108 protein-coding genes (2 of these 108 running past the window's edge) are annotated in these 113,995 nt (G+C 68.4%); 36 read left to right on the top strand and 72 right to left on the bottom strand.

All coding sequences use genetic code 11. The features are described 5' to 3' along the window. Positions 1–1,519, bottom strand: partial view of an accessory Sec system translocase SecA2 gene (locus tag AB0J62_RS23240; RefSeq protein WP_363874635.1) — the 5' portion only. It extends 1,136 nt beyond the left edge of the window; only the first 1,519 of its 2,655 coding nucleotides appear in the window; the start codon lies at positions 1,517–1,519; the stop codon falls past the left edge of the window. Positions 1,520–1,564: 45 nt separating this feature from the next. Continuing rightward, positions 1,565–2,356, bottom strand: coding sequence for a GNAT family N-acetyltransferase (locus tag AB0J62_RS23235; protein WP_134102684.1), 792 nt, complete (start codon positions 2,354–2,356; stop codon positions 1,565–1,567). A gap of 107 nt (positions 2,357–2,463) precedes the next feature. Between AB0J62_RS23235 and AB0J62_RS23230 the strand changes: the two genes are divergently transcribed. Continuing rightward, positions 2,464–3,066 (top strand): hypothetical protein, encoded by a 603-nt coding sequence (locus tag AB0J62_RS23230; RefSeq protein ID WP_363874630.1) that lies wholly within the window; start codon positions 2,464–2,466, stop codon positions 3,064–3,066. A gap of 51 nt (positions 3,067–3,117) precedes the next feature. Here the strand turns inward: AB0J62_RS23230 and AB0J62_RS23225 are convergent, their stop codons facing one another. Continuing rightward, complete coding sequence (locus tag AB0J62_RS23225) at positions 3,118–5,154, bottom strand: GxGYxYP domain-containing protein (protein WP_363874628.1); 2,037 nt, start codon at positions 5,152–5,154, stop codon at positions 3,118–3,120. A gap of 212 nt (positions 5,155–5,366) precedes the next feature. Here AB0J62_RS23225 and AB0J62_RS23220 point away from each other — a divergent pair, with 212 nt between their 5' ends. Together AB0J62_RS23220 and AB0J62_RS23215 are read left to right on the top strand one after the other, a co-directional pair. Beyond that, complete coding sequence (locus AB0J62_RS23220) at positions 5,367–6,239, top strand: prolyl oligopeptidase family serine peptidase (protein WP_363874626.1); 873 nt, start codon at positions 5,367–5,369, stop codon at positions 6,237–6,239. Between the two features lie 38 nt (positions 6,240–6,277). Further along, the gene (locus tag AB0J62_RS23215; protein WP_363874624.1) at positions 6,278–6,856 is read left to right on the top strand and encodes a dihydrofolate reductase family protein; all 579 of its coding nucleotides are present in this window, start codon (positions 6,278–6,280) and stop codon (positions 6,854–6,856) included. A gap of 5 nt (positions 6,857–6,861) precedes the next feature. Here AB0J62_RS23215 and AB0J62_RS23210 read toward each other — a convergent pair whose 3' ends face one another. After that, positions 6,862–7,362 carry a hypothetical protein gene (locus tag AB0J62_RS23210; protein WP_363874621.1) on the bottom strand — a complete coding sequence of 167 codons (501 nt, stop codon included), beginning with the start codon at positions 7,360–7,362 and terminating at the stop codon, positions 6,862–6,864. A gap of 100 nt (positions 7,363–7,462) precedes the next feature. Between AB0J62_RS23210 and AB0J62_RS23205 the strand changes: the two genes are divergently transcribed. Genes AB0J62_RS23205 through AB0J62_RS23195 form a run of 3 tightly spaced genes read left to right on the top strand, consistent with a single transcriptional unit; the run spans position 7,463 to position 9,988 of the window. Beyond that, complete coding sequence (locus AB0J62_RS23205; protein ID WP_363874618.1) at positions 7,463–8,176, top strand: class I SAM-dependent methyltransferase; 714 nt, start codon at positions 7,463–7,465, stop codon at positions 8,174–8,176. 43 nt (positions 8,177–8,219) lie between these two features. Then, the gene (locus AB0J62_RS23200) at positions 8,220–8,837 is read left to right on the top strand and encodes a hypothetical protein (protein WP_363874615.1); all 618 of its coding nucleotides are present in this window, start codon (positions 8,220–8,222) and stop codon (positions 8,835–8,837) included. Continuing rightward, positions 8,834–9,988, top strand: a complete 1,155-nt coding sequence (locus tag AB0J62_RS23195) for a PrsW family intramembrane metalloprotease (protein WP_363874612.1) — start codon at positions 8,834–8,836, stop codon at positions 9,986–9,988. Before AB0J62_RS23200 ends, AB0J62_RS23195 begins: the two co-directional genes overlap by 4 nt. Before the next feature lie 5 nt (positions 9,989–9,993). Here the strand turns inward: AB0J62_RS23195 and AB0J62_RS23190 are convergent, their stop codons facing one another. The 12 genes from AB0J62_RS23190 to AB0J62_RS23135 all read right to left on the bottom strand — a co-directional run bounded on the left by AB0J62_RS23190 (position 9,994) and on the right by AB0J62_RS23135 (position 20,610). Continuing rightward, positions 9,994–10,347, bottom strand: coding sequence for a GntR family transcriptional regulator (locus AB0J62_RS23190; RefSeq protein WP_130449679.1), 354 nt, complete (start codon positions 10,345–10,347; stop codon positions 9,994–9,996). After that, positions 10,344–11,228: a hypothetical protein gene (locus AB0J62_RS23185; RefSeq protein WP_363874608.1), complete on the bottom strand. Its 885-nt coding sequence runs from the start codon at positions 11,226–11,228 to the stop codon at positions 10,344–10,346. Before AB0J62_RS23185 ends, AB0J62_RS23190 begins: the two co-directional genes overlap by 4 nt. A gap of 68 nt (positions 11,229–11,296) precedes the next feature. Then, on the bottom strand, positions 11,297–11,725 hold the full coding sequence (locus AB0J62_RS23180; protein WP_363874605.1) for a VOC family protein: 429 nt from the start codon (positions 11,723–11,725) through the stop codon (positions 11,297–11,299). 74 nt (positions 11,726–11,799) lie between these two features. Continuing rightward, positions 11,800–12,183, bottom strand: a complete 384-nt coding sequence (locus AB0J62_RS23175; protein ID WP_363874602.1) for an AraC family transcriptional regulator — start codon at positions 12,181–12,183, stop codon at positions 11,800–11,802. A 70-nt stretch (positions 12,184–12,253) separates the two neighbouring features. Beyond that, entirely contained in the window at positions 12,254–12,673 is a 420-nt protein-coding gene (locus tag AB0J62_RS23170) for a hypothetical protein (protein ID WP_363874599.1), read from the bottom strand. Further along, positions 12,652–13,248: an alpha/beta fold hydrolase gene (locus tag AB0J62_RS23165; RefSeq protein ID WP_363874596.1), complete on the bottom strand. Its 597-nt coding sequence runs from the start codon at positions 13,246–13,248 to the stop codon at positions 12,652–12,654. The genes AB0J62_RS23170 and AB0J62_RS23165 overlap by 22 nt, the downstream gene beginning before the upstream one ends. Before the next feature lie 14 nt (positions 13,249–13,262). Further along, entirely contained in the window at positions 13,263–14,183 is a 921-nt protein-coding gene (locus AB0J62_RS23160) for an acetamidase/formamidase family protein (RefSeq protein ID WP_363874593.1), read from the bottom strand. A gap of 3 nt (positions 14,184–14,186) precedes the next feature. Beyond that, positions 14,187–16,208 carry an ABC transporter ATP-binding protein gene (locus AB0J62_RS23155; protein WP_363874590.1) on the bottom strand — a complete coding sequence of 674 codons (2,022 nt, stop codon included), beginning with the start codon at positions 16,206–16,208 and terminating at the stop codon, positions 14,187–14,189. Beyond that, positions 16,195–17,073 (bottom strand): ABC transporter permease, encoded by an 879-nt coding sequence (locus tag AB0J62_RS23150; RefSeq protein ID WP_363874587.1) that lies wholly within the window; start codon positions 17,071–17,073, stop codon positions 16,195–16,197. Before AB0J62_RS23150 ends, AB0J62_RS23155 begins: the two co-directional genes overlap by 14 nt. Continuing rightward, positions 17,070–18,002 (bottom strand): ABC transporter permease, encoded by a 933-nt coding sequence (locus tag AB0J62_RS23145; protein ID WP_363874584.1) that lies wholly within the window; start codon positions 18,000–18,002, stop codon positions 17,070–17,072. The genes AB0J62_RS23150 and AB0J62_RS23145 overlap by 4 nt, the downstream gene beginning before the upstream one ends. Next, positions 18,002–19,648, bottom strand: coding sequence for an ABC transporter substrate-binding protein (locus AB0J62_RS23140; RefSeq protein WP_363874581.1), 1,647 nt, complete (start codon positions 19,646–19,648; stop codon positions 18,002–18,004). Before AB0J62_RS23140 ends, AB0J62_RS23145 begins: the two co-directional genes overlap by 1 nt. Positions 19,649–19,917: 269 nt before the next feature. Beyond that, complete coding sequence (locus AB0J62_RS23135) at positions 19,918–20,610, bottom strand: GntR family transcriptional regulator (protein ID WP_363874578.1); 693 nt, start codon at positions 20,608–20,610, stop codon at positions 19,918–19,920. 84 nt (positions 20,611–20,694) lie between these two features. On the opposite strand from AB0J62_RS23135, the gene AB0J62_RS23130 reads away from it, so the two are divergent. Together AB0J62_RS23130 and AB0J62_RS23125 are read left to right on the top strand one after the other, a co-directional pair. Beyond that, positions 20,695–21,366 (top strand): class I SAM-dependent methyltransferase, encoded by a 672-nt coding sequence (locus AB0J62_RS23130; RefSeq protein WP_363874575.1) that lies wholly within the window; start codon positions 20,695–20,697, stop codon positions 21,364–21,366. A 117-nt stretch (positions 21,367–21,483) separates the two neighbouring features. Then, the gene (locus AB0J62_RS23125) at positions 21,484–22,830 is read left to right on the top strand and encodes a chloride channel protein (RefSeq protein ID WP_363874572.1); all 1,347 of its coding nucleotides are present in this window, start codon (positions 21,484–21,486) and stop codon (positions 22,828–22,830) included. 5 nt (positions 22,831–22,835) lie between these two features. Here AB0J62_RS23125 and AB0J62_RS23120 read toward each other — a convergent pair whose 3' ends face one another. From AB0J62_RS23120 to AB0J62_RS23105, 4 genes are all read right to left on the bottom strand, one after another. Next, entirely contained in the window at positions 22,836–23,582 is a 747-nt protein-coding gene (locus AB0J62_RS23120; protein WP_363874569.1) for an ion channel, read from the bottom strand. Between the two features lie 117 nt (positions 23,583–23,699). Beyond that, on the bottom strand, positions 23,700–25,493 hold the full coding sequence (aspS, locus tag AB0J62_RS23115; protein WP_363874566.1) for an aspartate--tRNA ligase: 1,794 nt from the start codon (positions 25,491–25,493) through the stop codon (positions 23,700–23,702). Beyond that, complete coding sequence (gene hisS, locus AB0J62_RS23110; RefSeq protein WP_363874563.1) at positions 25,490–26,821, bottom strand: histidine--tRNA ligase; 1,332 nt, start codon at positions 26,819–26,821, stop codon at positions 25,490–25,492. The genes aspS and hisS overlap by 4 nt, the downstream gene beginning before the upstream one ends. After that, a complete protein-coding gene (locus AB0J62_RS23105) occupies positions 26,818–27,519 on the bottom strand; it encodes an MBL fold metallo-hydrolase (RefSeq protein ID WP_363874560.1) in 702 nt (233 codons plus the stop codon). Before AB0J62_RS23105 ends, hisS begins: the two co-directional genes overlap by 4 nt. 237 nt (positions 27,520–27,756) lie before the next feature. Here AB0J62_RS23105 and AB0J62_RS23100 point away from each other — a divergent pair, with 237 nt between their 5' ends. Together AB0J62_RS23100 and AB0J62_RS23095 are read left to right on the top strand one after the other, a co-directional pair. After that, complete coding sequence (locus AB0J62_RS23100; RefSeq protein WP_363874557.1) at positions 27,757–28,983, top strand: DUF349 domain-containing protein; 1,227 nt, start codon at positions 27,757–27,759, stop codon at positions 28,981–28,983. A gap of 552 nt (positions 28,984–29,535) precedes the next feature. After that, a complete protein-coding gene (locus AB0J62_RS23095) occupies positions 29,536–30,342 on the top strand; it encodes a hypothetical protein (RefSeq protein WP_363874554.1) in 807 nt (268 codons plus the stop codon). Positions 30,343–30,350: 8 nt separating this feature from the next. On the opposite strand, the gene AB0J62_RS23090 is transcribed toward AB0J62_RS23095, so the two are convergent. The 3 genes from AB0J62_RS23090 to AB0J62_RS23080 form a co-directional block, all read right to left on the bottom strand. Next, positions 30,351–30,917 carry a GrpB family protein gene (locus tag AB0J62_RS23090; protein ID WP_363874551.1) on the bottom strand — a complete coding sequence of 189 codons (567 nt, stop codon included), beginning with the start codon at positions 30,915–30,917 and terminating at the stop codon, positions 30,351–30,353. A 64-nt stretch (positions 30,918–30,981) separates the two neighbouring features. Beyond that, a complete protein-coding gene (locus AB0J62_RS23085; RefSeq protein WP_363874548.1) occupies positions 30,982–31,728 on the bottom strand; it encodes a hypothetical protein in 747 nt (248 codons plus the stop codon). Position 31,729: 1 nt separating this feature from the next. Further along, positions 31,730–32,311: a papain-like cysteine protease family protein gene (locus AB0J62_RS23080; RefSeq protein ID WP_134102767.1), complete on the bottom strand. Its 582-nt coding sequence runs from the start codon at positions 32,309–32,311 to the stop codon at positions 31,730–31,732. Between the two features lie 180 nt (positions 32,312–32,491). On the opposite strand from AB0J62_RS23080, the gene AB0J62_RS23075 reads away from it, so the two are divergent. Then, complete coding sequence (locus tag AB0J62_RS23075; protein WP_363874543.1) at positions 32,492–33,397, top strand: hypothetical protein; 906 nt, start codon at positions 32,492–32,494, stop codon at positions 33,395–33,397. Here AB0J62_RS23075 and AB0J62_RS23070 read toward each other — a convergent pair. The 12 genes from AB0J62_RS23070 to AB0J62_RS23015 form a co-directional block, all read right to left on the bottom strand. After that, positions 33,394–34,161, bottom strand: a complete 768-nt coding sequence (locus AB0J62_RS23070) for a hypothetical protein (protein WP_363874540.1) — start codon at positions 34,159–34,161, stop codon at positions 33,394–33,396. The two genes, AB0J62_RS23075 and AB0J62_RS23070, sit on opposite strands and share 4 nt — an antisense overlap. A gap of 181 nt (positions 34,162–34,342) precedes the next feature. After that, positions 34,343–36,532 carry a bifunctional (p)ppGpp synthetase/guanosine-3',5'-bis(diphosphate) 3'-pyrophosphohydrolase gene (locus tag AB0J62_RS23065; protein WP_363874706.1) on the bottom strand — a complete coding sequence of 730 codons (2,190 nt, stop codon included), beginning with the start codon at positions 36,530–36,532 and terminating at the stop codon, positions 34,343–34,345. 342 nt (positions 36,533–36,874) lie between these two features. Further along, positions 36,875–37,414: an adenine phosphoribosyltransferase gene (locus tag AB0J62_RS23060; protein WP_363874537.1), complete on the bottom strand. Its 540-nt coding sequence runs from the start codon at positions 37,412–37,414 to the stop codon at positions 36,875–36,877. Next, positions 37,414–38,622: a protein translocase subunit SecF gene (secF, locus tag AB0J62_RS23055; RefSeq protein WP_363874534.1), complete on the bottom strand. Its 1,209-nt coding sequence runs from the start codon at positions 38,620–38,622 to the stop codon at positions 37,414–37,416. Before secF ends, AB0J62_RS23060 begins: the two co-directional genes overlap by 1 nt. After that, positions 38,622–40,295 (bottom strand): protein translocase subunit SecD, encoded by a 1,674-nt coding sequence (gene secD / locus AB0J62_RS23050; RefSeq protein WP_363874703.1) that lies wholly within the window; start codon positions 40,293–40,295, stop codon positions 38,622–38,624. Before secD ends, secF begins: the two co-directional genes overlap by 1 nt. A gap of 165 nt (positions 40,296–40,460) precedes the next feature. After that, on the bottom strand, positions 40,461–40,946 hold the full coding sequence (gene yajC / locus AB0J62_RS23045) for a preprotein translocase subunit YajC (RefSeq protein ID WP_363874531.1): 486 nt from the start codon (positions 40,944–40,946) through the stop codon (positions 40,461–40,463). Positions 40,947–41,181: 235 nt separating this feature from the next. After that, positions 41,182–42,234 carry a Holliday junction branch migration DNA helicase RuvB gene (gene ruvB / locus AB0J62_RS23040; protein WP_134102782.1) on the bottom strand — a complete coding sequence of 351 codons (1,053 nt, stop codon included), beginning with the start codon at positions 42,232–42,234 and terminating at the stop codon, positions 41,182–41,184. Positions 42,235–42,247: 13 nt separating this feature from the next. Beyond that, positions 42,248–42,850, bottom strand: a complete 603-nt coding sequence (gene ruvA, locus AB0J62_RS23035) for a Holliday junction branch migration protein RuvA (protein ID WP_363874528.1) — start codon at positions 42,848–42,850, stop codon at positions 42,248–42,250. Between the two features lie 22 nt (positions 42,851–42,872). After that, a complete protein-coding gene (gene ruvC, locus AB0J62_RS23030) occupies positions 42,873–43,469 on the bottom strand; it encodes a crossover junction endodeoxyribonuclease RuvC (protein WP_363874525.1) in 597 nt (198 codons plus the stop codon). 72 nt (positions 43,470–43,541) lie between these two features. Then, on the bottom strand, positions 43,542–44,699 hold the full coding sequence (locus tag AB0J62_RS23025) for a GNAT family N-acetyltransferase (protein ID WP_363874522.1): 1,158 nt from the start codon (positions 44,697–44,699) through the stop codon (positions 43,542–43,544). A gap of 68 nt (positions 44,700–44,767) precedes the next feature. After that, the gene (locus tag AB0J62_RS23020) at positions 44,768–45,259 is read right to left on the bottom strand and encodes a hotdog fold domain-containing protein (protein WP_363874519.1); all 492 of its coding nucleotides are present in this window, start codon (positions 45,257–45,259) and stop codon (positions 44,768–44,770) included. 48 nt (positions 45,260–45,307) lie between these two features. After that, positions 45,308–45,910, bottom strand: coding sequence for a DUF664 domain-containing protein (locus AB0J62_RS23015; protein ID WP_363874516.1), 603 nt, complete (start codon positions 45,908–45,910; stop codon positions 45,308–45,310). A 155-nt stretch (positions 45,911–46,065) separates the two neighbouring features. Here AB0J62_RS23015 and AB0J62_RS23010 point away from each other — a divergent pair, with 155 nt between their 5' ends. Beyond that, the gene (locus tag AB0J62_RS23010; protein ID WP_363874513.1) at positions 46,066–46,845 is read left to right on the top strand and encodes a hypothetical protein; all 780 of its coding nucleotides are present in this window, start codon (positions 46,066–46,068) and stop codon (positions 46,843–46,845) included. 16 nt (positions 46,846–46,861) lie between these two features. On the opposite strand, the gene AB0J62_RS23005 is transcribed toward AB0J62_RS23010, so the two are convergent. From AB0J62_RS23005 to AB0J62_RS22965, 9 genes are all read right to left on the bottom strand, one after another. Beyond that, complete coding sequence (locus AB0J62_RS23005; RefSeq protein ID WP_363874510.1) at positions 46,862–47,623, bottom strand: YebC/PmpR family DNA-binding transcriptional regulator; 762 nt, start codon at positions 47,621–47,623, stop codon at positions 46,862–46,864. A gap of 33 nt (positions 47,624–47,656) precedes the next feature. Next, positions 47,657–48,250, bottom strand: coding sequence for a pyridoxal 5'-phosphate synthase glutaminase subunit PdxT (gene pdxT / locus AB0J62_RS23000; RefSeq protein ID WP_134102808.1), 594 nt, complete (start codon positions 48,248–48,250; stop codon positions 47,657–47,659). Beyond that, positions 48,247–48,813: a hypothetical protein gene (locus tag AB0J62_RS22995; RefSeq protein ID WP_363874506.1), complete on the bottom strand. Its 567-nt coding sequence runs from the start codon at positions 48,811–48,813 to the stop codon at positions 48,247–48,249. Before AB0J62_RS22995 ends, pdxT begins: the two co-directional genes overlap by 4 nt. 21 nt (positions 48,814–48,834) lie before the next feature. Further along, the gene (locus AB0J62_RS22990) at positions 48,835–49,728 is read right to left on the bottom strand and encodes a carbohydrate ABC transporter permease (RefSeq protein ID WP_363874503.1); all 894 of its coding nucleotides are present in this window, start codon (positions 49,726–49,728) and stop codon (positions 48,835–48,837) included. Beyond that, a complete protein-coding gene (locus tag AB0J62_RS22985; protein WP_363874500.1) occupies positions 49,725–50,732 on the bottom strand; it encodes a sugar ABC transporter permease in 1,008 nt (335 codons plus the stop codon). The genes AB0J62_RS22990 and AB0J62_RS22985 overlap by 4 nt, the downstream gene beginning before the upstream one ends. After that, entirely contained in the window at positions 50,729–52,141 is a 1,413-nt protein-coding gene (gene ngcE / locus AB0J62_RS22980) for an N-acetylglucosamine/diacetylchitobiose ABC transporter substrate-binding protein (RefSeq protein ID WP_363874497.1), read from the bottom strand. The genes AB0J62_RS22985 and ngcE overlap by 4 nt, the downstream gene beginning before the upstream one ends. Positions 52,142–52,542: 401 nt before the next feature. After that, positions 52,543–55,185, bottom strand: a complete 2,643-nt coding sequence (locus AB0J62_RS22975; protein WP_363874494.1) for an ATP-dependent helicase C-terminal domain-containing protein — start codon at positions 55,183–55,185, stop codon at positions 52,543–52,545. Between the two features lie 44 nt (positions 55,186–55,229). Then, positions 55,230–56,129, bottom strand: a complete 900-nt coding sequence (pdxS, locus tag AB0J62_RS22970; protein ID WP_134102820.1) for a pyridoxal 5'-phosphate synthase lyase subunit PdxS — start codon at positions 56,127–56,129, stop codon at positions 55,230–55,232. Between the two features lie 72 nt (positions 56,130–56,201). Further along, positions 56,202–57,557 carry a PLP-dependent aminotransferase family protein gene (locus AB0J62_RS22965; protein WP_363874490.1) on the bottom strand — a complete coding sequence of 452 codons (1,356 nt, stop codon included), beginning with the start codon at positions 57,555–57,557 and terminating at the stop codon, positions 56,202–56,204. Between the two features lie 125 nt (positions 57,558–57,682). On the opposite strand from AB0J62_RS22965, the gene AB0J62_RS22960 reads away from it, so the two are divergent. Both AB0J62_RS22960 and AB0J62_RS22955 read left to right on the top strand, forming a co-directional pair. Beyond that, entirely contained in the window at positions 57,683–59,338 is a 1,656-nt protein-coding gene (locus tag AB0J62_RS22960; protein ID WP_363874487.1) for a bifunctional 3'-5' exonuclease/DNA polymerase, read from the top strand. A 76-nt stretch (positions 59,339–59,414) separates the two neighbouring features. Then, positions 59,415–59,606 (top strand): hypothetical protein, encoded by a 192-nt coding sequence (locus AB0J62_RS22955; RefSeq protein ID WP_363874484.1) that lies wholly within the window; start codon positions 59,415–59,417, stop codon positions 59,604–59,606. On the opposite strand, the gene AB0J62_RS22950 is transcribed toward AB0J62_RS22955, so the two are convergent. Further along, complete coding sequence (locus AB0J62_RS22950) at positions 59,607–60,557, bottom strand: RNA polymerase subunit sigma-70 (protein ID WP_363874481.1); 951 nt, start codon at positions 60,555–60,557, stop codon at positions 59,607–59,609. Beyond that, positions 60,554–61,048 carry a hypothetical protein gene (locus AB0J62_RS22945; RefSeq protein WP_363874478.1) on the bottom strand — a complete coding sequence of 165 codons (495 nt, stop codon included), beginning with the start codon at positions 61,046–61,048 and terminating at the stop codon, positions 60,554–60,556. Before AB0J62_RS22945 ends, AB0J62_RS22950 begins: the two co-directional genes overlap by 4 nt. Before the next feature lie 86 nt (positions 61,049–61,134). Here AB0J62_RS22945 and AB0J62_RS22940 point away from each other — a divergent pair, with 86 nt between their 5' ends. Next, positions 61,135–61,911 (top strand): S-methyl-5'-thioadenosine phosphorylase, encoded by a 777-nt coding sequence (locus AB0J62_RS22940; RefSeq protein ID WP_363874475.1) that lies wholly within the window; start codon positions 61,135–61,137, stop codon positions 61,909–61,911. Beyond that, positions 61,908–62,945, top strand: a complete 1,038-nt coding sequence (locus AB0J62_RS22935; RefSeq protein ID WP_363874472.1) for an NAD-dependent epimerase/dehydratase family protein — start codon at positions 61,908–61,910, stop codon at positions 62,943–62,945. Before AB0J62_RS22940 ends, AB0J62_RS22935 begins: the two co-directional genes overlap by 4 nt. Here AB0J62_RS22935 and AB0J62_RS22930 read toward each other — a convergent pair. Both AB0J62_RS22930 and AB0J62_RS22925 read right to left on the bottom strand, forming a co-directional pair. Continuing rightward, on the bottom strand, positions 62,919–64,079 hold the full coding sequence (locus tag AB0J62_RS22930) for a HAMP domain-containing sensor histidine kinase (RefSeq protein WP_363874469.1): 1,161 nt from the start codon (positions 64,077–64,079) through the stop codon (positions 62,919–62,921). The two genes, AB0J62_RS22935 and AB0J62_RS22930, sit on opposite strands and share 27 nt — an antisense overlap. Beyond that, complete coding sequence (locus tag AB0J62_RS22925) at positions 64,076–64,786, bottom strand: response regulator transcription factor (RefSeq protein ID WP_363874466.1); 711 nt, start codon at positions 64,784–64,786, stop codon at positions 64,076–64,078. The genes AB0J62_RS22930 and AB0J62_RS22925 overlap by 4 nt, the downstream gene beginning before the upstream one ends. Positions 64,787–64,908: 122 nt before the next feature. Between AB0J62_RS22925 and AB0J62_RS22920 the strand changes: the two genes are divergently transcribed. The 4 genes from AB0J62_RS22920 to AB0J62_RS22905 all read left to right on the top strand — a co-directional run bounded on the left by AB0J62_RS22920 (position 64,909) and on the right by AB0J62_RS22905 (position 69,071). After that, positions 64,909–65,559: a glycosyltransferase family 2 protein gene (locus AB0J62_RS22920; protein WP_363874462.1), complete on the top strand. Its 651-nt coding sequence runs from the start codon at positions 64,909–64,911 to the stop codon at positions 65,557–65,559. Further along, positions 65,556–66,863, top strand: coding sequence for a DUF2064 domain-containing protein (locus tag AB0J62_RS22915; RefSeq protein WP_363874459.1), 1,308 nt, complete (start codon positions 65,556–65,558; stop codon positions 66,861–66,863). The genes AB0J62_RS22920 and AB0J62_RS22915 overlap by 4 nt, the downstream gene beginning before the upstream one ends. 122 nt (positions 66,864–66,985) lie before the next feature. Next, complete coding sequence (locus AB0J62_RS22910) at positions 66,986–68,266, top strand: glycosyltransferase 87 family protein (protein ID WP_363874456.1); 1,281 nt, start codon at positions 66,986–66,988, stop codon at positions 68,264–68,266. Beyond that, positions 68,223–69,071, top strand: coding sequence for a hypothetical protein (locus AB0J62_RS22905; RefSeq protein WP_363874453.1), 849 nt, complete (start codon positions 68,223–68,225; stop codon positions 69,069–69,071). Before AB0J62_RS22910 ends, AB0J62_RS22905 begins: the two co-directional genes overlap by 44 nt. On the opposite strand, the gene AB0J62_RS22900 is transcribed toward AB0J62_RS22905, so the two are convergent. Next, positions 69,068–69,328 carry a WhiB family transcriptional regulator gene (locus AB0J62_RS22900; RefSeq protein ID WP_363874450.1) on the bottom strand — a complete coding sequence of 87 codons (261 nt, stop codon included), beginning with the start codon at positions 69,326–69,328 and terminating at the stop codon, positions 69,068–69,070. The two genes, AB0J62_RS22905 and AB0J62_RS22900, sit on opposite strands and share 4 nt — an antisense overlap. Before the next feature lie 84 nt (positions 69,329–69,412). Here AB0J62_RS22900 and AB0J62_RS22895 point away from each other — a divergent pair, with 84 nt between their 5' ends. Beyond that, a complete protein-coding gene (locus AB0J62_RS22895; RefSeq protein WP_363874447.1) occupies positions 69,413–70,348 on the top strand; it encodes a threonine/serine dehydratase in 936 nt (311 codons plus the stop codon). On the opposite strand, the gene AB0J62_RS22890 is transcribed toward AB0J62_RS22895, so the two are convergent. The 3 genes from AB0J62_RS22890 to AB0J62_RS22880 all read right to left on the bottom strand — a co-directional run bounded on the left by AB0J62_RS22890 (position 70,345) and on the right by AB0J62_RS22880 (position 74,525). Continuing rightward, the gene (locus tag AB0J62_RS22890) at positions 70,345–71,802 is read right to left on the bottom strand and encodes a glycosyltransferase 87 family protein (RefSeq protein ID WP_363874700.1); all 1,458 of its coding nucleotides are present in this window, start codon (positions 71,800–71,802) and stop codon (positions 70,345–70,347) included. The genes AB0J62_RS22895 and AB0J62_RS22890 overlap by 4 nt on opposite strands. A gap of 95 nt (positions 71,803–71,897) precedes the next feature. Further along, on the bottom strand, positions 71,898–73,817 hold the full coding sequence (locus AB0J62_RS22885) for a glycosyltransferase family 4 protein (protein ID WP_363874444.1): 1,920 nt from the start codon (positions 73,815–73,817) through the stop codon (positions 71,898–71,900). Between the two features lie 213 nt (positions 73,818–74,030). Next, complete coding sequence (locus tag AB0J62_RS22880; protein WP_363874441.1) at positions 74,031–74,525, bottom strand: MarR family transcriptional regulator; 495 nt, start codon at positions 74,523–74,525, stop codon at positions 74,031–74,033. Between the two features lie 40 nt (positions 74,526–74,565). Here AB0J62_RS22880 and AB0J62_RS22875 point away from each other — a divergent pair, with 40 nt between their 5' ends. Together AB0J62_RS22875 and AB0J62_RS22870 are read left to right on the top strand one after the other, a co-directional pair. After that, complete coding sequence (locus tag AB0J62_RS22875) at positions 74,566–75,459, top strand: EamA family transporter (RefSeq protein WP_363874438.1); 894 nt, start codon at positions 74,566–74,568, stop codon at positions 75,457–75,459. Further along, entirely contained in the window at positions 75,456–77,462 is a 2,007-nt protein-coding gene (locus AB0J62_RS22870) for an alpha-galactosidase (protein ID WP_363874435.1), read from the top strand. The genes AB0J62_RS22875 and AB0J62_RS22870 overlap by 4 nt, the downstream gene beginning before the upstream one ends. On the opposite strand, the gene AB0J62_RS22865 is transcribed toward AB0J62_RS22870, so the two are convergent. Then, positions 77,441–78,133 carry a hypothetical protein gene (locus AB0J62_RS22865; RefSeq protein ID WP_363874432.1) on the bottom strand — a complete coding sequence of 231 codons (693 nt, stop codon included), beginning with the start codon at positions 78,131–78,133 and terminating at the stop codon, positions 77,441–77,443. The two genes, AB0J62_RS22870 and AB0J62_RS22865, sit on opposite strands and share 22 nt — an antisense overlap. Positions 78,134–78,254: 121 nt before the next feature. Here AB0J62_RS22865 and AB0J62_RS22860 point away from each other — a divergent pair, with 121 nt between their 5' ends. Then, complete coding sequence (locus AB0J62_RS22860) at positions 78,255–79,274, top strand: LacI family DNA-binding transcriptional regulator (protein ID WP_363874429.1); 1,020 nt, start codon at positions 78,255–78,257, stop codon at positions 79,272–79,274. Here AB0J62_RS22860 and AB0J62_RS22855 read toward each other — a convergent pair. The 5 genes from AB0J62_RS22855 to AB0J62_RS22835 are packed head-to-tail and all read right to left on the bottom strand — an operon-like array spanning position 79,250 to position 86,828. Beyond that, positions 79,250–81,145: a beta-galactosidase gene (locus AB0J62_RS22855; RefSeq protein ID WP_363874426.1), complete on the bottom strand. Its 1,896-nt coding sequence runs from the start codon at positions 81,143–81,145 to the stop codon at positions 79,250–79,252. The two genes, AB0J62_RS22860 and AB0J62_RS22855, sit on opposite strands and share 25 nt — an antisense overlap. Beyond that, positions 81,142–83,298: a carbohydrate-binding protein gene (locus AB0J62_RS22850; RefSeq protein ID WP_363874423.1), complete on the bottom strand. Its 2,157-nt coding sequence runs from the start codon at positions 83,296–83,298 to the stop codon at positions 81,142–81,144. Before AB0J62_RS22850 ends, AB0J62_RS22855 begins: the two co-directional genes overlap by 4 nt. Next, complete coding sequence (locus tag AB0J62_RS22845) at positions 83,295–84,200, bottom strand: carbohydrate ABC transporter permease (RefSeq protein ID WP_134102881.1); 906 nt, start codon at positions 84,198–84,200, stop codon at positions 83,295–83,297. Before AB0J62_RS22845 ends, AB0J62_RS22850 begins: the two co-directional genes overlap by 4 nt. After that, positions 84,197–85,180, bottom strand: a complete 984-nt coding sequence (locus AB0J62_RS22840) for an ABC transporter permease subunit (protein ID WP_363874419.1) — start codon at positions 85,178–85,180, stop codon at positions 84,197–84,199. The genes AB0J62_RS22845 and AB0J62_RS22840 overlap by 4 nt, the downstream gene beginning before the upstream one ends. Then, positions 85,164–86,828: an extracellular solute-binding protein gene (locus AB0J62_RS22835; protein ID WP_363874416.1), complete on the bottom strand. Its 1,665-nt coding sequence runs from the start codon at positions 86,826–86,828 to the stop codon at positions 85,164–85,166. Before AB0J62_RS22835 ends, AB0J62_RS22840 begins: the two co-directional genes overlap by 17 nt. Positions 86,829–86,981: 153 nt before the next feature. On the opposite strand from AB0J62_RS22835, the gene AB0J62_RS22830 reads away from it, so the two are divergent. Together AB0J62_RS22830 and AB0J62_RS22825 are read left to right on the top strand one after the other, a co-directional pair. Then, positions 86,982–88,169 (top strand): ROK family transcriptional regulator, encoded by a 1,188-nt coding sequence (locus AB0J62_RS22830; protein ID WP_363874413.1) that lies wholly within the window; start codon positions 86,982–86,984, stop codon positions 88,167–88,169. A 170-nt stretch (positions 88,170–88,339) separates the two neighbouring features. Further along, positions 88,340–91,108 carry a glycoside hydrolase family 3 C-terminal domain-containing protein gene (locus tag AB0J62_RS22825; RefSeq protein WP_363874410.1) on the top strand — a complete coding sequence of 923 codons (2,769 nt, stop codon included), beginning with the start codon at positions 88,340–88,342 and terminating at the stop codon, positions 91,106–91,108. Here AB0J62_RS22825 and yicI read toward each other — a convergent pair. Continuing rightward, entirely contained in the window at positions 91,057–93,306 is a 2,250-nt protein-coding gene (gene yicI, locus AB0J62_RS22820; RefSeq protein ID WP_363874407.1) for an alpha-xylosidase, read from the bottom strand. The two genes, AB0J62_RS22825 and yicI, sit on opposite strands and share 52 nt — an antisense overlap. Positions 93,307–93,463: 157 nt before the next feature. Here yicI and AB0J62_RS22815 point away from each other — a divergent pair, with 157 nt between their 5' ends. From AB0J62_RS22815 to AB0J62_RS22800, 4 genes are read left to right on the top strand one after another with little or no spacing between them, the layout of a single operon-like run. Next, on the top strand, positions 93,464–94,141 hold the full coding sequence (locus tag AB0J62_RS22815; RefSeq protein ID WP_134102895.1) for a response regulator transcription factor: 678 nt from the start codon (positions 93,464–93,466) through the stop codon (positions 94,139–94,141). Positions 94,142–94,163: 22 nt separating this feature from the next. Next, positions 94,164–95,582, top strand: coding sequence for a HAMP domain-containing sensor histidine kinase (locus tag AB0J62_RS22810; RefSeq protein WP_363874403.1), 1,419 nt, complete (start codon positions 94,164–94,166; stop codon positions 95,580–95,582). A gap of 56 nt (positions 95,583–95,638) precedes the next feature. After that, positions 95,639–95,836: a DUF1918 domain-containing protein gene (locus AB0J62_RS22805; RefSeq protein WP_363874400.1), complete on the top strand. Its 198-nt coding sequence runs from the start codon at positions 95,639–95,641 to the stop codon at positions 95,834–95,836. 59 nt (positions 95,837–95,895) lie between these two features. Beyond that, positions 95,896–96,660, top strand: a complete 765-nt coding sequence (locus AB0J62_RS22800; protein WP_363874397.1) for an SDR family oxidoreductase — start codon at positions 95,896–95,898, stop codon at positions 96,658–96,660. Here AB0J62_RS22800 and AB0J62_RS22795 read toward each other — a convergent pair. Together AB0J62_RS22795 and AB0J62_RS22790 are read right to left on the bottom strand one after the other, a co-directional pair. Next, positions 96,657–97,214 (bottom strand): hypothetical protein, encoded by a 558-nt coding sequence (locus AB0J62_RS22795; RefSeq protein ID WP_363874394.1) that lies wholly within the window; start codon positions 97,212–97,214, stop codon positions 96,657–96,659. The genes AB0J62_RS22800 and AB0J62_RS22795 overlap by 4 nt on opposite strands. Positions 97,215–97,269: 55 nt before the next feature. Next, entirely contained in the window at positions 97,270–98,166 is an 897-nt protein-coding gene (locus AB0J62_RS22790) for a LysR family transcriptional regulator (RefSeq protein WP_363874391.1), read from the bottom strand. 81 nt (positions 98,167–98,247) lie between these two features. Here AB0J62_RS22790 and AB0J62_RS22785 point away from each other — a divergent pair, with 81 nt between their 5' ends. Next, positions 98,248–99,177: a DMT family transporter gene (locus tag AB0J62_RS22785; RefSeq protein WP_363874388.1), complete on the top strand. Its 930-nt coding sequence runs from the start codon at positions 98,248–98,250 to the stop codon at positions 99,175–99,177. Here AB0J62_RS22785 and AB0J62_RS22780 read toward each other — a convergent pair. After that, positions 99,076–100,470 (bottom strand): ricin-type beta-trefoil lectin domain protein, encoded by a 1,395-nt coding sequence (locus AB0J62_RS22780; protein WP_363874385.1) that lies wholly within the window; start codon positions 100,468–100,470, stop codon positions 99,076–99,078. The two genes, AB0J62_RS22785 and AB0J62_RS22780, sit on opposite strands and share 102 nt — an antisense overlap. A gap of 31 nt (positions 100,471–100,501) precedes the next feature. Next, entirely contained in the window at positions 100,502–101,605 is a 1,104-nt protein-coding gene (locus AB0J62_RS22775) for a crosslink repair DNA glycosylase YcaQ family protein (RefSeq protein WP_363874382.1), read from the bottom strand. Between the two features lie 113 nt (positions 101,606–101,718). On the opposite strand from AB0J62_RS22775, the gene AB0J62_RS22770 reads away from it, so the two are divergent. Together AB0J62_RS22770 and AB0J62_RS22765 are read left to right on the top strand one after the other, a co-directional pair. Next, positions 101,719–102,537 carry a hypothetical protein gene (locus AB0J62_RS22770; protein ID WP_363874379.1) on the top strand — a complete coding sequence of 273 codons (819 nt, stop codon included), beginning with the start codon at positions 101,719–101,721 and terminating at the stop codon, positions 102,535–102,537. A gap of 115 nt (positions 102,538–102,652) precedes the next feature. Further along, the gene (locus AB0J62_RS22765; RefSeq protein ID WP_134102922.1) at positions 102,653–102,922 is read left to right on the top strand and encodes a hypothetical protein; all 270 of its coding nucleotides are present in this window, start codon (positions 102,653–102,655) and stop codon (positions 102,920–102,922) included. A 31-nt stretch (positions 102,923–102,953) separates the two neighbouring features. Here the strand turns inward: AB0J62_RS22765 and AB0J62_RS22760 are convergent, their stop codons facing one another. From AB0J62_RS22760 to AB0J62_RS22740, 5 genes are all read right to left on the bottom strand, one after another. Further along, positions 102,954–105,323 (bottom strand): glycoside hydrolase family 65 protein, encoded by a 2,370-nt coding sequence (locus AB0J62_RS22760; RefSeq protein ID WP_363874375.1) that lies wholly within the window; start codon positions 105,321–105,323, stop codon positions 102,954–102,956. Beyond that, positions 105,320–106,087, bottom strand: a complete 768-nt coding sequence (locus AB0J62_RS22755; RefSeq protein WP_363874372.1) for a beta-phosphoglucomutase family hydrolase — start codon at positions 106,085–106,087, stop codon at positions 105,320–105,322. Before AB0J62_RS22755 ends, AB0J62_RS22760 begins: the two co-directional genes overlap by 4 nt. Positions 106,088–106,097: 10 nt before the next feature. After that, entirely contained in the window at positions 106,098–107,060 is a 963-nt protein-coding gene (locus AB0J62_RS22750) for an RNA polymerase subunit sigma-70 (protein ID WP_363874369.1), read from the bottom strand. A gap of 118 nt (positions 107,061–107,178) precedes the next feature. Continuing rightward, on the bottom strand, positions 107,179–107,592 hold the full coding sequence (locus AB0J62_RS22745; RefSeq protein ID WP_363874366.1) for a glyoxalase superfamily protein: 414 nt from the start codon (positions 107,590–107,592) through the stop codon (positions 107,179–107,181). Between the two features lie 95 nt (positions 107,593–107,687). Then, on the bottom strand, positions 107,688–108,698 hold the full coding sequence (locus tag AB0J62_RS22740; RefSeq protein WP_363874363.1) for an acetylxylan esterase: 1,011 nt from the start codon (positions 108,696–108,698) through the stop codon (positions 107,688–107,690). A 165-nt stretch (positions 108,699–108,863) separates the two neighbouring features. Here AB0J62_RS22740 and AB0J62_RS22735 point away from each other — a divergent pair, with 165 nt between their 5' ends. Further along, positions 108,864–109,559, top strand: coding sequence for an SDR family oxidoreductase (locus AB0J62_RS22735; protein ID WP_363874360.1), 696 nt, complete (start codon positions 108,864–108,866; stop codon positions 109,557–109,559). Here the strand turns inward: AB0J62_RS22735 and AB0J62_RS22730 are convergent. From AB0J62_RS22730 to AB0J62_RS22720, 3 genes are read right to left on the bottom strand one after another with little or no spacing between them, the layout of a single operon-like run. Beyond that, positions 109,556–110,590 carry an enolase C-terminal domain-like protein gene (locus AB0J62_RS22730; protein ID WP_363874357.1) on the bottom strand — a complete coding sequence of 345 codons (1,035 nt, stop codon included), beginning with the start codon at positions 110,588–110,590 and terminating at the stop codon, positions 109,556–109,558. The genes AB0J62_RS22735 and AB0J62_RS22730 overlap by 4 nt on opposite strands. Before the next feature lie 3 nt (positions 110,591–110,593). Further along, positions 110,594–111,613, bottom strand: a complete 1,020-nt coding sequence (locus tag AB0J62_RS22725; protein ID WP_363874354.1) for a DUF4037 domain-containing protein — start codon at positions 111,611–111,613, stop codon at positions 110,594–110,596. Next, the gene (locus AB0J62_RS22720) at positions 111,610–112,263 is read right to left on the bottom strand and encodes a class I SAM-dependent methyltransferase (protein ID WP_363874351.1); all 654 of its coding nucleotides are present in this window, start codon (positions 112,261–112,263) and stop codon (positions 111,610–111,612) included. The genes AB0J62_RS22725 and AB0J62_RS22720 overlap by 4 nt, the downstream gene beginning before the upstream one ends. A 43-nt stretch (positions 112,264–112,306) precedes the next feature. Here AB0J62_RS22720 and AB0J62_RS22715 point away from each other — a divergent pair, with 43 nt between their 5' ends. Beyond that, positions 112,307–112,951 (top strand): HAD family hydrolase, encoded by a 645-nt coding sequence (locus AB0J62_RS22715; RefSeq protein ID WP_363874348.1) that lies wholly within the window; start codon positions 112,307–112,309, stop codon positions 112,949–112,951. A 19-nt stretch (positions 112,952–112,970) separates the two neighbouring features. Here AB0J62_RS22715 and AB0J62_RS22710 read toward each other — a convergent pair whose 3' ends face one another. Next, positions 112,971–113,360 (bottom strand): PASTA domain-containing protein, encoded by a 390-nt coding sequence (locus AB0J62_RS22710; protein WP_363874345.1) that lies wholly within the window; start codon positions 113,358–113,360, stop codon positions 112,971–112,973. 73 nt (positions 113,361–113,433) lie between these two features. On the opposite strand from AB0J62_RS22710, the gene AB0J62_RS22705 reads away from it, so the two are divergent. Next, positions 113,434–113,995, top strand: partial view of an ATP-binding cassette domain-containing protein gene (locus AB0J62_RS22705; protein ID WP_363874342.1) — the 5' portion only. Its footprint extends 1,973 nt past the window's final position; only the first 562 of its 2,535 coding nucleotides appear in the window; it begins with the start codon at positions 113,434–113,436; its stop codon lies beyond the right edge, outside the window.

Genomic DNA, 113,995 nt, shown 5'->3' with positions numbered 1-113,995 from the left:
TGTCGCTCAGCTGCTCGGACTCCTCGACGCTGTGCGTGCCGATCAGGATCGGCCGGCCGGACTCGTGCACGACGCCGATGTGCTTGACCAGCGCCTCGTTCTTCTGCTCGACCGTCAGGTACAACCGGTCGGGGTCGTCCTTGCGGATGTTCGGCTTGTTCGGCGGTACGACCGCCACGTCGACGTCGTAGAACTCCTGCAGCGACTCCCCGACGACCACCGCCGTACCGGTCATGCCGCACAGCGTCTTGTAGCGCTTGACCAGCGCCTGGACGGTGATGCTGTCCAGCACCTCACCGGAGTCACTGACCGGCACGGCCTCCTTGGCCTCGACCGCGGCCTGCAGACCGTCGGGCCAGCGCTGCAGCTTCGCGACCCGGCCGCGGTTGTTGTTGATCAGGCTGACCTTGCCGTCGCGGACCAGGTAGTCGACGTCGCGGCGCAGCAGCACCTCGGCGTGCAGCGCGACGTTGATCTGGGTCAGCCGGTCCAGGTTCTCGTCCGCGTACAGGTTGAACTCCCGCACCGGCTCCGCTTCAGCGGTCTCCGCGTCATCCGTCACCGACTCATCCGTCACCGAGTCATCGGTCGCCGGATCATCGTCCGCCGCCACCTCTTCGGTTGCCGCCACCTCGTCGGTCGCCTCGGCCTCTTCGGTTGCCGCCGCCTCGGCTGCTGCCAGTTCGGCCCTCGCGCCGAGGGCCTTCTCGACCTTGTCGGTGCCCCGGTCGGTCAGCGCGACGGTCCGGCCGTCGCCGTCGATCTCGTAGTCCACGCCCGCGCGCAGGGTCCGGACGAGCTGGACCACGTCGTCGTCCAGCGCCTCGGACCGGGTCGCACCGGCGAGCACCATCGGCACGCGGGCCTCGTCGATCAGCACCGAGTCGGCCTCGTCGACGAGCGCCACGTCGGCCTCGACGGTGACCCGGTCGTCGACATTGGTGACGAGACGGTCCCGCAGTACGTCGAAGCCGATCTCGTTGACCGGGACGTAGCAGACCTCGGCCTGGTACGCCTCGCGGCGGTCCTCCGGCGTGGATGCCTGGCCGACGTGCGACACGGTCACACCGAGCAGCTCGTACACCGGGCCCATCCACTCGGCGTCGCGCTTGGCCAGGTAGTCGTTCACGGCCAGCACGTGCACCCGGCGGCCGCCGATCGCGTACCCGGCGGCGGCGATCGCACCGGCCAGCGTCTTGCCCTCACCGGTCGCCATCTCGACGACCCGGCCCTGCAGCATCGCCAGCGCGCCGACGACCTGGCCGTCGAACGCCCGCTCGCCGAGCGCCCGCTTGCCCGCCTCCCGGGCCAGCGCGAGGAACTCGATCTGCTCGTCCTCGTGCAGGCCACCGGTGGTCCGCAGCTCCGTGGCCGCCTCGGTGAGCTCTTCGTCGGTCAGGGACTGGACCGATTCCTCCGCCTCGCCGACCAGCTGGGTGAGCCGTTCGTAGGGGCCGAGATCGATCGAGCCGGGGCGCTGCAGCAGCCGGCGGAAGCGAGAAGCGATTTTCAGGGCCATGATGCAGGCAACGTACAGCGTCGGCGTGTCGTTCCGCGCGTCAGGTCAGGGTGTCCACTCATAGGGAGTCGTGGTTGTAACGGCGTGGAGACCTAGCTTCTGGAGGATCGGGCGGGAGTCCTCGGAGGCATCGACGCGGAGGAACTCGTACCCGCGGTCTTTCGCGAGCCGGGCGCGATGGACGAGCAGTGCGCTGTAGATCCCCTGGCGGCGCCACTCCGGGAGCGTTCCGCCGCCCCACAGGCTCGCGAATCCGGTGCCGGGGTGGAACCGGATCCACGCCGCCGACACCGCAGGGCCCTGTTTCAGCACGTCCTCGACCAGGAAGACAGACAACCGGTCCGGGAACATCCGCGCCTCGTCCTGCAACTGCTCCACGATCCGTGCGAGCCCGTTGCCCCACAGCGTGTCGGTCAGTACGGCGATCCGGTGGAAGTCGTCCGCTCCGTCGGCCTCCCGCAATCGCACCTTCGACGGCAGCGCAGACGGCCGCTCGAGGATCCGGTCCACCTCGCCGAGGATCAGCGTCTCCGGGTCCTGCTTGCTGAAGCCGGCCTTGACGAGCCGCTCCCCCAGATCGGCCGGCTCGTCGTACGCGTAGGTCTTCCACTCGAACGGCAGCCCGCGCTCCCGGAAGAACGCCAGCTCCTGCTCGATCACGGCGTCCGGGTCATCCCCCAGCCCGCGCGGCGTCTCGACGAAACCGGCTCCTTCGGGACCCTCGACGTACGAACGATGCACCAGCCCCTCGTGCTCCTGCTTCCAGCCGGGAATCGCGTCCGCGTCCGGTAGCCGGATCCGGCGGTGAAACACGTCGAGCAGCTCGTCAGGCGTCATCTGCACATCGTGCCCGAACGGCTACCTGAAATCACCGGGATAAAAAGCAAACCAGTTGGCGACTGGTGTCGTCCAAGTAAGTGTCCTCACAAAGGGGGGAACACATCATGAACATCCACCACATCACACCGAAGACGATCATCGCCGCACTAGCGGTGATGGCAGTCCCCGCGGCCGCGTTCGCCGCACCGGTACTGACCGGATCCGCTACCGCCCCCCGAACCACCTCGACCACCGCGGTCGCCATCGCGTCCTGCCCGCGCGGCTGGGGATCGTTGCCCGAGGCAAACAGCCGGATGACGCAGGCTCCGGTGACCGCCGTCCGCACCGGACGGCATGCCTGTTACGACCGGATCGTCGTCGACGTCCGCGGTCGCACACCGGGGTACGACGTCCGCTACGTGAAGAACGTCTACACCGACGGCGCCGGACACCTCGTCCCGCTCCGCGGCGGGGCGAAACTGCAGGTCGTGGTCCGCGCTCCGGCGTACAGCTCGACCGGTGCCGCGACGTACTCGCCGAAGAACGCCAGGGAGCTGACCAACGTGGCCGGCTACAGCACGTTCCGGCAGGTGGCTTACGCGGGCACGTTCGAGGGACAGACGACGATCGGGCTCGGCGTCCGCGCCCGGCTGCCGTTCCGCGTCTACACGCTGGCCGGACCGGGATCGAACACGCGCTTGGTGATCGACGTCGCGCACCACTGGTAAGCCCGCCCCGCGGTCGCCCGGTTCCTTCCCCCGGGCGACCGCTTCCGCTTGCTACAGCGTTCGGTTGAGCAGGTCGTAGAAGGAGTTACCGAGGAGCAGTTCGTACGGATCGGTCAGTAGCGGTCCGAGTTCCGCCATGTCCGAGGGCGTCCAGGACCAGGCGCCGATGAGGCCCGAGATGAACAGCGGGCTCGCACCGTCCCAGTTCGCGATCCGCTGGTCCAGCGCGGCCTTGAACTCGACCGCTTTACCGGGTGCGCCCCAGCCGCCGGTGATCGGGATGCCGCCGTGGCGCACCGTCAACGTGTCGCCGTCCCAGGTCTGCATGATCCCCTTGGTCGGCGTGTAATCGGCGTACCCCTTGGCGATCTCCTCCGACAGTTGGACCCAGGTGCCGTTCTGCCGGCCGCTGTACGCGTAGACGACCTGCAGGGCGGTACGGCGCATGAAGTCGCCGGTCATCTTGAGGTACTTCGTGAGCTCGGCGGGGTTCCACGATGCCGGATAGGTGTACCCGCCGCCGGACGGGCCGCAGACCAGGTAGTCGTTGGCGGTCGCGGTGCGCTGGTAGTGGCTGTAGATGTTCGGACCGGCCTCGGCCAGCAACGGGCTGATGGTCCAGTTGGTCGGTACCTCGCCGCGCTTCGGGTCGTCCCAGATGTCGCGCAGCCGGCGCTGGCAGTACTGGATGTTGTCGCCTTCGCCGAACGTCAGGGTCAGATAGACCTTGTTCTTCGCCTTGTTGACCCGCCGTACCGGCCGGGGCGTGCTCGAGATCGGTGCGGCAGTGCCGGCGTGCACCGTGCCGTTCATGTAGAAGTCGGCCGCGACGACCGGTGAACCGCCCTTGCTGGCCAGGTCCACACCGTCCCATTCGCCGGAGACGTCGTTCGCGAACCAGCCCATGTACGGCGCGAGCGTGGGCCACTTGGCGTAGTGCTCGATGAGCAGGTCACCGGTCGCGCCGCCGGGTGGTAGCCAGCTCACCAGGGCCTTGGTGGCAACCACGTAGTCGCGGAAGTACGGGAACGGCTCGACTCGGGTCGGCGAGGTGTCCGTGGCGCTGACGAGGTACTGGTTCCACATCTCCACCGTGACGACGAGGGACGTCGTACCCGCGGGTGGTTCGAAGCGGTAGATCCAGTAGTTGCCGCCGTCGGCGAACCGGTTGGCCTCGCCACCGATCGACGAGTGCGATCCGTCGAACAGGTACGGCGCCTCCTCCGGGGTGTTCGGCTCGAAGCGGGCGAGCTCGGCGCCGTTGGCCGTCACCACCACGTGGCGCACCGACGCACCCCAGCCGTCGTCGGTGAACGAGTCCGCGAACTTGACGTACACGGCCTCCTTGCCGAGCTTGGCCGAGACGTCGAGGTTGTAGGTGCCGCGGTTCGAAGAGTCGCGGATCTGCTGGGTCTCGCGAGCGATCTCCTGCCAGACCACGCCTTCCACGTCTACCACCCGAGTCGGCGGCAGACCGGCCAGCAGCTGCTTGGTGACCCGCGGGAACAGGTTGTCGAGCTGCCACCGGTAGGTCTTCACCACGTCGTCGTCGAACACGCCGCGGAGGTCCTTCACGATCTTGAGGCCGTACGCCTTCGCCTGATCCGCGTCGGCGACGACCGCGTTCTCCAGGCCGGCCAGCGTCGTAGCGACGTTGATCGAGTCGGGTACGGCAGGGTCGTAGACGATCGCGCCGCGGACACGGTGGCGGTACTTCGCGATCAGATCCAGCGGGTTCTTGTACAGCTTGGTCGGCAGACGCAGGTCGGTCAGCCATTTGGCGTCCGGCACGCTCTGCGTCCCGGTGTCGTAGATGAAGTACAACTCCGGCTCGGTACGGTTGACGATGCCTTGCAACGTTGTCAGCAGGGTCTGATCTCCCCCGCTGAGTTTGCTGACGTCGCCGTAATCCAGGTGTTTCGGGCGGTTGAACACCGGCAGCAGCCGGGCGGGGCTGCCGGACGTCGATGCTGTGGCCGATCCACCGAGGGCAGCAGCCTGCGCTGAGGTTGCGAGCCCCGGAACGAGTCCGAGACCCCCCACTGTGACCGCACCGCTGCCCGCCAGGAACGCTCGTCTCGAAACCATTCGTGACCACTCCCTGAGGTTGACATCGATGTCAATTCAGGCCGGACAGTAGCAACGCCGAGACCGTGTGTACATAGCTCGTTACAACGTTGGCCCAAGAAATTGGAATCGTTTCCGCCGGGCCGGGTCGTCGGCACAGGAGACGGCTCTGACTTGCCGCTCTGGATCTTGGTTGTCGGGCGGTGCGACGGTTTCGTCGGGAGGTTTGAGTGATGGATCTGGCTTCGGGGCTGACCTGCCTTCTGGACATTCCGTATGCGAGGCGTGGCGGGGTTCAGCTTTGTCTGGACGTGCTCGGGACGATGCCCTCGCAGCCGCTGCCTGTTGTAGTGCGGGTCGATGGGTGTCCGGGTTGGGGGCCTGGCGATCGACGTGCGGCGATGCTGCCATTCGTGGGTCCGGCTATGGCTCGCGCTGGGTTTCTGGCCGTTGCGATTTCGGTACGCGACAGCGGGCAGACCGCGTTTCCGGCGCAGCTGCAGGACGTCCAGGCCGCGGTGAGCTGGCTGCGACGCAACCCGCTCGGCCTGCCCGTCGACGTTAACCACATCGGCATCTGGGGCCACTCCGCCGGCGGCCACCTGGCCGCGCTGGCTGGTCTCAACCCTGACCCCGAGCAACTTTGTGCACCCGCCAACCATCCGGCAGGCACCGAGATGGTTGGCCCGTGCCCAAAGAGCGCAGGGGCTGAGGTGCAGGCGGTGGTGACGATCGGTGGGCCGAGCGATCTCATGCGCGGAGGTGGTGAGATGCGCATCGACCAACCCTCGCCGGTCACCGCGCTGGTTGGCGGCGATACGAGCCGGTTGCGGGCGGCCAGCCCGGTGGTCCACGTGAACGCCGGTGCACCGCCGTACCTGATCATCCATGGGACTGCGGACGAGACAGTCCCTTACGAGCAAGCCGAACTGCTTCATGGCGCGTTGCGTGCGGTGGGCGCGGACAGTCGGCTGGTCCCCATCGCACGCGGACACCACAACCTCCTCGACGATCCGGACGCGCCGTACGACGGGCAGGTCTGGTACGACGTCGCCGACGAAGCCGCCCGATTCTTCCAGCGTCAACTGATGTCGGATCGGCCGTGAGGTGTTCGTCGAAGGGGTAAACGACCGAGGAGAACATCATGACCGCGACCTACACCTTCGACATCTTCTCCACCCTCGACGGCTTCGGCTCGCACTCCGGCGACTGGGGCGGGTACTGGGGCAAGCAGGGCCCCGAGCTGCTCAAGCACCGGGCCGCCGTGTACGGCGAGCCGGCGCGGATGGTCTTCGGGGCCGACACCTTCCGGACGTTCGCGGAGATCCTGGCTACAAGCCCGGCGGATGCCGAGGTGTACGACGAATGGGTCACCCGGATGCGGAGCCTGCCGGCAACGATCGTGTCGAGCACCCTGCACGAACCGGTTGAGTGGCCCGACGCGACCATCGCCATGGGCGACGCAGTCGACATCGTCGCCCGGCTCAAGCAGGAATCCGACGTACCGCTGCGCTCACACGGCAGCCTGTGCCTGAACCGGGCGCTGCTGAATGCGGGCCTGGTCGACCGCGTCCAGGTCACTCTCTTCCCCGTCATCTGCGGTCAGACCGGAACAACACCGATCTTCCACGGCGCCTCCGACTTCGACCTCGAACTACTCGAAACCCGAACCTTCGACGATCACACCCAGGAACTCATCTACCGCCCGACACTGCACGCCTGACGGCATCAGGTACGGCGGCGGAATCTTGAGCGGAACTGGCCGTCGTACTCGAGTTGCATGTAGCCCGAGGAATGCACGCCGACGGCGAAGATCGCGACGGCTACGAAGACGATGCCGGCGATGAGCGAGATGTGCCAGAAGGCGGCTGCGATGCCGGCGAAGGCGGAACCTTGTGCGATCGCCTTCGCCACCGCGACGAGACGGGAGCTGGTCACCCGGTGACGGAACGCCTCCTGACGGTTCAGTACGAGGAGTGCGGCGAGTAGCGGGATCGAGACGGCGAAGGCGATCACGCAGATCTTCGCCGACAGATCGAGCGGGGACGAGGTCAGGAAAGGCTGCACCACAACGAGTCCGGCCGCGGCCAGTCCGCCGTAGATGAGGTTGGACTGCCGGATCCACTCCTCCTGGGCGGCAGGGTCGGCCGTGGCCTCCTCGACCTCCTGCTGGATGCGCTCGGCTTCAGCCTCGGCGTCCGCACGGTGCGTGTTCTCCGCCTCGTCCATCGGCCATCCTCCCGTCAGTCGCTCTGTCGTTGTCGGAATTAGGTGGTCGGGGCGGACGACAGCGAGTCACAGTAAGCGCTCGACGACGCTGGAGGTCCGCGTGAGGTACTACTACGCCGAGCATCAGGCGGCGTACCAGCGACTGGTGCATGAGGGTTTGACGCAGTGGAGCGATCTGTTCGGGGAGACCGACGAGTACGACGTCTTTCCCAACCGGCCGTTTCTTGAGCACGCACTGACCCGGCTGAAGCTTCCGGCTGAGCCGGACGTGCTGGAGTACGGCTGCGGGACCGGACCGGCGGCGTGCTTTCTTGCTGCGCGCGGGTTCCGCGTCGACGCGATCGACCTGATCCCACACGCGATCGCGATGGCTCGGCGATTCGCCCGGGAGCGCGGCGTCGACGTCAACTTCAGAGTGCAGGACGTGTGCGTGATGGGGGCCGGGGGCAAGCAGTACGACGTGGTTCTGGACAGCTACTGCCTTCAGTCCATCGTCATGGACGCCGATCGCGCCAATCTGCTCGCCGCCGTACGGGATCGTCTGAAGAGCAGCGGGTACTACGTCCTCTCCACTGCGATGTATGACCCGGACCGCGTCTACGACAACGAATTCCGGTACGACGCCACCAGCGGCATCTGCTACCAGGCTGCAGGCCCGGCAGAAGACGCGATCCAGCTCGACGGCACCTGGTACCTCCCCCACCGCCGCCACCTACAGCCCGCCGCCCTACGAGCCGAGCTGGAAACCGCAGGCCTCTGCGTCATCTCCCAAGACGGCGGCGACGTCATCTGCGTCAGGAGTCACGGAGCCTGAGCCGCCCTCTACAGTGATTGGAACGGCGGGAGAGGGGCTGGTCGTGAGTGTGCGGGAATGGGTGCCGGTTGAGCAGCGGTGGTTCGGGCTGGATCGGCGGACGTTCAAGGCGGGGTTCTCGGCGCTCGCGATCGCGCTGTTGCTGATCTACGGGTGGCAGGGGCTGAACGCAGCGATTCCCTGGCACAACGAGATTCGGGCCGGGCAGGTGCTCGACCTCGGCGATGGGGCGACAGCGGTGCCGCCGGTCGGGTGGCAGCTGGAGCAAGGGACGCTCGTCGGCGGCGCGGGGGCGAGCGCGACCAGCCTGCAGGTGTTGCTCGCGCAGGGCGGCGCGACGATCGAGTTGATAGGCACGACGTACGACGGCAGCGCGGCCGCGTTCCTCGACCAAGTGCACCGATCGCAAGGCAGTCCGCCAGGAGTCACGGCAGCGCGCGGCACGCTGACCACCAACTCGGGGCTGGTCGGCGTGGTCGAGAGCGGGAGCGGACCGAGCGGCGACGGTGTCGACGTGGCGTTCAAGATGGGGACGGGCGATGCCGTCAACAGTGCGCCGGCGCTTCTCGTCCGGGTCCGTACGGCGTCCGGGCAGTTCGAGCACTACGAGGACCAGGTCGGCGCGATGTTGCGCAGCATCACCCCGGGAACGGCACGATGACCGCCGTACCGCAGGAGAAGGCCGCGCAGCTCGACGCGATCGAGGAGTCCGGCTGGGGCCAACCGTACCGGTTCCTGCAGCCGCACAACGTCGCGTTCTGGGTCTACGTGCTCGGCGTCGGCGCCGGAGCGATCACCATGCTGCGAGTCTTCGGGCCTGGAGCCCAGTTCTACACACCGGCGCTCGCAGGAGGCGTCGTACTGTTCGGCCTCTACCTCATCCCCTGGCTGCTCCTCCTGCGCCACCACAACCGCTTCACGGCCCAGCCCGCCGGACTACTCGCGACCGGCTTCGTCTGGGGCGGCGTCGCCGCGACATTCTGGATCGCACTGCCGGCCAACGCGGCGCTGCTGGCGATCTGGGCCAAGATCGGCGGTACGTCGTTCGCGCAGGACTGGGGCGCCGGCCTGACCGCCCCGATCAACGAGGAATTCGCCAAGGCAATCGGCCTGATCCTGCTGATCGGCCTGGCGCCACGGCTCGTCCGCAGCGCGTACGACGGCTTCATCATCGGCGCGTTCATCGGCCTGGGCTTCCAGGTCTTCGAGGACATCCTGTACGTCTACAACGGCGCCACCCAGCAGTACGGCGTCGACCAGCTCGGCTCGTCCCTCCGCGTCTTCATCGTCCGCGGCGCCGCGGGAATTGTGTCGCACGCCCTGTTCAGCGCGATCTTCTGCGCCGGCCTGATGTGGGTACTGGGCCGCACCCGCGGCGAGCGCAACGTCGTACGCGGCGTCCTGACGATGCTGATGGCGATGTTCTTCCACTTCGCCTGGGACGACATGGGCGGCGTCAGCAACGGCGGCGCGTGGGCCGGCATCCTCCCGTTCCTGATCGCAGCGGTGGAACTGACCGCCCTCTTCTACGTACTCCGCCACGCCGCACGCCACGAACGCACCTGGATCCGAGAGCTCCTCACCCCCGAACTCGCAACCGGCGCCGTCGATCCACCCCTCCTCGACGCAGTCAGCGGCTTACGCAAGGACCGCAAGAAGTACCGCAGACACCTTCACAGCCGCCGCAAAGCCAATCACCGTCTAGAGGCGGCCAGCGACCTGGCCCAGGAGATCGCCCGCGCCAACGGTGCGGAGTCGCCCGGCGTAGTCCACACCCGCGCGGAACTGCTCCGCCTCCAGAACAAGCCCTAGAAGGGTCACCAGGCTCGGTGCAAGAGTTCGGTGGCTTCGGGGAGGGACAGGTTGGCCCGCCGAGCAGCCCGCGCGAACACGGTCGCCGCGGCGCGAGTCTCTTCGTCGTCTACCCGACTGCGTGACGCGAGCACGAACGTGCCGTTCCGCCCGCGCGTCTCGACCAGCCGCTCTGCCTCCAGTTCCTTGTATGCACGAGCGACAGTGTTCACTGCAAGCCCAAGGTCCCCCGCCAACTGCCGAACGGTAGGCAACCGAGTCCCCTGCGCAAGTTCGCCGGTCCGGATCAGCCCGGAGATCTGGTCCTTCACCTGTTCGTACGGCGGTTTCGCTGCCGCCGGGTCGACCGAGATGATCATCCGGCAACTCGCTGCACCCGCTGCAGCCCGCGACGGCTCGCGGCGACCATCAGCGCCGTACACCACAGCCCCACCGACACCAGGAACAGCACTGTGGCGAGCGGCTCCACATACCCCGGTACGTCGGAGGGCCACTCGAAGGACATCGGCATTGCCGCACCGAGCAGCCACGCCACGGTCAGCACCGCCGATCCGATGTCCCGCAGCGTCGTCGCTCGCAGAGCCTCCTGCCACCGCAGCTCGGCCTCGCGTCCGGACGATTGGTTCACGCGTAACACCGTACGCGTCAGGAGCAGCCCGATCGCCCACACCACCACACCGGCCAGACCGCTGGCGATCAGGATCCAGCCCCGCGCCGGGTGGTCGTTCGTACCAAGCACCACCAGAGCGAGCGCAGCGCCGACCAACGGCACGACGACGCACCCCTCGTAGATCGCGATCTCGACCGGGCTCAGGTAGTCGCTCAACCTCCGCGGCCGCAGCGCCGCGAGCCGCGGCCCGTCGGCGCGCGAGGCCCGAACGGTCCGGTAGCCGTTGATCAGCGTCGCGAACCCGCCGAACGCAGCCGTCGCCGCCAGCAGCCAGCTGACCAGCCGGATGTCCAGCGCAGCGCCGGGCACGAAGCCGAGATCCATGCCGAGGTGCACGAGCACGACGGCGGCACCAGCAATCAGCACACCGGCCAGTACGCCGAGGATCAGGATCTCCTGACGGCGCCGGTACCACTCGAGGGCCGCCTCGACGAGGTCACGCTCCCCCGGCAGCCCGCCACGCTCGACGCGCCGATCGACCTCGCGCTGCGCCGCCTTCCGGCGCTGGGTCCACAGGATCCCCGACCCCAGCACCATCAGCATCAGCGCGACCACCCACAGCACCTCCACCGAAACCACGCTCCCTCGAGATCTTTGTACCAAATGTATTGATACAAAGAGCCTAAGTCAACCGAGAGTCACGCGAAGTCGGATGCCGTGTACGCCTTCTGCTCGACCAGGACGAGCCAGTTGCCCGAATTGTCCCGCAGCACCGCCTCCACGCCGTAAGGCCGATCCGCCGGCTCCTGGATGTACTCGACGCCGCGCGCCGTCAACTCGGCAAAGGTCTTCCGGCAGTCGTCCGTAGCCAGCCCGACCCCATGCATCGAGCCCTTGGCCATGATCCGCCGGATCCACCCCGCGGACTCCTCGTCCATCGGCGGCCCGGGCAGCATCAGCGCCAGTTCGAGCTCGGGATGGTCGGCCTGATGCACGGTGCACCAGCGGAAGTCCTCGCTGAGCGTGATGTCCTCACCGAGCTCGAATCCGAGCTTCTCGGTGTAGAACGCCTTCGCGTCATCGATGTCGTTGACGTAGACCGTCACCAGGCTCACGTTCGTGATCACAGTTCCTCCTCAAAGGTCGTGTGTACGACGCTAAGCCCCGGACTCCCCCGCCGGCTTCTCCGGAATTGCGGAGTTCAATCCGAGCATGAACACGAAGCATCCCGGGATCCGCGCCCCGTCTGCGTCCGCTGGTACGCCGTCGGGGTCATCCCCACCAACTCGGTGAACCGCTGCGAGAACGAGCCGAGACTGCTGTACCCGACCAGCCCGCACACCTCGGTCACCGTCAGGTTCGTCGCCCGCAGCAGATCGGTCGCCCGCTCGATCCGCCGCCGGGTCACATACTGCATCGGCGTCTCGCCGTACTCGGCCGCGAAGCAGCGCAGGAAGTGGTACTTCGAGACACCCGCGGCGGTCGCCAGGGCGGCGAGGTCGAGCGGCTCCGCATAGTTGCGATCGGCAACATCCCGGGCCCGCCGCAGGTGCGGCAGCAGCTCCACCGGTACGACGATCGGCACCCTCCGAGCCTAGCCGTACGGGCGGGTCGCAGTACGACTGGATCCGCCGACCGAAGGTGGCGACTCCGCTTCAGGTGTCCAGCCAGTCGCGGACCCGCCGCCGGAGGAAGTCGAGGTCGGCGGGGATATCGCGAGGCGAGCCCGCGCGATGTCCCCAGATGCTGGGGATCTCCACGAGTTCAGCCGCCGGCAACGAGGCCAGCTCCAGCTCGTTGTCCGCGGTCCGGAAGTAGAGGTCGGTGGCCGAAGGCATCAGCAGCACCCGGGCGGTGATCGCCCCGAGCGCAGCGACCAGATCGTCGCCGAACGTCGTACTGATCTCGGCCTCCAACCAGGTGAGCGCCTGCGCGTACAGGTCGGCGGCGACGCTCTCGGCGAAGTGATCCACCCAGTCGGTCTGCAGGAACGAGTCCAGATCCGGCGCCCCCAGCACGGACTCGAACAACCGCGCCCGGTAGAAATCCTGGCTCAGTCCCCAGCCGGCGTACACGTGCGCGAAGGCGCGCTTGGCGGCGACCGGCTCGGCCGTGAACCGCCCGTTGCCGCAGTACTCGGGAGCGGTTCCAGGATCCGCAGCAGGCCGGACAGGAAGACTCGGTTGTGCAGCGAGGTCCGTGCGCTCCCGCAGACGACGATCGCCCGCTCGACGAAGCCGGGGTAGAGAGCCGCCCAGTGGTACGCCTGGCCGGCGCCCATCGAGAAGCCGTACGCCGCAGCGAGCCGGTCGATCCCGAACTCCTCGGTGAGCAGCCGGTACTGCGCGTGCACGTTGTCCGCCATCGTCACGAGCGACGGGAAGTCCGGGTCCGTCGACGCGCTGGAGGACAGGCCGTTACTGAACATGTCCGGTATCACGATGAACCACCGCTCGGGGTCCAGTACGCCGTCGGGCCCGATCAGCCACTCCTGCGTCTCGTGGGTCGCGCCGTAGCTGCAGGGGTAGACGATGACGTTGTCACGATTCGGCGACAGCGTGCCGTGGGTCTGCCAGGACAGTTCGGCGTCGCGGATGACGCCGCCCCGCTCGGTCTCGAGATCCCCGAGTTTGAAAATCCCGGTCCGCACGGTCGGCACTGTGCTCATGCCAGCACGCCGGTCGGGAGCAGGGCGTGGACTCCCCAGGTCTGGTTCGCGACCTGGGTGATACGGAGGTCGACCGCGGTACTGGCAAGAGCCAGGGCGGTGCTCTTGTCGACGTCGAGAATCGCCTGCATCCAGCGCACCATCGCGTCCAGGGCGTCACCGGTCGCGACGTTGAGGTCGGCATCGAACCCGAAGGTGATCCGGCCGTCCGGAGTCTCCGCATGGATCGACTCCACCGGTCGCGGCTCCCGGACCAGGTCCACCGTCAGCGTCGTCGTCATCGGGCACTCGATCGCCGTACCGCCCACCTCACCGTCGCCTTGCGCGGCATGACCGTCGCCGAGGCTGAGCATCGCGTCCGCGACGGCGACCGGCAGGTAGAGCGTCGAGCCCGCAACCAGGGACTTGCAGTCGATGTTGCCACCGCCGATGGCACGGGGCGGGATCGTGGAGTGCTCGCCGGTGATCTCGGGAACCACGCCGATCACGCCGAGGAAAGGTGCGAGCTCGCGCGTGAAACCGCCGTTGCAGCGGCCGGTTCCAGCGTCGGCGTCGAGCTCCCAGAGCAGCCAGGACGGTTGTTCGGTGACTCCCAGCCGCTCGGTGATCGGCGACTTCAGGGCGCCGGCGACGGTCCAGCCCCACGGGTCGGGAGTGAGGGAGACCAGGTGAATCGCGAGCATGTCACCAGGTTGTGCTCCCCGGATCGCGATCGGTCCGGTCAGGCAGTGACCGCGCGCCTCGGCGAACATCTTCGGCTGCTGCTCACCGGGTGTCCGCTGCGGTGACAGGTAGCCCGAGGCATCCAGTGAATGGACGGTCAGCGTGTCACCGGGGTCGATCGTCAGCACCGCCCGCAGCCCGGCGCCGAACACGTCGACGGTGGTCTCGGGGGTGGCGTCGAGCTTGTGGTCCATCGTCTACCTCGCAGGCGTGAGGACGTGAGTGGTCAGGGGGTGGTGGCAGGCAACCGCGTGCAACCCCTCGGAAGGTTTCAGCACCGGAACCTCCGTCGCGCAGCGCTCGGTCGCCAGCGGGCACCGGGTCCGGAACCGGCAGCCGCTGGGCGGATCGATTGCCGACGGCAACTCTCCGCCGAGACCGGCCGAACGAGCGACCGCGTCCCGGTTCTTCGCCGCCCCCGGCACTGGGATGGCCTTGATCAGGCCGGCCGTGTAGGGGTGACGCGGTGTGTTGTACACGTCCTCCCCGGCGCCGAGCTCGACCAGCCGGCCGAGGTACATCACCCCGATCCGGTCGGCCAGGTACTTCAGCAGGGACAAGTCGTGCGAGATCACGACGTACGTCTGGCCGTACCGCTCCTGCAGCGACCGCATCAGATTGAGGATCTGCGCCTGGACCGAGACATCCAGCGCGGACACCGGTTCGTCCGCGACGATCACCTTCGGCCGGAGCGCCAGCGCTCGGGCCATCGCGATCCGCTGTCGCTGACCGCCGGAGAACTCGTGCGGGTAGCGTTCAGCCGCCTCGGGCGGCAGTCCTACCGCGGCCAGCAGCTCGCTCACGGTTCGGCGTCGTTCGCGCCGGGTGCCGATGCCCTGGGCCGCCAGCGGTTCCGCGATCAGGCCGGCTACCGTCATCCGCGGGTCGAGCGCGGCGGCCGAATCCTGGAACATCATCTGGAGATCGCGGCGGCGCCGGCGGAATCCGTTCCGGCTCTGCGCGGACAGGTCCCGGCCGTCGAAGCTGACCGAGCCGCTGGTCGGCTGTTCCAGCCCGACCAGCATCCGCCCGAGGGTGGTTTTGCCGCAGCCGGATTCCCCGACGATGCCCAAGGTCTCGCCGGCGGCGATGGTCAACGTCACCCCCGAGACGGCTTGCACGGCCCGCTTCGCGTCGAACGGTCGCTTCGACCGTACCCGGAACCTCTTGTGGACGTCGAAAAGCTGCACGAGCGAGTCGGTGCCACGCGGCGGCGCTGCCGTTCGGTCGCCGGCCGCCGCTCGCACGACCGCAGTACGGGCGTCCGCCGGATGAAGGCAGGCGTGCAGGTGATCCGTGCCGACCAGCGCCGGGTCGGCGCCGCGGCAGTCGTCCTGCGAGAAGGCGCACCGCGGAGCGAACCGGCAGCCTGGTGCCAGGTCCAGCAACGCCGGCGGACTGCCGGGAATCGTCGCCAGGGCCGCGTCCCGGTCGAGTTCCAGTGTGGGCATCGCCGCCAGCAACGCCTCGGTGTAGCGATGCCGCGGCGCCTCGAACAACTCCCGTACGCCGCTCTGCTCGACCATCTGCCCGCCGTACATGACGGCGACCCGGTCCGCGTACTCCGCGATCACGCCCATGTCGTGGGTGATCAGCAGCACGCCCATCGACAACTGCGACTTGAGCTCGTCGATCAAGGTCAGGATCTGGGCCTGGATCGACACGTCCAGCGCGGTCGTCGGCTCGTCGGCGATCAGCAGTTTCGGATCGCACATCAGGCCGAGCGCGATCATCACCCGCTGCCGCATCCCACCGGACAGCTGATGCGGATAGTCGTCGAGGCGCTCGCGGGGTCGCGGCATCCCCACCAGTCCGAGCACCTCCATGGCACGCGCGGTTGCCGCCGCCCGGCTGCTGTCGACGTGGATCCGGTACGCCTCGCGCAGCTGGCTACCGATCGTCCGGACCGGGTTCAGCGAGGTCATCGGATCCTGGAAGATCATCGCCAGCTCGCTGCCGCGCACCCGGCGCATGGCCGGCTCGTCCAGTTCGGTCAGTTCCCGGCCGTCCAGCCGGATCGAGCCGGCGGTGATCGACCCACCGGGCGGCAGCAGCCGCATGATCGACATCCCGGTCATCGTCTTGCCGGACCCGGACTCACCGACCACTCCGAGGGTCTGCCCGGCCTCGACGACGAAGCTGACCCCGTCGACCGGACGGATCCTGCCCTGGGCAGTAGCGATCTCGGTCCGCAGCCCGTTCACCTCAAGCAGACTCATGTGCGATGTCACCTCCGTGACGGGACAGCCGGACGGCGAGCCGGCGGAAGGAGCGCCCGAATCTGACACCGGCTCGTGGATCGAGCACTCGCATCAGGTGGTCGCCGGAGAAGTTCGCGAGCAGGATCGTCGCCATGATCGCCAGCCCGGGAAAGGTCGACAGCCACCAGGCGTCGGCCAGGTTGGTCGCGCCGGCCGCCAGGTCACTGCCCCAGTCCGGCGCCGGCAGCCGGACACCGAGACCGAGGAAGCTCAACGTGGTCGCCGTCAGCACACCCCAGCCGATCGCGCTGCTGCCGAGCACGACGACCTCGGTCAGAAGGTTGGGCAGCAGGTGCCGCCACGAGGTCCGCAGCGTGGTGGAACCGAAGACCTTGGCCGCCTCGACGTACTCCGCCTTCCGCAGCCGGCGGACCGACGACTCCACCACCCGGGCGAAGCCGGGAGTGAACGCGATCCCGATCGCCAGCACGATGCTGCGAACGCCGGAGCCGGCGGTGGCGATCAGGATCAACGCGATCAGCAGCACCGGCAGGGCGAGGAACACGTCCACCAGACGCATCACCGCGGCATTGAGCCAACGCGGAGCCACCCCACCCAGGACGCCGATCGCGACACCCGCGGCGGTGGCAAGCAAAACCCCCAGGAAGCTCGCGATCAGCACCGGACGCGCGCCGTACACAGTGCGGCTGTAGACGTCCCGGCCGAGCAGATCGGTGCCGAAAAGATGGCTCCCGCTGGGTCCCTCGAGGTGCGCGTCACTCGTCGCGACCGGGTCGGTGTGGGTGAGTACGCCGGGCGCGATCAGCAGCAGGAGCACCAGCAGGATCGCGAGGCCCAGCGCCGCCCATCTCACCCGGCTCATGCGGCGGCCTCCTGCCGCGTGCGTGGGTCGATCGCACCGACGATCAGGTCGACACCGAGATTGATCACCACGTAAGCGATCCCGATCACGACGACCGCGCCTTGGACGACCGGGATGTTCTTGCTCGTGATCGAGGTGGCCAGGAAGCTTCCTAGCCCGGCCCGCCCGAAGATCACCTCGGTGATCGCGGCGCCGGTCAGGATGTTGCCGAACTGCAGCCCGATCGTGGTGACCGCCGGCACCGAGGAGTTCCGCAGTACCTGCCGCAGGAGCACCCGCACCTCGCCACTGCCGCGCGCCCGGGCGGACTTCACGTAGTCGCTGCGCATCTCGTCGATCACCCGGCCGCGGACGAGCCTGGTCAGGATCGCCGCGTAGCCCCAGCCCAGCGAAACCGCCGGCAGCACAAGGCTCTTCGCCGTACCGTCGTCGATCGCGGACAGCAGGTGCAGCCGGACGCTGAACACCAGCACGAGCAGCAGGGCCAAGAAGAAGTACGGAACCGCGACGCCGACGAACGAGATCCACCGCGCCACAGTGTCCAGGATCGAGCCGGGCCGCATCCCCGCGACCAGTCCCAGCGGTATGCCGATCAGCACCGCCACCAGCATCGAGCTCGCCGTCAGGACCAGCGTGCTCGGAGCCCGGGACAGCAACTCGTAGGCCACCGAGTTCTGCGTCAGGAACGAGGTACCGAGGTTGCCGTGCAGCAGGTTGATCGCGAAGTCCGCGTACTGCCGCCACAGCGGCTCGTCCAGTCCGAGCTGCTGTCGCAGCGTCGCGATCTGCTCCGGTGACGCATTCGCGCCGTACAGGATCACCTTGGCCGGGTCACCCGGTACGACGTGCACCAGGACGAAGGCGATCAGCGTGATACCGATGACGACCGGGATCGCCGCGCCCAGCCGGCGCACCACGAACAGCGTCATCAGCCGAGCGTGGCGCTGTGGAACGCCAGGTAGCCGTTCAGGGTCTGGTGCAGGTTCCGCACCTTGGGCGAGAGCGTGAACGCTCCGGCCACGTCCCACAGCGGGAGATACATCGAATCCTGCATCAGCTTCTGACCGACCTGTTCGTACAGCCCGTTGCGGGTCGCGTCGGCAGCGGTCGAGTTCGCCTTGGCGATCAGCTTGTCCACCGCGGGGTTGGCGTAGTGCGACCAGTTGAAGCCGGACTGGATCGCGTTCGAGTTGACCCAGATGTTGAGCAGGTACGGGTCCGCGCCGTAGTAGCCGAACGAGCCGAGATTGTGTACGCCGGAGTTGAAGCTGGCCTGCGCGGTGGCGAACGGCTGCACGCTGGTGTTCGAGCTGAACCCGACCTTCTGCAACTCCGACACCACGAACTGGGTCGGCAGCTCCAGCCCGCCGCCGCTGAACAGGATGATCTCGAGGTTCAGCCTCTGGCCGTTCTTGGTGCGGGTGCCACCGTCGCCCGCTTTCCAGCCGGCCTGGTCGAGCAGCTTGCCGGCCTTGTCCGGATTGTAGGAGTAGGTCTTGCCGGCCGCTGCGCTGAAGCCCGGGGTGATCGGGGTCAGCACGTTGTGCGCGGGCTTGTACACGTCGTACAGCACGTTCTTCACGAGCGCGTCCTGATCGACGGCGTACATGATCGCCTGCCGCACCAGCGGGTCGTCGGTCGGCGGTTTCGTCACGTTGATCGGCATTCCCAGCGGCGTTCCGATCGAGGGCACCAGCAGCTGCTGGTACTTGCCCGACTTCTGGGCCGCGGAGATGTTGTTCGGCGGCAGGTTCATCGCGATCTGCAACTGCCCGCTCTGCAGAGCGTTGTAGCGGCCGCTGTCGTCGGTGACGATGCGGAAGACCAGCTTGTCCAGCTTCGCCGGGCCGTCGCCCAAGGCCTTCGGCCCCCAGGTGTACTTCGGATTCTTCAGCAGCGTCAGCTGGCTGCCGGGCTGGTAGCTCTGGAAGGTGAACGGGCCGGTCCCGACCGGGTTGTTCCCGAAACCGATCGGGCCGTACTTCGCCAGCGCGGCCGGTGAGGAGATCCCGAAGTTGCCGGCCGCCTGCTGATGCAGGAAGGACGCGTTCGGCGCGGTGAAGACGATCTGCACGGTGTAGTCGTCGAGGATCTTGGTCTCCTTGTACGGCCCGAGCGCGCCGAGACCAGACTTGGACTTGGTCTTCGGGTCGACGACATGGTCGTACGTCGCCTTGACCGCCTTCGCGTCGAACGGCGTCCCGTCGTGGAACGTCACGCCCTTGCGCAGCTTGAAGGTGTACGTCGATGCGTCGGGCGAGATCGTCCACGACTCCGCCAGCCCCGGGTGGAAGGCGGCCCCGCCGTTGCCGTCAGGCAGCCAGTAGACCAGCGGGTCGAACAGCGCGAACGAGATCAGCAGCGTGAGCGCGAGCCCGGTGGCGCCTGGGTCGAGCGTGTCGGGGGCGGCGTTGATCCCCATCGTCAGCGTTCCTCCGCCGGCGGAGGTGGCCGCGGACGAGGTGCTGTCGCCACAGGCTGTGACCATCGGGGCGAGGCCTACCCCGGCGGCGAGCCCGCCGCCCCAGCCGAGCAGCCTGCGGCGGGTGATCTGGCCTGGAAGTGTGTGGTTCATGGACGGGCTCCTTGGGCAGGAACGAAGAGCTGTTCCGTATGTTGTATACGGTCTCTGCTACGTCCATGTTTCGCCGCGGGCACGGGGTGGTTTCGTCTCGGTGCTTTACGTCCGTGGCGACTGTCGCCGTTCGCCTGTAAAACAACGGGAATGTGCTGTCCGGCGCAGGAGATCCGGAGGAACCGAGGCGCTGGCGCGGGAAGGACTGCGGTTGAGCGCTGTATACGGAGTCTCGGGAGCTGGGGTCAGCGCTGTATACGGAGCCTCGGTCAGCTGAGGTCGTGGAGCGGCTCGGTCGGCTCCAGGTGCGGACGGAGCGCGTTGCGGACGCTGAGCACGTGGTGACGCGCGGCCGCCTCGGCCAGGTCGGGATCGCCGGCTGCGATCGCCGCGATCAGGCCGTGATGCTCGTCCCAGGCGGCCGGGTTCTGCAGCGGGGCACTCTGCCGCAGCAGCCACTGTCCACGCTTCACCATCGGGATCGCGAGCGCGATCAGGTAGTCGTTCCTGGTCAGTTCGAAGACGAGCGAGTGCAGCTCCGTGTGCAGGGTGGACAAGACGTCGAGGTCTTGCTCCGGTCCGGACTCGCGAACCAGATCGAGAATGGCCCAAGCCCTTGCGATCAAGGCGGTTTCGGGATCACCGACGGACGCAGCCAGCCGGGCGCCGAGCGGCTCCAGCGCGAGCCGGACCTGGAAGAGGTCCTCGGCTTGCTGAGCCGATAGCTTCGCGACGAAGGCACCCCGCCGGGCCGCGACGTCCAGGAATCCCTCGGCCTCGAGCACCCGCATCGCCTCCCGGATCGGGTTGCGCGACACCCCCAACTGCTGGGCGAGCCGGTCTTCGACCAGGCGCTCTCCAGGCGGCAGCGAGCCGTCCAGGATGAGGCGCCGCAACTCTGCGGCGACAACGTCGCGCAACGGCCGATGCCCCTCGCCGACCAGAACCGGGTTCGTACTCACCCGGTTCATCGTATACGAACGAGGGTCTTTCGGTCTGGGCCGAAGGTTTGGCGATCGCCGGCGAGCCGGGCGACGCTGGCTCGCATGAGAGTCGGACAAGGTGGCAACGGACCGGGACCGCTCACACCGGACGGCAGCGCGGTCGAACTCTACGAAATCACGCAGGTGCACGGCGAGGACGAACTGATCAACGCGGCGATCGGCCCGGGCAGCAGCATTCTCGAGCTCGGCTGCGGGACCGGGCGGATCACCCGGCCGCTGCTCGCGCTCGGGCATCAGGTGCTCGCCGTCGACGAGTCGGCGGACATGATCGCCCGAGTCAACGAAACCGAGACCATTTGCTCGACGATCGGCGAGCTGAGGCTGGACAGGCAGTTCGACGTCGTACTGATGATGTCGTTCCTGATCAACGTCGCCGACGACGCGGAACGCCTGCGCCTGCTACAAACCTGCGCCCATCACGTCCGGCCCGGCGGCTCGGTGATCCTCCAACAGCAGACCCCGGGCATGCTGCGCGGTCCGGCCGTAATGGTGAACGAGCAACGCAGGATGGAGATCTCCGACGTCGAGGAACTCCCCGGCAACCGCCAAGCTGCGACGCTGACCTACACCATCGACGGCAAGACGTGGTCGCAGCGGATCCTCACCCAGAACCTCTCCGAGGACGACCTCGCGGCCCAGCTCGCCGAGGTGGGCCTGCAACGGACCGCCTACCTCACCCCGGACAAGACCTGGGTCCGCGCACAACCCGCCTGACGCGCCGCGATGCCGAAGTACTGGCCCGGCCGGCTCCGGCGTCGCGGGGTTGTCGGCGTTGTGCGCAGCGCGCATGGTGGTCGAGGGGAGGCGATCGTCGCAGGGGGTGCGCAGCCGATGAGTCAGACCAGTGGGCAGGCGGATGGCGAGCCGGCGACCGGCGGTCAGTCCGCCGATCCACAGGTGCTGATGCGGAGCCGGCAGTACCGCGGCCTGCTGGTCGTGTCGGCACTGATCGGCGTGGTCGTGTCGATCGCGTCGTGGGGCTTCCTCGAGGTCACCCACTGGCTGCAACAGGCGCTGTACTTCCACCTTCCCAAGTCCCTCGGTTTCGACTCGGCTCCGTGGTGGTGGCCACTGCCCGTGCTCGCCGTCGCCGGACTGGTGATCGCGTTCGCCATCGTGAGACTGCCCGGTCATGGTGGCCACGAGCCGTCCGCGGGACTGAAGACCGGCGCACCGACCACTCCGGCCGAGTTGCCCGGCGTCATAGTGGCCGCCGTCGCCACGGTCGGTCTGGGACTCGTCCTCGGACCGGAGGCGCCCTTGATCGCCCTGGGAGGTGGAGTTGCCTTGTTCCTGGTGGACCGGGCGAGGCGACCGGTCCCCGACCAGGCCAAGCTCATCCTTGCCGCGGCCGGCGGGTTCGCCGCGCTGGCGACGATCTTCGGCTCGCCGGTCATCGGCGCGGTGATCATCATCGAGGCCGCGGGGCTCGGTGGACCGACGCTGCCGCTCATCCTGCTGCCGGGTCTGCTCGCGTCCGGTATCGGCTCTCTGGTCTTCGTCGGGATCGGCAGTGTGACCGGCCTGAGCACCAACGCGTACGCGCTTGCGCCGCTGACGCTCCCGGCGTACCCGACGCCGCATCTATTCGACTTCCTCTGGACTGTCCCGCTGGCCTTGGTCGCAGCAGTTGGCGTCTTCGCGGTCATGACGGTCGGGCGGCGTACGAGCTCACTGGTCGTACGGCGCCCGTTCTTGCTGATTCCGCTCGCTGCACTGGTGGTCGGTCTGCTGGCCATCGCCTTCGCCCAGATCAGCGGGCAACCAGCCGACGCTGTGCTGTTCTCGGGTCAGGATGAGATGTCCGCAACCGTGCAGAGCGCCGCGACCGTCTCGCTGGGCACGATCGCGCTGCTTCTGGTGGTCAAAGCCTTGGCGTGGGGCGTGTCGCTCGGCGCCGCTCGCGGCGGTCCGACATTCCCCGCCATCTTCCTCGCGCTGGTCGGCGGCCTGCTGGCATCGCATCTCCCGGGGTTCGCGGAGACCCCGGCCATCGGAGTCTTGATCGGAGCGTCCGTCGTCGCAGTACTGAGACTGCCGCTCTCCGCGATCGTGCTCGCTCTGCTGATCACCCGGGCGGGAGCCGGGGTCGCGCCGCTCGTCATCGTGTCAGTGGTCGTGGCTTACATCGGCACGCTGGTTCTGTCCGCACGCGGCACGTCCACCCGCGGAGGGTGACGCAGTCACCGGCTCTCGTCGTCGGTGGGCGGGCGGCCCCGACCTCGGCCGGGTTGGACGGCGTTCACGACTTTGGCCACCGCGGTCACGAGGAACAACTGGCCGAACAGCATCTCGGTGACCGCGAGGCTCTGGCCCGGGTTCTTCACCGGGACGAGGTTGCCGTAGCCGGTCGTGGTCAGCGTCGTGAACGAGAAGAACAGGTCCTCGGAGATGTTGCCCTCCCCCTGAGTCCCGAAGAACGGCCCGTGCTGCAAGGCCCCCAAGGCCCGGTAGGAGAACGCGAACGCCATACCGAGCATCAAGTACGCGGCGATGGCACCCAGCAAGGTCTCGACGTCCACGGCCGGTCGCCGCACCAGATGGCGGACGATGACACCTGGTGCGATCAGGTAGAGGAGGCCGCAGGTCACCGCGATGAGACCGCCGCCAAGGTGCTCGCCGGGGATGAACAGCCGCAGGATCGCAACCGCGGCCGAGGCGACCAGGACCGCGCTGGCGACGGCGCGGACGCGGCGCCGGGCCTGCGAGGCTTGAAGCGTCGTCCAGATGGTGCCGATCTGCACGAACAGCACCAGCGACAACGCCCACGTCGCCGTGACCGTCGCCGACACGGTGTAGGTGACCAGAATGAGCACCAGCACCAGGCCGTAGCTGTCGGGCGAGCCGAAGACGTCACGCAGCCGTCTGGCGCGGCGGCGCCGTGGTCGCCGCACCTGCCCGTCGGGGTCGTCCACCACGCTTTCGAGCACACCTGAGACGGGTCCCCGCGGCATCACCCTGTCCGGGTGACATCGGAAGAACTCCGGCGAGGCTGATGCCGGCCCGGCCGGACCCTCGTGGTCCGGCCGACCCAGCGCAGCTGCGGCCTATTCGGCCTTCTTCTCCTTGGGCTCAGCCTTCTCCGGCGTGGCGTCGACGCCGGCCTCCTTGCGCTGCTCCGGCGTGATCGGCGCCGGCGCGGCGGTCAGCGGGTCGAAGCCGCCACCGGACTTCGGGAACGCGATCACGTCGCGGATCGACTCGGTGCCGGCCAGCAGCGCGGTGATCCGGTCCCAGCCGAACGCGATCCCGCCGTGCGGCGGCGCGCCGAACTTGAACGCATCCAGGAGGAACCCGAACTTCTCCGAGGCCTCCTCGTCGCTCAGCCCCATCACCTTGAACACGCGCTTCTGCACGTCCTCGCGGTGGATACGGATCGAGCCGCCGCCGATCTCGTTGCCGTTGCAGACGATGTCGTACGCGTACGCCAGCGCCGATCCCGGGTCGGTGTCGAACGTGTCCATCGAGTCCGGCTTCGGCGACGTGAAGGCATGGTGTACGGCGGTCCACGCGCCGGAACCGACCGCGACATCACCGGCCGCCGTGGCGTCGTCGGCCGGCTCGAACAGCGGCGCGTCGACCACCCACACGAACGACCACGCCGACTCGTCGATCAGCCCGCCCCGACGGCCGATCTCCAGCCGGGCCGCACCGAGCAGCGCCCGCGACGACTTCACCGGGCCCGCGGCGAAGAAGATGCAGTCGCCCGGCTTCGCGCCGACGTGATCGGCGATGCCCGCGCGCTCCTCCTCGGACAGGTTCTTCGCGACCGGCCCGGCCAGCTCGCCGTCCTGGCCTACGAGCACGTAGGCCAGGCCGCGAGCGCCGCGCTGCTTGGCCCACTCCTGCCACGCGTCCAGTTGCTTGCGCGGCTGGTCGGCGCCGCCGGGCATCACGACGGCGCCGACGTACGGCGCCTGGAAGACCCGGAACGGGGTGTTCTTGAAGTACTCCGTGCACTCGACCAGCTCGAGGCCCATCCGCAGATCCGGCTTGTCGGAGCCGAAGCGCGCCATCGCCTCGCCGTACGTCATCCGCGGGATCGGCGTCTGCACGTCGTACCCGACGAGCTTCCAGAGCGCGGTGAGGATCTCCTCGGACAGCGCGATGATGTCGTCCTGGTCGACGAAGCTCATCTCGATGTCGAGCTGGGTGAACTCCGGCTGCCGGTCGGCGCGGAAGTCCTCGTCGCGGTAGCAGCGGGCAATCTGGAAGTACCGCTCCATACCGGCCACCATCAGCAGCTGCTTGAACAGCTGCGGCGACTGCGGCAGCGCATACCAGCTGCCCGGCTGCAGACGAGCCGGCACTAGGAAGTCGCGGGCACCTTCCGGCGTCGACTTGGTCAGCGTCGGCGTCTCGATCTCGACGAAGTCGTGCTCGGCCAGGACCGTACGGGCAGCCTGGTTCACCCTGCTCCGCAGGCGGATCGCCGCGCCAGGACCCTGACGACGCAGGTCGAGGTAGCGGTACTTGAGGCGGATCTCCTCGTTCACCGGGGTCGCGTGGTGCTCCTCGACCGGGAACGGCAGCGGAGCGGCCTCGTTGAGCACCTCGACCTCGGTGGCGATGACCTCGATCTCGCCGGTCGGGAGGTTCGGGTTCGCGTTGCCCTCCGGCCGCGGCGAGACCTCGCCGACGACCTTCAGGCAGTACTCCGAACGCAGGCCGTGCGCGGCGTCCTCGTCCCGGATGACGACCTGGACGGTGCCGGACGAGTCGCGCAGGTCGATGAACGCCACTCCGCCGTGATCGCGCCGCCGCGCCACCCAGCCCGCCAGGATCACGGTCTCGCCGGCGTCGGATGCGCGCAGCGAACCTGCGGAACGGTTACGGATCACGAGTTCTCCTCTTGCGTGTTGATACTTGGTCGTAGGTCTTCTGCGGGCGGGGCCCAGGTGGCAGCGTCCGCGGGCACCTGCTCGCCGCTGCGGATGTCCTTCACCTCAGGCCCGTTCTCGGTGCTGAACCAGACGAACGGGATCCCGCGCCGATCCGCGAACCGGATCTGCTTCCCGAACTTCGCCGCCGCCGGCGCGACCTCGACCGGAATCCCGCGGCTCCGCAGCTGGATCGCAGTACGCATCGCGTCCGCACGGTCGTCCTCGGAGTTCAGGGCAATCACCACGGCGGTCGGCGTACTCCGGCTCGCCTTCAGCAATCCCTTGCTGATCAGCCGGTGCACCAGCCGCGACACCCCGATCGAGATCCCGACGCCCGGGTACGTCGTCTTGCCGTCGGACGCGAGCGAGTCGTACCGGCCGCCGGAGCAGATCGACCCGTACCCCTCGTCGCCGATCAACTGCGTCTCGTAGACCGTGCCGGTGTAGTAGTCCAGCCCGCGCGCGACCTTCAGATCGGCCACCAGTAGGCCGGGAGCATGCTCGTTCGCAGCCGTCATGATCTGCGACAGCCGCTCGAGCCCTTCGTCGAGGATCTCGTGCTGTACGCCGAGCGCCCGCACCTGATCCGCGAACGACGCATCGGTCGACGAGATCTCCGCGAGCCGCAGCACCTGCTTGGCCGTCTCCGCGGACAGACCGGCGGCGGTCAGCAGGTCGGTGACCTTGTCCGGGCCGATCTTGTCCAGCTTGTCGACGATCCGGAGCGCGCCGGTGATGTCCTCGATGCCGAGACCGCGGTAGAAGCCCTCCGGGATCTGGCGGGTGTTCACCTGGATCCGGAACGGCGGGATCGGCAGCTTGCGGAACGCATCCGCGACCACCAGCGGCAGCTCGACCTCGTAGTGGAACGGCAGCTCACCGCTGTCGATGATGTCGATGTCCGCCTGCGTGAACTCGCGGTACCGGCCCTCCTGCGGGCGTTCCCCGCGCCAGACCTTCTGGATCTGGTAGCGCCGGAACGGGAAGGTCAGCTTGCCGCTGTGCTCCAGCACGTACCGCGCGAACGGCACGGTCAGGTCGAAGTGCAGTCCGAGGGCCGCGTCCTCGTCGGCGCCGGCGGCAAGCCGTCGTACGCCGTAGATCTCCTTGTCGGCGTCCTCGCCCTGGTTGGACAGGCGCTCGACCGGCTCGACCGCACGGGTCTCGATCGACGCGAAACCGTGCAGCTCGAACGTCTCCCGGATCGTGTCGAGGAACTGCAACTCGACGATCCGATCTGATGGTAGGAATTCGGGGAACCCGCTGAGTGGGGTCACCTTGCTCATAAGTTCGGTATCTCCAGGTCCTGCAAGTAGGGGTTGGTCGCCTTCTCCCGGCCGATCGTGGTCTGGCCACCATGACCCGGCAGGACGACGATCTCGTCGCGCATCGGCAGGATCTTGGTGGCCAACGTATGCAGCATCGCCGGATGATCGCCGCCAGGCAGATCCGTCCGGCCGATCGACCCGGCGAACAACACGTCACCGGAGAACAGCACCGCGGGCACATCCTGTGTGCCCTTCTGGGGCCCGTCGTACGGCGTGGTGAAGGTGACCGACCCCTTCGTGTGGCCCGGGGTGTGGTCGACGGTGAACTCGAGGCCGGCGAGCTCAAGGGACAGGCCGTCCTTCAGCTCGGCGACGTCGTCCGGCTCGGCGAACTCGTGCTTGCCGCCGAGCAGCATCCGCGCCGTCTCCGGGCTGATCCCGGCCATCGGGTCGGCGAGCAGGTGCCGGTCGTCCGGGTGGATCCAGGCGGTCGCGTCGTACGTCCCGCAGACCGGGAGTACGGAGAACATGTGGTCGATGTGACCGTGTGTGAGCAGCACGGCGACGGGCTTGAGCTTGTTCTCCCGGACGACCTGCTCGACGCCGGCGGTCGCGTCCATGCCCGGGTCGACAACGATGCATTCCGCGCCCTGGCCGGTGGCGACGACGTAGCAGTTCGTACCCCACGCACCCGCGGGAAACCCGGCGATGAGCACGACGCACCTTCCTGGAACGGTTTCCGGACTCACCAAGGTTACCCGGGCGGATCGGCGTACTTCGCACCGGATTGTGACGCAACACCGTTGCGCGTGAGCTGGGAGTTTGTGATTGTTCAGGGATAAGCGTCGAGAAGGCAGCTCGACGCGCCCGGACAGGCCCTTGTTCGCACGGTTGGACCGGGGACTGACCAGAATGGGCACGAGCGCAGTGCATACCGCCGGAAGGGGCGAGTTGTGGCCGGAGAGAACTGGGGCCGGGTAGCCGAGGACGGAACGGTCTTCGTACGCACGAAGGACGGTGAACGCGCGGTCGGCCAGTGGCCGGACGCCAACCCTGAGGAAGCGCTCGCTTTCTACACCCGCCGGTACGACGCGCTCGCGTTCGAGGTCGAACTGCTGGAGCAGCGGGTCCAGGCGGGCACAGTGTCACCGGACGACGCCCGGGCCGCGGTGAAGAAGGTCACCGGCTCGATCGAGGAGGCCCAGGCGGTCGGCGACCTCGACGGCCTGCGCGCGCGGCTCGACGCGCTCACCCCGCTCGTCGCGCAGCAGCGTGAACGCCGCAAGGCCGAACGCGCCGCGAAGGTCGAGGAAGCGCGGTCCGCCAAGACCAAGATCGCCACCGAGGCCGAGACGATCGCCGCCGGCACCGACTGGCGTCACGGCGTCACCCGCCTGCGCGAACTGCTGGACGAGTGGAAGGCACTCCCCCGGCTCGACAAGTCGTCGGACGACGAGTTGTGGCACCGTTTCTCCTCCGCGCGTACGACGTACACGCGGCATCGCAAGCAGCACTTCGCCGAGCTGTCCTCCAAGCGTGAAGAGGCCGCGGTCGTGAAGGAGCGGCTCGCTGCCGAGGCGGAGTCGCTCGCGGCCTCGACCGACTGGGGTCCGACGTCCGGCCGGTTCCGCGACCTGATGCGGCAGTGGAAGGCCGCCGGCCCCGCGCCGCGCGAGGTCGACGACAAGCTGTGGGCGCGCTTCCGGGCGGCGCAGGACCTGTTCTTCGGCGCGCGGGACGCCGTACAGGCCGAGGAGAACGCCGAGCAGGTCGAGAACCTCGCGGCCAAGGAAGCGCTGCTCGTCGAGATCGAGACGATCGTGCCGGTCACCGACGCGCGTACCGCCCGCGAGCAGCTCCGCGAATACCTGGACCGCTGGGACCAGATCGGCAAGGTCCCGCGCGACTCCATGCGCGCGATCGACGGCCGGCTGCGCGCGGTCGAGCAGGCCGTGAAGGCCGCGGAGGACGAGGTCTGGAACCGCAGCAACCCCGAAGCCCGAGCCCGCGCCGAGGCGACGGTCAAGCAACTCCAGTCCTTGATCGCCGACCTGGAGAAACAGGCCGCAAAGTTCGAGTCCCAGGGCAACACCCGCAAAGCCACCGAGGCCCGCGAAGCCATAGCCGCCCGCCGAGAATGGCTAACCCAAGCCCAAAACGCCCTCTCCGACTTCAGCTAATTTCTCCCCCACGCGGTGCTACGCGCGACTCCTTCGTCGCCGTGCTACGCGCCGCTCCCACCCACCCTGGGGCGGTGCGAGCTGCCGCGCGCTCCTTGGCGCTTAGCGCGCGAAGCTTTCGGCTATCGCCGGGTTTGCGGGCTGCCGCCCGCGTCTGACTACCTGGGCGGGCGTCCGTGAGCACGGCGGAGCGTGGTGGTGGGCGAGCTGGTGCGCCCCACGCGGTGCTACGCGCGACTCCTTCGTCGCCGTGCTACGCGCCGCTCCCACCCACCCTGGGGCGGTGCGTGCTACCGCGCGCTCCTTGGCGCTATCGCGCGAACTGCGGGCTGCCGCCCGGGCGACCGCACCGTCCCGAATCCCAACCGGCAGGCTCAAGGGGATCCTCCTGCCGCGCATCCCCACGCGGTCAGTCGTCCGAGCGCCGGCACCGCCCCGCGGCTGGCCTGTGGACAACTTTCGGCGCCGAATCGGGAGTTCGGGGATGCTGGCTGGATGCTTCCTGCTGACTTTCCGTATTACTTCTGTGGGATTCCGTTTCGGCCTTATCAGGTGAAGCGGAAGCTGCAGTGGTTGCTTGCGCACGGGGACATTCGGCCTGTCATGAAGGGCGTGTACGTCGACGTTCGGGTGCGTGACTCGCTTGAGTTGCGGGCTGATGCTGCGCGGCTGTTGATCCCGGAAGACGCGGTTGCGTGTGGGCCGACTGCTGCTTGGCTGCATGGGCTCGACAGCACCGCGCTGGGGCCGGAGGAGTTGGTTGAAGCGCACTGGACGCGGCAGCCGACCGACGAGGTCGACGTACACGGTGTGCGGGTTACGAGTCCGATTGCCACGGCGGTGGAGTTGGCGATGCGGTTGCCACGGCCGTTCGCGTTGTCTGCGGTCGATGCGTTCCTCCGCTCGGGCAAGGCTGATCGTTGGGCGCTGCGCGCGGCGTCCGCGGCGTACGAAGGCCGGCGGGGATACCGGCAGGCGCAAGACATTCTTCGATGGGCGGACCGGCGCGCAGCCTCACCAGGTGAGTCGTGGCTTCGGCTTCGGCTGATTGATGCCGGGTTCGGTGGACCGGAGCTGCAGATCCCCGTCTCAGGGAACGGCCGCAGCTATCGACTGGATCTCGGCTACCCGGATCGGCCGATCGACGGGCGGCGGCTGGGGTTGGAGTACGACAGTGATGCTTGGCATTCGTCGACGAAGCAGCAGTTGAGGGACGAGACTCGTCGTGCCGAGCTGGATGCGTTGGGGTGGCACATCATCTCAGTGGGGCGGACTGACTTGTGGGGGTCTTATCCGGCGTTGGAGTTGGCGGTTGGGTCGTTCTTGTGTCAGGAGCCGCGGTTGCCGCGGCGTTGGTGAGTGGCGGGTCAGACGGTCCAGCCTGTGTGGGCGGCCCAGCGTTCGGCTGCGGCCATGAGGATCTCGGTGGCGGGTGCTTTGATCTGGCCGTAGTCAAAGATGTCGGGGACGGATTGGGCCAGGCGTTGTTTGAAGGCGCCCCAGGACTGGCGGGCGTTGTCGTCGGAGCGCAGGTAGTCGCGGAAGAGCAAGGCGTAGCGGGCGTTGGGGCCGTCTGCAAGACGGATGTGCACGTTCGTGGCCCGTTCGCCGACGGGTGGGGCGAAGACGAGTTTGTCGCAGCGTCGACCGCTCGAGATCTCGACGCGGTTCCATGGCTCCGGACGGCAGCGGAAGCCTGCGCTCTCGAGCAGTTCGACCAGATCAGTCGAGAGTGCGGTCACCCGGACCTGGGCGTCGATGCAATTCTTCGCGGCCAGGCCGGGGACCGAGGTCGAGCCGACGTGATCGATCGCTACGGCTCGATCTCCCAACACTGCCTGCAATCGTGCGGCGAGGTGGGTGAATTCGGCGGGCCAGTCAGGGTTGTAGTCGAGGACGTTGACAGCAGGGCCGAGCTCGTCGGGGAAAGGCATTGGGTCATGATCGCAAGAGGTAGGTTCGCCGAGGGCTGGGACGGCGAACCGACCGCGCGCGGGATCAGTCGTTGTAGGTCATCTTGCGCCTCACTAGTAGCAGGACGGCGAGGGCGAGTACGCCGGACGCCGCGACGATCCGGACGATGTAGTTGGAGTGGGAGCTCGGCGCCTCGACCGATGCCGCCGTGTCGTAGCCGCCGGCCATGCCGGACTCGTTGTAGGTGCTGCCGGGGAGCTTGTCGGAGTAGCGGTGGGAGACGAGTTCTTGGTATGCCGTGACGGTGATCGGCTTGGCGCCGATCGACTTCACGGCGGACGGGTTCAGGGGACGGATCTGGCCGGCAGTCAGGGCGTACCAGGCGCCGATCTGCGGTTCCGTGAACAGCAGCGCGCCGTCGGCGGCAGCAGCCATCCGGGACTCGGTGTTGCCGGAGGCTACGTTCACCGGCTGCCAGACACCGCTCGAGTCGGGCGCAGTGAACACGGTCAATGCCTGACCGCCTTTGCTGGCAGCGGTTGCGGCGTACCAGAAGGTGGCGACCGGAGCGGACGCGTCGCGAACGAAGGCCGGATTGAGCGCGTAGACAGCGTGACTGTCTGAGCCGACGCTCGCCACAGCCTTGCCGGCAGCACCCGGGACCTTCGCGAGCAACTGCACAGCAGAGGAAGAGTGAGCGGCGTTAGTTGCCTTGGACAACTCATTCGGGGCGATCGGCTGAGGTGTGGCAGCGCCGGCCGGGGCCGCGAAGGCGAGTCCGAAGCCGAGACCCGCCGCGAGTACGGCAGCACAGCGAAGCAGACGGCGCATGTCAGGCTCCGATCCGGTACAGGGAGTGGGTCCAGGTGAACTGCGAGTTGGACCGGTACCAGCTGTACGTCGAGTAGTTGTAGCGTGGGTCGTCCGGCCACGGGTTGTAGTACTCGAGGGTCGAGTCGGAGGCGTCGTACCCGATGATGTCCATCATGTGACCGCCGCCCGAGGTCCACCCGATCCGCGTCATCACCGGGCGGCCGGCGGCGATCTCGGTGACGAGCGTGTTGAAGCTGAGGGTGCCGGAGATGTAGCTGCCGGCGCTGATCCCGATGGTGCGGAACGCCTGCTGGTCGTTGGCCAGCGTCGCCTGGTTGTTGGGACAGGTCGCATTCGCGTTGTTGCCGAAGGCCAGGTTGCAGAACTGGTTCTGCGAGTACGAGCGGCCGTAGAACGCGGCGATGCTGTTGCCGCTCGCGGCCCAGCACCAGTTCGACTTCTGCTGGGCCTGGCCGGACACGTTCAGGTAGTAGCTGCTGGGCGCGGCCGAGGCGGGCGGCGCGAGCGGGGCCAGGGTCGCGAGCCCGAGGATCGTGGCCAAGAGCAACGACCAGGAGCGGCTGGGGCGGAGCCTGCGCATGGGTCCTCCTTCGAACGGAGTTGGGCGGAGACCATCGTCGGGACCCCGGGACGTCGCGACAAGTCGTCGGATCCCGCCGTACGAGGGGTTGTGAACGCGCCTGCGCCGTGAACAGCGGGTGACGAACCGCTGTCGGACCGTGCTGTGAATGTTTACACTGCTCCGAAGGAGCGTGGGCCCATGGTCAAACCGGTCGAAGCGTCGGTCCCTGCGGTGACGCCGGAGGCGTCGTTCGCGGACGCGTTGCGGCAGGCGATCTCGCGCCGCGGGCTGGCCCTTAACCGGATCAGGACCCATCTCGCCGACCGTGGGCTGCATGTCGGTGTCGCGACGCTCAGCACGTGGCAGAGCGGCCGACGGATCCCGCGCGAAGACTCGCTGGCCGTCATCACGGCCCTCGAGGAGCTTCTGCAGCTGCCGGCCGGATGGTTGACCGTCCGGATCCCGCCGGCGCGCGAGCCGGGCACCTCGCCTCAGCCGTACGCCGTTGTCGACTACGCCGAAGCGCTCACCCGGCTGCTCGACCGGCTCCGCCGGGACGCCCACGGGCGGCTCCGCAATGTGACGGTGCTCGAGGAGGTCCGGATCGGGGCCGATCGCAGCGCTCGGCGCCGGAGCGTGATCCAGAGCGTGGTCGCCGTACAGCCGGTGGATCGGCTGATCATCGCGCACCAGGGCGAGACGGGCTGCGACGCGGAGCAGGTCACACTCCGCGCACTGAGCGGTTGCCGGACCGGCCGGATTGCCCGCTCCCCCGAGGCCGGGGCGCTGCTCGGCGAGTTGCTGCTCGATCGGGTGCTCGCCGTCGGGGAGACCGCCGTCGTGCACTACGAGATCGATGACCCGAGCGGGTTGCCGACGACGGACTACCAGCGCTTCAGCGAGTGGGGTGGGATGCACTACGTGCTGGAGGTCCAGTTCGACCGCGCTGCATTGCCGGTCCGCGTGCACGAGCTGCGCCGCCGCCACACCTCCGGTCCGAACTTGGTGCAGCGCGAGCTGATGCTGACGCCCGACGGCCGGGTCCACGTGATCGAACCGTCCGCCGATCCCGGCACGGTCGGCATTGCGTGGGAGTGGGATTAGCTCCGGAAGCCTGCGTGCACGTGGTCGTGGTGTGTCTGGTCGGAGAAGTACGCCGTACCCGAGAGCTGGTACGGGCCGCCGACGTTGTACGAGCCGGCTGATTCAGCGGCGTGCATGTACGACGTGATGAGCGAGCGCGACGTATCCGGTGACACCACCGCGTGGCCGTTGATCTGCCAGGTGTCGAACGCGCGGCCGCGGGGGTGGTCGCTCGGGCGGTCGGTGCCGAAGACATCGAGCGGATGACCGGAGCGGATGACGCTGACGCCGATCCGGTAGGTCTTCGCGAGCTCGAGCATCGCATTCAGCACGCTGTCATGGACCTGGCCCGACCTGATGTCCGCGGCGGATGCCGGCGGCAACGAGATCTGCTCGTCCGCCAGCACCTTCCGCGCCGCGGCGGACAGCGTCGCGGCTGGTGCACCGGGCTGGGCCGGATGGGTCGCGGTGACACGCCACGTGCCCTGCGACGACTTGCTCAGCCGTACGTCGACCGTCGTACCGCCGCTGATCACCCGGTTCTCGCGGATCGAGTACACCCGGCACGGCACCAGCACGCTGGCGGAAGAACTCAGGATCCCGCCGTACTGCGCATCGATCACGTCGATCGCCACCGGCGTATCGGTCGGTTGGAGCAGCCTCATCACCGCCGCAACCGCCAGCCGCTTCACCTGAGGCTGGATCTCCCCCGGCCCCGGCACCCAGGCCCGCACAGCGGGAAGGGTGACCGTCGGCGTCGACGTCGGAGGCGAACTAGGCGTCACCGATGGAGCCGACGGAGAACTGGGTGTGGGGCCAGGCGTGGAGCTAGACGGAGAGCTCGGCGACGGCTGATCCTGAGTCGACGAATCACTACACCCCGCCAGCAACCCAGCACCCGCAACCAGGAACGCCCGCCGGCCGAGACCACTCATAGTCGCAGTGTCCCCGGCCCCACAAACCGAACTACTGCGTCACCCGATACACGTCGAAGACGCCCTCGACCGAGCGAACCGCCTTCAGCACGTGACCCAGATGAGTCGGGTCACCCATTTCGAAGGTGAAGCGCGACTTGGCGATGCGGTCGCGGGTGGTCGTCAGCGCTGCGGACAGGATGTTCACGTGGTAGTCCGACAGCACGCGAGTGATGTCCGACAGCAACCGCGCCCGGTCGAGCGCCTCGACCTGGATGGCGACCAGGAAGACGGACTGCGCGGTCGGGGCCCACTCCACCTCGACGATGCGCTCGGGCTGGGTCTTCAGGTTCTCCACGTTGGCGCAGTCGGCGCGGTGCACCGAGACGCCCGCGCCGCGCGTGATCCAGCCGATGATCTCGTCGCCCGGAACCGGCGTACAGCACCGAGCCAGCTTCGACAGCACGTCCGTCGCACCCTTGACGATGACGCCGGCATCGCCGCGGGCCGTGCGCTTGCGGCGCTCGCGACTCGCGGGCAGGCGCACGCCCTCGGACAGGTCCTCGGCAGCGCCCTCCTCGCCGCCATACGTCTCGATGAGGCGCCGTACGACGGCTTGCGCGCTGACGTGCTGCTCGCCGACCGCGGCGTACAGACCGGTGACGTCCGGATACCGCAGCGAGTTGGCGACCGCGGTGAGGGTCTCGTGCGACAGCAGGCGCTGCAGCGGCAGGCCCTCCTTGCGGAGCTGCTTCGCGATCGCGTCCTTGCCGTGCTCGATCGCCTCGTCGCGGCGCTCCTTGGAGAACCAGTGCTTGATCTTGTTCCGCGCGCGAGGGCTCTTGACGAACGTCAGCCAGTCGCGCGACGGACCCGCGCCCTGCGCCTTCGACGTGAAGACCTCGACGACGTCACCGTTCTCGAGCGTGCTCTCCAGCGGCACGAGGCGGCCGTTGACACGCGCGCCGATACAGCGGTGACCGACCTCGGTGTGGATCGCGTACGCGAAGTCGACCGGCGACGAACCGGTCGGCAGCGACATCACATCGCCGCGCGGCGTGAAGACGTAGACCTCGGAGTTGTTGATCTCGAACCGCAGCGAGTCGAGGAACTCCGACGGGTCGGACGTCTCCCGCTGCCAGTCGACGAGCTGCCGCACCCAGGGCATGTCGTTCGGACCGCCGACGTCGGTGGTCGGCGTGGCGGGCGCGACGGAGCTGGGGTCTTCCTTGTACTTCCAGTGTGCGGCAATGCCGTACTCCGCGCGGCGGTGCATCGCGAACGACCTGATCTGCAGCTCCACCGGCTTGCCCTGCGGGCCGATCACCGTCGTGTGCAGCGACTGGTACATGTTGAACTTCGGCATCGCGATGTAGTCCTTGAACCGGCCGGGGACCGGGTTCCACCGCGCGTGCAGGATGCCCAGGGCCGCGTAACAGTCGCGGACCGACTCGACCAGGACCCGGATGCCGACCAGGTCGTAGATGTCGCCGAACTCGCGGCCGCGGACGATCATCTTCTGGTAGATCGAGTAGTAGTGCTTCGGCCGGCCGGTGACCGTCGCCTTCACCTTCGCGGCCCGCAGGTCCTCGTGGACCTGGTCGATCACCGAGGCCAGATACTCGTCGCGGGACGGCGCGCGCTCCGCGACCAGCCGCACGATCTCGTCGTACACCTTCGGGTGGAGGGTCGAGAACGCGAGGTCCTCGAGCTCCCACTTGATCGTGTTCATACCGAGCCGGTGGGCCAGCGGGGCGTAGATCTCCAGCGTCTCGCGGGCGATCCGCTCCTGCTTCTCCTGCCGCAGGAACCCGAGCGTGCGCATGTTGTGCAGCCGGTCGGCGAGCTTGATCACCAGGACCCGGATGTCCTTCGACATCGCGACGACCATCTTGCGGATCGTCTCGGCCTGCGCGGACTCGCCGTACTTGACCTTGTCCAGCTTGGTCACGCCGTCGACGAGCATCGCGATCTCTTCGCCGAAGTCGCGGGTCAGCTCGGCGACCGTGTACGGCGTGTCCTCGACGGTGTCGTGCAGTACGGCGGCGCACAGCGTCGGCGCGGTCATACCGAGCTCGGCGAGGATCGTGGCGACGGCGAGCGGATGCGTGATGTACGCGTCGCCGCTCTTGCGCAACTGGCCGGTGTGGTACTTCTCCGCGGTCCGGTACGCACGCTCGATCAGCCCGAGGTCAGCCTTCGGGTGGGTCGCGCGGACGACCCGGAACAGCGGCTCGAGCATCGGCGCCCGGTTCGGGTGCCGGGTGCCGCCGAGGCGGGCCAGGCGGGCCCGGACCCGGGCCGGCGCGATCCGCGGCGGCTGGACCGGCGGCTGAGCAGCCTGGGCAGCCTTGGCAGGCGGTTGGGACGCAGGCGTCGGCGAGACCGGGCGCACCGGTGACGGCGCGCGCGGGGGCTCTTGCGGTACGGCGTTCGGCACCGCAGATGTCATCGCCGGGTCTTCGCCCACGTTTGTGTCCCTCCGCCGACAGACCACCAGTCTAGAGGCCGTTGACCAACCAGGCAGACCCGCCTGTGGACAACACGCCGGGTCAGCTCCCGACTGCGGAGAGTTTGCCCGAATTCAGACCGTCAGCAAGGAGCTCACGTGCTCGCCCTCGAGGCGCTTGCGGCCCGGAAGGAACGAGAGTTCGAGCAGGACCGCGGTACCGACGACCTCGGCCTCGCAGCGGCGGATCAGCCGCAGACAGGCCTCGACGGTGCCGCCGGTGGCGAGGACGTCGTCGATGACCAGGACCCGGTCCCCCGGAGCAAACGCGTCCTGGTGCACCTCGATGGTCGCCTCGCCGTACTCCAGCGCGTACGACTCCTCGTACGTCGCCGCCGGCAGCTTGCCCTTCTTGCGCACCGGCACGAACCCGGCACCGAGGGCGAGCGCGACCGGGGCGGCCAGGATGAATCCGCGCGCCTCGATCCCGACCACCTTGTCGACCACCGGGTTCCCGTCGTCGTCGGTCCCGGCCGCCGCCAGCGCCTCCACCACCTGCGCGAAACCGGTGTGATCGGCCAGCAGCGGGGTGATGTCCTTGAACACCACCCCCGGCTGCGGGTAGTCCGGAATATCGCGAATGCCGTCGGCAAGAACCTGCTCGAGCGACCGCATCACTTACCGCGCTTCGACCGCGGCTTGCGCGTCGGCTGCGGACGCCCGGCCGCCGTCGCCTTCATCGGCCGGGTCGACGGCGTCGGCGCCGTACCGGTGGCCCGATCCGCCTTCCGCGGCGATTCCTGTCGCGGTGAGTCCTGGCGCGACGAGTCCTGTACGCCGGTCCGTGCGGCGGCACCCGCCGTTGCTACCGCGACCGGCTCAGCAGTCGCCGCAGCGGTCGCCTGGGCCCTCTTCGCCATCACGCGCTTGTTCAGCGCCTTCATGCCCGGCTCGCGCTCCTTGAAGACCGCGAGCAGCGACGGCGCGATGAAGATCGACGAGTACGCACCGACGGCGATACCGACGAAGAGCGCCAGCGACAGGTCCTTCAGCGGGCCGGTGCCGAGCACGACCGTGCCCACGACCAGGATCGCGCCGACCGGGAGCAGAGCGGTGACCGTGGTGTTGATCGACCGGACCACGGTCTGGTTGACCGCGAGGTTGGTCGCGTCGGAATACGTGTACCGGTTCGACCCGGTGATGCCCCGGGTGTTCTCGCGGATCTTGTCGAACACGACGACGGTGTCGTACAGCGAGTAGCCGAGGATCGTCAGTACGCCGATCACGGTCGCCGGTGTCACGTCGAAGCCGACCAGTGCGTACACACCGACGGTGATCGTGACGTCGTGGATCAGGGCGATGATCGCGGCCATGGAGGCCTTGGCTTCTCGGAAGTAGAGCCAGATCACCGCGAACACCGCGACCAGGAAGACGATCAGGGCCAGGATCGCCTTGTCGGCGATCTGCTTGCCCCAGGACGCGCCGATCTGCTGCGACGTCACCTGATCGGCGGGGATGCCGGCTTCCTTGGCGATCGCTGCCCGCACGTTGCCGACGTCGGCCTGCGCGAGCGGTTTGGTCTGGACGCGGACCTTGTTGTTGTTGATCGTGGTGACGACCGGGTCGCCGAGCCCCTTGGCGTTGGTCGCCTTCACGGCATTGGTGAAGTCGTCCACCGTGCTGTCGGTGACCTTGACGGCGGCGTCGTACTCGACGCCGCCCCGGAACTCGATGCCGAGCGCCAGGCCGCGGGTGAACAGGCCGGCCAGCGAGATGATCACCAGGACGGCCGAGAGGGTGAACCAGAACTTGCGGTGGCCGATGAAGTCGTAGGAGACCTCACCGCGGTGCAGCTTGGCACCGATCTGTCCGAGCTTCGACATCAGACCTGCCCTCCCAGCGGCTTGCGCGTCGACGGCGTCTTGCGCGGCCGGGCTGCCGGTTTCGTCTGTCCGGGTAGTCGTTCGACGCCGAGATGCTCAGGATCCAGGCCGGACAGCTTGTGGCCGTGGCCGAAGAAGTCGGTCCGGGCCAGCAGCGTGACCACCGGCTTGGTGAACAGGAAGACCACGACCAGGTCGATCAGCGTGGTCAGGCCGAGGGTGAACGCGAACCCGCGGACGCTGCCGATCGCCAGCACGTACAGCACGATCGCGGCGAGCAGCGAGATCGAGTCGGCCGCGATGATCGTGTGCTTGGCGCGGGCCCAGCCGGTCTCGACCGAGGAGCGCAAGCTGCGGCCTTCACGCACTTCGTCCCGGAGTCGTTCGAAGTAGATGATGAACGAGTCCGCGGTGATACCGACCGCGACGATCAGACCGGCGATACCGGCCAGCGTCAGCGTGAAGCCGATCGCCTTGCCGAGGAGAATCACCAGAGATCCGGTGAGGATGCCGGCCGCGACGAGCGAGAGCACCACGACGATGCCGAGCCCGCGGTAGTACAGGAAGCAGAAGAGCACGACCAGGGCGAGGCCGATGACGCCGGCCCAGATGCCCGCGGAGAGCTGGTCCCCACCGAGCTGCGGCGACACGGTCTCGACCGAGGAGATGTCGAACTTGACCGGCAGCGAGCCGTACTTCAGCACGTTCGCGAGGTCGCGAGCCTCGGCCTCGGTGAAGGTACCGGTGATCTGCGCCTGGCCGCCCGGGATCGGGTTGTCGACGCTCGGCGTCGAGATGGTCTTGCCGTCCAGCACGATCGCGAACAGGTTCTGGCCCTGGCCCCGCTGGGAGATGTTCTGGGTGGCCTTGAGGAACTTCTCGCCGCCGGCCGAGGTGAACTTCAGGTTGACCTGCCACTGCAGACCGTTCTGCGGGATGCCCGCGCTGGCGTCCGACAGGTCGGTACCCGCCAGGATCGCCGGACCGAGCAGGTACTTGTACTGCCCGTTCTGGTCGCAGGAGAAGATCGCCGTCTTCGGGTCGTCGAGCTGCTTGTCACCGCACTTGAACGTCGCGAACGCCGCCTGCGTGGCCGCGTCCGGCGTGTAGTTCAGCGGGTCGCCCGTTGCGGTGGCCGGCGTCGACGGAGTCGCGGCCGGGGTGCTCGGCTTCGGCGTCGTGCTCGCCTTCGGGGTGGGCGTCGGCGTCGCATCGGCGAGCGCGCTGCTCCAGGCCCGGCCCTTCGGAGTGCTGCTCGTCGTCGGCTTGACCGTGGTGCTCGGCTTCACGGTCGCGCTCGGCTTCGGCGTCGTAGTCGGCTTCGGCGTCGTGCTGGCGCCCGGAGTCGGGGTCGGTGCGGGCGCCGGCGCGGTCGCCTGCGCACCCAGCACAATCCGGAAGTACAGCAGGGCGGTCTGGCCGACCTGCGACACCAGCGATTCCTTCGTGGCGCCCGGGACGGCCACGTTGATGTGGTTCGACCCGGAGGTGGTGATGTCGGACTCGGCCACACCGGCGCCGTTGACGCGCTGGCCGATGATGTTCTTCGCCTCGTTCAACTGGTCGGCAGTCACCTTGCCCTTACCGTCGAACGTGCTGGCGGTCAGCGTGATGGTGGTGCCACCGCGCAGGTCCAGTCCCAGCTTGGGCTTCCAGGTCTTGGTCAGCGCCATGATGCCGAACAGCAGGACCACGACCACCAGCAAGGCGATCAGGTTCCGCCCGGGGCGGGATGTCGACGAACTCGTTGCCACGTCAGATTCAACCTTCGTACTTCTGGGCGCGCCGCACCGTCAGGTGGACGCCGAACGCCGCGCCGCAGGCTGGTGGGACGGAATTCAGTTCTCGGTGTGCGTCGGCGGCAGCTTCGGCGCGTCCTGGACCTTGCCGTCGGCCTTGTCACGGCCCGTGTCCGGAACGTCGACCTTCGACTCGTCGGTCGCGACCACAGTGGTGGAGTCGGTCGAGTCGGCGGAGTCAGCAGTGTCAGCGGAGTCGTCCGCGGTGACGGCGGGCTCGTCGGCGGCGTCCTCTTCCGGGACGACCCGGCCGATCGCGGCCTTGACGACCTGAACCAGCACGCCCTCGGAGATCTCCAGCGTCACGTACTCGTCGTCGGTCTCTTCGACGATGCCGACCAGGCCGCTGGTGGTGATCACCTTGCTGCCCGGGGCGAGCGCGGCCACGGTGTCAGCCTGGCGCTGGCGCTGCTTCTTCTGCGTGCGGCTCATGAACCAGATCATTCCGACGATCAGGATCAGCGGCAGCAGCAGCGTGATGCCGCCGCCCCCGGAGGAGGCCATCGGTACGGCGAGGAGTTGCATCGGGTCTCAGAATCCTTTGTCGATCGGCAATACGGGCGTCCGGCACGCTCTGCTCGAAGCGCGCAGGTCGCAGCGGAATGACCTGGAGGTCAGGCCACCGGGGAGTCTAACCCTGAGCGGCAACAAGTACCTCATGACACCGGGTCACGTTTGAGTTACTCACTACTGCAGTAACTACGCTCCGGCGTCCGCGGACGTTCCCCGACGTCCGCTGTTCAGTTGGGGTCGAGCTCCTTCAGTCTTCGTCGGTGTCGAAGAGCGTGTCGGCGAACGTCGCGCCCTTCGGGACCTTCAGCCCGATATGCCGCCAGGCCGCGGGCGTGGCGACACGACCACGCGGCGTACGGGCCAAGTAGCCCGACCGGACCAGGAACGGTTCGGCCACTTCCTCCACAGTCTCACGTTCTTCGCCCACCGCAACCGCCAGCGTGGACAGACCGACCGGTCCGCCCCCGAAACGGCGGCACAACGCGTCCAGAACGGACCTGTCGAGCCGGTCGAGGCCCATCTTGTCCACTTCGTACAGCTCGAGTGCCGACTTGGCGAGCGCCAGGGTGATGATGCCGTCCGCCCGCACCTCTGCGTAGTCGCGGACCCGGCGGAGCAGCCGGTTCGCAATACGCGGCGTACCGCGGGAACGCGAGGCGATCTCCGCCGCACCCTCCGGGGTGATGTCGACCTCGAGCAGGGCCGCCGAGCGATTGACGATCTTCTCGAGCTCTGCGGACTCGTAGAACTCCAGGTGACCGGTGAACCCGAACCGGTCCCGCAGCGGCCCCGGCAGCAGACCGGCCCGCGTGGTCGCCCCGACCAGTGTGAACGGCGGGATCTCGAGCGGGATCGCGGTCGCACCAGGGCCCTTGCCGACGATCACATCGACGCGGAAGTCCTCCATCGCCATGTACAGCAGCTCTTCGGCCGGCCGCGACATCCGGTGGATCTCGTCGAGGAACAGTACTTCGCCCTCGCTCAGCCCGGACAGGATCGCGGCGAGGTCGCCGGCGTGCTGGATCGCCGGGCCGCTGGTCACGCGCAGCGGCGCCGACAGCTCACTCGCGATGATCATGGCCAACGTGGTCTTGCCGAGGCCGGGCGGACCGGACAGCAACACGTGGTCCGGCGCGCGATTGCGCCCGCGGGCGGCGTGCAGCACCAGCTCGAGCTGCTCGCTGACCCGGCGCTGACCGCCGAACTCGGCCAGCGTGCGCGGCCGCAGCGCGGACTCGATCTTGCGTTCCTCGAGATCCACCGCGTCGGCGGACACCAGCGGCCGGACGTTGTCTTCCATCTCCTACGCCCTCTCAGGCCTTCGAGAGCACGCGCAGCGCGGCACGCAGCAGGTCGGGAACGGCTGGACTCGGGCTGTCGGCGGCCAGCGGCGACACCGCGGTGACCGCGTCCTCGGCGTCGCGGGCCGAGTAGCCAAGGCCGACCAGACCTGCCGCCACCTGCTCCCGCCACGCCTCCTGCGTCTGCAGGGGCCGCCCGGTCACAGTCCTTGACGGCGCACCGATCTTGTCCTTGAGCTCCAGCACGATCCGCTGGGCGCCCTTCTTCCCGATACCCGGCACCTTCACCAGCACGACGAGATCCTCGGTCGCGACCGCCTGCCGCAGCTGGTCGGGGCTGAGCACCGCAAGCGCCGCCTGGGCCAGCTTCGGGCCGACCCCGGACGCGGTCTGGAGCAGCTCGAACAGGTTCTTCGCGTCGTCGTCGGCGAACCCGTACAACGTCAGCGAGTCCTCGCGAACGACCATCGACGTGGAGATCCGGGCTTCCTGCCCCGGCCGGAGACCGGCCAGCGTGCCAGGGTCGCAGTACACCTGCAGGCCCACTCCCCCGACCTCGACCACGGCGCTGTCCACTCCGATGGCCGCCACCGGTCCACGCACAAAGGCGATCATCGCCAACCTCCCGTTTCCGTGCTCACCGCTTGCCCTGCTGGGCCGCCACCGCGGCCCGCAATCTTGCCATCTGCAGCCGGGACTGCGCCTGCGCCAGAGCTTCGAGGTTCGAGCGGCTGGAGGCTGCCTCCTGCAGCTTGCCGGCCACGCCACCGCGCCACACCTGACAGATCGCCAGCGCGAGCGCGTCGGCGGCGTCGGCGGGTGTCGGACGCTCGCTCAGCTTGAGGATCCGGGTGACCATCGTGGTCACCTGCTCCTTGTCCGCCCGGCCCGATCCGGTGACCGCGGCCTTCACCTCACTCGGCGTGTGCAGCGCGACCGGCAGTCCGCGACGAGCCGCGACAACCATCGCCACCCCAGAGGCCTGCGCCGTCCCCATCACTGTCCGGACATTGTGCTGGGCGAACACTCGCTCGACAGCGACCGCGTCCGGCTGGTGCTTGGCGATCCACTCCTCCAGCTCCGCCTCGATCTGGACGAGTCGCTTGGAGACGTCCAGCTCGGCCGGCGTGCGGATCACCCCGACGGCGACGAGTGCAGGGGGCCTCCCCGGCGTGCCCTCGACGACGCCGAGGCCGCACCGGGTCAGTCCCGGGTCGACGCCGAGCACCCGCATGGACCACCTCCGAACGTTTGTTCGATAACCCTAGACGGCGGTCTCGCGACTGACGAAATCGACGCGCCGAACTCAGAAGTAGTCGAGCATGTACGGCGTCGGTCCGCTGAAGACCGCATCCAGCCCGCCGTCCGTCGCGGGCGCTCCCCCGGTGACCAGTCCGGCTCCGCGCAGGGCCGCAAGCGGCGTACCGGCGTACAGCGCAGCCAGTCCACGCGGGCCGCAGCGGAGGGCGTCGTTCGGGCTGTCCGTGGGTGTGAGGCTGCCCGATCCGTCAGCGACCGACAGGTGCCAGTCGCCCGTGTTCCCGGGCAGGTCGGGGTCGTCGATCCGCAGGTCGGCCTCGAGTACGACGCCTTCCGGGAAGCCTCGCGTCGCGATGGCAGCCGGAGCGTCGATGAGGCGGAGCATCCAGCGGTTGATCCGCGTGTCGCCGTCCGCCTCGTGCTCGGCGAGCAGATGGATCGGGTCGAACGGCGGGCAGTACGCCTGCACCGACTTCGCGATCGACGCGCCCGAGCCGACGGTCGCCCACAGGGCCCGTGCGGTCTCCTCGGAGCCGGCCATGAGCTCGTCGACAGCCAGGTCGCCGTCGGACCAGTTGTAGACCACGAAGCCGTCGTCGGCGACGTACGCGAAGTTGTTCTCGTCCTCCAGCCAGGACTCGACCTCGGTGCGCGGCCAGACCAGCGGACCGCTCGAACGCCTTACCTCGTGGTTCTTCCCGGCGAGCTCCAGGAACAGGTCCGTGTCGGCCGGGCCCGCCTTCCGCACCGCCGTACCTTTGCCGCCCAGCGTCCTCAGATCGGCGGCCTGGAACGAGAACTTGTACCTGTGACCCGCGAACTCGTAGCCCAGGTGCCGATAGAGAACAGTCGTCGCGGGATACAGAGCCGTCAGCGGGTAGCCCTTGTCGGCGCACCGCTTCAGCACCGCACGCATCATCAGGCTGCCAACACCACGACCGCGGTACTCCGGGGCGACGACTACGCCGGCCACTCCGCCCATCGGGACCCGGCGCCCACCCCACCACTGCTCGAACGGCCAGATCCGCGCCGCGGCGACAAGCTGGTCACCGTCGACGACACCGACGAACCGGCCGTCCATGAAGGTGAGCGCATTCTTCCTCCACTCGTCCCGGTCCCCACCAGGGCCGAACGAGCGAATCCGCACCTCCCAGACCGCATCGAGCTGTTCCTCGACAACATCCACCACCCGCAACTCGGTCACCCGCCGACCCTACGTCCCACGAGCCAGCCGACGGCCCTATTTCCCACCTGTTGCCGACGTGTTCAGACCTATTTCCCGCTCGCCACCCGGTCGGCGGACGTCTTCTTGTCGGTGACCCACAGGTGGATGACTCCCTCGACGACCACCGTGCCGTCGTCCCGGGTCGCCTTCACCCGCACCGGCACATCGGGCCCCGAGGTCCAGCCGGCCGGATCGGTCTCGGCCGAACAGACCAGGTCGGACGTCGACTTGGCGAGGTACGAAACCTCCATCCCCTTGGGCAACCACCGCCTCCCCGCCGGCACCGTGGCCTCCGCCAGCGCCCCCATCGCGGCCTCCAAGCCGTTGCACACGGCAATCGCATGCACGGTCCCGATGTGGTTCAGCACCGCCCGTCGCTTGGGCAACCGCAACGCCGCGAAGTCCCGCTCCACCTGCAAGAACCGGGGCCGCACCGACCGGAAGTAAGGCGCCTTCCAGGCGAACACCCAGGAAAACAGAACCTCCCCACCCGGCACCCCACGCAACCGCTCCCACAACCCCAGCACCTGACTCGCCATACCCGCATGTTACCCACGAGTCACATGCCCGTGAAGAGATCCTCGCGGCTAGGGAACGGGGAAGTTGCTCGGTGGGCCCTCGCCGGTGGCGCCGTCGACGGCTTCGCGGAGGAAGTCGGCGTGGCCGGTGTGGCGGGCGTATTCCTCGATGAGGTCGCTGACGAGACGGCGCAGGCTCATCCCGCCTTCGGGGGCATAGTCGAGGCCCGACTCGGCGAGAATGGCAGCGAGGGTGTCGCGAGAGCGGTGTACGGCCCGGACCCACAGGTCGCGGAGCGCCTCGGGATCGTCGTCCTTGGCTGACTCCCAAGCCCACGTCTCCCAGGTGGCTTTGTGGTCGATGTCGCGGAACTCGGGCAGCAGGGGCGCGCCGGTCAGGTCGCTCTGGAACTTCATCTCCTCACAGAGCGCCAAGTGCTTGAGAAGTCCGCCGAGGGTGATCGCGGACGGTCCGAGGCGCAACTGAAGGCCGTCCGAGCCCACGTCCCAGCACTTCCAGGCGAACGTACGACGGTTGCGCTCCAAGGTGATGAGTGCGGTCTGGAGCTCATCGCCGCGCAGGAAGACGGTGAGGTCCCACTCCGGAGGACGTCCGGGCGTGAACCCGGGCGCGCTCGTCAACGCTGAAGGCCGAGCGGTATTCGTGTCCATGCCGGCAGCGTAGAACCGCAACCGGACGATCTACTTCCGGAACTCAACTGATCTCCGAACACCCGCGTTCAGCAACTTTTCGGGTCCGGTGGGCATCTCCCTGATATCTGTGTCGTCGTTGGGGGGAGAGCAGGATGCTGAGGAATCGGTCGGCTGTGGGTGCTATCGCATTCATGGCCCTCGTCGCGGGATGCAGCGGGCCCAAGGCGGCGAGTGACGACGCAGTGGAGACCACGCCGACACCCGCGCCAGCAGCCACCCCCAAAGCGACACCATCAGCCACACCGACACCCATCCTGGAGAAGCCGTCCATCGCGCCGCCGGCGGCGAGCAGTATCGCCGGCCTATCGGCGGCCAAGATCCTCACCAAGACGCAGGCCGCCGCGAAAGCCGCCACCAGCGTCCGGATGAAGGGCGCTGTCTCCGACGGCAAAGAGCGGATGGCCCTCGACGTGCGGGTCACCAAGAGCGGTGGCCAGGGCTCGATCACCACGAGCGACGGCGGTATGTCGGTAATGGTGATCGGCAAGACCGCGTACCTCAAGATGAGCAACAAGTTCTGGCGGTCGCAGACCAAGTCCAAGGCCGAGGCGGACGCCATCGTCGGGCTGATCGCCGGCCGCTGGATCCGGACGACGATGAGCGACAAGGATCTCGGCAACTTCGCGCTGTTCGCCAGCAAGGCCGAGTTCTTCGACACGCTGTTCGAGCCCAGCGGCTCGGTCCGGAAGACCGCGCCCAAGACCGTCGACGGCGTGCCCGCGATCGGCCTCGGGGACGGTGACGGCACGCTCTGGGTCGACACCGCGACCGCGCGCCCGGTCCGGCTCGAGTCAGGCGCGGACGCGCTGAGCTTCAGCGAGTACAACCAGGTCACAACGCCGAAGGCCCCTCCGTCGAGTCAGGTGATCGACGGAAAGGCCCTCGGGATGTGAGTTCTGCTGACGCCGGTCAGCCGACCTCGGCCATGATCTCGTCCGACACGTCGAAGTTCGCGTAGACGTTCTGTACGTCGTCGCTGTCCTCGAGGGCGTCGATCAGGCGGAAGATCTTCGCGGCGCCGTCGGCGTCGAGCTCGACCGTCATCGACGGGACGAACTGGACGTCGGCGGAGTCGTAGTCGATGCCGGCGTCCTGCAGCGCGGTCCGGGCCGCGACCAGGTCGGTAGCCTCGGTGACGACCTCCCAGGAGTCGCCGAGGTCGTTGACCTCGTCGGCGCCGGCCTCGAGCACGGCCTCCATCACGTCGTCCTCGGACAGCGACTTCCCGTCCTGCTCCTTGGCGACGACGATGACGCCCTTGCGGTTGAACAGGTACGCGACCGAGTTCGGGTCGGCGAGCGAGCCGCCGTTGCGCGTCATCGCGGTCCGGACGTCCGCGGCCGCACGGTTCCGGTTGTCGGTCAGACACTCGACCAGCATCGCCACGCCGTTCGGGCCGTAACCCTCGTACATGATCGTCTGGTACTCCGCGCCGCCCGCTTCCGCACCGGATCCGCGCTTGACGGCGCGGTCGATGTTGTCGTTCGGCACCGAGGACTTCTTCGCCTTCTGGATGGCGTCGTACAGGGTCGGGTTCCCGCCAGGGTCGCCACCGCCCATCCGGGCGGCCACCTCGATGTTCTTGATCAACTTCGCGAAGAGCTTGCCGCGCTTCGCGTCGATGACGGCCTTCTTGTGCTTCGTGGTGGCCCACTTGGAGTGGCCTGACATGGCGAACCCAACCCTTCTACCTACAACAACGACTCAGTGGGCCCGGACCAGCTCGGCGAAGTAGCCGTGCAGCCGCGCGTCCCCGGTCATCTCCGGATGGAACGACGTGGCGAGCAGCCGGTCGTGGCGGACCGCGACGATCCTACCCGCGGCCGGGCCCGACCTCACCGTCGAGAGTACCTCTACGTCCGGTCCGACCCGCTCCACCCACGGTGCCCGGATGAACACCGCGTGGTACGGCGCGTCGAAAGCGGCGAACTCGAGGTCGGCCTCGAACGAGTCGACCTGCCGGCCGAACGCGTTCCGGCGTACGGTCACGTCGAGGCCGCCGAGCGTCTCCTGGTCGGCGGTCCCGCCGGTGATCGTGTCGGCGAGCATGATCATCCCGGCACAGGTGCCGAACACCGGCATCCCGTCCGCGATCCGCTTCTGCAACGGCTCGAACAGCTCGAACGTCCGCGCCAGCTTGTACATGGTGGTCGACTCCCCGCCGGGCAGCACCAGCCCGTCGACCTGCTCCAGCTCGGACGGACGCCGCACCGGCCGCGCCTCGACACCGACCTCGGTCAGCATCGCCAAGTGCTCGCGGACATTGCCCTGTAGAGCGAACACCCCGATCACCGTCATAGCGTCACCCTCCGTTGCCAGTTGAGCGTGACCTCGATCCGGCCCTCGTCGAAGGCAGCGGGCAGGTCGTGGCGGTGCAGCAGCTCGAGTACGTCCTCCAACAGCGGCTCGCCCGGCGCGACGTTGGCGGTGTCGGGGTGCCAGAGCTTCAGCTCGAGCATGCCGAAGTCGACCGCATGCCAGACGTCGGTGTCGGTGAAGAACACCAGACCCTGCGGACTGTCCGCGGCCTCCAGCACCTTCCGGGCTTCGTGGTGGTCCGATGTGTACCGGACCACTACCACGCCCAGTTCTTCGAGCTCCGCGAGTACGGCGTCCAACCTGTCCGGGTCGGTGGTCTCCGGCCAGGTCGCGGCGTCGGCGTTGAGGTCCATCACCGCCTCACCGATCAGCAGCGGGACCAATGCGCCGGCGTCCATCGAGGGTGCGTCCTCACGGACCGCCTCGGTCAGCGCGGCCGTGATGGCGGCGTGGTCGGCGTACCCGGACCGCACCAGGACGCGGGCGAGGCCACGCAGTTCCCGGGCGGTCCGTTCGTCCACCGACTGCAAGTTGCTTGTCACTGCTCAAGGGTAGTTCAGGCGCTACTTCACGCCTCCAGCGGTAACAGACACCTGCAGCTGACGCTGGAAGATGATGTAGACGACCAGAACCGGCGCCACCGTGATCACCACGGCCGCGAACAGGGCACCGAAGTCCACCGCGTAACCGGCCTGCGACGCGAACGAGGCCATGCCCTGCGAGAGGACATAGTTCTTCGAGTCGGTGTTCAGCGCGACGGGGAGCAGGAACTGGTTCCACAATCCGAGGAAGTTGAAGATGGCAACCGACGCCATCCCCGGCCTCGCCATCGGCAGCATCACCGAGAAGAACGTTCGCCACTCCCCTGCCCCGTCGATCTGCGCCGCCTCGTAGACCTCGCCCGGCAGTGCCTTGAAGAAGCTGTGCAGGAAGAAGACGGTGAACGGCAGCGCGAACGCGACGTAGGTGATGATCAGCCCTGGAAGGGTGTTCAGCAGCGAGAGGTTCTTCAGTACGAAGAACAGGGGCACGATCGCCAGGAAGACCGGGAACGTCAGCCCGGCCAGCATGGAGTAGTAGATCAGCCGGTTGCCGGGGAACGTGAACCTGGCCAGCACGTACGCACACATGGCGCCGAGGATCATCACCAGCACCAGCGCGGAGCCCACGACGATCACGGTGTTCGCGAAGTAGCGACCGATGCCGGCCGTCGTCCAGGCGTTGGCGTAGTTCTCGAACCGAAGCTTGTGCGGCAGCGTCAGCGGGTTGCCCAGGACCTCCTGCGTCGACTTGAACGAGGAGAGCAGCGTCCACAGCAGCGGGAGGATCACCAGCAGCGACCACAGGATCAGCGCGATGTGGGCGGTCGTGGCGACGCCCTTGCCCTCCCGGGACCCCGTGCCGGGTGCGCGGGAATCGGCGACCAGGTCGGCCCGGTCGGCGGTAGTGGTTGTCATCGGCGTACCTTCCGCTCACGTCCGCCGGTCAGGGCGTTCACCACGAAGACCAGGAGCGCGAACAGCATCGTCACCGCGGCCAGGATCACGCCCATGGCCGTCGAGTAACCGAACTGCCCCTTGGTGAAGGCAGTGGTGAACAGCTGTTGGGGCATCACCAGGGTCGAGTTCTGCGGCCCGCCGCCGGGGTTCAGCGCCTGCATGTAGACGAAGGCGTCGAGGGCGGCGATCCCGAGGTAGATGTAGGCCGTCTGCACGTTGTCGCGGATCAGCGGCACGGTGATGGAGATCGCCGTCCGGAACCGGCCGGCGCCGTCGATGCGGGCCGCCTCGAACACCTCGGGGTCGATGCCCCGGATGGCGGCGATGAACAGCACCATGTAGAAGCCGACGAAGCCCCAGATCATCACGAACATCGAGGCCGGCATCGCGGTCCGCGCGTCCCCGAGCCAGGCGTAGTTCTCGAACTGGTGCAGCCCGATCTTCGACAGTACGGCGTCCAGGATGCCCGAGCCGGGCGTGAACACCTGGGCCCAGATCAGGCCGATCACGATCGCGGGGATCACGTACGGGAAGAACGAGACGATCCGGTAGAAGCCGGAGTTGCGCAGCCCGCGGACCGTACCGGTGCCCGAGCCGCCGATCGTCACCAGCGTGGCCAGGGTCAGCGCCAGCACGATCGTCACGATCGGCACGACGATCGCGAGCTCGATGTTGTTGCGGACGGCCTTCAGGAAGATGTCGTCGTGGAACAGCCGGACGTAGTTGTCGAAGCCGACGAAGTTCTGCCCCGCGCTGAAACCGGACCAGTCGGTCAGCGAGTAGTACAGCGCCTGCACGAACGGCGAGACCACGAAGACCACGAACACGACCAGCGGCAGACCGAGGAAAACGACCATGAAGCTGACGCGGTCGAAGGTCAGCGGCCGGCGGCGCCGGGTGACGGACCGCTTGGGTCCGCCTCCCGGCACAGCCTCTTGCGTCAGGTTTTGCTGGACGGTCACTTGGTGACCGGGATCTTCTTGACGGAGCTGTCGTTACGCACCTTGTCGGTGATCTGCTGCAGGCCCTTGGTCAGGCCCGCGGCGTCCAGCTGGCCGGACAGGAACGAGTTCCAGACCACCAGCTGGTCGGTGTTCATGCCGTACAGGCCGAACACCTGGTAGTCGAAGACGTTCGTACCAGCGGCGTCCAGCATCGCGGTCTGCGACTGCAGCGCCGTCGAGCCGAAACCGTCGGCGGGCACCAGGCCCTTGACGATCGTCGGCGCGAGCCGGGTCTTGGCGAAGTTGGTCGCCGCGTCCTTGGACAGCATGGCCCGCAGCAGCTCCTTGCCACCGGCAACGTTCTTGCCCTTGGCCGGGACGATGAACGGCTCACCGGCCGCGCTGCGCAGCGACTCGTACGGCAGCTTCGGGCTCTCGGTCAGGGTCGGCTCGGGGACGCCCTTCATGTCGAAGCCCGACTTGGTGGCCTTCTTCATCTCGTTCTCGATCCACGAGCCCGAGGGGTAGAGGATGGCCTGCTGGTCGTTGCTCCACTTCGCCTGTGCGGCGGTGAACTGCGTGCCGGCGCCGCCGGGGACGAAGTACCCGTTCTTGACCATGGTTTCCATGGCCTTGAAGATGCCCTGGAACTGCGGCATCGACCAGCAGTTCTCCTTGAGGTTCTCCAGCGCCAGCCGGACCTCGTCGCCACCTTCCTTGATCGCGCCGTCGACGGCCATCGTGTGGTAGTAGGTGGCGGCTTCCTTGCCCCAGACGAACAGGTACTTGCCCTTGGCCTTGGCCTTGGCGCCGAGGTCGAGCAGCCCGTCGTACGTCTTCGGCGGCTCCCAGCCGTTCGCCTTGAACAGGCTGTCGGAGTACCAGATGCCGTACAGCGTGAGCACGTAGTTCATCGCGACGAACTTGCCGTCGAAGGTACCGGGGTTCTTGGCTCCCGGGTACAGGGTGTCGGCGATCTTCTTGCCTTCGTAGTTGTTGGCCTCGAAGACGTCGTCCAGCGTCGACAGCTGGTCCAGGATCGTGTTGAAGCCGATCTGGTTCGCGCCGGAGTTGTCGATCAGGTCCGGCGGGTTGCCGCCGACGAAGCGCGGCTGCAGCTGCTGGGCGATCTGGGTGGACGGGGAGACCTTGAACGTCGAGCCCGCCTGCTTCTTCTGCGCGATGTCGGCCGCGAACTGCACGTAGTCGTAGCCGTAACCGCCGTTGAAGATGACGGCGTCGACGCTGGACTTGTCCGCCATGCCGAACGGGTTGTCCGTGCTCTTGGCCCCGCCCTGCTGGGAGCTGTTGTTGTCGCTGCCGCTGCCGGCGCAGCTGGCGATCACGCCACTGAGGGGAAGCACCGCGGCCGCCGCCAGGCTCCCTCGCAGGAGACTCCGCCGTCCGATCTTGCTGGTCTCGCTCATTTGGTCCTGCCTCTTCTCGCTAGATTCCCGACGGTGCTGAACACACCTGCCCCTTGTGGTGAACATCCCCCCGTCCCGTGGCCGGCGAGCGCTCGTCGCTGCTCGTTGCCCACGGTCCAGCCGCACGATAATGGCGGCAGGGCGCACTCCGACGCGCTGCCGCCCGAAGTGATTACGCATTGTCTTTGCCAAAGTCGCCCGGCGTCAAGCCTCGCGACGGCGAGTCCCGGACCCGGCAAACGACGGCCCCCTGCCCCAAAACCCCTTGTGCAGCACACGTCCCCACGCTTGCCGTCCTGCACCGGGACCGCGACCGACGCGCCGGATCCGATCCCATTTCGTGACCTCGGAACTTGTCCTGACATTGTGGGCCGCGGGCAACCGAACCACGCTGATCCGGTTCAGCGGCGAGGTTTCACTCGCTTGGTCGGGAGGGCGGTGAGCGGATCTTCCGGCCACGGATGGCGGGGATAACGGGCTCGCAGGTCGGCTCGGACCTGCGGATATCCCTGCTCCCAGAACGAGGCGAGATCGCTCGTGATCGCGACCGGGCGCCGTGCGGGCGACAGCAGATGCAGGACGACCGGGACACGACCGTCCGCGACGGCCGGGGTGTCGGTCCAGCCGAAGACCTCCTGCAGCTTCACCGCGAGGACGGGCGGCTCGGCACCGTCGTACGTCAGTCGCACTTCGGAGCCGGAGGGGACCTGGAGCCGCTCCGGCGCGAGTTCGCCGAACCGGGTTGCCGCGGGCCACGGCAGTAGTCGCCGGAGCGCCGAGGCCACGTCGATGTGGGCGAGATCGCGCGAACTGCGGACCGAGGCGAGCTCGGTACCGAGCCATTCGTCGAGACCGGCCAGCAGTGACGCGTCGTCGACCGCAGGCCACGGAGCGCCGAGGTGGGCGTGGCAGAACGCAAGCCGCTCCCGCAGCGCGAGTGCGGGCTCCGACCAGCGCAGTACGGACAGACCGCCGCGCCGGATGCCGTCGCGGACGGCCGCTTGGACGAGCAGCGGGTCGGGCTTTTTCAGCGGTACGTCGTTGAGCACGATCGCACCGAACGCCTCGACGCGCCGCGTGACGATCCGGCCGTCGTCCCAGCGGATCTCGTCGGTGGTCGAGACGAGATCGCCTGCGATGTCCCGGGCGGTCTGCTCGTCGATCGGCGCCGCGGAGCGGATCCTGGCGTCGGCGCGACCCGGAGCCCGGTCGGCAACCGCGATCGCCAGCCAGGGAGTTGTCCGCAACGGCGATTGCGGATCCAGCGCGGCACCCGTACCACCAGACATCTGGTACGTCGTGGAGTCGGCCCGCCGGACCCGCGCGATCCGATCCGGATACGCCAGCCCCACCACGATCCCGACAGCAAGATCGTCCGGTACTCCGCTCCCCCGGCCAGCCGACCCACCCACCGCCGACCGCGCTCCATCGCCGGCCCGCTCCTCGCCGTTCGCCCCGCCTAGCTCCTCGCCCTTCGCCCCGCCCCGCTCCTCGCCGGTAGCACCGCCCCGCTCTTCGCCGGTCGCCCCGCCCCGCTCGCCGGTCGCACCGGCTCGGGCGAGGCGTTTCGTTTCTTCTCGCCAGCGGGCCGTGGCGCCGCGGTCCTCACCGCGGCGGAGGGCTCGCCAACGGGCCGGCAGATCGTCGCCGAAGTCGCGGCCGGAGTCGTCGGAGAGCATCGCGACGACCTCGCGGGCCCGGTCGGCGCCGACCCGCGGCGCCCCGTCCAGCAGCGCGCGAGCCAGCCGGGGATGCGCCCCGACCGCCACCATCTGCCGTCCCCGCTCGGTGATCCGGCCGCTGTCGTCAATGGCATCGAGGCGACGCAGCAATTCGGTGGCGGCAGTCATCGCCGGTGCCGGCGGCGCATCGAGCAAGGTCAGACTGTCGGCGGCAGGCGCGCCCCACGCCGCGAGGTCGAGCGCGAAGGACGCCAGATCGGCGATCGCGATCTCCGGCGCCGGATGATCGTCGAGATGCGAATGGTCGGCAGCAGACCAGCACCGATAGACCCGGCCAGGTGCTTCCCGCCCGGCACGACCCGCTCGCTGGTCGGCCGACGATCTCGAGACCCGGCAGGTGACCAACGCACCGAGGCCACGGGACTGATCGGTCCGCGGCTCCCGGGCAAGACCCGAGTCGACCACAACCCTGACACCGGGCACAGTCAGCGAACTCTCCGCGACCGACGTCGTGACCACGATCCGGCGAGTGCTGCCCGACGCCAACGCGCGGTCCTGTTCGGCCCTCGACTGGCGACCGAACAACGGCAGGACATTCAGCCCGGCCAACCGCCGAGTCACCCCGTTGATCTCGGCCTCCCCCGGGACGAACACGAGGATGTCGCCCTCGTTCTCGGTCAGCGCACGGCGTACGACGTCCGCGACGTGATCCAGCAACCGCGGGTCGACCCGTCCGCCGGGAAGCAGTGGCACGGGGATCGGTGGTGGGACCCACTCGATCGCCACGTCGAACAGCGCAGCAGACGCAGTGACAACGGGCGCCGGAACGTCAGTGCCCAGGACCCGACTCAGCCTGATCGTGTCAGCCGTGGCCGAGGTCGCGACGAGGGCCAGGTCCTCGCGAAGATTCGCGCGGATGTCGATGCAGAACGCGAGTAGCAGGTCGGCATCAAGGTGCCGCTCGTGGCACTCGTCGATCACGATCGCGGCGACTCCCGGCAGCTCCGGATCCTGCTGCAGACGCCGTACCAGGAGCCCTGTCGTCACCACTTCGACGCGGAGCCCCTTGCCGCCGCTGCGTTCACCGCGCATCGCGTAGCCGATCCGCTGCCCGAGCGGTTCGCCGACCAACGTCGCCAACCGGCTCGCAGCCGCGCGCGTCGCCATCCTCCGCGGCTCGGCGACGATGATCGTTCCCTCGAGCGCATCAGCCAGCGCAAGCGGCAACAGCGACGTCTTCCCCGACCCCGGCGGCGCGACCAACACCGCCGTACCGCGCGCACGCGCCGCATCGACCACGGCGGGCAGAACCGTCCGCACAGGCAGCTCCGCCCCCTGCACGGACGATTCAGGCAGCAACACACCCCGACGCTAGCCGACCAGCAGCCAGCGCCAGGTCCAACCTGCTACCAGCCGCGCTCGGCGAGGCGGTGCGGCTGAGGGATGTCGTCGACGTTGATGCCGACCATGGCCTCGCCCAGGCCGCGGGAGACCTTGGCAATCACGTCGGGGTCGTCGTGGAACGTGGTGGCCTTGACGATCGCCTCGGCGCGCTGGGCCGGGTTGCCGGACTTGAAGATGCCGGAGCCGACGAACACACCCTCGGCGCCGAGCTGCATCATCATCGCGGCGTCGGCCGGGGTGGCGATACCGCCGGCGGTGAACAGTACGACGGGCAGCTTGCCGAGGGTGGCGACCTCCTTGACCAGCTCGTACGGCGCCTGCAGCTCCTTCGCGGCGACGTACAGCTCGTCCTCGGGGAGGCTGGTGAGCTTGCGGATCTCCTGGCGGATCTGGCGCATGTGGGTGGTCGCGTTGGACACGTCACCGGTGCCGGCCTCGCCCTTGGAGCGGATCATCGCCGCGCCCTCGGTGATCCGGCGCAGCGCCTCGCCCAGGTTGGTCGCGCCGCACACGAACGGCACGGTGAACTGCCACTTGTCGATGTGGTTGGCGTAGTCGGCCGGGGTGAGCACCTCGGACTCGTCGATGTAGTCCACCCCGAGGCTCTGCAGCACCTGGGCCTCGACGAAGTGACCGATCCGGGCCTTGGCCATCACCGGGATCGAGACCGCGCCGATGATCGAGTCGATCATGTCCGGGTCGCTCATCCGGGACACGCCGCCCTGCGCACGGATGTCGGCCGGGACCCGCTCCAGCGCCATCACCGCGACCGCACCGGCGTCCTCGGCGATCTTGGCCTGCTCGGCGGTGACGACGTCCATGATCACGCCGCCCTTGAGCATCTCGGCCATCCCGCGCTTCACCTTCGCGGTACCGGTCTGCGGGGTCACGTTCTCGCTCACTGCTTCCTCCTGGTCGTGGGGCTCTTCTTCAGATTAGGAGGTTTCCGGCGTCAATCTTCAGTCCACCTCGTATCAAGTGGACTGAGCCAGTGCATCGCCGAGCCGTGCGACGACCAGCCTCAGCGTCGCGGGCGGCGCCGTGAAAGGAATCCGGATGTGCCGCCGGTCCGTGCCGTCCGGCGTGAACAGGTCGCCTGAGCCGAGGAGAAGGTTCTGTTCGCGTGCCGCTTCCAGCACTCTGCGTGCTCGGGTCTCGGTCAGCTCCAGCCACAGCGTCATACCGCCGGTCGGCGTGGGCCAGGCCACACCGTGCAGCGTCTTCAGTCCGGTTTCCAGTGCGGCCAGGTTGGCGCGCAGCCGGGTACGACGGCGGCCGATGACCTTGTCGAGCTTCTGGACGATCGCCCGCGCCAGGAGGTCGTCCAGCGCACTCGGAGAAGCCACGCTGAGCTGTGCGGCCGTGTTGATCCGCCGTCGCAGTTGCTTCCCGGTCCGGACCCACCCGACCCGCAGCCCACCCCACACCGTCTTCGAGAGAGACCCCACACTCACAGTCCTGGGATAGCGGCTCAGCGGCTCGGCCTGCTCCCCACTGGCCAACCACAGCGGCCGCATGGTCTCGTCACTGATCAGCGCAGCGCCGTACCGGCGTGCTATCTCTACGACGGCCTGGCGGCGGTCCGCCGGGAGGCTCAGCCCGGTCGGGTTGTGGTTGTCGGCCTGCAGGTAGATGACCTTCGGGCGATGACGCCGGCAGAGGTGGGCAAGCTGATCGGTATCCCAGACACCAGCTGGCCAACCAGCTACGTCCAGCCGGTGTTTCCGGAGCAGATCGAACGCAGCCGGGTACGTCGGGGTCTCGGTGATCGCGACGCCCGGCCCCAGGTCCAGTCCGGCCAACGCGGCGTTCAGTCCGGCCGCTGCGCCCACCGTGAGCGTGAGCTGCTCCGGCTCGGTCGGCACGCCCTCGATGGTCAGCCGCTCCGCCAGCGCTGCTCTGAGCTCGATCGACCCACCCGGCGGCGGTCCATCGCCACCCATCGCCTGAGGCAACCCGTCCTCGACGATCTGGGCGGCCGCCTCGGCCACGTCATGTGGCGCGGCTGTGGTCGCGAACCGCAGGTCCAGTACGGGTTGGTCCCCCGCCGTGACCGTCGACGCCGGCGCCACCGGGTCCAGCAACCGGTCCAGTGGCCGCACCACGGTCCCCGAACCCCGCTTGGTCTCCAGTACGCCGTCCCGCCGCAGGTTCTCCAAGGCACGTACGACGGTCACCCGGCTGACCCCGAGCCGCTCCGCGAGGACCCGCTCCGAGGGCAGTCGCGATCCGATGGACAAGTCGCCACGCTCGATCCGCCGCAGTACGAGCCCTTCGACCTGCTCGGTCTTCGTCCCGTCGGCCGCTTCCAGATCCCCCGCACGCCACATAAGTCCACTATCCCACCACTGGCCTCATCCCTCCTTGAGCACCCATCAACCATTCCCGGCCGCCCGAGATGGTTGGTCGGTGCTCAAAGTCCGTGGATGTCGGTGCGGGGTGTGAGGATTCGCGTATGGACGAACGGTGGGCGATCGCGCCTGAGGACGGCGGCGGGGCGACGGTTGTCGCGCTGCGGCCGGACGGGCAGCCCGCCGGCGAGATCCGGCATGAGCCCGACCTTGTCGCGGCCGTGGCGTCGCGGCCGCAGGTCACTCGATGGGTGTGGCGATCGTCGGCCGAGATCTATCCACGCCTGCTCGCCGCCGGCGTCCGGGTCGAGCGGTGCTACGACCTCGAGAACACCGAAGGCCTCTTGCTCGGGCACGAGGGCCGCCTCGGCGAGCCACGCTCCGCGGCTGCCGCCTGGGCGCGCCTGAGTGGTGCGCCCGTCCCACCAGATCCGCCGATGCGCGCCGTCGTGCCGGGCGAGCAGTCGTCGCTGTTCGACATTCCCGCCGAGCCGATCGCCTTCGAGGCCCTGCTCAGGGTGTACGCCGACCAGCTCCGCCGGCACGACCTCGCGGAGCACCCGGACCGGATGCGGTTGCTCACGGCATCGGAATCGTCCGCGATGCTGATCGCCGCCGAGATGGATCGCGCCGGTCTCCCGTGGAGCGCGCAGGCCCATCGTGACGTCCTGAGCGAGCTGCTCGGCGAACGCTTCGGCGGCACGGGCGAACCACGCCGGCTGACCGAGCTGGCGGACGAGATCTCGGCCGCGTTCGGTCATCGGGTCCGGCCCGAGCTGCCGGCCGACGTACTGAAGGCCTTCAAGCAGGCCGGGTATCAACTGAAGTCGACCCGGCGGTGGGAGCTCGAGACGATCGACCATCCGGCCGTGGCGCCCCTCGTCGAGTACAAGAAGCTGTACCGGATCTACACCGCGAACGGCTGGTCCTGGTTGAACGACTGGGTCCACGACGGCCGTTTCCGTCCCGGCTTCGTCCCCGGCGGCACGGTCTCCGGTCGCTGGATCACCAACGGCGGCGGCGGTCTGCAGATCCCGAAGGTCATCCGCCGCGCGGTCGTCGCCGATCCCGGCTGGCGTCTCGTGGTCGCCGACGCCTCCCAACTCGAACCACGCGTCCTCGCCGCGATCTCCCGGGACCGCGCGCTGATGGAGGTCTCCAGCAATGCCGGTGACCTCTACAAAGCCGTGTCGGACCAGGCGTTCTCCGGCGATCGCGCGCAGGCGAAGCTCGCGGTCCTCGGCGCCATCTACGGCCAGACCTCGGGGGACGGCCTGAAGAACCTCGCCATGCTCCGCAAGCGATTCCCCCAAGCCGTCGCGTACGTCGACGACGCCGCCCGCGCAGGCGAAGAGGGCCGCCTGGTCCGGACGTACCTGGGCCGCACCTGCCCGCCCACCGGCCATCCGCTCGACGCGGCTCTTCTCGAAGGCCCGCCCGCGGACGTCCCCACGACCGACCCACGCCACGCCAGAGCCCGTGGTCGCTTCACCCGGAACTTCGTCGTCCAGGGCAGCGCGGCCGATTGGGCTCTCCTGCTCCTCGCCGCCCTGCGGCAAGCCCTTACGCCGTTGAAGGCCGAGCTCGTCTTCTTCCAGCACGACGAGGTCATCGTCCACTGCCCCGTCGAGGAGGCCGAGCAGGTCGCCGACGCGATCCAGCAGGCCGGCAATCTGGCCGGCACGCTGACTTTCGGCCCGACCCCCACCAATTTCGCCTTCACCACGGCAACGGTGGAAACCTACGCGGACGCCAAATAGTTTCAAACGACCTATTACTCCCCCGGACCGATAGCGTCTGCGCAATTCGCTGTCCGACTGACAGAGGGAGTACGTCGTGCCATTCAGCAAGAAGAAGGAAACCGCCCGCGATGCCGTTGCCAACGGCGGCAAGACCAGCGGCAAGCAGGCCCGGAAGGCGACCCAGGCCGGCCATCTCGGCGACGACGACCGCGTCTACCACCGCGGCAAGGTCACCGGCGACTTCTCGAACCGCACCCGAAAGCAGCCCAACGAGAACGGCGTCTGATCACACCGTCGCAGGTAATCCGTAAAGTTTGTGGTCCGTGGTTTCGAAGGCGGTAATTTCGGCTATTCGACGATCCTCGATGCGGAAGATGTCGAGTGCGAACAGCTGATAGGACGTCATACGCGGGGGTAAGAGATAGGCCGCGAGGGTGGGTTGGCGGTTGATCGTGGTCGGCAGGAAACGCCAATGACCGCGATACTCCGGCGTGAGGTTCGGGATCAACGAGCCGACCGCATCCTCGCGGCCCTCGAACCAGAACGGGTACGGCGGCATCGTGATCCGGATGTCCTCGTGCATGAGAGCTGCGAGCGCGTCCGGGTCGGCGTTGTCCCATGCGGCCATGTAGCTCCGCAGAAGCTTGCGTTCGTCGGCGGAGACGTCGGGAGCCGTCCACTCCGAGCGGTGCGACGGAAGGTGTTCGCGAAGGACAGGTCGAGCTCGCTGAAGGGCTGAGTTCACGGCGGCCACCGAAAGGTCCACGGCGTCAGCGGTTTCCCGGGCCGGCCAGCCCAGCACGTCACGGAAGATCAGTACCGCGCGTTGGCGCGCCGGAAGATGCTGGATTGCGATCAGGAACGCCAGCTCGATCGTCTCCCGCCGGATCGCGACCGCGTCCGGCTCCTCCGCCCGATCCAGCAGTACGTCGGGAAACGGCTGCAACCACGGCACGTCCTCGCGCGCCGGAAGCGCCGTCGACGGAAACGAGGCCGGCTCGAGCTGGTACGGGAGGACGCGACGCGGCCGCCGTACGTCGATGCACGCGTTGGTCGCGATCCGGTACAGCCACGCCCGGACCGACGACCGGCCCTCGAAATCGTCCAGCCCGCGCCACGCCCGCAGGAACGTCTCCTGGACCAGATCCTCGGCCTCGTCGTACGACCCGAGCATCCGGTAGCAGTGCACGCGCAGCTCGTGCCGATAGCGCTCGACGTGCTCCTCGAAGCTGCTCATTCCCCGTCCTCGAGCTCGATCGTGGCCGGCATCGGCGCATGACCGGCCAGCCGGAACCAGGTCACCAGCCGTCGCTGCCGCAGGTCCCGCGTAGACACTACGACGTCGTTGTGGAACCGTCGCGCCAACTGCACCCGGCGCATCGCGAGCGTCAACTCCCCGGCCCACGGCTCGATATCGGTGCCGGTGGCATGGATCGCGCGGGTCAGCGCGGACTCGGCCTGCTCGCGCACCTCCAGTACGTCGAGCGACACCGCGCGCGCCCGGTGCGCCGCGTCGAGCAACAACAAAGCAGAAGCGGGATCGAGGACCTCGCTGCCGGCCAGCTCCGCGACCAGCGCGGACCGGCGCGCCAGCTCGGTCTCCAGCGACGCGCGCGCGAGATCCACCCGGTGGTGCAGGCGGTCGAGCCGTCCGGCCGTCCAGCTCGCGTAGGCGCCGAAGAGCAGCAGCAGCGCGCCGACCGCGAGCAGCACCCCGAAGATCTCCACGCGCATATTCGACCATCGATTACGGAGCGCTGACGGTCCGGCCGGATCCGGTAGTCGCCGCCGCTGCCGCCGTTAGCGTCGGAGCCATGGCTGATATCGGCGTGATCGGTGGTTCCGGGTTCTACTCGTTCCTCACCGACGCGGAAACCATCGAGCTCGACACCCCGTTCGGCGCGCCCAGTGAGCCGCCGGTGGTCGGGGACCTCGACGGCCGCCAGGTCGCGTTCATCCCCCGGCACGGCGCCGACCACCGGTTCCCGCCGCACCGCGTCAACTACCGCGCGAACCTCTGGGCCCTGCGCGAACTCGGCGTCCGCCATATCCTCGGCCCCTGCGCGGTCGGCTCACTGAAACCCGAGCTCACCCCCGGCACGTTCGTCGTCCCGGACCAGTACGTCGACCGCACCTGGGGGCGGGATCACACCGTGTACGACGAAGCGCCGGTCGTGCACACCGCCGCCGCCGACCCGTACTGCCCGGCCGGCCGCGCCACGGTGATTGCCGCCGGCAACGTCGTACCCGACGGCACGATGGTGGTGATCAACGGCCCGCGGTTCTCGACCCGGGCCGAATCGCAGTGGCACGCGGCGCAAGGCTGGTCGATCGTCGGCATGACCGGCGCGCCGGAGGCCGCGATCGCGCGCGAGCTCGCCCTCTGCTACACGTCGATCGCCGTCGTCACCGACCACGACGCGGGCGTTGAGACCGGCGCCGGCGTCACGCAGGCCGAGGTCTTCGAAGCGTTCAAGCACAGCATCGAGCGCCTCCAGGGCCTGCTCAAGGACGTGATCAGCCAGCTCCCGAAGCCCGATACGGACTGCAGCTGCCGGCACGCGCTCGACGGTACGGCGGCGGCCCGATGAGAGTCCTGCTCACCGGCGGCGCCGGCTTCATCGGTCAGCACGTCCACCACCAACTCGTTGCCGAGGGCCACGAGGTCACGGTCCTCGACTCGTTCCGCCCGGACGTCCACGCGCAGAAACCCGCGCCTCGTCCCGGCCTGATCGTCGGCGACATCCGCGACGCCGACTGCGTCACCCAGGCTCTGGAAGGCATCGACACCGTCGTCCACCTCGCCGCCAAGGTCGGTCTCGGCGTCCATCTCGACGACATCGACGACTACGTCTCCACCAACAGCCTTGGCACGGCGATCGTCCTGAAAGCTATGGCCCACGCCAAGATCCGCCACCTCGTCTACGCCAGCTCGATGGTCGTGTACGGCGAAGGCCGCTACGACTGCGCCGAGCACGGTCAGGTCGCGCCGGGACCACGCCGTACCGAGGACCTGGAAGCCGGTCGCTTCGAGCCGCCCTGCCCATACTGCGGCGCGCCGCTCCATTCCGGCCTGGTGAGCGAGGACGCCGCACTCGATCCGCGGAACGCCTACGCGACGAGCAAGCTCAGCGGTGAACACCTCGCCGCAACGTGGGCTCGCGAAACGGATGGACGGGTTACCGCGCTCCGCTTCCACAACGTCTACGGCCCCGGCATGCCCCGCAACACGCCGTACGCCGGAGTCGCCGCGATCTTCCGCTCGGCGCTCGAGCGAGGCGAAGCACCGCGTGTCTTCGAGGACGGCCGTCAGCGCCGTGACTTCGTGCAGGTCCGCGACATCGCGACGGCCGTCACCATGTCAGCCTCCGCACTCCCCCAGCAGCCGGCGTTCACGGCGTACAACGTCGGCAGCGGGACGGTCCGCACGATCGGCGATCTGGCGACAGAGCTCGCCCACGTCTATGACGGTCCGAACCCGGTCGTCACCGGCCAGTACCGTCTGGGCGACGTCCGCCACATCACCGCGTCCTCGGACCGGCTGAAGCACGATCTCGGGTGGAAGCCGCGCTACGACCTTGCCGCCGGGCTGAGGGATCTAGTTGTGAGCGGCAACCGGCGGTAGGTCGATCTGGAACGCGCACCCGCCGTCGACGTTGGTGACGCCAATCTTGCCGTCGTGCGATTCGACCACCCCGCGGGCGATCGCGAGCCCGAGCCCGCAACCACTCGCATGAGTCGAGTTGCCGGCCGGCTCGGGCGTGCGCTGCTCGTCGCCACGCCAGCCGATGTCGAAGACTCGTTCGAGGTCGTCGGCCGGGATACCGCCACAGGCATCGGTCACGGCCAGGCGCACGCGGCCATCCGTCTCCCGGTCCACCGAAACGGTCACCGTTCCGCCGGGAGCCGTATGCCGGATCGCGTTGCCGACCAGGTTCGTCACCGCGCGCGTCAACTCGTCCGGATCCCCTTGTACGGCGAGGCGATCGTCGTTGTTCGGGGTCGACAACGCCAGCCGAACACCCTCCGCCCGGGCGTGCTCGTTGTTCTCGCCGGCGACGTCCTCTGCCAGCTCACGCAGACTGACCGCGGACCGCCGCGTCGGCAACGGCGCCGCCGACAACCTCGACAGCTCGAACAGGTCGTCCACGAGCCCGGTCATCCGATCGACGGTCGACCGCATCTGCCGTAGCGCACCCGGGACGTCGTCGATGACCCCGTCCTCGAGTCCCTCCGACACAGCCCGCAATCCGGCCAGCGGGGTCCGCAGGTCGTGCGACATGAACGCCACCAACTCGCGCCGGCTCGCCTCCAACGCCCGCTCCCGCTCGTGCGACGCGGCCAGCTTCTTCCGCGTCATCTCCAGCTCGTTCGTCAGGTCGGCCAGCTCGGCGGGCACTGCTCTGGTCCGACCCTCCGGCGCGTCGTACGACGTACCGAGCTGCCGCAACCGCCGGCCGACGTCCCGCGACCCCGTGGTGATCCAGTGCCCGAGCAGGACCGTCATCGCCAGCCCGAGCAGGGCCGCGAACGCCAACGTCCACAGCACCACCCACGAGTCGTGCTCGGAGATGAACATGGCCCGCACGCTCTGCAGTACGGCGGCCAGCGCCGCCGCCATCGGCGCGAGACCCGCGACGATCATCGTCACCCGCAACGACCGCCGCCGGAACTGCCACAGGATCGCCGCGCCGATCCCCGCGACCACCAGCGTCCACAACGTGGTGAGCGCCAGGATCGTGAACATGTCCTTGTTCATGCCCGGTCGCCCGTAAAGTCGCCCGCGAACAGGTACCCGGTCCGCGGCACGGTCAGCACGAGCTTCGGATCCGACGGATCGGCCTCGATCTTCTCCCGCAACCGGCGTACGTGCACGGTGACGGTCGACGAGTCGCCGAAGTCCCAGCCCCACACCCGCCGCAGCAGCTCTGCCTTGGTGTACGCCTTGCCCGCGTGCGAGACGAGATACGCGAGCAGGTCGAACTCGCGGTGGGTCAGCGACAGCTCGTCGCCGTTCAGGTACGCCCGTCGGGCCGCGGTGTCGACCATGACCGGCCCGGCGCTCAGCTTGGTCGGCGTCAGGTCGAGCCCGGCCAGTCGCTCCTCGCGCCGCACCATCGCCTGCACCCGCAGCGTCAGCTCCCGCGGGCTGAACGGCTTGACCACATAGTCGTCCGCGCCGACCTCGAGCCCGACCAGCCGGTCCTCCTCCTCGCCGCGCGCCGACAGCATGATCACCGCGGCCCCGTCGTCGGCGGCACGCATCCGGCGCAGCACCTCCAGGCCGGACAATCCGGGCAGCATCACGTCCAGGACGACGACGGACGGTTTCCACTGCTGCCAGGCCTCGACCGCCGACACGCCGTCCGCGACCACGCGGGCGGCGTACCCGGCCTTGGTCAGGTAGGCGGAGACGACGTTGGACACAGTCGGGTCGTCGTCGACCACGAGAACACGAGTAGCCACGCTCAGAGCGTAGATCGTCCGGTCGGTGCGGGGCCGCACCAGTGCCGGAACGCAGTACGACGTAAGCGATCCGTAGCCGGGTTCTGCCACCGCGGGCGCGCGTTCGTCCCTACCGTCGAAGAATGCCCGTCGATCTCGTCCTGCCGTGCCTGAACGAGGCGGCCGCCCTGCCCTGGATCCTCGAACGGCTCCCGGCCGGCGTCCGCGCCATCGTCGTCGACAACGGCTCCACGGACGGCTCCCCCGAGGTCGCCGCCCGGCTGGGCGCCACCGTCGTACCCTGCGAGCTCAAGGGGTACGGCGCTGCCTGCCACGCCGGCCTGGAAGCGGCCGAGTCCGACGTCGTCGCCGTGATGGACGCGGACGCGTCGCTCGATCCACAGCAACTCAGCCGGGTGACTGCGCCCGTCCTCGCCGATCGCGCCGACCTCGTCGTCGGTCGCAGGCGGCCGGTGACACGGGGCACCTGGGCGTGGCATCTCCGCCTCGCCAACCTCGAGCTGTCCCGCCGGATCAGGCGGCGTACGGGCGTCGCTCTGCACGATCTCGGTCCGATGCGGGCAGGCCGTCGTACGGCGCTGCTCGAGCTCGGGCTGACGGATCGACGGTCGGGCTATCCACTGGAAACCGTTGTGCGGGCAGCCGATGCGGGCTGGCGGATCACCGAGGTGGACGTGGACTACCTGCCACGCTCGGGTCGTTCGAAGGTGACGGGGACTCCATGGGGTGCGGCCCGCGCCGTGCTGGACATGTCGAAGGTCCTTGCCCGGTGAAGGAAACGGTGAAGGGCACGCTGATTGTCATCGCGAAGGAGCCGGTGCCGGGGCGGGTGAAGACGCGGCTGCAGAGCGAGTTCACCGCGCAGGAGGCGGCGGCGTTGGCCAGGGCGTCGCTCGTTGACACGCTGGGCGCAGTACGCGCGGCGCGTGCGTCGCGGCGGATCCTCGCGCTGGACGGCGATCCGGGGCCGTGGTTGCCGGCCGGATTCACGGTTGTAGGACAGCGTGGCGACGGGCTGGACAAGCGGATCGCGGCGGCCTTCGAGGATGCGTACGACGGCTCGCCGATGCTGCTCGTCGGGATGGATACGCCGCAGATCCGGCCCGAGCTGCTCGGCTTCCAGTGGGCCGGGTACGACGCGGTGCTCGGGCTGACCGAAGACGGCGGGTATTGGTGCCTCGGGCTCCGAACGCCGGACCGCCGCGCGCTCGTCGGCGTACCGATGTCGACCGAGCACACCGGACGCGATCAACTGCAGCGGTTGCAGGAGCTGGGTCTGCGGGTGGGGATGCTGCCGACCTTGCGGGACATGGACACGCCGCGCGACGCGGCGTACCTCGCAGCCGAGTTCCCGTCGCTCAGGGTTTCGAGGCTGTACCGGCGATTGCAACACGCAGCGCATCCGGGATTGCTGTTCGAGCAGGCCCTCGGCGGTACTGCGCGTGTTGTTGCCACTGGCATCGATGGCCGGACCGTGCCGGCGCTGTCCGAGCTCGATCGCTGGACAGCGCCCGCCGATGAGGTCGACCGGCTCGCGCTGAGTCGCTGCGAAGGCCCGGTGCTCGACATCGGCTGCGGACCCGGACGGATCGTGACCGCGCTCGCCGAACGCGGGATTCCGGCGCTTGGCGTCGATGTCTCGCCGCGTGCCGTGAAACTCACGACCTCGCGGGGCGCAGCTGCTCTCCATCGTCCGGTGCAGGACCGGCTGCCGGGCGAGGGCCGTTGGGGCAGCGTGCTGCTGATGGACGGGAACATCGGGATCGGCGGCGACCCGGTCGACCTGCTCCGCCGCTGCGCCGAACTCGTCCGCCCCGACGGCCTCGTCCTGGTCGAGGTCGACCCGAACGACGACCTCGACGACACCGCGCCGATCGTGCTCCGCAGCTCCACCGGCCGCCGCTCCACCCCGTTGCCCTGGGCAAGAGTCGGCACCCGCGCCGTACTCCGCTACGCCCGCCACGCCAATCTCCACCCGACGGAGGACTGGCGCGCCGGCCACCGAGCCTTCCTGGCTCTCCGCCGAACCACCTCCCCCGCCCTCACCCCGACCACTTTGTGCACGGCGCAACCATGATCCGGCGCCCGAAATGGTCGAACCGTGCTCAAAGTTGGATTGGTGGGGGCGCGGCGGTGGTGGTGAGTGCGGGGGCGGTGGTGGCGGCGGTGGAGCAGTGGGGGCCTAATGCGGTGCTTGCGGTGGGGAGCGTTGTGGTCGGGGCGATCGTGTGGCGGTTCGGGCGGGGGTTGGGTGTGGCCGCGGTCGTGATCGTGGCCGGGTTGTGTCAGGTGCCGGGGTTGATGCATGCGCCGATCACGAGTACGGATGCTTATCGGTACGTGTGGGACGGGCGGGTGCAGTTGGCCGGGCATTCGCCGTACGCGCATGTGCCGTTGGACGACTCGCTCGCGCAACTGCGGGATCCGATCCTGTTCCCGGGATTGTCGCCGACGCAGAAGTCGGGCGTGACCGGACCGCCACGCGTGCCGACCGACCCGGACGCGCTCGCGAAGTACTCCGCCGACGACCCGCGTACGCGGATCAATCGGCCGTTGGTGCCGACGATCTATCCGCCAGTGGCGCAGGCCTATTTCACCGTGGTCGCGCTGTTCACACCATGGTCCGTCGGCACGCTCGGACTGCAGATAGCGGCCGCGTTGCTCGCGATTGCACTCACCTGGCTACTCGCCGTACAAAACCCCCGGTGGGCCGCCTTGTGGGGTTGGTCACCGATCGTCGCCCTCGAGGCGGGCAACGCCGCTCACGTCGACGTCCTCGCAGCCCTGCTCATCACGGCCGCCGTCATCACCGCTGCCAAGCGCCCGAAGCTTGCCGCCGTCTTCCTCGGCGCGGCCGGCAGCGTCAAGCTCCTCCCCCTTCTCCTCCTCCCTGCCTTCCGCACCCGGCGGCCGATCGTTGCCCTCAGCACCTTCGTCGCGTCGTACGTCCCGCACATCCTTGCCGTCGGCACCTTGGTGCTCGGCTTCCTCCCCGGTTATCTCAGCCAGGAAGGGTTCGACGACGGCAGCTCCAGATCGGCGATTCTCGCGCTCCTGCTGCCTCCTGAGGTCCGCCAGGTCGTCGCCGCGCTGCTCGCACTCGCCCTCGCCGTCCTCGCCTTCAGCCGAACCAAACGCGACCCGCTCGCCCTCACCTGCTGCTGGCTGTACGGCGCAGCGCTGCTGATCGCCACGCCGACGTACCCGTGGTACGGCCTGCCGTTGATCGCGCTCGCCGCGCTCGCACATCGTCCCGAATGGCTCGCCGTACCGATCGCGTCGTACCTCGCCTACGGGAGCTTCGGCCACGACACCCGGCAGGGCCTGATCTACCTCGCGGCCGGTGTCATCGTTGTCAGCGTGATCACGATCCGTCGCCGATTCGTTGCGGAATCAGGTTTGACTGCGGCCCGGTCGCCTGCCAACACTGGCGAGCGTGACGAAACGCATCGCCCTCGCGACCTCGGCCGAGCACGCTGAGTCGCACCCGAACGACCTCCCGCTCGTCGAAGCCCTCCGTGCCGCCGGCTTCGATCCGGTGGCCGAGGTGTGGACCGACCCGTCCGTCGACTGGTCGGCGTACGACGCGGTCCTGCTCCGCACCGTCTGGGACTACCACCGGCGGTACGACGAGTTCACCGAATGGCTCGCGCTGCTCGACAAGGCCGGCGTACCGCTGCTCAACGACTCCGGTCTGGTCCGCTGGAACGGCGACAAGCGGTACCTGCTCGAGCTCCGCGAGCGCGGCGTCGCGATCGTGCCGTCCCAGGTCGCGGCCGGCGCGTGCCTGCGCGAGGTGGTGAGCGGGCTCGCCGGGCAGGAGATCGTGGTCAAGCCGACCGTCAGCGCGACCGCCCTGCACACCGTCCGCGGTGTCGCGGGGTCCGACGAGTTCGACCGCGTGCTGGCCGAACTGCCCGAGCTCGTGTACCTCGTCCAGCCCTTCCAGTCCGAGATCGTCGAGGACGGCGAGTGGTCGCTGATCTTCGTCGACGGCGAGTTCACCCACGCGGTGGTCAAGCGCCCGGCCGCGGGCGACTACCGCGTCCAGGACGACTTCGGCGGCACCGTGACGCCGGCCGAGCCGACTCCCGTCGTGCTCGACGGCGCCCGGACCGCACTGCACGCGGCCGGCCGCACACCGGCGTACGCCCGCGTCGACGGCGTGGTCGTCAACGGCCGCTTCCTGCTGATGGAACTCGAACTGATCGAGCCGGAGCTGTTCTTCCCGCAGCACCCGGAAGCCGCGGAGAAGCTCGCCGCAGCAGTCGCGGCGCGCGTCTAGCTCGCAGCCGACTCGGGATGGCCCCGGCGACGCCCGTACAACAGGGTCTCGCCGGCGGCCGTTCCGGTGTACTTCGTCCGGCGAGCCCACTCGCGGCATTCCTCCAGCACCGGGCACGCCTTCACGCACAGCTCACGGGCCTTGCGCTGCTCCCAGCGGGACGCGCTCTCGTCGTACGCCGGGGCCTGTCCGATACACGCGGCCCGGCTCATCCAGCGGTCGGCGGGATCCACGATCACGGTCAACGTCGGCCTCATGACTCCGACCGTAGAACGCCCGTGACCGTCGGCAGCCTATGTCTCGAAATATGATCGGGTTACTGGACTTTTAAGGTCTGGGGTATGCCGACACTCGATGACATCCGCCAGGCCGCCCAGGAGCTCGAGGGACGGATCCACCGCACGCCGATGTTGACCTCCTCGGCGCTGAACGAGCGCTTCGGCGCCGACCTGGTGCTCAAGGCCGAGCTGTTCCAGAAGACCGGCAGCTTCAAGGTCCGCGGGCTGCTGACCAAGCTGCTCCGGCTCAGCGCCGCCGAGCGGGCGCGTGGCGTGATCACGGTCTCCGCCGGGAACGCGGCCGGTGCGCTCGCCTGGGCCGCCCGGGACGCCGGCGTTCCGGCCACAGTCGTGATGGCCAAGACCGCAGTCCAGGCCAAGATCGACGCGGCCCGCGGGTACGGCGCGACGGTGGAGCTCGTTGAGGGTGACCTGATGGCGCAGTATGAGCGGATCAAGGACGAGCGGCAGCTGACCGGGGTCCATCCGTTCGACGACGAGGACGTGATCACCGGACACGGGAGCCTCGGGCTGGAACTGCTGGCGGACCGGCCCGACCTCGGGACCGTCCTGGTACCGGTGGGTGGCGGCGGGCTGATCTCGGGCGTCGCGACGGCGCTCAAGCTGGTGAAGCCGGAGATCCGCGTGATCGGGATCGAGCCTCAGCAGGCCGATGTGGTCAGCCGCAGCCTCGAGGCCGGCGAGCCGCAGAAGCTCGCCACGGCCCGATCGATCGCCGACGGCCTCGCCGCGCCCGTCTGCGGAACCCGCAACTTCCCGCTCATCCAGCAGTACGTCGATCAGGTCGTCCGCGTGAGCGAGGACGCTCTTCTCGAGGCGACCCGCCTGGTCATGTCACGCACCAAGCTCGCCCTCGAACCGGCCGCAGCCGCTCCGTTCGCGGCGCTGCTCGAGGGCAGCGTCCAGCTTGACCCTGCAACCACAGCCGCCGCTGTCGTCAGCGGCGGCAACCTCGATGTGTCGAAACTGATGCTCTAGGCCGGGTCCAGCGCGGTGGCCAGCCTGGTCTGGGCCCGCGACGGTACGCCGTCACTCGGATCGTCGACCAGGTCGCCCCGGCGTACCGGGTCCCGTTCCGGCAGCAGGATGTCGCGGGCGACCACCAGCATCAGCCACAGCGTGCCGGCCATCCGCAGGATCACGGAGAACCAGTAGATCCGGTCCGGCACCTGGGGATCGCCCGGTGCCAGGAACTGGGCGAGATGCATCCACACCAGCATCCAGTAGAAGCACTCACAGGCCTGCCAGATCAGCCAATCCCGTAAGCGCGGCCGGGCCAGCGCGACCAGCGGCAGCAGCCACAGGACGTACTGCGGTGAGTAGACCTTGTTGATCAGCAGGAACGCCGCGACGACCAGGAACGCCAATTGCGCGAACCGGGGCGGTCGTGGCGCCATCAACCCGAGGATCGCGATCGACAGGCACAAACCGGCGAAGATCACGATGTTCAGCTGGTTGACGTCCGCGACCTCGTGGTTGGCGAGTTTGAGGACGTACCAGATCGAGCCGTAGTCGCTCTCGCGCTGATCGTTGAACTGCCAGAACGACAGCCATTCGTTCTTCGCGAGCAGGTAGATCGGTGCGTTCACCAGACCCCAGGCGACACCGGCCGCGATCGCCGCCTGGAACCACGGCCACAGCTTCCGGCCGCGGATGCACACGATCAGCAACGGCCCGAGCAGCAGGAACGGATAGAACTTCGCCGCCGTCCCGAGCCCGAGCAGGATGCCGAACCAGACGGGTTTACCCCGCGACCACGCCAGCATCGCGCCCGCTGTCAGTGCGACCGCGAACAGGTCCCAGTTGATCGTCGACGTCAAGGCGAGCACGGGCGCCGCAGCGACGTACAGGGCGTCCAGTGGCTGCCCTCGCGCGGCGCCGGGACGGGTTTCGGCCCCGCGGGCCGTAGCGACGGTGAAGCCGACGATCAGCAGCGCGCAGATGAACAGCATCACCATGTTGACCACGAAGAACACGCCGGCCGTGTCGCGCTTCTGCTCGACGGTGATGTCCTTCTTCGGGTCGCCGGTCATCAACCAGGTGATCCGCGCCGCGACCTCCATGAAGCCGCCGGTCAGCACCGGGTACTCGAGCACCGGGTAGTTGCCGGTGTCGAGGAACGGCCGGTTGCCCTCGGCGAAACCGCGCTCCTGGTACAGGAAGCCGATGTCGGAGTAACACAGCGCCTTGAACGGCCGCCAGCTCTGCCGGTCCCAGCCGGCCTCCATACACGGCGCCTTCTGCAGGACGCCGAGCCCGAACGTGATCGTGCACACCGCGAGCGCGATCCGCAGCGGCGTCCACCACGAGGAACCGGGCCGGGCGTACCGCCCGGACGGCCCACCGAGCCCAACGGTCAGGCCGGCGACGGCCGGATCATTCTCCGACGGCGCCTGCGCGAGCTCGCGTTGTGGTCCGGTCACGGTGGGCATCATCTCCTATCGGCTCACCTTGCGACCACCAGAGGTTACCCACCCGGGTCCAAGCGGGTTGCGGAGGTGTCCCTGCGCGCCGTTCGCAGCAGGAGCTAGCCGGCCAGGAAGTCGCGCAGGACCTTCGCGCCCTCGTTGGCCGGCGGCAGCCAGACGGAGCCCTCGACGGCGTCCGCGATCACGCGGTCGGTGACGAAGACGGTGCCGTCGTACGCCCGCATCCGGCGCCGTATGTCCTGGCGGTCGACCCGCCCGTAGACCACGACGGCGTGCTTGATCCGGGCCGCGGCAAGCAGCGGCAGGTCGGCGATCAGGTCGTCGCTGCCCAGCACCGACTGCCAGTCCTCCATCAGGACGTGCGTCACGCTGTCCAGGTCCGCCAAGGTCAACGGACGCCGGATGATCTCGGCGCCGTCGATGTCCTCGAACCACGCCTTGGCGGCCTTGGAGCCGTTCGGCCCCAGCACCAGTCGGGGTACGACGTCCTCCAGGACGGGCGGTGCGCCGACCAGCTCGGCGTACAGGTCGCGCAGGTGACCGGCCTGGGTCTCCCAGGACATCTCGTCCCGCAACCCCGGGTCCGCGGCGCGTTCGCGATACGGCTCCGGGTCCTGCAGGACGGTCTTCACGGCGAGGGCCAGCGCGTCCGGGTTCTCGGCCTCGAAGACCTCGCCGATACCGGTCTTGCCGACGAACTCCTCGAGCGTCGGCATGTCGCTGGTCACCACCGGCAGTCCGGCGAACGTGTACTCGAAGACCTTGTTCGGCAGGGCCATCTCGTGGCTCGGGTACCGCAGGATCGGGATCAGCCCGACGTCCGCGGTCCGGAGGAAGTGGATCACGTCGTTCGGCGCGACCGGGTCGAGGTAGTGCACCCGGTCCTCGATCTGCAGGGACGCGCCCAGCGCCCGCAGCTCGTCGACGGGTCGCGTGCGAGCGTGCGGCACACACACGACAGCCAGGTGTACGCCGGGCAGCAGCGGCAAGGCCTCCATCGCGGTCTCGACGCCGCGGGCCCGGGTGACCCCGCCGCTGTAGACCAGCAGGGGCACGTCGGCAGGCAGCCCGATCGTGGCGCGGATGTCGGTGATCCCGCTGTCGCGCTCGGACAGCTCCGGGCTGTTGATCACCACGGTCGGCTCGCGGTCCAGCTTGTGCCGCTTGTGCAGCGTCCGGGCGATCGCCGGGCTCACCGTGACCACCCGGTCGACGGTCCGGATGTACTCCGCCTCGTGCTGCGCCCAGGCCGCGATCATCCGCGGCGTGCGGCCGCCGTACTGCGAGAGGCCGGGGACGTACTCGTGGGCGTCGTACACGACCTTCAGGCTGCGACCGCGGAGGGCCGCCCGGCCCGCGGCGCGCGAGGCGACCCCGATGACGTGCATGTCGTGGGCGTGCAGCGCGTCCGGGCGCAGCTGGTCGATCAGGTCCGCGAAGATCGCCTCGTAGTCGTCGGCCTCCGGGACGACCGAGCGCCACCTCACCAGCCCGCTCCGGCCGGGCAGCCGGGTGTCCCACCACTGCCAGAAGTTTGTGGCCAGATTGGCCTCGGTCTCGCCGAGCCAGGCGCGAGCCGACACCGCCGCCTGGGACAGCCGCAGGCTTCGGTGCCTGAGCGACCGGCGGGTCACGCCGGCCAGATGGGCGGCCGCGCCGACCTGACCCGCCCGGCGCCTCGCCGTCGCTCGTCCGCGCTCAGCCTTCAGGTCCGCGAGCCGCGCGGCGACCCGGGCCGCCTCGACTCCTTCGGGCCGGACGTCGAACAACCGGCGGCCGCGGCGGAGCCGGCGCCGGCGGTTGCGCTCGTCCCGCAGGACGAAGTGGCCGGGGAGCCGGATCATCACCACACCGGACCGGCCGGAATCGATGGTGTCGATCGCGAGCCGGCCGGACGCGGACACTCCGAGCAACGTGACCTGGTAACCGGCCTTGCCCAGCGCGACGGCCTCCTTGAGGACCCTGGTGTCGTTGGTGATGTCGTTCGCGACGATCATCACAATGCGAGGGACGTGCACACACTCTCCTGAGCCTTCGTGAGCGCAGGCGGGGAGTGCTGGAGCTCACAGCGGTGATTGCACGGTTCAACGACGGTGACGCCCGGTCGTTAGCACCGTGGGGACTTTCGCGTAGTCCCTGGCCACTTTCATGATGCCTGAAGCCTCAAGAAAGTTGCGACTTCAGGAAAATAACGGTACAGACCTTTCGCTCGCCACTGTCAAGCGTTCGATTCAATCCGGCGGCTCCAGGTGCGCCAGCCAGGCGGTCAGGATGCTCTCGAGTTGGGCCCGCTGGGTCGCGCTGAGCGGTTCGAGCAGCCGCTTCTCGTTCGCCATGTGTGCCGCGAAGGCCTTGTCGATCAGCCGGCGCCCGGCCGGGGTGAGGCGGACCACACGCCCGCGCCCGTCGTCGGCACTGCGCCGGCGCCGGACCAGCCCGGCCGCCTCGAGCCGATCGACCCGCTTGGTCACCGCGCCGGTCGTCACCATCGTGTGCAGCGCGATCTCCCCCGGCGCACGCTCGTACGGCGAACCCGCGCGCCGGAGCGCCGCGAGGACGTCGAACTCCCCCTCCGACAGCCCGTACTTCGCGTAGAGCAGCGTCAGCTCAGCGGTGAGCTGATTCGCGATCCGGTGCAGCCGGCCGATCACGCCTTGCGGGCTGGTGTCGACATCCGGCCGCTCTGCCTGCCACTCCGCCTGGATCCTGGCCACGTGATCGGTCACGCGGTCCACTATATCTTCCTGGGAAGCTATAGTGTTTTCCATGGAAGATACCTTCCGCTGGACCCTGGTGACCGCGATCGCACCGGTCGCCTGGGGCACGAACTACTTCGTCACGCACGAGTACCTGCCGACCGGACATCCCTTGTACGGCGCGGTCTTCCGTGCTCTGCCCGCCGGGCTCCTCCTGCTCTGCGTGGCCCGGCGTCTGCCCCGCGGCGTCTGGTGGTGGCGATCGCTGCTGCTCGGCGTCTGCAACATGGGCGCGTTCTTCGCGTTGATCTACCTCGCGTCGCAACTGCTTCCGGTCAGCCTCGCGTCGACGATCATGTCGGCCTCGCCACTCACGATGGCACTGTTCGCCTGGGCGCTGCTCGCCGAACGACCGACCGTTCCGGTCCTGGCCGGTGCCGCGGCCGGGATCGCCGGCGTCTGCCTGCTCCTCGGCGCCGGCGCGACCACCGTGAACCTGCGCGGTGTCGCCGCTTCGGCCGCGGCCCTCACCATGTCGTCCTTCGGCTACGTCCTCGCGAAGAAGTGGGGACGCGCCGACGGCCCGATCGAGACCACCGCCTGGCAACTGATCGCCGGCGGCCTGGTCCTGATCCCGTTCGCGGTCATCTTCGAGGGCGACCCGCCCGAGCTCGATCTGCCCGCGATCGGCGGCTTCGCGTACGTCGGCCTGGTCGCGACCGCCCTCGCATTCACCGCTTGGTTCACGGGCCTGCGTCACCTCAGCGCAGCGACCGTCGGGCTGATCGGACTACTCAATCCGGTGACCGGCGTACTGCTCGGCGTCCTGGTCTCCGGCGAGGTGCTCACGATTCAGCAGGTGCTCGGCCTGGGCCTCGTGCTGTTCGGGATCACGCTGAGCCGTCCACGTCGCGGATCGCGAGTTGAGGCCGGAAGGGCGGGGCCTTCTAAGGTTTATCGATGAACCTCGTGTGGCGGACGCCTGAGCTGACCCTGACCTTCGCGCTCGACGACGGCCCGGTCCGGCTGACCACCGGCACGGAGCCAGGGAGCCAGCCGCTGGTCGAGGTCTCCGCGCTCGGCCACGGACGCTCCCCCGGCACGAACCGCCATGTCGACACGGTCCTCGGCCGGCGGCTCCGCTACGTCGCCCACGAGGACTCCGGAACCACGCTGCGGATCGTCCAGGAGGACGCGACCACCGGTCTTCGCGTGACGAGCGTCTTCGAAGCGGGGGCCGGCGTACAAGCCTGGTCCGAGGCATCTCTCACCCGGCCCGGCGAACTCGTGCTGGACTTCCTCTCGTCGCTTGTCGTCGGCCTGGACTCCGTCGACGCCGATCTGTACTCCGCCGCCAACGACTGGATGGCCGAGAACCGTTGGTCGGTGCAGTCGCTGCGTGCGGGCGGCGTACCGCAGATCGTCCGCGACCCGCACTACCCGGTGTCCAAGAGCCGGCACGCCGTCACCAGCACCGGCTCGTGGTCGACCGGCGAGCGATTGCCGGTCGGCGTCCTCGTCGGTACGTCGTACGCCCTGGGCTGGCAGATCGAACACAACGGGCCGTGGCATTACGAGCTCGGCGAGAACCGGCGCGGCGGCTATCTCCTGCTCAGCGGGCCGACCTCGCAGGAGCACCAGTGGACGCTACGGCTGACCGCGGACGAGACGTTCACCACGGTGCCGGTCTCGCTTGTCGCCGGCACTGACCGGGACAGCGTCTTCGCCGCGCTCACCCGGCAACGTCGTGCGGTGCGGAAGCGCCGGTCCGTCGACGACCGGATGCCGGTGATCTTCAACGACTACATGAACACGTTGATGGGCGATCCAACGACCGAGAAGCTGCTCCCGCTCATCGACGCCGCGGCCGAGGTCGGCGCGGACTACTTCTGCATCGATGCCGGCTGGTACGCCGAGGGCGACTGGTGGAGCACCGTCGGCGCGTGGCAGCCCTCGACCACCCGCTTCCCCGGCGGGCTGGGCGAGGTGATCGACCGGATCCACCAACGCGCCATGGTGCCCGGCCTCTGGCTCGAGCCCGAGGTGATCGGTGTCGACGCGCCGATCGCCCGCGAGCTGCCCGACGACGCGTTCCTCACCCAGCAGGGCATCCGCGTCGCCGAACACGGCCGGTACCTGCTCGACCTGCGCAACCCGTTGGCGCGCCGGCACCTCGACGACACGGTCGACCGGCTCGTCACCGATTTCGGCATCGGCTTCTTCAAGTTCGACAACAACACGATGACCGGGCCGGGCACCGACAAGGGCGGTACGTCGCTCGGACACGGACTGCTCGAACACCAGCGGGCGCTGCTCGACTGGCTCGACGCTTTGCAGGCGCGGCACCCCCAACTGCTGATCGAGAACTGCGCCTCCGGGGCGATGCGGATGGACTACGCGATGCTGTCCCGCCTGCATCTGCAATCCACGTCCGACCAGCAGCACCCGTTGCTCTACGCAACAATCAGCGCCGCGGCGCCGGCCGCCGTACTGCCTGAGCAGGCCGGCCACTGGGCGTATCCGATCAGTGGGACGACGCGCGAGGAGTTCACGCTTGCGCTGGTGAACGGCGTGCTGGGTCGGCTCTACCTGTCCGGTCACCTGAACCGGATGACCGACGCCGAGCTGGACCTGATCCGATCCGCGCTGGCCGCGCATCGCGACGTACTGAAGGAGATCGAGACTCTCGTCCCTTGCTGGCCGCTCGGCCTGCCGGAGTGGACCGACGAGTGGGTGGCACTCGGCCTGACCGGCTCTCGATCGACGTATCTGGCCGTGTGGCACCGAAGCGCCGGTCCGGCCGAGGTGACGATCCCGCTGGCGCGCGGGACGGTCCGTCCGATCTTCCCGACCGACGCCGACGGCTGGACCACCACCTGGTACGACGACACCCTGGTCGTCGCGACCGAGCTGGCCGAGCCGTCGGCGCGGATCCTCCGGGTCGATCAGCTGGACGACACCGAGTAGGAGTTGCTGGTGAAGTTCAGACCGCCGGACGACGACGTGATCTCGAAGCCGAACTGCACCTCTCCGACCGTGGCGTCACCCATCCAGCCCTGACCGCGGATCCAGTTCAGGACGGCCTTCACGTCGACCGACCCCGAGTTCGTGTTGGACGTGCGGAGGAACGAGAACACCGCGTTGGCGCCGTTGCTGCCGCGGTAGACGTCCCAGGTGTGGCCGCCGACGGAGACCGTGGTCTGCTTCGACCCGATCGCGCCGACCGCGCCCTGCTTGTTCATCCACAGCATGATCTCGTAGGCGTTGTTGTCGGCCCAGATGTCGTACGTCGACGCGTAGGCGCCGCTGCCGGGCCGGGACACGTTGAAGCTGCTGGTCAGCGAGCCGAGGGCACTGACCCGCTTCCCGATGTTGCGGGCGGAGTGGGGGTAGGCCTTCACGCCGCCGGTGTTCGGGTGATCGGCCCAGACTCCCCAGTTGCTGTAGGAGTTGGCCCAGATCGTCTGCGGGCCGGCACCACTGCCCCAGACGTCATTGCGAACGGTGTACCCGCCGTTGGACCAGGTGCCGAACTTGTCCGACGACGACCAGGCCGCCGCGTCGGCCGGTGCCGCGGTCACCAGGCCGGCGGCCAGTACTGTCAGCACTGCTGTTGCTGCTTTCCACCATCTCGGCATGTCGTTTCCTCTCGTTGGGGCGAACGCAGGGGAAGAACCGTGGGCGAGTGCAGGGGTATAAAGGGGTGTCGAAGCGCTTCGACTGGGGTAGAACTGGGGCAGGTTGAGGAAAGGGAGTGCGATGGTCACGATCGCCGACGTGGCCCGGCATGCCGGGGTCGCGGCCAGCACGGTGTCCTACGTGCTCAGCGGGAAGCGGACGATCTCGACCGACACCCGGGAGCGGGTGCAGCGCAGCGTCCACGCGCTCGGCTACCGCCCGAACGCGAGCGCCCGGGCGCTGGCCAGCCAGCGGTCCAACGTGCTCGCGCTGGTGATCCCGCTGCGGACCGGTATGCATGTCCCGGTGATGATGCAGTTCGCCACCGCGGTCGTGACCACGGCCCGCCGGTTCGATCACGACGTACTGCTGCTGACCGCCGACGAAGGACCGGACGGGCTGGAGCGGGTCGCGCAGAGCTCGCTGGTGGACGCGCTCGTCGTGATGGACGTCGAGCTGCACGACGAGCGGGTCCCGGTGCTGCGCGAGCTGCCGATGCCGTCGGTGCTGATCGGATACCCCGACGACGCCGACGGCCTGACCTGTATCGACCTGGACTTCGTTGCCGCCGGCGCGCATTGTGTCGACCACCTGGCCGACCTCGGCCACCGTTCGCTGGCTCTGCTCGGTACGCCGTCCGCCGTCTACGAGCGCCAGACCGGGTTCGCCCAGCGGACGCTCACCGGGTTCGTCGAGGCGGCCGAGCGCCGCGGTGTGCTCGGGGTCGAAACGCCGTGTGAGCACACCTTCGACGCGATCCTGCACACGGTCGAGCAACTCCTCAGCGACCACCCCGACATCACCGGGCTGGTCGTCCAGAACGAGCCGATCATCGGCCCGCTGCTCGACGTACTGCGCCGCCTCGGCCGCCGCGTCCCGGAGGACATGTCGCTGGTCGCGATCTGCGCGGACGACGTCGCCGAGCGGCAGGTCCCCCAGCTGTCGTCGGTCAGCATCCCGGCGGAACGGATCGGCGACCAGGCGGTCGAGTCGCTGATCACGAAGCTCGAGGGCGGCGAGGTGCCCAGCCTGACCCTGGTCCCGCCGACGCTGACCGCCCGCGGCAGCACCTGCCCTCACGGCGACCTCACCACGGCATAACCGCCGGCCGGGACCGGCAACTCGCCGGCGACCAGCTCACCCGCATCCGGTACGGCGAACTCTGCGTCTCCGTGGTTGAACAGAAGGGTCCAGGTGGTGTCGCCGGACCGTCGTCGGACGGTCTCCACCGGCGAGGGCGAGAGCTCGAAGAGCCGCGCGGCGGTGGCATCGTCCAGCTCGGTCGACACGTACCACGCCGTACCTGCTCCGACCTGGCGGCGCGTGATCGCCGGCTTGCCGTCCAGGACTCCACCGGCGTACCGATCGACGACCTCGGCCGACACCGCGCGCACATCCTCCCTCCACAAACGCCCACGGCCGCCGGAGGAAAGGACGACCTCGCCGTCGTCCGGCAGCGGATGGAATTCCTCGACACGCACGCCGAGCAGGTCCGCGAACGCACCGGGATACCGAATCCTCAGGTCAGGATCGACAATCCCGCTGAAGTACCCGACAACCAACTGTCCGCCGCTCTCCACGTAAGCAGCGAGATTCGCCGCGGCATCGTCACTCACGAGATAGAGGCTGGGGGCAACGACCAGCTTGTAGGACGTCAGATCGTCAGTGGGAGCGGCGAAGTCGACCGTCACTCCCCCGCGCCAGAAGTGCCGATGCGCGGCGCGGACGGCGGCCAGGTAGTCGAGCGACGACGAGGGAAGGTGGGTGCCTTGCATCGCCCACCAGCACTCGGCGTCCCAGAGGATCGCGACGTCGGCCACAACGTTGCTCTCGGCAACTTCAGCCAGGTGCGGCAGCTCCGATCCGAGCTGTGTGATCTCCCGGAACATCCGGCTGTCCGGGCCCGCGTGCGGCACCATCGCCGAGTGGTACATCTCCGCGCCGCCCCGCGAGGCGCGCCACTGGAAGAACAACACACCTTGCGAGCCGCGGGCGATGTTGGACAGGCTGTGTCGCGCCATCCGACTCGGCTCCTTCGCGTGCATCCGCGGCCCGGTATTGAGCGTGCCCGCCGCCTGCTCCATCAACAGCCACGGCCTCCCACCGGCCCAGCCGCGGGCCAGGTCCGCACCGAAGGCCGTCTGCTCCTCGGCCGCGATCCCGGCCTGATCCGGATAGTGGTCAATGGCAACGACATCGACCTCGGCGGCCCAACGCGCATGGTTCACCGGAACCCAGTTGCCGAACACGAAGTTCGTCGTGATCGGCAACGGCGACACCTTCCGCAGCTCGGTCTTCTGCTCCAGATACGCGGCCAGCAGCTCGTCCGACCAGAAGCGCCGGAAGTCCAGGTACTGCGTCGGATTCACCAGGTACTGCGTCTTGCGCGGCGGCTCGACGTCGGTCCAGTCGGCGTACCCCTGACTCCAGAACGCGGTTGTCCACGCCTCGTTCAACCGGTCGAGCGTGCCGTAGCGCTCCTGCAGCCACTCGCGGAATCGTGCCGCAGCCAACGAGCAGTAGCAGACCGTCCCGTATTCGTTGTGCACGTGCCACATCGCCAGCGCCGGGTGATCGTGATAGCGCTCGGCCAACGCCCGCGCGATCCCACGCGCAGCCTCGCGATACGCCGGCGCGCACGCGCAGTACGTGTCCCGGCTGCCATGCGTGAGCCGTACGCCGTCTGCTGTCACCGGCAGCGCCTCGGGGTGCAGCCGGCTGAACCACGGCGGTGGCGATGCGGTCGGCGTCGCCAGATCGACGCTGACACCACCGTCGTACAACTGGTCGAGAATTTGGTCCAGCCAGATGAAGTTGTACTGCCCCGGGGACGGTTCCAGGGTCGACCAGGAGAAGACGCCGACGGTCACCAGGTTCACGCCGGCCTGACGCATCAGGTCGACGTCCTCCTTCCACACCGCCGGATCCCACTGCTCAGGGTTGTAGTCGCCGCCGTACCAGAGTCTCGTCATACCGGCTCCCCGTACGGAATCCCGAAGCCGTTGGTGGACAGGTACACCCGCCCATACACGCGCGGATCGCCGGCGATCGCGTCACCGGTGGACGCGTACTGGTGCCGATCGTCGTTCACGCGCACCCACGAGGCGCCGCTGTCGTCCGACCGGAAGATGCCGCGGACGCCGCCCACCTTCCCCGACGTGTACGCGGCCATGTCCCGGTGACGGGGCGCGGCCTTGCCGAAGCCGATGGTGTAGGCCTCATCGATCGATGTCACGGGAACGTACGTTAGCCCGCTGTCGACCGACCGATACAGACCGCCGGTGCCCGCTGCGAGCCAGCAGTGCCCGGCCCGATCGAGCACGGTCTCCAGCTTCCCGGCGCCCGTCGGCAGACCGGTCGCGGTCACGGTGAAGGAAGCGCCGCCGTTCGTGCTGACGTACGCCGTACCGGTGGCTGGATCGAATCCGTAGAACAACCTGCCGTCGACCCGATCACCGACGACAGCGGCCTTGACCGGCAGCCCCGTGACTGCGGTCCACGTCGCGCCACGATCGCGCGAGTAGTGCGCAACCAGGTCGTCCGGCGCCCAGACGATCGTCCGCGCGTCCGTGCTGACCGCGATCCGGCCGGGTTGTGTCATCGGTGCCGGCTCGCCGGTGAACGGCTGCCAACTCACCCCGGCGTCGGTCGAGTAGGCGCCGCGCTCCCCCGCGTTCGCGTTCGCCAGCCGGACCACGAAGCCCGGTGCCCGAGCGGCGTAATCCAGGCTCGGCGAGGTTCCACTGACCGGATTCGACGCCTGTCCGTCCGGCGGCACCCGGTCCAGCCGGTCGTGGCGATACACCCCGATGTCCCCGAGCGCGCTGATCAGCGGCGGTCCCCAGGGCGGACTGATCAGGTCGAGTACGGCGGTCTCCTCCAGGCCCTGCGCACGGACAGACCAGTGGGTACTGCGGCCGGCCTCGGCCTCGGTCGCGTCGTCGGTGCCGAAGATCGTCGCACCGGTGACGTAGAGGACCTTGCCGGAGTCGAACGGGTCGATCGAGATGTCGCCGATCATCCAGCCGAGCTTCGGCGTCCCGTGGAAGTTCAGGTACGGCGCTCCCGACGTGTCGAGCACGATCCGCTCGCCGATCGAGGACCAGGTCCGTCCGCCGTCGACCGATCGGAAGATGTCGTCCACCGGACCCCACCGGCCCATCGTCGCCACCATCACGGTGCCGGGCCGGCGCGGATCCGTGGCCAGGCCGGCGTACCCGAACCCGGCCTCGCCGCCGGTGTTCGGCCGCAGCGGGGTGATGTCGGTCCACTCACCGGTGCCGGTGTCCAGTTTGTGCACGGCGCCGTCGTACATCTCGTACGGTCCCGGCAGGTCGCCGTAGCTCACGTAGATGTTGCCATCGGCCCCTAGTTCGCCGTGGTGTGGCAACAGGCCAACCGGTTGGCCGGGGATCGGCGCCCAGGTCGCACCGGCGTCGGTGCTGCGGTACAACCCAGCGGCGGCGTCAGCCACACCCGCGTAGATCGTGCCGTCGCGTGGGTCGAAGAAGACGAAGCCGATCCCGATACCGGGCGTGCCGGTGTCCGGGAAGCTGTCGACCCGCGCCCAGGTGACGCCGCGATCGGCGCTGCGCCACAAACCTTGGTTGCGGGTCCCGAGGAACAGGATCCGGCCGTCGTGCGGGTCGACGGCCAGCCGCTCACCCATCGAGCGGCCGGGTTCGTTGCCGCCGAGTTTGAACGGCAGGTCGGTCCGGACGTACGTCCGGCCCTGATCAACGGAGCGGAGGATCGCCCCGTTGATCGGAGACCAGTCGTTGGTATAGGTGCCGACGGCAAGGTACAGCCGCCGCGGGTCCGCCGGGTCGACGGCCAGACTCTCGACACCGGTCCAGTTCCACTCGTCCCAGCCGACCCAGTGCAGTAGTTGCACCCAACGCTGGGTGCGGTTGTCGAATCTGACCGCACCGCCGATGTCGGTGCGCGCGTAGACCAGCCCACGCCGGCCCGGATGGTGGGTGATTCCGGTGACGAAGCCGCCGCCGACGATCTCGACGTTCCGCCAGCGATACCTGTTCGACGGTGCCGCCTGGGCGTGACCGGCGGTTGTCGCGAGCATCGCCGTACCGGTGCTGAGGGCAAGGAACTGCCGTCGCGTGCTCATCCCTTCACCGCGCCGATGATGACGCCCTTGGTGAAGTGCCGCTGGATGAACGGGTAGACGAGGAGGACCGGGACGATCGCGATCACGACGATCGCCATCTTGATGGCCAGACCGGGCGCCGGCTGCATGCCGAGGCCGGTGCCAGTCGCTATGCCGCCGGCGCCGGTCGGCAGGGGCTGCTGCTGCACGATGTACGTCCGCAACACCATCTGCAACGGCCACTTGTTGTTGTCGTTGATGTAGAGCAGCGCGTTGAAGAACGCGTTCCAGTAGCCGACGGCGTAGAACAGGCCGACAACCGCGACGACGGCCTTCGACAGCGGCATGACGATCCGGCGGAGGATGGCGAACTCGCCCGCGCCGTCGATCCGCGCGCTGTCGATCAGCTCGCCCGGAATGCCCATGAAGAACGAGCGCATCACGATCAGGTTGAACGCCGAGATCGCGGTCGGCAGGATCAGCGACGCGTAGTGGTCGATCAGGCCGAGCGAGTTCACCAGCAGATAGCTCGGGATGATGCCCGGCCCGAACAGGAACGTCAGCAGTACGACGAACAGCAGCGGCCGATGGAACACCGACCCCGGCCGCGATAGGCCGTACGCCGCCAGCACGGTGATCCCGAGACTGAACGCCGTGCCGACTGCCGTGATCAACACGCTGATCAGCAGCGCCCTCGTGACCACACCACCAGACAGGAGTTGCACGTACGCCGCCACCGTCAGCTCGCGCGGTACGACGACCAACCCGCCAGCGCGGGTCACCGCTTCCGTGCTGGACAGACTTGTCACCACCACGACGTACAGCGGGAACGCCACCGCCAAAGCGATCAGCGTCAGCACGACCGGCTTGCTCAGCCGACCGATCGCGGTCGGTTCCTCTTCCCAGACAGCCCTTGCGGTCATGAGCGCGAATACACCCCCTGCTCGCCCACCAGGTGAGCGAATCGGTTGGCCACCAGGACCAGGACGAGGCCGATCACCCCTTTGAAGAGACCGGCTGCGGCGCCGTACCCGAAGTCGCCGACGAGCAGGCCCTGGTAGTACACGTACGTGTCGAGCACCTCGGCGGCGCCTCCGCCGACGGCGCTGCGTTGCAGGATGAACTGCTCGAAGCCGACCGTCAGCGCGTCGCCGAGGCGGAGGATCAGGAGCAGGACGATCACCGGACGCAGGCCGGGCAGCGTGATGTGCCAGAGCCGGCGCCAGCGGTTGGCCCCGTCGGCCGCCGCGGCTTCGTAGAGCGCCGGGTTGATGGTGGAGAGGGCCGCGAGGAAGACGATCATCCCCCAGCCCGCGTCTTTCCAGACCGACTGGGCGGTGACCAGCAGGATGAACGTGTCCGGCTTCGTCATCAGGTCGACCGCCGAGTGTCCGTGATCCCGCAGCGTCTGCGCCAGCAGGCCGGCGCCGCCGATCATCTGCTGGAACAACGACACGACCAGCACCCAGGAGAAGAAGTGCGGCAGGTAGACGATGCCTTGGACAACGTTGCGGATCTTTGCCGACAGCACGCTGTTCAGCAGCAGGGCCAGTGCGATCGGGATCGGGAAGAAGAAGATCAGCTGGACCGCGGTGATGGACAGGGTGTTCGCGACCGCCCGCCAGAACGCCGGCTCGGAGAACATCCGGCTGAAGTTCGCGAACCCGATGAACTCGCTGCCCCGGATCCCGGCGTACGGCGAATAGTCCTGGAAGGCGATCACGTTGCCGAACGTCGGGAAGTAGTGGAACACGCCGAGCAACACGATCACCGGCAACACCATCACCAGCAACGGCCAATCCCGCCGCAACCGATGCCGGAACCGCATGCCGGAACGCTTCTCGGACCTCGCCGGAGCCGCCTGCCGGGCCGCCCGCTCCGGGGGCTTAACGACCGTTGTCACTGAGAACCTTGGCGTAGAAGTCGCGGCCTTCGTTGCCGCCGTTGGTCTGCCATTGTTTGACCGCCGTCTTCAGCTCGCTGACCGGCTTGCGGCCGCGGAAGATGTCCTGGAGCGTGTCGTCGAACGGCTGGTACAGCGCGGCCATCTTGGCCGGCTGCTCCACCCGGATCCCGTCGAACAGGTTCTTCTCGCGGACCTTCGCCGCCGCGTTCTGCCAGGCACTCATCGACTGCACATACCCCGGGTACTCGCTCTCGGTGATCGCCGTCGGACGGCCACCCAGGAAGATGTACGTCTGCGAGACCTCCTTCTGACCGAGTGCGGTGAGCCTCGGAGCGCCGGAGGCCTGCTTCACGTAGTGCTTGCCCTCGACCCCGTAGTTGTAGAGCACGTACTCCTCGGTTCCGAACGGCGCCGACGTGTAGTTCATGACGCCGAGCAGCTCCTTCACCCGCTGCTCGCCGACCCCCTTCTTCACGAAGGTGAAGATGCCGGCCGGATCACCGCCCCAGGTGATCGGCGCACCGCCGTCGTGAGCGAACGGCATCACCGGCTGCGGGTTGAACTTCGGGTTGATCGTCTGCTGCCGCTGCAACGCCTCGTGCCAGCCGCCCAGCCCGTTCTGCCGGATGACGAACTTCCCGCCCTCGAACAGCGCGTTCTCGTCCGCTCCGGCGTTCGCGACCACCTCAGGATGCACGTATCCCAACTGGAACAGCCTGCGGACGAACGCCACCGACTCCTCGAACTCCGGGGTCTCGATCTTGTTCACCAGCTTGCCGCTGGAGTCCTTGCGCCAGCTGCCGGGCGCCCCAAACATCCGGGCCATCTCGTCGGCGACCGAGCCGAACGCCCACCGGCCCGCCTTCGCGTCGGTCAGCTGCTTGCCGAGCGCCAGCACCTCGTCGGCGTTCTTCGGCGGCTGCGCGCCGACCTGGTCGAAGATGTCCTTGCGGTAGAACAGCGCCCACGGGAACCCGTCCGACGGGAACGGCACTGCCTTCAGCTGGGAGTTCCACACGCCGTACGCCCAGGCGCGGGTCGGCAGGTTGGCCAGCATCGGGTACTCCGCCGCCTTGTCACCGGCCAGGTACGGCGTGAGGTCCTCGAACAGCTTGTCCACGGCCTGGCCGAACCGGGTCAACCCGGAGATGTTCCAGCCCGGGATGCAGAGCAGCTCGGGCACGTTGCCGGCCGCGAGGATCGGACCGAGCTTGTCGCCGTAGTCGTTGCCGTTGAGGATGTTGAACCGGACCGGCGCCCCGATCCGCTCGTTGTTCGCGTCGTAGTAGGAGTTCTTGCCGAGGCCGGGCGGCATCGGGCTCCACAGCGGCGTCATCGCCGAGACTTCCTTGCCGCTCGGCACCATCTTGTCGGGCACGGCCCGCTTGAGCTCGCTCGGATAGTGCGAGAAGCCGGGTGACGCGCCGTTCTCGCCGGGCAGGTCCGGCTTCACCGGCTCGTACGCGATGAACTTCGGCAGCAGGCCGGACAACTTGTCCTCGGTCTCGGCCCGGCCGCTCGTGCTGGATCCCGAACTGCTGTTGGAGCAGCCGGTCAGTGTCACACCGCCGGCAGCCGCGGCACCGACGCCGAGCAGGGAGATGAAGGTCCGGCGCCTGGTGCCGCCGATCTCTGGTCCGGTCACGTCGCATCCCCTAGAATTAGTTGGGCTGGTAGCCAAACAAATTAGCTCAGAGCCGACGGGGCGACAAGGTGTAGAACTAGGTTGTGTTCGGCGATGCGCCGGCGTGGCAGCACCACACACAACCTCGGGCAGGACTCGATCGAGGGACGGACCTTGACCACACAGACCGCGGACCACACCCATATCCGCGCGACCAACCTGGCCGCGGTGCTGGGCTACCTGCGCCGCCAGGCACCCTGCTCGCGGGCCGCGATCGCCACCGGGACCGGTCTCAACAAGGCGACCGTGACCAGCATCGTCGGGGATCTGCTCGAGCGCCGCCTGGTCCGCGAGACCCAGCAGACCCAGAACCACGTCGGCCGCCCGGCGACGCTGCTCGTGCTCGACGGATCGGCGTACGCGACGATCGGGCTCGAGGTGAGCGCCCGCGGCCTGACCGCGCTCGGCTGCGACACCGCCGGCGAGCAGGTACTGCGTTGGCACCGCGCGAGCCCGGGCGTGGACGCCGGGCCGGCGAAGACGATCGCAGCGCTGGCCAACCTGGCCCGCCGGGCGGTGACCGCCGTGCAGTCGTCCGGTCGACAGGTTCTCGGGATCACGGTGGGCGTGCCAGGGCTGGTGAATCGCGACGGTGCCGTCGTGCTGGCCGCGGGCCTGGGCTGGCGAGACGTGCCGATGCGGGCTGAGCTCGCAGCGGCACTCGGGCGACCGGACATCCCGGTGACGGTCGACAACGACGCGTCGCTGGGCGTGCTGGCCGAGCATCTCTACGGACCGCACGCCGGGACCAGAAACCTGATCCGGCTGACCGGGGACACCGGTGTCGGGGCAGGCATCATCGTCGACGGCAAGCCGCTCGAAGGTCACCTCGGGTACGTCGGGGAGATCGGCCACCTGCGCCTGGTCCCGGACGGACCTCGCTGTGGATGCGGTCGACGGGGCTGTCTCGAGGCGCTGGCGAGTATGCCGTCGATCATGTCCCGGACGGACGTGACCGACAGCGATCCGCAGCTCCAACTCGAGGAACTGATCCGGCGCGCCGACGCCCAGGAGACCGCGGTGACACAGGTCCTCGCCGAGGCCGGCGCCTATCTGGGCCAGGGCATCGCCGCGCTCGTCAACATCCTCAATCCCGAGATCGTCGTCCTCGGCGGCGCCTATGCCCTCCTCGCCGACCACCTCACTCCCGCTCTCGACAAGGCTCTCCGCGAGGCGACCATCGCTCCCGACGCCGGCGGCTGCACAGTCCTCACGTCGACGCTCCCCGACACCGCCACTCCCCTGGGCGCCGCCGCCCAGGCTCTGACGCCGCTCACCCAGGGCCGGCTCCCGGCCCGCTAGCCCCGCGACGGCACGGTAAGCGCCTACCCGGAGCGAGCCCGCGAGGTCTTGACCGTGGGCGCTCGGGATGCAACCCTCTGTTCACGCCCGATCTGTCGAAGCGCTTCGACCAACTGTCGACGATGATCGTTCGAAGCGCTTCGACACACAGCCCGTGGAGTCGATCGCCGATGAGAACTCCAGCTCCTCCCCCGTTCCGTGATCCGGCCCGGCCGACCGGCGCGCGGATCGACGATCTGCTCGCCCGGCTCACCCCGGACGAGAAGGTCGCGCTCCTGCACCAGTACCAGCCGCCCGTCCCGCGGCTGGGCCTGGACGCGTTCCGCACCGGCACCGAGGCGCTGCACGGCGTCGCCTGGCTCGGTCCGGCGACGGTCTTCCCGCAGGCGATCGGCCTCGCCACCACCTGGAACCCGGACCTGGTCCGGGCCGTCGGTGCCGCGGTCGGTGACGAGGTCCGCGTGTTCCACCGCAAGGACCCGGCCGGTGTCGGTCTCAACGTCTGGGCCCCGGTGGTCAATCCGCTCCGCGACCCGCGCTGGGGCCGGAACGAGGAGGGGTACGCCGAGGATCCCTGGCTGACCGGAGTCGTCGCGACCGCGTACGGACACGGGCTCGCCGGCGACGATCCGTCGTACCTCAGGACCGCTCCGACCCTCAAGCACTTCCTTGCCTACAACAACGAAACGGATCGCTGCACGACCTCGAGCAACCTGCCGCCGCGGGTCCTGCACGAGTACGAACTGCCGGCGTTCCGCGCGCCGATCGAGTCCGGCGCGGCGGTCGGGGTGATGCCGTCCTACAACCTGGTGAACGGACGGCCTGCGCACCTGAGCCCGCTGATCAACGACGTACTCCGCACCTGGACCGGCGACGACTTGCTGGTCGTCAGCGATGCCTACGCGCCCAGCAACCTGTTCGGTCTGCAGCAGTACGCGCCCGACGGCGCGACCGCGTACGCCGCCGCGGTCAAGGCCGGCGTGGACAGCTTCACGCAGGACGACACCAACTCGAGCCCGACGATCGACCGGCTCCGCGAGGCGCTCGAATGCGGGCTGCTCACGTGGGCAGACATCGACACCGCAGTACGGCGGGTGCTCGCGATCCGGCTCCGGCTCGGCGAGTTCGACCCGCCCGAGCTCGATCCGTACCGCGGTCTGGAGCCTGATCTGGTCAACTGCCCCGCCCACCGCGAGCTGGCCCAGGACGCCGCACGTCAGGCGATCGTGCTGCTCAAGCACGAATGCCAGGTCCTGCCACTGAGCGAGGCCGTCCAGCGGGTCGCCGTCATCGGACCGCTCGCCGGCGCCCTCAGGGAGGACTGGTACGCCGGAACGCTGCCCTACCAGATCACCGCACTGGACGGCATCGTCGAGCGTCTCGGCCGCGACCGCGTGCAGTACTGCGAGGGCGTCGACCGGGTCACCCTCCGGATCGCCGACTCCTCGTCGTACCTGACGGTCGGTCCGGACGCCGTACTGCGAGCCGGCCGGGAACCGGGCGAGTTCGACCTGTTCGACTGGGGCGGCGATGCGTTCGCGCTGCGGTCGGTGCGGAACGGGCAGCACCTGAGTGTGAGCGACGACGGGGAACTCGTCGCCGATCAGCCCGGTCCGAACGGCTGGGAAGTCAAGCAGACGTTCAGGTTCGTCCAGCTGGGCGGCAACGTGCTGATCCAGCACCTGCACAGTGGCCGGTACCTCCACGTCGATGCGGAAGGTGCGATCAGCCTGGCCGACCAGGCGACACCGTTCGTGCTCGACGTCGTCGTCGACGGTGCCGCGCAGGCAGCCGTCATCGCTGCCCGCGCCGATGTCGCGATCGTTGTCGCCGGCAACCACCCGTTGGTGAACGGCCGGGAGACCGAGGATCGTGACAGCCTCGACCTCCCGGCGGCCCAGGACCGGCTGATCCGCCAGATCCACGCAGCGAATGCGCGCACGGTGCTCGTGCTCAGCAGCAGCTATCCGTTCGCGATCGGCTGGGCGCAACAGCACCTGCCGGCGATCCTCTGGTCCGCGCACGGTGGGCAGGAGTACGGCCGCGCGCTGGCCGACGTACTGTTCGGCGACCACGACCCCGCCGGGCGACTGACCCAGACCTGGTACGACTCCGCGGCGGACCTCCCCGACCTCCTCGACTACGACATCATCACCACCGACGCGACGTACTTGTATTACCGGGGCACGCCGCTTTACCCCTTCGGTCACGGCCTGAGCTACACCAGCTTCAGGTACGCCGACCTGCGGCTGAGCACACCGTCGATCGCATCCGACGGCGAGGTCCGAGTCACCTTCACGGTCACGAACACCGGTGATCGGCCGGGCACCGAGGTGGCCCAGCTGTACACCCGTCAGCAGCGTTCACGAGTCAAGCAACCGCTCCGGCAGCTCCGTGGTTTCCGCCGGTTGTCGCTCGCCCCCGGAGAGAGCGCCGACGTCGAGCTGACCGTCGCCGCGACCGACCTCGGATTCTGGGACGTGACGCGGGACCGCCACTGCGTCGAGTCCGCGCGCCACAGTGTCATGGCCGGCCGGTCAAGCACCGACCTTCGACTGACCACGACCCTCGACGTCCGCGGCGAACGCATCCCGCCGCGAACGCTCGCGCTAGCCGCGACCAGCTTCGACGAGTACTGCGGAATCACCCTGTACGACGAGTCGACCGTCTCACTGGAACCCCAGGCCTGGTTGGCGTTTCACGACGTCGAGCTGAATTCCGAAACAGCCGTCGACGTCACCGCCGCGAACCGCGGGACCGGACCGGCGACGATCGAGCTCCGCCTCGACGATCCGTTGCACGGGGAACTCCTCGGCACAGTCCGACCCACAGGTCAGCTCATGCCGATCACCGGGCAACTCGTCCCGGTGACCGGCGTACACACGCTCTATGCGGTCTTCTCTGCAGCGGACGTCGTGCTCGAGAGTTTGACCGTGTAGCGCTCGCACACACCCTCGACCACGCGCGACTCGATCTCACCGTCGCGCAAGGCCAGTTCGATCACGGCAGCCACTCCCCCGTCGGCGTCGGGCAGCTCGACCACGGTCGTCTGCCCCTCGCTCGGCGCGAACCAGCGCAGCTCGACCCCGTCGGCCCAGTCGTACTCCGGCCGGTCGTCGACCGCCCCGATCGGGATCACGGCCCCCTCACGCACGAACAAAGGCACGCTGTCGAACCCGTGGGTCTGCTGCACCCAGCTCGGACCCGACAGCACCTCGCCGGTCAGCAGCGACGTCCATCGTCCGCGGGGCAGGTAGAACGAGACGGCGCCGTCCAAGCTCATCACGGGAGCAACCAGCAGATCGGGACCGAGCATGTATTGGCGATCCAGATAGGCGACCGCCGGATCGTCGGGGAACTCCAGAACCATCGGCCGCATCATCGGCACCCCGTCCTGATGCGCCTCGGCGGCGGCCATCATCAGGTACGGCATCAACGAGAGCTTCAGCTTGGTGAACTTCCGCAGTACGTCGACCGCCTCGTCGTCGAACGCCCACGGCACCCGGTACGACGACGAGCCGTGCAACCGCGAGTGCGACGAGAGCAGCCCGAACGCCACCCAGCGCTTGAAGATCGCGGGATCGGGCAGGCCCTCGAAACCGCCGATGTCGTGACTCCAGTACCCGAAGCCCGACGCGGCCAGCGAGAGCCCGCCGCGCAACGACTCCGCCATCGCCTCGAAGGTCGACTCGCAGTCGCCACCCCAGTGCACCGGGAACTGCTGCCCGCCGGCCGTCGCGGAACGGGCGAACAGCACCGCTTCGCCCTCACCCCGGTTCTCCTCGAGCAGACCGAACACGGCCGCGTTGTAGAGCTGCGCGTAGTAGTTGTGCATCCGCTCCGGATCGGATCCGTCGTGCCAGACGACGTCGGTCGGGATGCGCTCGCCGAAGTCGGTCTTGAAGCAGTCGACGCCCAGATCGATTAGTGTTTGCAGCTTCGAGCGGTACCACGCGGTCGCGTCCGGGTTGGTGAAGTCGACGATCGCCATCCCGGCCTGCCACAGGTCCCACTGCCAGACCGAGCCGTCCGGTCGCTTGACCAGATAGCCGAGTCGCCTGCCCTCCTCGAACAACACCGACCGCTGCGCGATGTACGGGTTGATCCACAGGCTGACGCGCAGACCGCGATCCTTCAGCCGCCGGACCATGCCGGCCGGATCCGGGAACGCGACCGGATCCCACAGGAAGTCGCACCAGTGGAACTGCCGCATCCAGAAGCAGTCGAAGTGGAACACGCTCAACGGAAGGTCCCGCTCAGCCATCCCGTCGACGAACGCGCTCGTCGTCTCCTCGGTGTAGTCCGTGGTGAACGACGTCGACAGCCACAGCCCCATCGACCACGCCGGCACGCGTGCGGGCCGCCCGGTCAGTGCTGTGTAGCGGCGGAGGACGTCCTTCGGGGTCGGACCGGCGAAGACGTAGTACCCGAGCTCCTGGCCCTCGACGCTGAACTGGTTGCGGGACGTGACCTCCGAGCCGAGCTCGAACGACACGCGGGCAGGGCTGTCGACGAGTACGCCGTACCCGTTGCTGCTCAGGTAGAACGGCACGTTCTTGTACGCCTGCTCGCTCGACGTACCGCCGTCGGCGTTCCAGCTGTCGACGATCTGACCGTTCTTCACGAACGCACCGAAGCGTTCGCCCAGGCCGTAGATCGTCTCGCCGACGCCGAGCGCCAGCTGTTCGTGGACGTACTGCTTGCCATCGGCATCGGTAATCAGGCCGACGCTCCGCGGACCCGAGTTCGTCAGCGGGCGGCCGTCCTGCTCGAACCGCACGTCCCACGGCCCGTCGAGCGCGATCACCACGCTCAGCTCCCCGGACGTCAACCGCGCCTCGGCGGCACCGACGTCCACCTTCACCGGATGATCGTCGTCGGTGTTCAAGCGGTACGCCGGTCGCGCGGGCAGGCCACCGAGATGGTGCGCGATCCGGACCCCGATCACGCCGCGCGCCGGCGAGGAGAACGTCACCGTGAACAGCGGCTGGTTGAGCGTGTCGCCGCGCCGCTCGATCCGCTTGACCGGTGCGAACACGGTCAGCTCCCGCTCCCCCGCCTGCACGCTCTCGACCTCGGCCGGCCGCAACCGCCTCAATCCCGCCCGGAGCTGCCAGTACCCGTCGCTGAACTTCATCGTGGCCAGCCTCTCCCGGAGGGTGTCGAAACACTTTTCGGAACACCGTTCGCAACACTGTCGAAGCGCTTCGACAACGCTAGGTGGGCCGACTTCATGGAGTCAAGTTTGTCCACCTCTCAGCGGATTCTCAGCGTGTCTCGGTGACACTGGGCGGATGCGAGTGCTGATGGTCGAGGACGAGCTGCGGTTGGCCGACACGGTGCACCGCGGTCTGACCGACGCCGGGTTCGTCGTGGAGATGGTGCACGACGGCGAGAACGCGGTGTGGGCGGCGACCGAACACAGCTACGACGTGATCGTGCTGGACATCATGTTGCCCAAGCTCAACGGGTATCGGGTGCTGGAGATGCTGCGGGCGCGCGGGATCTGGACGCCGGTGCTGATGCTGACCGCGAAGGACGGCGAGTACGACCAGACCGACGCGTTCGACCTCGGCGCGGATGACTACCTGACCAAGCCGTTCAGCTTCCTGGTCCTGATCGCGCGGTTGCGGGCCCTGATCCGGCGCGGCGGTCCGGAGCGGCCGGTGGTGCTGACCGCGGGCGACCTCTCGCTGGACGTGGCCCGGCGGCGGGTGGAGCGGGACGGGCGGGAGATCACCCTCACGCCCCGCGAGTACGGCCTGCTCGAGTTCCTGATGCGGCACCGCGGCGACACCGTCAGCAAGACCGAGATCCTGGCCTCGGTCTGGGATCCGGCGTTCGACGGCGACCCCAACGTGGTCGAGGTCTACGTCCGCTACCTCCGCAAGAAGATCGACACCCCCTTCGCCCGCCACGCGATCGAGACCATCCGAGGCATGGGATACCGGCTCAACCCCGAGGGTGGCTAGCCGTACCTGCGAAACTGTGTGGGTGAGCACGGTCGTGCGACGGCGGGTGGACGGGTGGTACCGGACCGCGGGTGGGTGGCGGCAGGCAAGCGTGCGGAGTCGCTCGACGGCCGCGGCCGTGATCGTGGTCGCCGTCGCGATGATGCTCGGCGCCGCCGCGTTGCTGCTGCTCCTGCAGCGTGCGCTGATCACCGAGGTCTCCGACGCGGCTGAGGGCCGGGTCGGCGATGTGGCCGGCCAGGTCAGCTCGGAAGGTACGGCGGGCCTCGCCCGCGATCTGGTCGAGACCACCCGCGCGACCCAGCTCGTCCAGGTCCTGGATCCGGCCGGACGTGTCATCGCCGCCTCGTCGAGCCGGGTCGGCAACACGCCGTTGACCGATCTCCGTCCCCCGGCGGGGGCGCTGATGCGGGCCGAGGTCGGCGAGATGCCGTTGATCGACGACGACCACAACTACCTGATCGTCGCGCAGGGAGCGTCGTACGGCGGGCAGACGTACACAGTCGTGGTCGCGTCGTCGGTGGAGACGCAACGGCAGACGGTGACCACGGTCGCGAAGTACCTGGTGATCGGGTTCCCGGCGTTGCTGATCGTGGTCGGCGTGGCCGGGTGGCTGATGGTCGGGCAGGCGCTGCGCCCGGTGGAGCGGATCCGCTCCCGGGTGCAGGGCATCGGCACGCGGGACCTCACCGAGCGGGTCCCGGTGCCGGAGACGCGGGACGAGATCGCGCGGCTCGCGGTGACGATGAACGAGATGCTCGACCGGCTCGAGACCGGACAGGCGACGCAGCGGGCGTTCGTGGCCGACGCCAGCCACGAGCTGCGGTCGCCGTTGGCCACGCTGACCGCGGCGCTGGAAGTCATCGAGGCAGACACCACCGGGCGGGCGTGGCACGAACTGCGTGCGGTGATGGGGACCGAGACCGACCGGATGCGGAAGCTCGTCGAGGACCTCCTGCTGCTCGCGAAGGCCGACGACACCGGGATCCGGATGCAGCAGACGGACGTGGACCTCGACGATCTGGTCGCGGCCGAGATGCAGCGATTGCGAAGCTCGATGCCCGAGCTGAAGGTGACCGGTGACGTCCGCCCGGTTCGGGTAGTCGGCGACCCGGCGCGATTGAGTCAGGTACTGCGGAACCTCGTCGACAACGCTGCCCGCGCCGCGCACACCAGCGTCCACCTGGCCACGGCCGAGAAGGACGGATCGGCGATCGTCACGGTCGAGGACGACGGCGACGGGATCCCCGAGGCGGATCGCCTGCGGGTGTTCGAACGGTTCGTCCGGCTCGACATCAGCCGCTCCCGCGCGAGCGGCGGCTCCGGTCTGGGACTGTCCATTGCCCGCGAGATCACCCGCGCGCACCACGGCACGATCACGCTCACCTCGTCGAGCACCGGCGGCACGACGGCCACCGTCACGCTACCGAACATCGGGTAGGGGGTGGTGCGGACCGGCCCTTCGGGACGAAGCTGATTGTGAAGGAGGTGGGTGTGGTGAAAGCGGCAGCAGGCGACCAAGTTGTGGTCGAGACCAGCCATCTGATGGCACACCGGCGCGAGGGGAAGATCGTCGAGGTGCACGATCCGGGCGGCGCACCGCCGTACCTCGTGCACTGGACCGACACCGACACCGAGTCGCTCTTCTTCCCGGGGCCGGACGCGCACATAGTCCATAGCAACCACGGGACCTAGCACAAGGCGGAGAAGAATCCGGTTGCCGGCCGGGCGGGCCGTCCAGCAGGATCGCCGGCATGACCCAATCAGCTGCCCGCCCGGTCGTCCTCGTCACCGGCGTCGGCCGTACCGTCGGCATCGGCGCCGGTATCGCCCGTCAGCTGGCCGCCTCGGGCTGGGACATCGCGTTCACCTACTGGACGGCGTACGACGACCGCATGCAGTGGGGTGTGCAGTCCGGGGCGACCGACGAGATCGTCAAGGAGCTGAGCGATCTCGGCGCGACCGTGGTGCCGATCGAGGCGGATCTCGTCGACCCGACGGCGCCGGAGCGGATCTTCGCTGCCGCCGAGGAGCAGTTGGGCAAGGTCACCGCGCTGGTGATGTGCCACTGTGAGTCCGTCGACTCGAGCATCCTCGACACGACCGTCGAGAGCTTCGACCGGCACTTCGCGGTCAACGCCCGCGCGACCTGGCTGCTGATCCGTGAGTTCGCGCAGCGCTTCGCCGGAGCCCACGGCACCGGCCGCATCGTCGCGCTGACCAGCGACCACACCGTCCACAACCTCCCGTACGGCGCCAGCAAGGGCGCGCTCGACCGCATCACGCTCGCGGCGGCGCAGGAGTTGTCCGAGCTCGGCGTGACCGCGAACGTCGTCAACCCCGGCCCGATCGACACCGGCTGGATGACCGACGAGGTCCGCGACGCCTGTCTCCGGCAGACCCCGCTCGGCCGGCTGGGCACGCCCCAGGACACCGCTCATCTGGTCGATTTCCTCTGCTCCCCGCAAGGCCAGTGGGTCAATGGCCAACTGCTGAAGAGCAACGGCGGCTCGGCCTAATCCCAGCTGAGCGGAAGGCAGGCCAGGCGGGCACCCGCCGAGCTGTGGATGACGATGGAACGGTTGCCGGGTTCGGGGACGAAGGGTACGACGGTTGACGCCGTACCTGCGCCGCTCGGGCTGACGATGAAGTCGAGCCAGATCTCGCGCTCGCGGTCCATTCGCACCGGCTTGCGGCCCTCGATCACGTCGGTGTTGTAGTGCGGTCCGGCGGCCGCGCCATCGCCTGCCACACAAGGGCCTGTGTGCAGGTGCGCGCCGAAGCTGCCGGCCGCATGCTCGACGCCGGTGACTTGAAACCGGACGGTGGTCCGCGCGCCGTGGGACACCATCATGGCGACCGCGCGAGCACCATGGAACGGGCCGCCCGGCACGAACTCTCGCAGCGGTCCGTTGCTTGACGCAACATTCGACTCCGGTGCCACCGGGATGGCGATCTCGCCACGCGGTACGCCGGGTGGCCGGTTCTGCGCGGCCGCCATCGGTCCGGCGATCACGCCGATCACTGCCAGCACCGCGACCGCGGCAAGGACGCCGCGCACTCTTCCCGTCATGTCTCCCTTTCCCGGAACGACTGCTCCGGGCGGGGAGCGAACTGTCAGGAGGCTATCAAGCGCTCGCGGTCCGGATCGTCGCAGCCGCGGCCCGCAGGTTCGCGAGCGTCGTCCGCACGGCCCGCCGCGCCGTGCGTTCGGGCCGGTGCAAGGCGTCGATGTGCCGCCGTACGTGCACGCCCCGCATCGGCACGAGCACGATCCCCGGATGCGACCGGGCCGTCCACCGCGGGATCAGCGCCAGACCGGCGCCCGCGGCAACCAGCTCCGCGACCACGGTGAACTCGTTGACGCGGTGGATCAACTCGAGCCGCCGGTTCGCCGCCGCCCCGATCGCCTCGATCGTCGCCATCAACGGAAACCCGTCGTGCACCGTGATCCACGGCTCGCCCGCCACCTCGCGCGGTGACAGTGAGGACTTCGACGCCAGCCGATGACCAACAGGTACGGCGACGTCCAACGGCTCGTGCAGCAACGGCGTGACCGCGACCGTCCGCGGCCAGGAGGCCGCATGATCCATCCGATGCGCGAGCACCACGTCGTACTCCCGGGTCAACGGAGGGAACTCGTCCTGCGCGACATCCTCGTCGTGCAAGCTGACTCGCGGCCCGTCCCCTGCCCGCAACAATGACGGGAAGAACGCAGCGGCCGCACTGTGGAACGCGGACACCGACACGACCGCATCCGGCTGCTCGGCGAAATCGTCCACCACCTGGCGGGCCCGCGCCAACGCCGACTCCACGTCCGCCGCCGCCCCGGCCAACGCACGTCCGGCCGCCGTGAGCACCACCCGACGGCCGTCGCGCTCGGTCAACGCGACAGGGATCGAGCGCTGCAGCAGCCTGAGCTGCTGCGAGATCGCGGACGGGGTCACCAGCATGGCCTCGGCCGCGGCCGTCACGCTCCCCAGCTCGCCGACCTCCCGGAGTACTCGGAGCTGTCGTTCGTCCATTCCAACACTGTAGGCGTTCTACAGAGTCGTTTAAGAAGGTGGTACTTGGCTTCAACGTCCTCAGCGGTCACCGTTGGAGTCGTGCCCGCATCCCGCCGTACCGATCTCCTCCTGCTGCTGGTCGCCATCGTCTGGGGTTCGAGCTACCTCGCCGCCAAGACGGCGACCGCGTCCACGCCGGTGCTGACCGTGCTCTTCGTCCGGTACGCCATCTCCGCCGTCGCATTGCTGCTCTTCGTACGACGCATCAGCCGCAAGGAGCTCCGAATCGGCGGGATCCTCGGGCTGACGCAGGCCGCCGTATTGATCCTCGAGACGTACGGCGTCACGCACACGAGCGCAGCCAACGCCGGGCTGATCATCAGCCTCACGCTGATCCTGACCCCGCTGCTCGATCGTCGACGGCTCCCGGGCCGGTTCTACCTCGCGGCGGCGATCTGCGTCGGGGCTGTCGGCCTCCTGATGTCCAGCCACGGACTCCACGTCCCCGGCGTCGGCGACCTGCTCATGCTCGCGGCCGCCGTCGTCAGAGCCGGCCATGTCGCCCTGGTCGGACGTCTTGCCACCGGCCTCAGGTCGTTGCAGCTGACCACGGTCCAGACCCTCGTCGGAACCGCACTGTTCGCGATACCAGCCGTATCTCACCTGCCCGCGATCCCCGCCGTGGGCTGGCTCCAGCTGGCCTATCTCGCCTTGTTCTGCAGCGTTTTCGCGTTCCTCGTGCAGACGTGGGCGGTCCAGCGCACGTCTGCCAGCCGGGCCAGTCTTCTGCTCGGGACCGAGCCGATCTGGGCCGTTGCCATCGGCATCGGACTCGGCTCCGAGCAGCTGACGCTCACCGCCGCGGTCGGCGCCGTACTCCTCCTGGCCGGCACCACCTGGGGCCAGGCCATCGAACGCAGGGCACGACTAGGAGCGGGTCCACTTCTGGTCGTCGGATCCGTTGCAGGGGGCAACAATGACGGCGGCGCCGTTGCCCGTTCCGGCGGCCGTGAGGCAGCCGGTCGCTGAGGTGACGGTCTGGTCGGCGTTGACCTGCCAGGTCTGGTCGGCGGCGCCGGTGCAGTTCTCGATGGTGGCCGCGGAGGCGCCGGCGGTCAGGCACTTGTCGGCGTACACAGTCAGCTGACCGGTGGCGGTCTGGTTCCACGACTGGTTGCCGCCGTTGTTGCAGTCCCACAGGTCGAGCGCCGTCCCTGGGCTGGTCGAGAAGCCCGGTACGTCGACGCACCGACCGCTCGCCACACCCCGCAGCGGCTCACCCGGCGGGGCCGGCGGCAGCGTGTTCGTCGGCTCGTTCTTGAGCAGACCCCAGCCCCACCACAGCTGGTCACGGCCACTCTGGCTGTTGACCTGGAGATCGCTCGGACCGACCTGCGTGGTCATCGAGTACGAGTCGCCGGTGCGCAGGCCCGGCCAGTAGACGATGCCCATCTTCTGCTCGCGGGCGACCTGTGTCAGCGCGCCGAGGTACGCCGTGTAGACGTTGCCCTCGTGGTTGCCGTAGTTCAGGCCGATCGTCATCGGCGAGCCGGCCTCGTCGATGATCGTGCGCCAGCCGTACGAACCGATCCGCGGCCGGAGGTTCGCCAGCCAGGCGGACTCGGTGGTGTCGGAGGCCCAGAAGCCGTAGAAGTGCAGCGACAGCAGCGTGCCCTGCAGCTCGGGCGCCGCGCCGACTCCGGTCACGTTGTCGTTGTAGCCGGTGCCCGAGATCACGATCCGCCCGCGCGGTACGTCGTTGTGCCGGGCGATCCACGCCGACGTCAGCGACACCCACTCGGTCAGCGAATACCCGAACGGCTCGTTCATCGGCTCGAAGTACACATGCGGGTTGCGCCCGTACGCCTTCACGACGGTGTCCCACATCGCGGCGTACGCGGCCGGGTCGTCGACCCGCCCGTCCTTGGCGTTGTCGGCCTCCCAATAGCTGAGGATGACCTTGAACCCGCCCGCGACCGACGCGTCGATGGCGGCGCGGTACGAGTTCCACCAGGGAGTGCCCACGCTCGACGGGTTGATCGGCAGACGGATCGTGTTCGCCTTGAGCTCCTTGCGGAACTCGCCGACGATTCCGGTCGCCTTGCGGTAGGTCGTCCGGTAGTCGTCCGCCGTACTCAGGCCGGACGGGACCACCTCGTCGTGGGCGTAGTTGTCGCGCGGATCGGCCCAGTTCACGCCGCGGAAGTCGTCGGTCCGCGGCGGACCGGCCGCGGCCGGCAGAGCCAGCCCGGACACCAGCCCGGAAGCTAGCGTGACGAGGGACAGCAGGACTGTGGCGATACTGCGAGCGGTTGACCTCACCCGGTGATGTTTACGTGAACATGGCCATCCGTCAAGAGTTCAGCACGAGTTCCAGGCGCAGCCAGGTGGCCAGATCGCGGATCTCGCGGTGCACGGCCGCGGTCAGCGTCTTCGAGAACGGCTCGTCCTCGTGGATCGCGGCGACCCGGAAGACCCCGGCCTTGCGGTCGGACATCGCGTCGAGCTTCCCGACCAGCCGGTCGTTGTGCAGGATCGGCAGCGCGAAGTACCCCCATCTGCGTTTCGCGACCGGTTTGTACATCTCCAACTGGTAGTCGAAGTCGAAGATCTCGCCGAGCCGCTTCCGGTCGTACACCAGTCGGTCCAGCGGCGAGAGGATCGCCGTACGCCCGCTGAACGGCTGGTCGAGCAGCTCCGGATCGATCCGCCACTCGCCGCGGACGCCGTCGACCACGGCCCGCTCCCCCGCCTGGCCGGCGTCGAGCGGTTCGCCCGGGCAGACCGGACCTTTGGCCCGCAGGATCCCCATCGAACGCAACCGTTGCTCGTCGCGGATCCGGGCCGCCTTCTCCAGCGGCACGACCGGGTCGTCGGGGTACACCCGGGACGCCAGGTCCCACAGGCGGTCCCGTCCGTCGCGACCCGCGATCGCCACCTCGCCGCGCTGCATCATGAACTCGAGCAGCTGCGACACGTTGCGGTTGTTGGTCCAGCCGCTCGACTTCCACGGCCGCACGCAGGTGTCCGGCAGCTCGCGCATCACCAGCGGACCGTCCTGACGCAGCCGCTCGAGGATGTCGAGCCGGCAGCCCTCGTTCGACTTGACCCAGTCGGCGCGGTACTGCTGCCAGTCCAGCGGCTCGCCGTCCGACGGCCACGCCTCCATCTGGGCGCGGAACAGCGCCAGCGTCTCCGGCAACCGCACGAACCCACGCAGCTCGAGCAGCTGCTGCGTCGCCAGGGCATCCGCGAGCTCAGCAGCGTCGTACGTCGAACCGAGCCGGCTCCACGCGACCAGGTCGGCGTTCGGTGCGACGTACGCCGTCTGGTCGAGCTGGATCACGTTCAGCCCGCGCACGACGTCGAACAGGTCGTCCGGCCGCTCACTTGTCAGCAGCTGCGCGCGCACGGCCAGCCGTCGCGCGTCTCGCTTCGACACCTGATGAACGGTCACAAAGAGAGACTAGGCGAGGGATCGGACAGTATTCTGGGACGAAGGCCGAGCTAGGTGGGGACCTGGGGCTCGGGATCGGGGGGTTGATCGTGACGCTACGTGGTTGGGCACTCATGTCCGGGGCGGTGCTGCTGGCCGTCGCCGGTTGTTCGAGCACCGAAGGTTCGAACGGTTCGAGCCCGGTGACCGAAACCCCCTCGATCGTCCTTCCGCGAACCACGGGTCCGGTCAAGGCCGCGGCCGATTGCTCGCATTCCACCGAGGAACTCCCGGCGGAGGCCCAGGCGGACGGCGTCGCGCTGGCCGCGACCACCGATCCGACCCGAACGTCGCTACTGCTCAAGAACATCGGCGGACTGACGGTCATCATCATGCCGGACGCGGGCTTCACCAGCCGGCTGATCGCCGCGCCGTCCGGGAATCCGACCGACCTGCCGTCGCGAGCCGCCCTGATCGCCGTCAACAACAGCGGCGGTCTCGCCGGGGTCCTGGACATCCCCGTGTTCATGCCCAAGAACCAGGTCATCGTCGTACCACCGGAGTGGGGGGTCTGCGTGCTCAGCGACAGCCTCAAGGAGTTCGCCACGGCACGGTACCTGCAGGACAAGGGGACCACCGCGCAGTACTTCCTGACGAAGGCACTCGCGGACCAGTTGCTCGACAACAACAGCCTGGCCCGGACACAGCCGACACTGATCAGGTGCGCGAAGAGCACCGCGGACGTCATCAAGGGCAAGCCGACGCTGTCGGACATCGAGCAGTACGTCGAGATCCTCGCCCCCGGTTCACCCTGCCGGAACAGCTATCAGGCCCTGTTGCACAGCAGCCCGGACGCCGCCGATGAGCTTGCGACCGCAGTGCTCAGTGAGCTGCAGGCGACGCCCAGGCTGAAGGTCAACAGCGACCTGCTCCTCACCACCGCACGGACCTGACCAGAGCTGGACCCAGGGTCGGATCGGGGTCCGGTCAGGGAGAACTCCACTGCCGCCGGCGCCGCCGCGGCCGGAGACTGGAGTCCTACCGTTCGACCCTCGGAGGTCTTCAGCCATGATCGGCTTCATCATCGCCGGACTCGTCATCGGAGCGTTGGCCCGGCTCTTCACGCCCGGCAAGCAGAAGCTCGGCCTGCTCGCCACGTTGCTGCTCGGCCTGGCCGGCTCGGTGATCGGCGGCACGATCGCCGCGATCCTCGGCACCGGCAGCATCTTCGAGCTGAACGTGTTCGGCTTCATCATCGCGGTGATCTCGTCGGTGCTGCTGGTCGGCACGGCCGAGTCGCTGTCGGCCCGGCACAAGAACTCGTCCATCACCCGGTAACCGTCACCCGGCAAGAATCAGCCGGTGAGAATCAGCCGCCCTCGTTGATCGCCATCGCCGGCCGCGGCTCGCGGCCCGGCGGTTGCGGCGGCCGGGGCAGCAACGGGCGGCGCTTCTCCAGCGTCCGGACGACCGGCTGCTCGGCCCGGACCGTGATCTCCTCGCCGGCGTGCCGGAAGGTGACCTCGGCGTCCGGCCCGTTGTGGACGGTGTACTTCACCGCCAGCGGGTCGATCTCCACCTTCAACCGGACCCCACGCCACCGGATCGAGAAGCTCAGCCCGCCGAGCCCGGTCGGCAGCGCTGGATCGAACGACAGGTGGCCGTCGCGGTCGCGCAAGCCGCCGAAGCCGCAGACCAGCGCACTCCACGCGCCACCGAGCGACGCCATGTGCAGACCGTCGCCGGTGTTGTGGTGGAGGTTGCGCATGTCGATCAGCGCGGCCTCGTACGCGTAGTCGTACGCGAGGTCCAGATGCCCTACCTCAGCAGCCATCACGGCCTGCACGCACGCGGACAACGACGAGTCCCGCACCGTCAGCCGCTCGTAGTAGTCGAAGTTCCGCGCCTTCTCCTCGGCGGTGAACGCGTCACCGCACCAGAAGGTCGCCAGGATCAGGTCGGCCTGCTTCACCACCTGCGTGCGGTACAGCTGGAAGTACGGCGCGTGCAGCAGCAGCGGGTACTTGTTCTTGTAGGCGTCGAAGTCCCACACGGCGTAGCCGGTGAACCCTTCGGACTGCGGGTGTACGCCGAGATCCTTGTCGTACGGCACGTACACGGCAGCGGCCGCGTCCCGCCACGCGGCCTCCTCCTCGACGTCGATGCCCAGCTCGCGGGCCCTCGCCGGCAGCTTGACCGAGACCTCCGCCGCGAACCTCAGGTTGCGCGCCGCCATCAGGTTGGTGAAAACGTTGTCGTCGGCAACGGCGCTGTACTCGTCCGGGCCGGTCACGCCGGGCAGGTGCCAGCGGCCGTTGCGGTCGTGGTGTCCCAGCGACATCCAGAGCCGGGCCGTCTCCGCGAGCAGCTCCAACCCGACCTCTTCGAGGAAGGCGTCGTCGGCGGTGGCGGTGTGGTAGCGCATGACCGCTTCGGCGATGTCGGCGTTGAGGTGGAACGCCGCAGTCCCGGCAGGCCAGTAGCCGGAGCACTCCTGGCCGCGGATCGTCCGCCACGGGAAGGCCGCGCCTTTGAAGCCGAGGACCTCGGCCCGCTCCTTGGCCAGCTCGAGGATCGAATGTCGCCACCGCAACGCGTCTGCGGCAGCGTCGGGCATTGTGTAGGTCAGCACCGGCAGGACGAAGCCCTCGGTGTCCCAGAAGGTGTGCCCGTCGTACCCGGCACCGGTCAGCCCCTTCGACGGGATCGCGCGACGCTCGGCGCGCGCACCGGCCTGCAGCACGTGGAAGAGCGCGAATCGCACCGCCTGCTGCAGTTCCGGATGCCCTTGCACCTCGACGTCAGCACCGTCCCAGAAGTCGTCGAGGAAGTCGACCTGCTGCTTGGTCAGTCCGTCCCAGCCGGAGAACTGCGCGCTCGCGATGGCTGCTGCGACCTGGTCCCGGATCGCTGTCTCCGAACGCAGGCTGGACCAGCCGTACGCCAGGTACTTCACGACGCGCAGACTCTCGCCGGGCTGCAGGTGCGCGATCACCGTGGTCCGCGCCCAGTCCTCACGCACGTCCTGGTCCATCGCGTACCGGACCGTGGTGTCCACCTCGTGCGACATCGCGGCCGCCATCAACTGCTGGCTGCGCATGGTCCGGTGGATCAGTACGACGCCGTGCTCGCCGCCGTCGTGGCTGACCGGCTTCAGCGGGTTGTCGAGCACTGCCGCGACACGCGGGTCGTCGGACAGCTTCGGTTGCGCCTCGTTGGCGACCAGCTCGGACTGGATCACGAACCGGGCCGACTGGTCGACCGGCTCGACGATGTACTCGATCGCGGCGATCGCGCGCTGGGTCAGCGACACCAGACGCCGGCTGCGGACCTTGATCCGCTTGCCGCCCGGCGAGGTCCAGTCGACGTCGCGTTCGAGAATGCCGGTGCGGAAGTCGAGCGACCGCTCGTGCTTGGTCAGGTACCCATAGCGGATGTCGAACGGCGAGTCGTCGACCATCAACCGGATCAGCTTGCCGTTGGTCACGTCGACGAGCGTCTGCCCGGACTCCGGGTAGCCGTAGCCTGCTTCGGCGTACGGGAGGGGGCGCTGCTCGTAGAACGAGTTCAGGTATGTGCCGGGGATCGCGTACGGCTCGCCTTCGTCGAGGTTGCCGCGCAGGCCGATATGTCCGTTCGACTGGGCGAAGAGCGACTCCGACTGCGCCAGTTTGTCGAGCGCGAGACGGGTCTCCCGCAGTCGCCAGGGCTCGATGGGGTGATGGCCTCGGTCGATCATTCGCCCGCCACCTCTCCTGACTCGTCGGTCGACAAGAGATCTGCCAGGTCGCGGACCACGACGTCGGCGCCGTGCGATTTCAGCTCGGCGGCCTGACCGACGCGGTCCACTCCGACCACGTACCCGAAGTGGCCCGAGCGGCCGGCCGACACCCCGGCCAGGGCGTCCTCGAACACGACGGCCTCGGACGGGTCGAGGCCGAAGCGCTTGGCCGCAGCAAGGAACGTGTCCGGCGCCGGCTTGCCCTTCAGGCCTTCGGTCCGGATCGTCACGCCGTCGACGATCTGCTCGACGTACTTGGCGAGTCCGGTGACGTCCAGCACCTCGCGGGTGTTCGCGCTCGACGACACCACGGCACGGCGGATTCCGGCCTGCTCGGCGGCCCGGAGGTACTGCCGGGAGCCTTCGAACACGTGCACGCCCTCGGTCCGGATCCGGCGCTGGACTGCTTCGTTCTTCCGGTTGCCGAGGCCGTTCACGGTCATGGCATCCGGCGGATCGTCCGCGGCGCCGACAGGCAGCGTGATGCCACGCGCGGTCAGGAAGTCCCGCACCCCGTCCGCCCGTGGCTTGCCGTCGACATAGGCGTCGTACTCCGCCCGGGCGTCGAAGGCATTGAAGGCGATCCCGTGCTGCTCCGAATAGGCGCGGAGGAAATCGTCGAACATCTCTTTCCACGCGGCGGCGTGGACGGCAGCGGTGTCGGTCAGCACACCATCCAGGTCGAAGAGACAGGCCCGGATCCCCGCAGGTAGTCCCAGCATGAGGACCACATTAGGCGGTCAAGCGGTCCGGCAGGCCAAAGGCGGGGAAACGGGAGTAGCCGAAGGTGGTGATCTCGACGATCTTGTGGTCGCTGACCCACAGCACGTCGAGCTTGAACGCCCGCCACACCGTGTCCCCCGGACGCATCAGGTACGACGCTGCCGCGGGCAACCGGTTTGCCGCGGTCGGCACCAGCCGCCACTCGCCGTCGCGCTTCGGCCCCATGCCTCGCTCGAACAACGGGAGGCACGCGGTCAGGCCGGTGAACGTCAGCTGGTCAGGCGGCATCGAGATCCGCAGGTCCTCGGCCGCGATCGCGATCGCCGCCGCCGCGTCACACCGCTGGTGCGCGTCGATGAAGCGATCCAGCACCTCGCGCTCCTCGGCCGTCGGGCGCGGCGCACTCCAGTCGGAGCGTCGGGCCGGCAGGCGTTGCTGCATCGTCACGCGGGCGCGCTGGAGCGCACTGTTGGCCGCGGCAACGCTCGTCTCCAACAGGCCGGCAGTCTCCGACGCGGACCAACCGAGGACGTCACGCGCGATGAGTGCGGCGCGCTGACGAGCAGGCAACGCCTGCAGGGCGATCAGGAACGTGAGCTCGATCGTCTCCCGGTCCACCGCGACCGCGTCGGGCTGGTCGGCCGGCGGAGCGATCTCGTCGAGCAACCGATCCGGATACGGCTGTAGCCACGCCATGTCGCCGGGCGACGTACTGCGCCGGGTCTGTCGTCGGTTGACGTCCAGGCACACGTTGGTCGCGATCCGGTACAGCCAGGCGCGGAAGTAGGTACGCCCGTCGTACTGATCGCGGCTGCGCCACGCCCGCAGCAGCGTCTCCTGCACGGCGTCCTCGGCATCGTCGTACGACGCGAGCATGCGATAGCAATGCACGTGGAGCTCGCGCCGGTGCCGGCCCGCGAGGTCGGCGAACGCGGCCTCGTCGCCCGCGAACGCCGCCTCTTCCAGGGTCATGGGGCCTCCCGGCCTGGACTGAGGAGCGGAGGGAGCGAAGCGACCGGAGCGACGAGGGAAGGCCGGGAGTTACAGCCCCATGACCACGCCGGTGTCGGAGACCCGGCCAAAAGCACAGTCATGACCGGTGCCCGACCTCCTGGACGGTCCAGTTGTTGCCGTCCGGGTCGTCGAAGGACAGGAAGCTGTTGTAGTCGGAGCGGTCGGGGTGCACACCGTCCTGTTTGCCCTCGGTGCCGAAGTGGAAGGGCTCGCTGACGTCCACGCCACGGCCGATCAGCTCGGCGCGAGCCGCCTCGATGTCCTTCACCACCAGGTGGGTGCCCTGGTAGCTGCCCGGCTTCGCCGAGGTCACGCCGGTCCCGATCGTGATCGAGCAGGCCGACCCGGGCGGGGTCAGCTGCACGACCCGGAACGAGTCGCCGGCCCGGTGGTCGACGTCCTCGGCGAACCCGAGCTGGTCGGTGTAGAACTTCTTCGCCCGATCCACGTCCGACACCGGCACGATCACGAGCTCGAGTTTCCAGTCCATCTGCGGCCTCCCGCGGTCACGGTCGGTCCCAGTCTGACCGACATCAATGACCGTGTAACGACGGCCGGACCGCAAACTCATCGGTCCGTCGATGACTACTTCGTCGCGGCCCCGAAGATCTGCGCGAACCAGTCGAGCTGAGCCAGCTGCTGGTACGTCTGGCCGCCCTCGTGGTTGTTGTACTGGTAGACCTCGATGTCCTTCTGCTCGCTCCCGGTGGCGCCGTAGTGGTTGTACGCCGCGAACACCGTCGAGGGCGGGCAGGTCGCATCCATCAGCGCGACCGAGAACAGCGTGGGCGCCGTGGCGAGCCGTCCGAGGTTGACGCCGTCGAAGTAGCTCAGCGTCCGCAGTGCCGCGTCGACGTCCTGCCGGAACCCCTTCAGGTACCGCGTGATCTCGCCGTACGGGTCCTTGTCGGTGATCTGCAGCGCCCGCTCGAAGTGACACAGGAACGGTACGTCGGGCGCGCAGCCGAGCAGCTCGATACCGGCGATCGGTGCGAGACCGGCCGCGGCGATCGAGATGCCGCCGCCCTGGCTGCCGCCGGTGACGATCAGCTTGTCCGGGTCGACCAGCGGCGACGTCTTCACCGCGTCGAGCGCACGGACCGCGTCGATGAACACCCGGCGGTAGTAGTAGGTCTCCGGGTCGGTGATACCCGCTGTCATGAAGCCCGGCGTGTGGTTCAGACCGGCGTACGGCGTGTCGTCCGGCGTGGCGTCCAGACCGCCGGCGCCGTAGCTCTGACCGCGGGTATCCATCACGAAGTGGGCATAGCCAGCCTGCGCCCACAGCGTGGTCGCGTGCGGGAAGCCACGGCCGCCCGAGTAGCCGTGGTACTGCACGACGGTCGGCAGCGGGCCGGTCGCGCCTGCCGGCAGGTGCAGCCAGCCCTTGACCGGCGTACCGCCGAAGCCGGAGTACGTGACGTCGTAGGTGTCGATCAGCGCCAGCTTGTTGTCGATCAGCGTGAACGAGGCGGACAGGTCGTCGGTGCGCGCCTTCTCGATGGAACGGCGCCAGAAGTCGACCAGGTCGGCGGGCGCGGCCACCTCGGGCCGGTACTCGCGGAGCTTGTCGAGGGAAAGGTCGAACATGGCCATGAGCGACAAACCTACGCCCACCGCGGCCTCGCCGGTAAACGATCTCCGATACCGGACATAGTCACGAAGGAGTACACCAAACGCCAGGAGGTTTGAAGGCCAGCCAGTGGCGGATGCGAGCCGGCCGGCCGCTCGTGTTCGGTAAGCGTCATGACACTTCAAGGCATGACAGTTCTGGTCGTCGGCCGGGGCGGCGGCATCGCCCGTGCGGTCACGCTGGCCGCACGGGATGCCGGCGCGCAGGTCGTCGCCGCGGGCCGCAGTCAGGACAAGCTGAAGGCGGCGTACGACGGTGAGCCCGGTATCACCACCGAGTACGTCGACCTGACCGACGAGGCTTCGATCGCAGCGCTCGGCGAGCGGCTCGGGACCGTCGACCACATCGTCTCGACCGCATCGGCCAGGGCTCGCGGGAAGATCGCGGACCTCGACCGGGACGCGGTGCGGGCGTCGTTCGACACGAAAGTGATCGGTCCGCTGATGCTCGCCAAGCACCTCGCGCCGCGGATCAACGCGGGCGGCTCGCTGACGATCTTCTCCGGTGTCGCGGCCGCGAAGATCGCCGTCGGCACGCTCGCGGTCGCGATCACCAACGGCGCGGCCGACGTCCTCGCGCGCTCGCTGGCGCTGGAACTGGCGCCGATCCGGGTGAACGCGATCTCCCCCGGCGTTATCGACACGGGCGCGTGGGACGGGCTCGGCGCAGGCAAGGACGACTATTTCCGCGACATCAGCGAACGCAACCCGGCCCGGCGGATCGGTACTGCGGACGACGTCGCGCAGACCGTCCTGTTCGCGATGACCAACAGCTTCGTGACCGGTACGACGCTGCGCGTGGACGGCGGCGAACCTCTGACCTAGGGGAGGGCGAGGCCGAAACCCGGCTCCTCGGACAGGACGACGTACCCGGCCTCGAGCGTGTAGGCGCCGGGTCCCGGGACGCCTTCGACGATCGGAATGTTGCCCAGGCCGGCTGCGAGGTGAGCGGCGTACAGGGTCTTGAGCGGGACTCCCCAGGCGTGCGGTGAGGCTTCGGAGGCGAGTTGCGGCATGGTGCGACGCCAGGCGGTGAGGCCGTGCCCGATGACGTCCATCAGGGCCACGTCGACGAGGCCTTCGCCGGCCAGACGGAGTACGTGGTCCACATCCGGGTCGTATTCGCCGTCGGCAACCTTCGGCCGGTTCGTCATCGTCTGCAGGCGTTCGCGGAGCGCCTGCAGATCAGGCCGGCGTTCCTGGAACGGCTCCTCGATCCAGTACAGGTCGCAGTCGGCGACGCCGTCGAGGTACTCGAACAGGCCGTTGAGGGTGAACCCGTCGTTGCCGTCGACAAGGATCCCGGCGTCCGGGTACAGCTCGCGCGTCAGCCGGGTCACCTCGATGTCGCGCGCGAGGCCGGCGCGCGAATCCATCCAGCGGTGGCCGCGGCCGATCTTCAGCTTGAAGTCGCGGAACCCGAAGGCATGGTCCTGCGCGAGGTTGGTCCGGATCGCCTCCAGCCCGTGGTCGAGGTCGTCGAAGTAGATGCCGCCGCTGTAACAGCGCACCCGGGTCGGGCCGTGGCCACCGAGCATCGCGTAGACGGGTACGTCGAGGATCCGGGCCGCGAGGTCGTGCAGCGGGTAGTCCAGGAACTCCGCCGCCGGGTCGATCACGCCGCGATCCGGGTCGATCAGCTCGGCCAGGTTGCGACCGATCAGCGCGCGCGGGTCGGCGTCGTACAGCGGCAGACCCCAGCCGGTTGCGCCGCGGTCGGTCTCCACGACGTAGACCGTTTGCTTGCCGCCGTTCCCATGACTACCGAGGAACGAGTTGCGGCCGATCGTGCGGAGGTAGTCGTAATGGTGGTCGGCGGTCGTGACGGAGCGGATGACGTGGCTGGCGAGGGTCATCGCTCAACGATAGACAGCGACGAACTTGCGGAACGCCTCCGGATTGCTGAGGACGTCGGTGTTGTCGGCGAACTGATCGATCGACCCGATCAACCCGCACCGGGCCACCGCGTCGTCGGTGACTGTCGCCAGACACGCACGCACGAAGCGACCCGCGTCGATCACCTGAGCCGGCCGGGTGAAATACGGCCGTGGCTCCGGGTCGATCTCCTCGGTGATGCCGAGCGCGTTGTGGCGGCGCGCGACCAGCTCGTACGCCGTGATGAGCGCCTGCTCACGATCAGCGAACCGTACGGCCGCGGTCGCGTCGGCGAGCGCTTGGTCCAGCCCGTCGGCGTGATCGAGTCGCGCGAACGCCGTACCCAGCCATTTCGTGTACGGCGCATAGGTGCGGGATTGCAGCAACGCCAAGCGCATCACGTCACGCACCAGGCGAGCTGTGACAACCCGGGACCCGAGCTCGTCTCCCACCTCGTACGTGCGCTGGACGAACGCCTCCTCCTGCGCGATCCGCGACCACTGGCAGGCGAGCAGCCAACGCCAGATCTGGTCCGGGTACCAGGCGAGCGCATCGCGTACCGCGGCCAGCCGTCCGTCGTCGGCGTACACCCGACCAGCGACGACGCCTAGCAACTGCTGCTGCGGCGTGACCAACCAGTCCGCGATCCCGATGCCCTGCGACGCATCGAATCCCAGCTGTCCACGCAGCCAGTCGCCCAGCGTCGCGACCGTGACGTGGTGCACCGGCTCTTGACTGTCCCAACCGAAGCGGACCGGATGTCCGTCGTACTCGCTCGGCAGCCCATCGTCGACGGCCTTCCGCACCCGCTCGACCTCACCCGCATCCACCAGCACAACAACCCGCGGCCCCCACCCGTGGTCCGTCGAGCGTTCGGTGTCATACCCAAGCACATCCGATCCCCAGCCAAGCAGCCCAGCCGCATACCCAACCTCCCCCACCAGAGGCGCGATCACGTCCGAGTGAAACCCAACCCCGATCTCCCCCGCACTCCGAAACCTCATGCCACCTCCCCTCGGCGCAGCACGGCCCATAAACCCCAGCCAGCATGAGACATCACCGCAGACCAGTCCGCTTGCGAAGCCTTCTCCAACGCGCCCAGCACAGTCTCGATCGGTACGTGATGCGGTGCGTCCTCACCGAGCGCGTTGGACCACACGACCACCCCGTCCGGCGTCAGCGTCCGCACAACCTCATCAGCAAACAGAGGTGCGTCGGCCAGCACGACCGCGCGTGCCGACGCGTCGCCGACGGGCAGTTGCGACGCATCTCCCAGGACACGCCACGGAGCAGGTGAACGACTGAGCATCGCCCAGGTCAGATCGAGGCTGATCACCTCCGGCCAGACCTCCCGGATGGGTGCGGAGAGCAGTCCGGTCCCGCAGCCGACCTCCAGGCACAGTCCGTCGGGCCACGGCCCACCGCGCTGTAATGCGTCGCTCAGTGGGACAGAGCGGTAGACACCGCGGTCACCGTCCCAGACCGGAGCCAGCTCGGTGTAGCGGCGTACGACCTCGTCGGCCTGCTCGTGCGACCACGTGTCCGGGTGCTCTGCGAGCTCGCGCGAGGTGCGCTGGCTGGACGCTGCCTCGGGACGAATCGGCTTGCCGGGGTCCGCAGGTACTACCTGTGTCAGCTCCGTGATCTGACCCACTAGGCCACCTTTCCAGTCTGAGAGCCCGTCTACAGTTGCCCAGATGAAGGCTTCGCATGTGGTGTGGGACTGGAACGGGACGCTGCTCAATGACAATCACGCCGTACTAGCCGCCGTCAACGAGGTTTGTGCCGGGTTCGGTCGGCCGGAACTCAGTTGGGTCGAGTGGCAGGCGGCGTACGCGCGGCCTATGCAGGTCTCCTACGAGCAGATCCTGCAGCGGACCCTCGACGAGGAGGAGTGGGCGCGGGTCGACAAGCTCTACCACGAGCGGTACGACGCGCTGCTGCACACGTGTGAGCTCGCCAGCGGCACTCTCGACGTACTGCGGCAGTGCGCCGAGAGCGGGCGGACGCAGTCGTTGCTGTCGATGTGGTTCCACGCACGGCTGACTCCGACCGTCGAGCAGTACGGGCTCACGTCGTACTTCACTCGCGTGGACGGGCTGGCCGCTGCCATCGGCGGCGGGTCGAAGGCCGACAGCCTCGTCCGCCACCTCGAAGCGCAACAGCTCGACCCGGCAACCGTCGTACTGATCGGCGATGTCGTCGACGACAGCGAGGCCGCCCAAGCAGCCGGCACCCAGTGCATCCTCGTCTCGACCGGCGCAATGTCACGGTCATCCTTGGAGGCAACCGGCGCCCCGGTCACCAACTCGATCGCCGAGGCCATCCGCCAGCTAGGCTGAACGACCAGGTCGGCCCTTCTCACTCACCGATCTTCTTCGAGCGCAGGATGATCTTGATGTCGGGGGTTGCGTGGGTGCCGCCGGCCGGTTGCTGGGAGACGACGACCCAATTGCGGTCGTTGATCAGCAGGCGGCCCTGACCGGTGGCGTCTTCTTCGGTGAGGAAGTAGAAGCCGGCGGCTTGCATGGTGTCCTGGGCCAGCTGGTGGTTGAGGCCAACGACGTTCGGCACAACGCCCGCCTCGACGGACGGTCGCGGCGCACTGCTTTGCGGAGCAGTAATCGACGGCGCACTGGCTCCGGGTGCGGTCACCGTCTGCGTGACCGTCACGGTCGCCGTGGGTTGAGCCCCGGCCGTGCCGGAAGCTCCGCACGCTGTCAGCACGAGCAGCGAGCCGAGTGCAGGCACCAACCATCCCCGAGCCACCAGATACCAATACCCCATTCGCCAAAAGACCTAACACACTGTAGTTGTGTCATCTATGGCTCAGGTTCTGGAAGGTCGGACGGCCGACGGTCGCGGCGTGCGGGTGTGGTACTCCGCCGCCGGCATCGAGGAGATCACCGACCACCCGGCAGCGCCTGACCTACTGCTGCTCCCCGGCCTGATCGACATCCAGCTCAACGGGTACGCCGGATTGGACGTCAACGATCCCACTCGTCCGGCCGGCGAATTGTCCGACCTGGTCCGCGTGCTGTGGCAGCAGGGCGTCACGACGGTCTACCCCACGATCATCTCCGCCGACGACGCAACGACGACCGCCCTCGTCACCCGCGCCGCCGCGGCCAGAGCAGCCGATCCGATAGCGGCGTACGGCGTACCGGGCCTGCATCTCGAGGGTCCGTACATCTCCAGCGTCGAAGGCGCCCGCGGTGCACACGACCCGGCCGCCATCCGCGACCCGGACCTCGACGAATTCGCCCGCTGGCAGAAGGCTGCGAGCGGCGCCATCGCCATCGTGACGCTGGCCCCCGAACGCAAAGGTGCCCTCGAGTTCACCCGCCGCCTCGCCGACGAAATGATCGTATCGGTGGGGCATTCCC

It is taken from the genome of Kribbella sp. NPDC049584 (genome assembly GCF_040675555.1).
Taxonomy (GTDB): domain Bacteria; phylum Actinomycetota; class Actinomycetes; order Propionibacteriales; family Kribbellaceae; genus Kribbella.
This window is presented reverse-complemented; position numbering and strand designations above follow the sequence as displayed.

Coding starts and splice junctions, on each gene's coding strand:
- AB0J62_RS23210 (WP_363874621.1), bottom strand. CDS start 7,362: ATGGACGAGGCGGAGAACACGCACCGTGCGGACGCCGAGGCTGAAGCC.
- AB0J62_RS23005 (WP_363874510.1), bottom strand. CDS start 47,623: ATGTCAGGCCACTCCAAGTGGGCCACCACGAAGCACAAGAAGGCCGTC.
- AB0J62_RS22765 (WP_134102922.1), top strand. CDS start 102,653: ATGATCGGCTTCATCATCGCCGGACTCGTCATCGGAGCGTTGGCCCGG.
- AB0J62_RS22735 (WP_363874360.1), top strand. CDS start 108,864: ATGACAGTTCTGGTCGTCGGCCGGGGCGGCGGCATCGCCCGTGCGGTC.
- AB0J62_RS23015 (WP_363874516.1), bottom strand. CDS start 45,910: ATGGACACGAATACCGCTCGGCCTTCAGCGTTGACGAGCGCGCCCGGG.
- AB0J62_RS23075 (WP_363874543.1), top strand. CDS start 32,492: ATGGTCAAACCGGTCGAAGCGTCGGTCCCTGCGGTGACGCCGGAGGCG.
- AB0J62_RS22920 (WP_363874462.1), top strand. CDS start 64,909: ATGCCCGTCGATCTCGTCCTGCCGTGCCTGAACGAGGCGGCCGCCCTG.
- ruvB (WP_134102782.1), bottom strand. CDS start 42,234: ATGGAAGACAACGTCCGGCCGCTGGTGTCCGCCGACGCGGTGGATCTC.
- AB0J62_RS22890 (WP_363874700.1), bottom strand. CDS start 71,802: ATGCCCACCGTGACCGGACCACAACGCGAGCTCGCGCAGGCGCCGTCG.
- pdxT (WP_134102808.1), bottom strand. CDS start 48,250: ATGACGGTGATCGGGGTGTTCGCTCTACAGGGCAATGTCCGCGAGCAC.
- AB0J62_RS23140 (WP_363874581.1), bottom strand. CDS start 19,648: ATGAACCACACACTTCCAGGCCAGATCACCCGCCGCAGGCTGCTCGGC.
- AB0J62_RS22990 (WP_363874503.1), bottom strand. CDS start 49,728: ATGACAACCACTACCGCCGACCGGGCCGACCTGGTCGCCGATTCCCGC.
- AB0J62_RS22760 (WP_363874375.1), bottom strand. CDS start 105,323: ATGATCGACCGAGGCCATCACCCCATCGAGCCCTGGCGACTGCGGGAG.
- AB0J62_RS22935 (WP_363874472.1), top strand. CDS start 61,908: ATGAGAGTCCTGCTCACCGGCGGCGCCGGCTTCATCGGTCAGCACGTC.
- AB0J62_RS23085 (WP_363874548.1), bottom strand. CDS start 31,728: ATGCGCCGTCTGCTTCGCTGTGCTGCCGTACTCGCGGCGGGTCTCGGC.
- AB0J62_RS22825 (WP_363874410.1), top strand. CDS start 88,340: ATGAGAACTCCAGCTCCTCCCCCGTTCCGTGATCCGGCCCGGCCGACC.
- AB0J62_RS22855 (WP_363874426.1), bottom strand. CDS start 81,145: ATGACGAGACTCTGGTACGGCGGCGACTACAACCCTGAGCAGTGGGAT.
- ruvA (WP_363874528.1), bottom strand. CDS start 42,850: ATGATCGCCTTTGTGCGTGGACCGGTGGCGGCCATCGGAGTGGACAGC.
- AB0J62_RS22715 (WP_363874348.1), top strand. CDS start 112,307: ATGAAGGCTTCGCATGTGGTGTGGGACTGGAACGGGACGCTGCTCAAT.
- secD (WP_363874703.1), bottom strand. CDS start 40,295: ATGGCGCTGACCAAGACCTGGAAGCCCAAGCTGGGACTGGACCTGCGC.
- AB0J62_RS22795 (WP_363874394.1), bottom strand. CDS start 97,214: ATGACGGGAAGAGTGCGCGGCGTCCTTGCCGCGGTCGCGGTGCTGGCA.
- AB0J62_RS22845 (WP_134102881.1), bottom strand. CDS start 84,200: ATGACCGCAAGGGCTGTCTGGGAAGAGGAACCGACCGCGATCGGTCGG.
- secF (WP_363874534.1), bottom strand. CDS start 38,622: ATGTCGAAGCTCGGACAGATCGGTGCCAAGCTGCACCGCGGTGAGGTC.
- AB0J62_RS22965 (WP_363874490.1), bottom strand. CDS start 57,557: ATGTGGCGTGCGGGGGATCTGGAAGCGGCCGACGGGACGAAGACCGAG.
- AB0J62_RS22900 (WP_363874450.1), bottom strand. CDS start 69,328: ATGAGGCCGACGTTGACCGTGATCGTGGATCCCGCCGACCGCTGGATG.
- AB0J62_RS23150 (WP_363874587.1), bottom strand. CDS start 17,073: ATGAGCCGGGTGAGATGGGCGGCGCTGGGCCTCGCGATCCTGCTGGTG.
- ruvC (WP_363874525.1), bottom strand. CDS start 43,469: ATGCGGGTGCTCGGCGTCGACCCGGGACTGACCCGGTGCGGCCTCGGC.
- AB0J62_RS22895 (WP_363874447.1), top strand. CDS start 69,413: ATGCCGACACTCGATGACATCCGCCAGGCCGCCCAGGAGCTCGAGGGA.
- AB0J62_RS23220 (WP_363874626.1), top strand. CDS start 5,367: ATGGATCTGGCTTCGGGGCTGACCTGCCTTCTGGACATTCCGTATGCG.
- AB0J62_RS23230 (WP_363874630.1), top strand. CDS start 2,464: ATGAACATCCACCACATCACACCGAAGACGATCATCGCCGCACTAGCG.
- AB0J62_RS23155 (WP_363874590.1), bottom strand. CDS start 16,208: ATGAGTCTGCTTGAGGTGAACGGGCTGCGGACCGAGATCGCTACTGCC.
- AB0J62_RS22750 (WP_363874369.1), bottom strand. CDS start 107,060: ATGACCCTGGAAGAGGCGGCGTTCGCGGGCGACGAGGCCGCGTTCGCC.
- AB0J62_RS22940 (WP_363874475.1), top strand. CDS start 61,135: ATGGCTGATATCGGCGTGATCGGTGGTTCCGGGTTCTACTCGTTCCTC.
- AB0J62_RS23190 (WP_130449679.1), bottom strand. CDS start 10,347: ATGATCATCTCGGTCGACCCGGCGGCAGCGAAACCGCCGTACGAACAG.
- hisS (WP_363874563.1), bottom strand. CDS start 26,821: ATGAGCAAGGTGACCCCACTCAGCGGGTTCCCCGAATTCCTACCATCA.
- AB0J62_RS23235 (WP_134102684.1), bottom strand. CDS start 2,356: ATGACGCCTGACGAGCTGCTCGACGTGTTTCACCGCCGGATCCGGCTA.
- AB0J62_RS22725 (WP_363874354.1), bottom strand. CDS start 111,613: ATGAGGTTTCGGAGTGCGGGGGAGATCGGGGTTGGGTTTCACTCGGAC.
- AB0J62_RS23145 (WP_363874584.1), bottom strand. CDS start 18,002: ATGACGCTGTTCGTGGTGCGCCGGCTGGGCGCGGCGATCCCGGTCGTC.
- ngcE (WP_363874497.1), bottom strand. CDS start 52,141: ATGAGCGAGACCAGCAAGATCGGACGGCGGAGTCTCCTGCGAGGGAGC.
- AB0J62_RS22865 (WP_363874432.1), bottom strand. CDS start 78,133: ATGCCGAGATGGTGGAAAGCAGCAACAGCAGTGCTGACAGTACTGGCC.
- AB0J62_RS22745 (WP_363874366.1), bottom strand. CDS start 107,592: ATGGACTGGAAACTCGAGCTCGTGATCGTGCCGGTGTCGGACGTGGAT.
- AB0J62_RS23065 (WP_363874706.1), bottom strand. CDS start 36,532: ATGCTCGAGCCGCTGTTCCGGGTCGTCCGCGCGACCCACCCGAAGGCT.
- yajC (WP_363874531.1), bottom strand. CDS start 40,946: ATGCAACTCCTCGCCGTACCGATGGCCTCCTCCGGGGGCGGCGGCATC.
- AB0J62_RS22770 (WP_363874379.1), top strand. CDS start 101,719: ATGTCCGGGGCGGTGCTGCTGGCCGTCGCCGGTTGTTCGAGCACCGAA.
- AB0J62_RS22850 (WP_363874423.1), bottom strand. CDS start 83,298: ATGAGCACGCGACGGCAGTTCCTTGCCCTCAGCACCGGTACGGCGATG.
- AB0J62_RS23215 (WP_363874624.1), top strand. CDS start 6,278: ATGACCGCGACCTACACCTTCGACATCTTCTCCACCCTCGACGGCTTC.
- AB0J62_RS23130 (WP_363874575.1), top strand. CDS start 20,695: ATGAGAGTCGGACAAGGTGGCAACGGACCGGGACCGCTCACACCGGAC.
- AB0J62_RS22740 (WP_363874363.1), bottom strand. CDS start 108,698: ATGGCCATGTTCGACCTTTCCCTCGACAAGCTCCGCGAGTACCGGCCC.
- AB0J62_RS22755 (WP_363874372.1), bottom strand. CDS start 106,087: ATGCTGGGACTACCTGCGGGGATCCGGGCCTGTCTCTTCGACCTGGAT.
- AB0J62_RS23225 (WP_363874628.1), bottom strand. CDS start 5,154: ATGGTTTCGAGACGAGCGTTCCTGGCGGGCAGCGGTGCGGTCACAGTG.
- AB0J62_RS23020 (WP_363874519.1), bottom strand. CDS start 45,259: ATGGCGAGTCAGGTGCTGGGGTTGTGGGAGCGGTTGCGTGGGGTGCCG.
- AB0J62_RS22815 (WP_134102895.1), top strand. CDS start 93,464: ATGCGAGTGCTGATGGTCGAGGACGAGCTGCGGTTGGCCGACACGGTG.
- AB0J62_RS22875 (WP_363874438.1), top strand. CDS start 74,566: ATGGAAGATACCTTCCGCTGGACCCTGGTGACCGCGATCGCACCGGTC.
- AB0J62_RS23125 (WP_363874572.1), top strand. CDS start 21,484: ATGAGTCAGACCAGTGGGCAGGCGGATGGCGAGCCGGCGACCGGCGGT.
- AB0J62_RS22870 (WP_363874435.1), top strand. CDS start 75,456: ATGAACCTCGTGTGGCGGACGCCTGAGCTGACCCTGACCTTCGCGCTC.
- yicI (WP_363874407.1), bottom strand. CDS start 93,306: ATGAAGTTCAGCGACGGGTACTGGCAGCTCCGGGCGGGATTGAGGCGG.
- AB0J62_RS23195 (WP_363874612.1), top strand. CDS start 8,834: ATGACCGCCGTACCGCAGGAGAAGGCCGCGCAGCTCGACGCGATCGAG.
- AB0J62_RS23160 (WP_363874593.1), bottom strand. CDS start 14,183: ATGGACCACAAGCTCGACGCCACCCCCGAGACCACCGTCGACGTGTTC.
- AB0J62_RS23090 (WP_363874551.1), bottom strand. CDS start 30,917: ATGCCTTTCCCCGACGAGCTCGGCCCTGCTGTCAACGTCCTCGACTAC.
- AB0J62_RS22800 (WP_363874397.1), top strand. CDS start 95,896: ATGACCCAATCAGCTGCCCGCCCGGTCGTCCTCGTCACCGGCGTCGGC.
- AB0J62_RS22960 (WP_363874487.1), top strand. CDS start 57,683: ATGGACGAACGGTGGGCGATCGCGCCTGAGGACGGCGGCGGGGCGACG.
- AB0J62_RS22950 (WP_363874481.1), bottom strand. CDS start 60,557: ATGAGCAGCTTCGAGGAGCACGTCGAGCGCTATCGGCACGAGCTGCGC.
- AB0J62_RS23080 (WP_134102767.1), bottom strand. CDS start 32,311: ATGCGCAGGCTCCGCCCCAGCCGCTCCTGGTCGTTGCTCTTGGCCACG.
- AB0J62_RS22790 (WP_363874391.1), bottom strand. CDS start 98,166: ATGGACGAACGACAGCTCCGAGTACTCCGGGAGGTCGGCGAGCTGGGG.
- AB0J62_RS23060 (WP_363874537.1), bottom strand. CDS start 37,414: ATGCGGTCGCTCGAGCAGGTTCTTGCCGACGGCATTCGCGATATTCCG.
- AB0J62_RS22930 (WP_363874469.1), bottom strand. CDS start 64,079: ATGAACAAGGACATGTTCACGATCCTGGCGCTCACCACGTTGTGGACG.
- AB0J62_RS22860 (WP_363874429.1), top strand. CDS start 78,255: ATGGTCACGATCGCCGACGTGGCCCGGCATGCCGGGGTCGCGGCCAGC.
- AB0J62_RS22730 (WP_363874357.1), bottom strand. CDS start 110,590: ATGACCCTCGCCAGCCACGTCATCCGCTCCGTCACGACCGCCGACCAC.